This is a genomic window from Pseudomonas sp. KH_046_1 (assembly GCF_057839025.1).
Window position 1 is genome coordinate 6,129,828 of record NZ_CM174481.1, and the last position, 109,983, is coordinate 6,239,810.

The window sequence follows — 109,983 nt, forward strand, 5'->3', positions numbered from 1 at the left end:
CGTTGACGTGACCGGCCACTTCGAGGGCTTCGCGGATCGCCTGGATGCGACCGTCCATCATGTCCGACGGCGCCACGACCTGAGCGCCGGCTTCGGCGTGGGACAGGGCTTGCCTGACCAGTGCGTCGACAGTGATGTCGTTCTGCACGTAGCCTTCTTCATCAAGAATGCCGTCCTGGCCGTGGGTGGTGAACGGGTCCAGGGCAACGTCGGTGATCACGCCCAGCTCAGGGAATCGCGCACGCAGCGCACGGGTCGCGCGTTGGGCGATGCCTTCGGGGTTCCACGCTTCGGCGGCGTCCAGGGACTTGAGTTCCGCGGGTGTCACCGGGAACAGCGCCAGCGCCGGAATCCCCAGTTCGACCCACTTGGCTGCTTCTTCCAGCAACAGGTCGATGGTCAGGCGTTCAACGCCCGGCATCGAAGCCACCGCTTCGCGACGGTTTTCACCGTCCAGCACGAACACCGGCAGGATCAGGTCATCGACGGTCAGGACGTTTTCACGGACCAGGCGACGCGAGAAGTCGTCACGACGGTTGCGGCGCAGGCGGGTTGCGGGGAACAAGCGGTTGGCGGGGGTAAAGCTCACGGCAGACTCCTGAGCCCGCGCTTACGGGCGAGCGTGACAGTTATAAGCGGCCATTATGACGAACGTATTACAGTTGTGTGCATCCCTGTGACAGGTAGCCGCATTCCATTGTCGTTGTAGGAAATGTTCACGTCGAGACACATTTGGACACTTTCCTGAATGTGTCCGAAGGGTTAGGCTGCGCGTTCATTTCGCCAGCACCCAGACAATGCTCCAACAATTTCTGCATGACTTCGGCTACTTTGCCCTTTTTCTAGGCACGTTCTTCGAAGGCGAAACCATCCTGGTGCTCGCGGGCTTCCTCGCGTTCCGTGGATACATGGACATCAACCTGGTGGTGGTCGTGGCTTTCTTCGGCAGCTATGCCGGCGACCAGCTGTGGTACTTCCTGGGACGCAAGCACGGCCGCAAACTGCTGGCGCGCAAACCCCGCTGGCAGATGATGGGTGACCGGGCGCTGGAACACATTCGCAAGCACCCGGACATCTGGGTACTGAGTTTCCGCTTCGTCTACGGTTTGCGCACGGTGATGCCGGTGGCCATTGGGCTGTCGGGCTATCCGCCGGGCCGTTACCTGCTGCTCAACGGCATTGGCGCAGCGATCTGGGCCACAGCCCTGGCGGCCGCCGCGTACCATTTCGGCGCCGTGCTCGAAGGCATGCTCGGCAGTGTGAAGAAGTATGAACTCTGGGTGCTCGGTGCGCTGCTGGTCCTGGGCTTCGTGCTGTGGCTGCGTCGGCGCTTCAAGAATGCCCGCCTGGCCAAGCAGGTCTACGCCGATGAACAAGCCCTGAAAGCTACACGGACCACCACCGAAGGTCCTACGACGCCAACCGAGTGATGCGGTTTCTGCAACAGTAGAGACCGACGCCGCTCAACAGGCTGTAACTGAGCAGGCCGACCCAGCCCACTGCGCCGGCCGGCCACAGCCCAACCATCGGGGCCAGCCATGCCAATGGCAGATTCGACGCCAGCCGCATCAGTTCCAGCTTCAACGCCCACGGGCGATTCTCCAGGGTCACGCCCAGCACAAACAGACCCAGCGCCACCGCTCCCCAGCCCAACACCAGGGCGGCGACTGGCAGCTTCGGTTCAAGATTCATCAGGTAACTGCCCAGCGCGATATAGACGCAGAACTGCAAGAGGACGTAGAGCTGCTGACGCCCGTCCAGCGCCACCTCGAATTTGCGAAACTGACTCAGGTCCGGCTTTTTCATCGGGTATCTGGCCGCCACGTCCGCCGGGCGCCAGCCAGTGCGCATGAACCAGATCCGCAGCTTGTCCCAGGTGCTTTCGGTACGCCGCGCGTCTGCCCACAACTGCGCGTAGAACTGCACGTTCGCCCACACGGGATTCCAGCTCGCCAGCGGCGTGGTCACGCCGAAGATCACCGGCTCGTTGTCGTCTTCTTCCTGGAACGAGCCGAACAGGCGGTCCCAAATAATGAACACGCCGCCGTAGTTGCGATCCATGTAGAGAGCGTTCTGCGCATGGTGAGCCCGATGATTGGACGGCGTGACAAAGAACCATTCGAACCAGCCAAGCTTGGGAATGTGCCGCGTGTGCACCCAGAACTGGTACAGCAGGTTCAGCGCCGCGACGCTGACGAACACCAGCAGCGGCACGCCGAACATCGCCATCGGCAGATAGAAGATCCAGCTCAGCAGGAATCCGGTACTGGTCTGGCGCAACGCCGTGGACAGGTTGTAGTCCTCGCTCTGGTGATGCACCGAATGGGCGGCCCAGAGGATGTTGCGCTCGTGGCCCATGCGGTGCAGCCAGTAGTAGCAGAAATCGTAGAAGACAAAGGCAAACACCCAGGTCCAGACGCTGTCGGCCGACCACTCGAACAGGGCCAGATACTGGAGGGCAAACGCATAGGTCACCAGCCCCACACCCTTGGTCAACAGACCCGTGGTGGTCGACAGTACGCCGGTACTGATGCTGTTGATCGCGTCCGCCACTCGATAATTGCTTACCCCGCGCCAACGGTCGGCCAACAGTTCGACGGCGATCAGAAAAAAGAAAAACGGCACTGCATACAGAATGAAGTCCATGACGCGCCCTGATCGGAATCTTGAGGACAGATGCTATGTGCAGCGGTGAATTAACCCTATGGCAACGCGGGACAAATTAGTGGACATTTAACGCCATGAATCTGGAGAAAAGCCCATGAGCAAAAAAGTTGCAGTGATCCTTTCCGGTTGTGGCGTGTACGACGGCGCCGAGCTCCACGAGAGCGTCATCACCCTGCTGCGCCTGGACCAGCGCGGGGCTCAGGTGCAGTGTTTCGCACCTAACATCGCGCAGTTGCATGTGATCAACCACCTGACCGGCGAAGAAATGCCCGAATCGCGCAACGTACTGGTGGAATCAGCGCGGATTGCCCGGGGCAACATCAAGGATATCCGTGACGCGAACGTCGATGAGTTCGATGCGCTGATCGTGCCCGGCGGCTTCGGCTCGGCCAAGAACCTGTCCAACTTCGCCATCGAAGGCGCCGGCTGCACCGTTCAACCGGATGTCCTGGCATTGACCGAAGCCTTTGCCGAGGCTGGCAAACCAGTGGGGTTGATGTGCATCTCCCCTGCCCTGGCGGCAAAGATCTACGGCCCTGGCGTCACCTGCACCATCGGCAACGACACCGACACGGCTGCGGCGATGAACAAGATGGGCGCGACCCATACCGATTGCGCGGTCAGTGAGATCGTCGAGGACAAGGCGCGCAAGCTGGTGAGCACCCCGGCTTACATGCTGGCGCAATCGATCAGTGAAGCGGCGTCGGGGATCAACAAGCTGGTAGACCGGGTACTGGAACTGACCCACGAAAACGACGCCTGACACGGTTCAAACATGTGGGAGCGAGCTTGCTCGCGATGGGGCCGGCACATTCAACATTGATGTTGTCTGTAAGTCCGCTATCGCGAGCAAGCTCGCTCCCACAGTGTTCATCGCAAGACTTAAGAATTGCGAGCCAAACGAGTGAGGATCCGGTCCAGCGCATTGGCAAACGCCTGCTTCTCACGGTCGCCAAACGGCGCCGGCCCACCACCCATTTGCCCCTGTTCGCGCAAATCCGTGAACAGGTTGCGAACCGCCAGCCGCTCGCCCATGTTCTGCGTATCAAACTCCTTGCCCCGTGGGTCGAGCGCTGCCACGCCCTTCTTCACCAGGCGATCGGCCAGCGGCACATCGCTGCAGATCACCAGCTCACCAGGCACCGCGTGTTCCACCAGGTAGTCATCGGCCGCATCCGGTCCGCTCGGCACCACGATCAGCTTGACCAGTGCCAGTCCCGGTTTGATCTGCGGCTGCCCGGCCACCAGCACCACTTCGAACTGGCGCTTGAGGGCGAACTTCACCACCAGATCCTTGGCTGCCCGGGGGCAGGCGTCAGCATCGATCCACACACGCATCAAATATTCCCCATCCAAAAAATCGCGAGCAGGCTCGCTCCCACAGGTTATACCCAATCCTGTGGGAGCGGGCTTGCCCGCGAATGTGAGCGCAGCGAATGCTTTTCAGGAAACCTGCACCCGCTGCCTCTCAACCACCCGGCTACGACCATACAACACGACAATCGCAATGATCGCCACAGCCTGGGCGCTCAGCGAATACGCATCGGCATGGATCCCCAACCATTCAAAGTCAAAGAACGGCACCGGCCGCGTGCCGAAAATCCCGGCTTCCTGCAGCGCTTTCACGCCATGCCCGGCAAACACCACCGACAATGCGCACAAAAGACCGGCGTTGATGCTGAAGAACAGCGCCAGCGGCAACTTCGCCGAACCGCGCAAAATCACCCAGGCCAGGCCGACCAGCAGCACCAGCGCCGTGGCCCCACCGGCCAGCACGGCGTTGTGCCCCGCGGGGCCTGCCTGCAACCACAGGGTTTCGTAGAACAGAATCACTTCGAACAGCTCGCGATACACCGAGAAGAACGCCAGGGTCGCAAAACCGAAACGCCCGCCGCCACCCACCAGGCTGGTCTTGATGTAATCCTGCCAGGCCGCCGCGTGACGACGGTCATGCATCCACACCCCCAGCCACAGCACCATGACGCTGGCGAACAGTGCCGTCGCACCTTCCAGTAGCTCGCGCTGCGAACCGCTGACATCGATCACATAGGCTGCCAGCGCCCAGGTGCCCAGCCCCGCCACAAACGCCAGACCCCAGCCGACGTTAACGCTGCGCACCGCCGCCTGTTGATCCGTATTACGCAGGAAAGCAAGGATCGCCGCCAGCACCAGAATCGCTTCCAGACCTTCGCGCAGCAGAATCAGCAGGCCGGAAATGTAACTCAGCGACCAGCTCAAACCCTCGTTGCCCAACAGGCCGGCCGATGCCTTCAACTTGTCCTTGGCCACGTCCAGGCGCTGCTCGACCTCGCTCACCGGCAGGCCATCCTGCAACGACTGACGGTAGGCCATCAGGGATTTTTCAGTGTCTTTACGCACGTTGGCGTCAATGTTATCCAGCGAGCTCTCAACCAACTCGAAGCCTTCCAGATACGCCGCTACCGATAAGTCATAAGCCTGATCATGCTCACCGGCACGATACGCCGCGATGCTCTTGTCCAGAGTGGCTGCGGTGTAGTCGAGCAGTTGTGCCGGGCCACGCTTGACCTGCGGCGGTTGCGCCCGCTGGGAACGGAAGGTCGCGGCGGCTTGCAGGCCTTCGACGGCCAGCACCTCGGCCGGGGTCTGACGAGCCAGGTCGGCGATGTTGTAGGTCTTTTCAACCTTGGCCGTCGCCGGGTCAACACTGAAGCTGGCGATATAGGTGGCCAGGTCCCAACGCTGACGATCATCCAGCTGATCGGCGAAGGCTGGCATGTCGGTGCCTTCGACCCCGAGGCCCAGGGTGCTGTAGATCGCGTAGAGACTCAGGTGATCCAGACGCGCGTTATCGCGCAGATTGGCCGGTGGCGGCGTCAGACCGACACCTGCCGGACCATCACCCGCCCCGGCATCGCCATGGCACACCGAGCAATGCTGGGCGTACAGCGGCGCCCCACGGGTCGGGTCCGGGGTAATGATCGGGGCCTGGCTGACTTCATAGGCCACGGCCAGCTTCGCCCCGAGCTGCCGCGCCTGGCGGGTAACGTCAGCGCCGTCCTGACGCGCAGTAATCGCGTTACGCAGTGCGCTGATGCCCTGCTCCAGCCCGGCCTTTTCCGGTTTGGCTGGCATGGCGACCACCAAGCCTTGCAGGGCCTGGACGAACTCCAGTTGCTCGCGATATTCGGATTCGTTGACGACCTTGCCTGCCTGCACCGCTTGCGGGTAATCCGCACCAATGTAGTCGAGTAAATGCAGGGCTTGCGGTGCGCCTTCCACCGTGTCGGCCAGCAGGTTCAAGCTGCACAAGGCGAACACTGGCGCTATCAGCCAAGCCAGGAAACGGGACGGGGCAATCATGAATGAATCTCAATTGGAAACACGAAGTAACATATTGTTCCCTCCCAATCACTTTCACTCAAGCTTTGTTGTGGTTTGCAGGCATACCCCAAATGAAAAAGGCGACCTGAAAAGGTCGCCTTTTTTGTACCTGAGGGTTGTTAAACCGCCGCTTTACGCAAGGTCGCCATGAATGCCGCTGCACCAATGAACAGCCCGGCAAAGGTACGGTTCATGCGTTTCTGCTGCTTGGGTGTGCGCAGCAGGCGCAGCACCTTCGAGGCCAATCCGGTGTAGCCGGCCATGACGATCAGATCCACGCATATCATCGTCACACCAATGATCAGGTACTGGATCAGCAGTGGCGCGTGCGGATCAATGAACTGCGGCAACACCGCCAGCATGAACACCAACGCCTTGGGGTTGCTGATGTTCACCAGAAAGCCACGGAACACCAGGGCCATCGGCTTGCCTATCTGCCGGACCGCCGCGTCATCGCTCATGTCGCTGGGCAGCGCGCGCCATTGTTTGATCGCGAGGTAAACCAGGTAGGCCACACCGAACCATTTGATCGCGTAGAAAGCGGTGGCCGACGCAGTAAGAATCGCGCCAACACCGGCGCCGACAATCGCGATCTGCACCGCCAGACCCAATTGCAGGCCCAGAGCGTTCCAGTAGCCGCGCCAGAAGCCGTATTGCAGACCGCTGGACATCGACGCAATGGCGCCGGCACCGGGGGACAGGCTGATCACCCAGCAGGCGGCAAAAAAAGCCAGCCATGTTTGAAGCTCCATTGCACACCTCGACTCAGACTCGTGACAGACGTCTAAGCTAATGCGGCTTGGGTTGGATGACTACCGATTTTTTGCAGGATGTGTCGGCGGCCGACCAGCGTTTACAGGGGCGGGCCCCTTCGTGAGCAGGCTCGCTCCCACATTGGATCTCAGGCGCTCACAAAATTTGTGTCCACTAAAGATCAACTGTGGGAGCGAGCCTGCTCGCGAAAGCAATCTGTCAGGCAACAGCAGGCTTACTTTTCAAACCCGCTGGAAGGAAACACATCCGTCCCGCGCCAGCGCCGTACTGAACGCTGGAAGAACAAACTGTTGGGCACCTGCACCATGGCGCTGCCAGTGCCGAGTTCTTCGGCCTCGACCAGCGTGGTGTACAGGAGATTGATCGCCACCACCCGGCCTTTGACGCCGGGCTTGTCGGTGGTGTCCACCAACTCGACCACGTCACCGAGGCGGAACGGGCCGACGGTGAAGATCAGGATCGCGCACAGCAGGTTCGACAGCACGCTCCACATAGCGAAAAACGCCACCGCCGCGACCGCGACGAAACCGGACAACGCGGTCCAGAGCACCGTGGCCGATACACCGAGTCGCTCCAGAACGAAAATAAGTGCACTGCCCATGATCAGCCAACGCAATCCGCCCCGCAGCGGCATCAGCAACTGCGGCGGAAACGGGTAGCGCTCACCGAGACGAGTCAGGCATTTGGCAACAAAGCGCTGGGCGATGTAACCGGCGAGCAGGATCAGCAGGATTTGTACGCCGAGCCAGATCGGCTCGGCCCACACCGCCGGCAGCGGCAGCTTGAAGGCGTCCATCAGGACAGTTCCTCCAGCTCCGCCTGCATGCTTTCCAGCAATTCCAGGGCTTCCATCCACGCTTCTTCCAGCTCCGCCTCACGCACCTTCAGCTTGGCCTGTTCGGCCAGCAGATCACGCAATTCGTTCTTGCGCGCCTGCTCGTAGATGTCGCTGTCGCCGAGGCTGGCATCGATCTTCGCCAGTTTTTCGTGGAGCTTGCCGAGTTCGGCTTCAAGCTTGTCGGCTTCGCGCTTGTGCGGCGCCAGTTGCTGACGCAACGCAGCAGCGGCCTGACGCTGGGCTTTCTTGTCGGTCTTGTCCGGGTTGACCGGCGTGTTGCTGACCGGGGCGTTGCGCTGGCGATACTCCACCAGCCAGCGGGTGTAGTCCTCCAGGTCGCCGTCGAATTCCTCGACCTTGCCGTCCGCCACCAGATAGAAGTTGTCGGTGGTGCTTTTGAGCAAGTGGCGATCGTGAGAGACCACCAGTACCGCACCACTGAATTCCTGCAGGGCCATGGTCAGCGCCAGGCGCATTTCCAGGTCCAGGTGGTTGGTCGGTTCGTCGAGCAGCAACAGGTTCGGTCGATCCCAGGCGATCAAGGCCAACGCCAGGCGCGCTTTCTCGCCACCGGAGAAATTCAGTACCGGCTCGTCGATTCGCGCACCACGGAAGTCGAAACCTCCGAGAAAGTCGCGCAGGGTCTGCTCGCGCTCGGTCGGCGCCAGGCGCTGCAAGTGCAGCAACGGGCTGGCCTTGGAATCCAGAGAATCGAGTTGATGCTGGGCGAAGTAACCGACCACGGTGTTCTCGCCACGGGTCAAGCGCCCGGCCAATGGCGAGAGCTCGCCGGCAAGGTTCTTGATCAGGGTCGATTTACCGGCGCCGTTAGGGCCGAGCAAGCCGATCCGTGCACCCGGGGTCAGTTGCAGCTTGACCTTCTCCAGCACGGCTTTGTCGCCGTAACCCAGGCGGGCATCGGACAGGTCGATCAGCGGGCTGGAAATCTTCTGCGATTCACGGAAGACAAAGTCGAACGGCGAGTCGACGTGGGCCGCGGTCAGCTCTTCCATCCGCTCCAGTGCCTTGATCCGGCTCTGGGCCTGACGGGCCTTGGTGGCCTGGGCCTTGAAGCGGGCGATGTAACTTTCCATGTGCGCACGTTGCACCTGCTGCTTCTCGTAAGCCTGCTGTTGCTGGGCCAGACGTTCGGCACGGGCGCGCTCGAAGGCGCTGTAGCCACCGCGGTACAGGGTGATCTTGCGCTGATCGACGTGAGCCACGTGATCGACCACGGCATCGAGGAAATCCCGGTCGTGGGAAATCAGCATCAAGGTGCCGGGATAACTCTTGAGCCACTCTTCGAGCCAGATGATGGCGTCGAGGTCGAGGTGGTTGGTTGGTTCGTCGAGCAGCAGCAAGTCCGATGGGCACATCAAGGCCTGCGCCAGGTTCAGGCGCATCCGCCAGCCACCGGAGAAATCCCCGACCTGGCGATCCATCTGCTCGTTGGTGAACCCAAGCCCGGCCAGCAGCTTGCGCGCCCGGGCGTCGGCGGTGTAACCGTCGGCGCTGTCGAGTTCCGAGTGCAGGCGGGCCTGCGCGGCACCGTCATGGGCCGCTTCGGCTGTCGCCAGGTCGCGTTGCACCTGGCGCAGGCGCAGGTCGCCATCGAGCACGTAGTCGACCGCCAGGCGCTCGAGGGTGTCGACCTCCTGGCGCATGTGGGCGATACGCCAGTCGGCCGGCAGGAAGCAATCACCCGAGTCCGGGTGCAGTTCGCCCCGAAGCAAGGCGAACAGGCTGGATTTGCCGGCGCCGTTGGCACCGATGAGGCCGGCTTTCTGGCCGGCGTGCAGCGTCAGCTCGGCGTCTTCTAGCAGACGTTGCGGGCCACGCTGTAAAGTCAGGTTCTGAAGTCGAATCATAATGGCGGCGGAGTCTACCAGACTCGCTCGCAACTGGCGCGAGTAGCACTATGTCCTCTGACCTGTGGAGCTTTTCCCTGACCACTTACGCCCGTCCGGGTGTTGAGCAGGCATGCCTGCAATTGCAGTCGGCGGGGGTCAATGTGTGCCTGTTGCTGTGTGGTGCGTGGTTGGGACAACGAGGCGTGGCCTGCGATGAGCAGCGCTTGCAGCAACTACGCAGCGTGGCAGTCGCCTGGGACACCGATGTCGTGCGGCCGTTACGCGCCTTGCGCACACAGTGGAAAGCCGCGGCCACGGAAGACGCTGAATTGCATACCCTGCGTGAACAAGTGAAGGCACTGGAGCTGGAAGCCGAACGGCATCTGTTGTTGCGGCTGGAGAGAGCGGCGCAGAGTTGGCCGCAAAATGTCGGGGCCGATTTATCGGCCTGGCTGGAAGGTGCGGCGGCTGAGGCCGCCCACCTGCACCGCGACGCGCTGCATCAGCTGCGCGTCGCGGTAACCGGCACTTAGGAAGCGCTGGTTGGGGTGGTTGCTGCGATCGATGCGGCGGCCGGCGTTGGCGCTGGCGTGGCTGTCGAGGTGGCTGCTGCTAAAGCAGACGTTGCTACCGGAGCCGGGTTGGCTGGCTTGGCAACCGGTGCGGTGGCTGGCTTGGCGGCAACCGGCTTCTTCACTGCAGGTTTGGTTGCTGGTTTTGCAGCGGGTTTTGCAACAGCCGGCTTGGCAGCGGCAGGCTTGGCGGCAACGGCTGGTTTCGCTGCAGCTGGTTTTGCGGCAGGTTTAACAGCAGGCTTGGCAGCCGCTTTTACAGCAGGTTTTGCCGCTGGCTTGGCTGCTGGTTTAGCGGCAGTTTTGGCTGCCGGTTTTGCAGCGACAGGTTTTGCAGCCGGCTTGGCAGCAGGTTTCGCCGCAGCGGTGCGGGCAGCTGGTTTAGCGGCCGGTTTTGCAGCTGGTTTTGCAGCCGGTTTAGCGGCGGCGGTTTTAGCCACGGCTGGTTTGGCAGCAGCGGCTCGTGCAGCGGCGGGTCGTGCGGCTGGTTTGGCAGCCGTGGTTCTAGCCGCAGGTTTTGCAGCGCTGGCAGCAGCCGGTTTTCTCGCAGCCGGTTTGGCAGCAGGTTTGGCTGCGGCAGTTTTAGCGACTGGTTTGGCAGCGGCTGGTTTGGCAGCGGCTGGTTTGGCAGCAGCAGGTTTGGCCGGTGCTTTTGCAGCAGCCGGTTTGGCAGCGGCTTTCTTCGCAGGTGCCGCAGCAGGCTTGGCCGCACGCAAGGACAACACCTTGCCGACAGCCTCTTGTACACGACCGACGCCCTGAGCCAGTTTCAGGCTTTCCTGAGCATCGCGCTTGAGTTGCAGAATGTAGCCGCGGGTTTCCGATTGACGATCCTTGAGGGCATCGAGCAGTTCCTCAAGATCGCCCACTACGCCCTTGGCCTTGGCTTGTGCCTTGGCTTTTCCGGCCGCCGCAGCGTCCTGCAATTTGGTGCGGGACTTGTGCAGTTTTTCTTGCGCTTTGCCGCGCTGCTTTTCCAGCTTGGCGAGCAGTTTTTCAGCATCAGCCAAGGCTTCGGAACAAGCGGTTTCCAGATGCTCGAGCAAGCTGCCCGAGAGTTGTTGGAGCAGGTGCAATGGAGTGTTTACTGGCTTCTTGGTGGCCGACATGGTTTACCTCCTGGCTGAAGTGAGTGCGGCTCATACTAGACCTCTGCTGCAACCGCCGCTAGGGCATGTTGACACTATCGAAAGCGCTGCGTTGCAAAGGATTGAAAAACTTCTGCCTCGGCGCAAAAGCAGTTCACCGTTGTGCGCATTCCCGCTGGCATAATCGCCCGAATTTCAGGTCGGAGAGTGCTCATGTCGCGCTACCTTTTTTTATCGCTGTGCGTGTTTTTTTCAGTGGCTCAAGCCGCTGCAACAACGCAGGAAAATGAAGCCCACGACCTCGCTTACAGCCTGGGTGCAAGCCTTGGCGAACGCTTGCGCCAGGAGGCTCCCGACCTGCAACTCCAGGCACTGGTCGAAGGATTGCAGCAGGCCTATCAGGGCAAACCGCTGGCGCTGGAAGACGAACAGATCCAGCAAATATTGACCGAGCATGAAGCCCGGATCGCCATGCAGTCAGCCGAGCCGCAAAGCGAAATGGCACTGGAAAAAGAACAGCGTTTTCTCGCCACGGAGAAAGCCAGACCCGGCGTGCGCGAACTGGCTGATGGCGTGTTGCTGACCGAGTTGACGCCTGGCGCTGGCGCCAAGGCCGGACCGAACGGCAAGGTGCAGGTGCTGTACATCGGTCGCTTGCCCGACGGCACGGTGTTCGATCAGAACAGTCAGCCACAATGGTTCAGTCTCGACAGCGTGATCGCCGGATGGCGTAGCGCGCTGCAAAACATGCCGGTAGGGGCGAAGTGGCGACTGGTGATTCCATCGGCTCAGGCCTATGGCGCCGACGGTGCCGGTGACGTGATCGCACCGTTCACTCCACTGGTGTTCGAAGTCGAATTGCGCGGTGCTACCGGCTGACGACGCAAACGAAAAACGGCGTGCCTTGGCACGCCGTTTCGGGATCTTGCAGGAAGTGCTTCAGGCTTGAACCGAATCGGTTTCCTTGTGGGCGGTGTGCAGCACTTCGATCAGGCAGTCTTCCAGCTCAAAGCGCTCATGCAACAGTCCGCCGAGTGTCTTGAACTCTTCGGCGACACACTTTCCTGCGTCACACAGGTCATTGAAGGCGAGCAGCTTTTCGGTGATGACGTCAATACGCGGGTAGATCGTCTCGGCGAGCTCCAGGCCACGCTTGTCGTTGAAGGCCTTGGCCTCCCCCGTCAGCTGTTCATAGATCTCAAAATGCCCGGCAGACACGTAATCGACCAGCACACCGCAGAACTCCTGCAAGGGCTTTCGATTCTCGCTCAGCGCCTCAGGCTTTGCGCCGAGCTTGTCGTACGCATCGATCAGCTCTTTGCGCTCCTGCAACCAGCGATCGATCAGCAGGTGCACTCCGCCCCAGCGTTCCTGAGCATTCTGACAACTTTCGAGCATGGTGATCTCTCTTCCCTTGTGGGTCAGCTGCTCTATGCCCGCTCGCCTCTTGTAACGTCGGTGGGCGGTCAGGCAGAGCGTCATCGAGCAACATAATTCCAATGACACGTGCGGGCCAGATTATGCCCGCACGACACTGGCTTCAAGGTACGCAGGCGATAAAGTTCATACAAGTGTTTAATCGCCCACAAAGGCCCGGTGCGACGACTCGCCGCTGAGTGGTCGCTGATAGCTGGTCCAGACCAGTCGCAACGACTGGTAAACGGCCAGAATCATCATCGCGACGAAGAACAGCAGGCTCCACTCGGTGAGACTCAGATCGAACAGCGTCCAGGAAATTTCCACACAATCGGCGGCGCCCCTGAACATTTGCTGTACGACGGATAGCCACGGAGAACTGGCCAACAGTTCCGCCAGATGGGTCGAGCACGCCGCTACCTGTTCCGCCGGAAGGCTTTGCAGCAGGACCTGTCGCCACGCCGTGACAGTGCCGGCCAGACTGCTACAAAGACTGAGCAGCCAATACAGAACGTTGCCGATGCGACCGGGGCCATGGATCGAAGCCATCAGGCAGACACCGGTAAGGAGCGCCAGGCAAAATCGTTGCACAAGACACAAGCCGCAAGGCCGCAGGGCCGCAGGCCAACTGCATATTCCAGATAGTAGGAAACGCCCATCGCCAGGGTACCCGCAATGAAAGCCATGAAAAACAAGGAGCGTGAGCAGGCCAAAGACATGGCTTTTCCGTAAAAGTAGTGACAGACCATTACGGTAGAGGAAAGCGCGACGGCCTTTCAAGGCAAGTGCCCACAGAGACTTCAGCGCAGGTGTAGGGAAATCCCGACGCAGGCGAGAGGATAAAACGTAGTCCTCTGTAGGACTTTGCCTGCGACGAAATTTTGCGACTGAATTTCAACCAGTCATCGCACTGCGGCGAGGGCGATTGCGCCCTCGTCGCAAGCCATCACTCAGACGCCGGAGGTTGGCGCCAGCGAGGGGGGGATCAAGCGCGGACCGCCACCGGCAGAGGGGCCGCGAGCAAGCGTTCATCCAACAGCCCCAGGCCTTCCTGAAACAGCTGGTTGCTACGCTCGGTATCGCCCATTTGCGCCAACAACCTCGCCAGCTCCGCACAGGCTTCCGGATGGCGTTGTACACGCAGGCTGCTTTCCAGATAGTCACGGGCCTTGCCCCACAAACTGTTTTGCAGGCAAAGACGACCCAGTGTCAGCAGCAGACCCGGATCGGCCGGATGGTCCTTGAGCCAGCCTTCGGCGGCTTGCAGCTGGCGGGTCGGATCATTGCCGCGAACCAGTCCGTAGAGTCGTGCCAGATGACTGTCGTAGCCGCGTTTGAGAGCGGTGCGCAGCACTTCTTCGGCCTCGATCTGGGCCCCCAATTGCCGCAGTTGTTCGGCATATGCGAGCACCAGTTGCGGCTCCTGACGCTGTGCTGAAGTCAGTTGTTGCCAGGCACGTTCGAGCGATTGCTGCCCCACCGTTCCGTCTTCTTCCCGTTGCGCCGCCAGGGACAGGTTCGCCCCCCAGGCCCGACGCTCCAGATCGGCGAGTTCGGCCGCCGGCAGGATTTTGTCCTTGCGCAGCTCCGGCAGCAGGCGAATCACTGCCGACCAGTCACCACGCTGCGCAAGCAGGCGCTGCAACTGACGCAGGGTCTGTGCGTTATGAGGATGGCGTTCACGCATGGCTTGCAGGGTGGCGAGGGCGCCTTCGGTATCACCGCGATCGGTCTGCAACTGGGCGTGGCTCAAGGCGATCGCCAACTCGGCCTGAGGCTGACGCTCCAGGGCGCGCTCCAGCAAGTTGTCGCTTTCTTCGTAATTGCCTTGTTCGTTCGCGGCACGGGCAGCGCCGAGGTAGTAAAGCAGCGGCTGGCGCTCGGCTTCGGCAGCCCGATGCAAGTGCCGTTGCGCGCTGGCCCAGCGACCCTCGGCCAGGTCCAGCTGACCGTGTTCGATCGCCACCTGCACCCGACGGCTGCGGTTACGTCGCGACCACGGATTGACCACGCCACTGGAAGCCATCACCAGTTCGACCAGCGACTTGATGCCCCAGATCACCAGCCAGAGCACAGCCACCAGCGCCAAAGTAGCCCACAGGCTCGACTCATAGCGGAAGGTCTTGTAGGCAATCAGCACGTAACCGGAGTGTTCGGCAATCGCCAGCCCCAGCGCAGCGGCAGCGGCGATCACGAGGAACACGATCACATAGAGGCGTTTCATGGCGTGGCCTCCGGCGCGGTGTTCGCAGCAGGCCTGACCAGCGGCTTGACCGAATCTTCGGCGTTGACGTTGCGCCGTTCCAGATACCCCTGCACCGCGCTCAGGGTGCCGGTCATGTCCGGCGTGACGACGGTGACAGGTTGCTTGCTCAACTCGGCCACCTGCTCAAGCATGACTTTGCTTTGCGCGTTGTCCGGGTTGAAGTTGCCCTTGAGGATGTCCCGCGCTTCGTCCAGCACCTGGGAGTAAACCGCCGCCTGGCCATTGAGTGCGGCCCACTGCGCTTGCTCCAGCGCCAGGCTCAGGGCCAGGCGTACCTGACTCAGGCTCTGGCCGGCCAGCAATGGACGAACGTTTTTGTCGGCATTGAAATCGATACGGATGTAGCGCGAAATCTGATCCCACCATTGCGCCCAGCGACTGGCACCGTCGCCATCGGCGGTCAGGCCCAGCAACGAATCGCCACGGTCCTTGTACTCCGGCGCCAGCTCAGTGAGGCTGGCCACTTGATCGCGCAGCGCGCCAAGACGCAGAAACAGCCCGGTGCGATCCGGTTGCTCGGTACTGCGCAAGGCAATCAGGGTCTTGGCCACCTGCTCGCGAGCGGCAAAGGAACCCGGGTCGTTCTGCTCGCGCAGTATCTCGTCGGCACCCTGGACCAGTGCCTGGGCGCTGCTGATGTCCTGCAAGGCGGAAAGTCGCAGACTGGCCAGACGCAGCAGGTGCTCGGCCTCGGCCAGACGCCAGTCCTTGCGACTGGCGCCGAGTACGGTTTCCAGCCGTTGGTTCAAACGCTGCTGATCACCTTGCAGCTGAATCACCAGACGACTGCGTGCTTCCAGTTCATCGGCGGGAGGCAATTGCGCCAGGCGTGCACTCAGGCGCTCTTCATTGAGCTTGAGGCTTTGCGCCTGGTCATTCAGCGCCTGCACCTGGCTCAGTTGCTGCTGATTATTGGCCTGCAAGTGACGCACCTGCCAGACACCCCAACCGCCCACTGCGACACCGGCCGCACCCAACAGCAGCGCAATGATTGCCAGACCATTGCCTCGACGCTGCTCGGCAGCAGGTGGCGGCGGCGGCATTTCATCAACAGGAGCATCAACTGGTGCATCAAGCACAGGTCGCACGTCATCTTTAGGCAAGGCTGTTTCGCTCACGTATCCATCCTTTGCATCAGAAAACGGGTACGGGATGCTCCCGTAACGCCGTCAGCAAGGCCGCGGCACTGGCGCCGCGACAATCCACAACTGTTTTGGCCCCGGCGGCACGCGCCATTTCGGCAACCCTGGGGCTCGGTACAAACAACGGCAACCGCGCCAACTGCGGCCAGGCATCGCCGGCCAGTTGATACAGGTGCTCAAAACCTTGCCCACTGCTGACCACCAGCCCGTTCAGGCGTTCCGCCCGGATCCGTTCCGGCAACGCAGTCGGCGGGTAATTCGGTAATGCCCGGCGGTACAGCTCCAGATACTCGACACTAGCACCAAGCTCACGCAAACGCTCAGCCAGCAACTCGCGCCCGCCCTCCCCACGCAGGATCAGCACTCGCGCATCGGGTTGTGCGATGGCCTCGCGCAGTCGGGAAAGTTCGAGCAAGGCTTCACTGTCATCGCCCTCTGCCGGGAAGCTCACGTCCAACCCGTGATCCTCGAGGATCTGCGCAGTCGCCGCACCGACGCTGAACCACTTCACACCAGGCGGTGTTGGCCAATATCGCTCGAGCAGTTCGACGCCGATCCGGGCTGCCGGCTTGCTGACCACGATGACGGCGCAGAACTGATCCAGCGCCTGAATCACCTGGCGCATTGTGTCAGTGGCCGCAATGGGCATGATGTCCAAAAGCGGCAGACTGTTACTGAATATCCCCTGCTCGGCCAAAAGACTGCTCAGCGCCGCCGCTTCTTCGGCGGGACGCGTCAGCAGCAAGCGCCAGCCGATCACTCGTGACCAGCCTCGCCATAGACCGCTTTGAGGATGGCGTCGGCACCCTGGCTGAGCAGGTCTTCGGCGACTCGCACACCCAGCGCCTCGGCATCGCCGCGAGGGGCGCGGGCTTGTGCGCTGAGCAGCAGGCCACCGGCTGGATCGCCCACCAGCCCGCGCAACCAGACTTGCTCACCCTCCAGCACGGCGTAACAGGCGATCGGCACCTGGCAGCCACCATTGAGGTGCTTGTTGAGGGCACGTTCGGCGGTCACGCGGGTGGCGGTGTCCTGGTGATGCAGGGGCGCCAGCAACGCATGGATTTCACTGTCGACGCTGCGGCATTCGATACCCACCGCGCCCTGGCCACCGGCCGGAAGGCTGTCATCGACGCTGATGGCCGAGGTGATGCGATTTTCAAAGCCCAGGCGGATCAGGCCGGCAGCGGCGAGTATGATGGCGTCGTATTCGCCGGCATCGAGCTTGGCCAGGCGAGTGTTGACGTTGCCGCGCAGGAAGCGGATTTCCAGGTCCGGGCGACGGGTCAACAATTGAGCCTGACGACGCAGGCTGGAGGTGCCGACGATGCTGCCCTGGGGCAACTCATCCAGGCTGGTGTAAGTGTTGGAAACGAAGGCATCGCGCGGGTCTTCCCGCTCACAGATGCAGAACAGACCGAGGCCTTCGGGGAAGTCCATCGGCACGTCCTTCATGGAGTGCACGGCAATGTCGGCTTCATTTTCCAGCAGCGCGGTTTCGAGTTCCTTGACGAACAGGCCCTTGCCGCCGATTTTCGACAGCGGAGAGTCAAGCAGCTTGTCACCACGGCTGACCATGGGGACGAGAGTCACCAGCAGGCCCGGATGAGCTGCTTCAAGACGGGCTTTGACGTATTCGGCCTGCCACAGGGCGAGAGCGCTTTTGCGGGTGGCGATGCGGATCTGGCGAGAGGACATGGATCAATCCGTACTGAATAGATATGACGGATAATAACAGCTCAGCCAAATCCACTTTGACTTGTATCAGATACTACTCGGCCTCCCTGGCCCCGGATGTCCGGCAATCGGGTGTGAAATTGGCCTGCGAACAGCTGTTTAAAGCTGTTGCATCATTTTACGTACCCCAGCCACATGACGACGGCTGACGATCAGCGCATCACCGTTGAGGCCTTTGAGGAACAGCTGAAAATGCCCCAGAGGTGTGCGTTGCAATCGCTCGATACGCTCGCGGGCGACCAGCGCATTGCGATGGATACGCACGAAACGGTCACCGAATTCATCTTCGAGGGCCTTGAGCGGCTCATCGAGCAGCACTTCGCCGCTTTCGTGGCGCAAGGTCACGTATTTGTGGTCGGCAATGAAATACACCACCTGATCCAGCGGAATCAGCTCGATCCCTTTACGGGTTCGGGCGCTGATATGGCTGCGCGGGCCGTTGCCGCTTTCGGCAGCAGGGCGGGTCAGGGCGGCGAGCTGGGCACGATTGGGGCGCTCGGCTCTCTTTAATGCGTCATGTAATTGTTCAGTTCTCACAGGTTTCACCAGATAGCCTACGGCGCTGGCCTGTAAGGCTTCCACGGCAAATTCATCGGGCCCGGCGCAGAACACTACGGCGGGCGGAGTTTCGCGTTCGCACAACCGCGCAGCCACTTGCAGCCCATCGAGGCCGGGCATGCGGATATCGAGCAGCACGATATCCGGCTTGTGGCTGTCGATCAGTGCCAACGCCTCTTCGCCATTCGTGGCACTAGGCTCCAGGACACTGTATCCCTCGAGTTCGCCAACCATTCGGCTCAGGCGCTCGCGGACCAAGGGTTCGTCATCAACGATCAGGACATTCATATTGCGCTGGATTCCTGCGTGAGTCTCGCACAAGGATAGCGTAGACAGGTGAAGTGACGTCCGTCACCGCGATCCACGCTAAGACTAGCGCGAGCGTCAAAAAGTGCCGCTGGTCCGGCGGCTAAATTTTCATCTGCCGGGCGATTGGCGGTCCAGGTCCGCATTGGCGACACATCGCCACAGGGTTTGCTGATACGCAATATGAACACCCCACTCTTCTTATAGCCAGCGGCTGCACCGAGAAGTGCGCTGATCCTATTGTCCAACTGTAGACGGTTGCCGGGACGATATAGCTCAATTGGAAAATATCGTTCGGCAAAAATACGCGGGTCTTACCCGGGCCAGGGCTCTCCCCCCCAAAAAAACGTATCGACCAGTGTCAGCGACAGGATTGGCAACCCTGTTATTATCCGCGCCAGCGTTCCACGCCTTCTTACCTCAAGCCGATACGAGCGAATTCATGAGCACTGACAAGACCAATCAGTCCTGGGGCGGCCGCTTCAGTGAACCCGTCGACGCCTTCGTCGCCCGCTTCACCGCCTCCGTCACCTTCGACCAGCGCCTGTATCGCCACGACATCATGGGCTCAATCGCCCACGCCACCATGCTGGCCAAGGTCGGCGTGCTGACCGATGCCGAGCGCGACAGCATCATCGATGGCCTGAACACCATCCAGGGTGAAATCGAAGCCGGCCAATTCGACTGGCGCATCGACCTCGAAGACGTCCACATGAACATCGAGGCGCGTCTGACCGACCGCATCGGCGTGACCGGTAAAAAGCTGCACACCGGCCGCAGTCGTAACGATCAGGTCGCCACCGACATCCGTCTGTGGCTGCGTGACGAGATCGACCTGATCCTGGCCGAAATCACCCGCCTGCAAAAAGGCCTGCTGGAGCAGGCCGAGCGCGAAGCCGGCAGCATCATGCCGGGGTTCACCCACCTGCAGACCGCACAGCCGGTGACGTTCGGACACCACATGCTGGCTTGGTTCGAAATGCTCAGCCGCGACTACGAACGCCTGGTCGACTGCCGCAAGCGCACCAACCGCATGCCGCTGGGCAGCGCGGCGCTGGCCGGTACCACCTACCCGATCGATCGCGAATACACCGCCCAACTCCTGGGCTTCGACGCGGTTGGCGGCAATTCGCTGGACAACGTCTCCGATCGTGATTTCGCCATCGAATTCTGCTCGGCGGCCAGCATCGCGATGATGCACCTGTCGCGGTTCTCCGAAGAGCTGGTGCTGTGGACCAGCGCGCAGTTCCAGTTCATCGATCTGCCCGACCGTTTCTGCACCGGCAGCTCGATCATGCCGCAAAAGAAAAACCCGGACGTACCGGAGCTCGTGCGTGGCAAGACCGGTCGCGTATTCGGCGCACTGATGGGCCTGCTGACCCTGATGAAAGGCCAGCCTCTGGCCTACAACAAGGACAACCAGGAAGACAAGGAACCGCTGTTCGATGCCGCCGATACCCTGCGCGACTCGCTGCGGGCCTTTGCCGACATGATTCCGGCGATCAAGCCCAAGCACGCGATGATGCGCGAAGCGGCCCTGCGCGGTTTCTCCACCGCCACCGACCTGGCCGACTACCTGGTGCGTCGCGGCCTGCCATTCCGTGATTGCCACGAAATCGTTGGTCATGCCGTGAAGTACGGCGTGGACAGCGGCAAGGACCTGGCGGAAATGAGCCTGGAAGAACTGCGCAAGTTCAGCGACCAGATCGATCAGGACGTGTTCGCCGTGCTGACCCTGGAAGGCTCGGTCAATGCCCGTAACCACATCGGCGGCACCGCGCCGGCGCAGGTGAAGGCTGCCGTGGCTCGCGGCCAGGCGTTGCTCGCCAGCCGCTAAATCGCCAAAAGCTTCGCGAGCAGGCTCGCTCCCACAGGGTTTACGCAATCTTGTGGGAGCGGGCTTGCCCGCGATGACTGTCTTCAAAACCCCACAGAATTACTTCTTGGCAGCAATCATCGCCAAGAATGCCGGCATCGCGGCCTCCCGGTCAGCCGCCACACGCTGCACATTTGGATTACCCCCCAACCGCTCCAGCAGTGCCTTGGCCTTCGGCATCTCGGCCAACAGATCGATGCCAAACAACTTCTTGGCGACCCCGCACGCCAGCGGCACGCTGAACAGGAAATACAAATCCGCCACGCTCAAGCTGTCGCCAGCCACGTAAGGGCTGAATTTGGCGTGCCGACCCAGCGCCGCCATCCCCAGCAACAATTCGGCTTTGGTTTTTTCCTTGATCGCTTCCGGCAGGGTCATGCCGAAAAAAGCCTCGGGATAGCAGGCCCGGCCTGGCAATTCGATGTACAACTCGATTTCCCTGGCCAGTGCCAGCACCTGCGCGCGCTCGAACGGATCGCTCGGCAGCAGCGACGTACCTTTCTGGCTTTGCTCGATGTATTCGAGGATCACGCTGGTTTCATTGATGAAGCCCTGCTCTACCTGCAGCACCGGGACCTTTCCGCGCGGGCTGATGGCCAGTGCCTCGGGGCTGTTGCCAGCGTAAAACGGTACTTCTTCGAAGGGCAGGCCTTTTTCCAGCAGCGCCAGTTTGACCATGTTGTAGTAGTTACTGACGGAAAATCCATAAAGCTTGATCATCACAAAGCCTCCAGGCCATGCGGGGTGGGCAGTGCCTGTTTATAGAACGCTGCCGGGATTCTTGCCAGCAGCATCACGCCGTTGAATACGGGTAAACTGGCCGCCTTTCCCTGAGGAGCCTGCCATGAGCGAGCCAACCGATATCGACAACGACGAAGAAGAGTTCGCCGAAAGCACCCTGATCCAGGCCATCGAAAACCAGATCGAAAGCGACAACCCGCCAGCGGCCAAGGCGACGTTCAACAAGCTGACGCTGGTGGGTTACGAGCGGGAAGAAATCCTCAACCTGATGGCTCACGTTTTGGCAGTGGAAATCGACGCGATCCTCGAAGAAGACCGCGCGTTCAACACCGAATGGTACGAAGCTGCGCTGCGCGCATTGCCCGAGTTGCCGCCGGAAAAGCAGTAAGGCCCACCCCTTCCCTGTAGGAGCAGCCGGTCGACGCTCGATCGCTCGCGAAAAACCCGAGAACGCCGCGGGGCATCAGGTTTCCAGCGTTATCGTTGACGACCTTCGCGAGCAATCGAGCGTCGACCGGCTGCTCCTACAAAGAAAAAACCCTGTCGCGAGCACTGGACATGCCGGACAAGCGGGTTCACCTTAGGGGCGCTGTCGTCCAATTCCTAGAAAGTCTGGAGTCCTTATGTCGCTTACCCCTGAGTTGGTTGCCGAACTGGAAATCCTCGCACTCTTCAACCTGGACAGTTCCCAGGAAGGTTTGAAAATTCATCAGACCGCTGCCCCAAAAGCCATTGCCGCTGCCAAACGCCTATTTGAAAAAGATCTGATCGACCAGCCTGATGGCGGCTATCTGACCAGCCTGGGTCGTGACGCCGCGCAAAATGTGCAAACCGTGCTCACCATTCTGAGAGCCGAAGAAACAGCCTGAATTCCCCCGCATCGCCCACGGAAACCCTGCTGAAGGATTTCCGTGGGCGCATTTCGATGCCCGTTGTAGCCCGCGCGATAGAAATCTGACGCCAGAAATACAAAATCAGCTTAAAAGTCTCGTGACCCAGGCGCTAAACTCCCCCTCACCTGAGCCCCCACGTCCGAGCCCTGCGAGCCGGTTTGAGCTGACATGACGCGCACCCATGAAATCCGCCCCGATCTGGACGAGGGAATCGACCGCAAGGTTCTCAGCCAGCTGCGCGCACGCTTCCTGAAACTCAACGAAGGACGCATGGCTCGCGCCATGGAAGGGTTGTCTACCCGCCAGCAAGGGGTCCTGACCTTGCTGCCGCTGTTTTTCCACGTCAACCATCCGCTGTTGCCCGGCTACGTTTCTGGCAGTACGCCGGCCGGGCTGTCGAATTTCGAGCCGGATGCCAATGTCCTCGCTGAAGCCCAGCGCCTGACCCGCTCGTTTTCCTACAAGCCGCGCCACGGCAGTAACCCGCCGAGACCGATTCACGGACTGTTCCTGATGGGCAGCCTCGGCACCCTGGCGCAGGCCGACCAGAGCGACATGGATGTGTGGGTCTGCCATGGGCCGGATCTGACCGAGAACGAACTCGCCGAGCTGCGCAAAAAATGCCAGTTGTTGGAAGCCTGGGCCGCCAGCCAAGGCGCCGAAGCGCATTTTTTCCTGATCGACCCGAGCCGTTTCGTCCGTGGCGAGCGCGATACCCAGCTGAGTTCGGAAGATTGCGGCACCACCCAGCACTACCTGTTGCTGGACGAGTTTTACCGCACCGCGATCTGGCTCGCCGGGCGGACACCAATCTGGTGGCTGGTGCCGGTCTACGAAGAGTCGAGCTACGACCGTTACACCCACACCTTGATTTCCAAACGCTTCATCCGTGCCGATGAAACCCTCGACTTCGGCAACCTGGCCTACATCCCGCCCGGCGAATTTATCGGTGCCGGGCTCTGGCAGTTGTTCAAGGGCATCGAGTCGCCCTACAAGGCGGTACTCAAGCTGCTGCTGACCGAGGTTTACGCCAGTGAGCACCCCAGGGTTCATTGCCTGAGCCTGCGCTTCAAGCAAGCAGTATTCGCCAACCGGCTCGACCTCGACGAACTGGATCCGTACGTCGTGGTGTACCGGCGCATCGAGGAATACCTGATCGCCCGCAACGAACCGGAACGGCTGGAGCTGGTACGTCGCGCGCTGTACCTGAAGGTCAATCGCAAACTCACCGGCAACAACCGCACCCAAAGCTGGCAGCGCTCTTTGCTCGAACGCCTGGCCCACGAATGGCACTGGGACCAGCGCCAACTGGCCCTGCTCGACAGCCGCAGCCAGTGGAAAGTCCGCCAGGTCAGCTCCGAGCGGCGTGCACTGGTCAACGAGCTGAACTACAGCTACCGCTTCCTCACCCAGTTTGCCCGTCACGAACAAACGGCCAGCCGCATCAACAAGCGCGACCTGAGTGTCCTCGGCCGTCGTCTGTACGCCGCTTTCGAGCGCAAGGCCGGCAAAGTCGAACTCATCAACCCCGGCATCGCCCCGGACCTCGCTGAAGACACCCTGACGCTGGTGTACGCCCCGAACAAGAAAGAACCGGGGCAAGGCCAGTGGGGCTTGTACAACGGCAGCCTGACGGCACTGGAGTGGGAGCATTTCGCGCCGATCAAACGCAGCCGTCACTTGCTCGAACTGCTGACCTGGTGCCACCGCAATGGCGTAATCGACAGCAGTACCCGTCTGGCCTTGCACCCCGGCACCAGCGACTTGAGCGAATTCGAACTGTTCAACTTGCTCGGCAGCCTGCAACAGACCATCGCCCTGCCCTTGCCCACCGTTGCCGAAGAACCTCTGTTGCGCGCCAGCGTGCCGAGTGAAGTGCTGATTCTGGTGAATGTCGGCATCGATCCGCTCAAGCATCATCGCGACCTGAACATCCTCATGACCACCGAGCGCACCGACTCCCTGAGCTACGCCGGTGTCCGGGAAAATCTGGTGCTGACCCTGGACCAGGTCACGCTCAATAGCTGGAACGAAGTGCTGGTCGGCCGCTACGACGGTCCCCATGCCCTGCTCGACTGCATCCGCGACTACCTCAACAACCTGCCGGCCGGGCCGCAACAGCCGAAGTTGAGGGTGCGTTGCTTCTGCCATAACCGCGCGCAGTTCATTGCCCAACGGGTCGAGGAAATCCTCGATACCGCGCAGAACCTGCTGCTGAGCCGGCTCAATCATCGCTACCTGATCCAGGTCCAGCAGCACTACCACGTGCTGGAGTTGGTGCCGGGCCAGGTCCAGCACATCGCGCTGGCCACTCTGCCAGCGTTGATCGATTACCTGGGCGAGGAAGTGGCGAGTTACAGCCCACTTCACCTGGACCCAAAGGCACTGGAAGACCACGACCTCGCGCTATTCCTGCCAACGGGCCAGCCGGACTGCATTCAAGTGTTCTACCGGGTTATCGAAGATCAGGCTGATCTGTACGTGCTCGATGAGTTCAATGCCCTGTGGCAGCAACGCCTGCCCTGGCACGATGAGCAAAGCCTGCTGGTGCCGCTGCAGCGTTTCCTGCAATCGATCCAGTACCGCCGTGATGCCCTGCTGCCGATGGACGCGACCCACCCCTCGAGCCTCGACACCCTGTATTGCCAGTTGCTGCCGTCAGGTCCTGGCCGGGCGCGCCGCATCGAAGCCCGGCCGGAGTCGCAGACGCCGGTGAACAAGCCGTTCTACGACGTGCAGGCGATCGTCGGCAAAGCCGCACCGGGTCAGGTGCAGGTGACGTTGTATTGCAATCAACGGGAGTTTTCCGAACTGGAACATGGCGACCAGCTGTTCCGCGTGGTCGCCCGGGAAATCGTCGGGCAGCGCCGGGAAACCGAACGCTACCGTTGTTACATCACCGACCTCGACTTGTCAGGCCTGCTGGGCGAAGGCCAGAGTTCCACCCATCTGTACCTGCGCTACAAAGCCGACCTGGAGTACGCGTTGAACGAGGCGCTCGATCAGGTCTGAGGGATGTCACTCCGGGAACGCGCCGCCATTGGCCGGCTGTGATTCGACTTCCAGCAGCGTCAGCTTCAGGGTCTTGCCGCCCGGAGCTGGCCAATCGATGTGCTGGCCAACCTTCAGGCCGAGCAGCGCGCTGCCCACCGGCGCCAGGATCGAGACCTTGCCTTCGTCGGCGTTCGCATCCTTGGGGTACACCAGGGTCAGGTGATAGTCCTTGCCACTGCCTTCTTCGCGGCAATGCACTCGGGAATTCATGGTCACGACATCCGCCGGCACTTCATCGTGGCCGACCAGGGTATCGGCGCGATCCAGTTCGGTTTGCAAAGCAATAACGCCCGGCAGCGTGTCGTCCAGGCTGTCGATCAGACGCTCCAGACGCTGGACGTCCAGACGGGTAAGGGTGATGGAAGGTGCGGTCATGGTCTGGGCAGACTCCTTTCTTCTGCACGAAAAAAGCAAAACCCCGCCAGAAAAAGGCGGGGTTTTCATCAGCCTCGGTGGGTTGAGGCGTTTCCGGACACTATCACAGCTCAAAAAATATACAAGCCGCCACTCGGCGGCGTAGGAGCTGCCGTAGGCTGCGATCTTTTGATCTTGTTCTTCGGCAATCTTCAGAGCTGCCAAAAGATCGCAGCCTTCGGCAGCTCCTACAGAGTGTCGGCCTTGCGATTCGCCGCCTGCTCGCAAATCACCCGCCGACGTTCGTCATCGGCCGAACGCCATTCGCGGATGTCTTCGACATGACGGAAGCAGCCCAGGCAGACTTTCTGCTCGTCCAGCCGGCACACACCGCTGCAGGGCGATGGCACCGCTTGGCTGACGTTGCTGTAGAGCGGCTTGGGCGCACGGACAGGCGCAGGCTGGGTCACGATCTCACAGACCTTCGAAATCGAGCTCGACACCGGCCTGCTGCTGGACGATACGCTCAAGCATTTCACCCAACTGCTCTTCGCTCTTGTCACACATCCAGCGCTCGCTTTCTTCGTCGTAGTCGAAGTGGAAACCACCGGACACCGCCGCCAGCCACAGCTGACGCAGCGGCTCCTGGCGACTGAAGATCAACTGGCTGCCGTTCTCGAACTTGACGGTCAGCACACCGGCCGAGCTTTCGAGGTCGATATCCAGGTCGCTCTCGTCAAAGATGTCCTCCAGGGTTTGCTGGGTGGCATCGACAAGGTCATGGAAACGCGCTTCGGACAAACTCATTACGGCAACCTCAAAAAGTGTCTGATCAGGCTCAAGCGCCGCAAGATACGACCGAGCCCCGTCGATTGCAAAGGATAACGACCAGTAGCTTACCTAATGAAATGGCTACCCCCCTCACACCCTGTGATCGCTTTCTAAACTTTCACAGGGTGTCTTTCGGAGGCTATTGCCATGAACAACGTTGCTATTGTCGCTATCGATCTAGGGAAACATACCTTCCATCTGCATGCGCAAGATGATCGCGGTCATGAGCTCTACCACAAGAAATTCAATCGCGCAGGGCTGGCCAGGCACCTGGCCAGCCTTGAGCCGTGCGCGGTGGCGATGGAGGCCTGCGGTGGCGCCCACTACATGGCACGAGAAGCGGCAAAATGGGGGCATGTACCCAAACTCATTGCCCCCCATCTCGTGCGTCCCTACGTAAAAAGCAACAAGAACGACTTCGCCGATGCCATGGCGATTTGCGAGGCGGCGAGCCGCCCGACCATGCGTTTTGTGTCCCCTAAAACCGAGTCGCAACAAGCGCTGGCCATGCTCAATTCGCAACGTGACGCCTACATCAAGGAGCGTACGGCCAGCGTCAATCGGATTCACGCCGGTCTTTTAGAGGTCGGTATCAGCCTGTCCCCAGGCTTTCACGCCATCAAGGAACTGCCAGCGCTGCTGGAGGAATGTTCATTTTCTGCGCAGATCAAACAACTCCTGCTGGGGCTGCGTGAGCACTTCAATTATCTGGACGGGCAGGTCAAGGCTCTGGACAAGCAGGTTGAACGTCAGGCCGCTGAAGATGATCTGGCCTCTCGCCTGATGACAATTCCTTGCGTAGGCCCGATCACCTCCAGCGTCCTGGCTGCGGAGCTGGGCAACGGCCAGCAGTTCAAGTGCGGTCGAGACTATTCAGCCTCGATTGGGTTGGTGCCCAAGCAACACTCCACCGGCGACAAGACGGTACTTTTGGGCATCAGCAAACGCGGAGACCGAAATCAGAGACGGCTGTTGATCCAGTGCGCCCGTGTGTATCTGATGGGGCTGGAACGACAGACAGGAGCGCTGGCCGATTGGGTCCGCCAGTTGCTGGCTCGCCATCATTCCAACCGTGTGGTCTGCGCCTTGGCCAACAAACTGGCAAGAATCGCCTGGTCGATCGCCGCTCACCACGATGAATTCAAGGCGAGGCCAAGCGCGATGAACGCTTGACCTCGCTGCCACCCGAGCACCACCCACCTGGTTTTGCGATGCTGGATAACAGATGACGTGAACGGCCAACCGGCCTGACGACTACCCTGGGCTCCCACAAGGCTGAAAAAGCCTTTTCACTATGAAGGGCCGTCAGGCGCGATTCTCATCGAGGCGCAGGGTCGCCACCCAGACGCCGGATAGATGAAAGCAAGCCAAACACGCATCAAAAACAGTATTGCAGAAATGGGGGGTATCCATAGATGTGGGAGCGGGCTTGCTCGCGATGGCGGCCTCACATTCAACATTGATGCGCCTATTATGGCCTCATCGCGGGCAAGCCCGCTCCCACAGGGTTCGATGTGCTTGCGGCCAAGCCCCGCCGGACGGGCGGTCCGTTGCATAGGCAAGCTGCCGGGTGGCCGGTATACTCTGGCGCAATTAATGCATTTTCAAGGATTTCGCCATGAAGCGCCTGATCTCTTCCTTTGCTGCGCTCCTCGCGGTTGCCTGTCTTGTGTCGGCCTGCGGTCAAAAAGGCCCGCTGTATCTGCCCGATGCAGACCAGGACCCTGTCGAGCAAGCCAAGTCGTCGCAGCAGCAGCCTGCTTCCAAAGCACACAAGCACGACGTCTACCAATAATAAGGGAACCTCATGGACGCTTTTAACTACCGTGACGGTGAACTGTTCGCGGAAGGTGTTGCCCTGTCTGCCATCGCCGAGCGCTTTGGTACACCGACCTACGTTTACTCGCGCGCGCACATCGAAGCCCAATACCTGGCTTTCGCCGATGCACTGGCCGGCATGCCGCACCTGGTGTGCTTTGCTGTAAAGGCCAACTCCAACCTGGGTGTACTGAATGTCCTGGCGCGCCTGGGCGCCGGTTTCGACATCGTCTCCCGTGGCGAACTGGAACGTGTACTGGCCGCTGGCGGCAGCGCCGACAAGATCGTGTTCTCCGGCGTCGGCAAGACCCGTGACGACATGCGTCGCGCCCTGGAAGTCGGCGTGCACTGCTTCAACGTCGAATCCACCGACGAGCTGGAACGCCTGCAAGTGGTCGCCGCCGAACTGGGCGTTCGCGCGCCGATTTCGCTGCGCGTGAACCCGGACGTCGATGCCGGCACCCACCCGTACATTTCCACCGGTCTCAAAGAGAACAAGTTCGGCATCGCCATCGCCGACGCCGAAGACGTGTACGTGCGTGCCGCGCAGCTGCCGAACCTGGAAGTGGTCGGCGTCGATTGCCACATCGGCTCGCAACTGACCACCCTGCCGCCGTTCATCGACGCTCTCGACCGCCTGCTGGACCTGGTCGATCGCCTCGGCGATTGCGGCATCTACCTGCGCCACATCGATCTCGGTGGCGGCCTGGGCGTGCGATACAAGGACGAGGAGCCGCCACTGGCTGCCGACTACATCAAGGCCGTGCGCGAGCGTCTCGACGGTCGTGACCTGGCGCTGGTGTTCGAGCCAGGCCGCTTCATCGTCGCCAACGCCGGTGTATTGCTGACCCAGGTCGAATACCTCAAGCACACCGAGCACAAAGACTTCGCCATCGTCGACGCCGCCATGAACGATCTGATCCGCCCGGCGCTGTATCAGGCCTGGATGGACGTCACGGCCGTGCGCCCGCGCACCTCTGCTGCCCGCGCCTACGACATCGTCGGCCCGATCTGCGAGACCGGCGACTTCCTGGCCAAGGATCGTCAGCTGGCGCTGGAAGAAGGCGACCTGCTGGCCGTGCATTCGGCCGGTGCCTACGGGTTTGTCATGAGTTCCAACTACAACACCCGCGGCCGTACCGCAGAAGTGTTGGTGGACGGTGATCAGGCATTTGAAGTGCGTCGCCGTGAAACGGTAGCCGAGTTGTTTGCTGGCGAAAGCCTGCTGCCGGAGTAAAACCATGCTGCTGCGTTTTACCAAGATGCACGGCCTGGGCAATGATTTCATGGTCCTCGACCTGGTCAGCCAGCACGCGCACATTCTGCCCAAGCATGCCAAGCAATGGGGCGACCGGCACACCGGCATCGGTTTCGACCAGTTGTTGATCGTTGAAGCGCCGAGCAATCCGGACGTGGATTTCCGCTATCGGATCTTCAACTCCGACGGCTCCGAAGTGGAGCAGTGCGGCAACGGTGCGCGCTGCTTCGCCCGTTTCGTGCTCGACAAGCGCCTGACCGCAAAGCGGCAGATCCGCGTCGAGACCAAGAGCGGTATCATCGAGCTCGACGTGCGTAACGACGGCCAGATCAGTGTCAACATGGGCGCCCCACGCCTGGTGCCGGCGGATATTCCGTTCCAGGCGCCGGAGCAGGCCAAGAGTTATCAGGTCGACGTCGACGGCACCCCGGTCGATCTGGCCGCCGTGTCCATGGGCAACCCCCATGCCGTGCTGCGGGTTAGCGATATCAACAACGCGCCGGTGCATGAGCTGGGCCCGAAAATCGAACATCACCCGCGCTTCCCGGCACGGGTCAATGTCGGTTTTCTCCAGGTCATCGACCGGAGCCGCGCGCAGTTGCGCGTCTGGGAGCGTGGAGCCGGGGAAACCCAGGCTTGCGGAACCGGCGCCTGTGCCGCTGCAGTGGCCGCGATCAGCCAGGGGTGGATGGATTCGCCGCTATTGATCGACCTGCCTGGCGGGCGTTTGTCCATCGAATGGGCAGGCCCTGGCCAACCGGTGATGATGACCGGCCCGGCAGTGCGCGTATATGAAGGACAAGTGCGTCTTTGAGTGAGCGAAATCCATGACCGACAAGCCTCCGGTACCCGCACGACAAGCTGACGAATCACCGTCCGAAAGCCTGGAGGCGGCGGCTGTAGCCGCGTACCTGGAGGCTCATCCGGACTTCTTCGTCGAGCATGAAGAACTGCTCCCGTCCCTGCGCATCCCCCATCGGCGCGGCGATACCGTGTCGCTGGTGGAGCGTCAGATGACCATCCTGCGCGACCGCAACATTGAACTGCGCCATCGCCTGTCGCATTTGATGGACGTGGCCCGGGACAACGACCGGCTGTTCGAGAAGACCCGTCGCCTGATCCTGGCGCTGATGGATGCCGCCAGCCTGGAAGACGTAGTGATGTGCGTCGAAGACAGCCTGCGCCAGGAATTCCAGGTGCCCTTCGTCAGCCTCATCCTGCTCGGCGACAACGCCATGCCGGTGGGCCGTTGGGTCACCCACGCCGAAGCACAAGTGGCCATCGGCGGTTTGCTCTCGGAAGACAAAAGCGTCAGCGGCAGCCTGCGCGAGCATGAACTGGACTTCCTGTTCGGCGAAGAACAGCGCAAGCAGATCGGTTCCACCGCCGTCGTCGCCATCAGCCACCAGGGCATCCACGGCATCCTGGCCATTGCCAGCCGTGATCCGCAGCACTACAAAAGCTCGGTGGGCACCTTGTTCCTGAGCTACATCGCTGAAGTCATGGGTCGCGTGCTGCCACGGGTCAACAACTCACTGCGCTCGGTACGCTGAACATGGAACGGCAACTGGACGCTTACTGCGAACACCTGCGCAGTGAGCGGCAGGTGTCGCCGCACACGCTGTCGGCCTACCGCCGCGACCTCGATAAAGTGCTGGGCTGGTGCGTCAAACAGAATATCGGCAGCTGGACGGCGCTGGACATCCAGCGCCTGCGTAGCCTGGTTGCCCGCCTGCACGCCCAGGGTCAATCGTCCCGCAGCCTAGCGAGATTGCTGTCGGCCGTTCGCGGGCTCTATCACTACCTGAACCGCGAAGGCCTGTGCGATCACGACCCGGCCAATGGCCTCGCACCGCCCAAAGGCGAACGCCGCCTGCCGAAAACCCTCGATACCGACCGCGCCCTGCAACTGCTGGAAGGTGGTGTGGAGGATGACTTTCTGGCTCGCCGGGACCAGGCGATACTCGAACTGTTCTACTCCTCCGGCTTGCGGCTGTCGGAGCTGACGGGGCTCAATCTCGATCAGCTCGACCTGGCTGACGGCATGGTCCAGGTGCTCGGTAAAGGCAGCAAGACCCGCCTGCTGCCGGTAGGAAAAAAGGCCCGCGAGGCCCTGGAGCAATGGCTGCCATTGAGAGCCATGACCAACCCGGCAGACGATGCGGTGTTTGTCAGCCAGCAAGGCCGCCGCCTCGGCCCCCGGGCGATCCAGGTGCGGGTCAAGGCTGCCGGCGAGCGCGAACTGGGGCAGAACCTGCATCCGCACATGCTGCGGCACTCCTTCGCCAGCCATTTGCTGGAATCCTCCCAGGACCTGCGGGCAGTGCAGGAACTGCTCGGCCACTCGGACATCAAGACCACGCAGATCTACACCCACCTGGACTTCCAGCACCTGGCCACGGTCTACGACAGCGCCCACCCACGGGCCAAACGCATTAAGGGCGACGATTCATGAGCATTCAGTTGATCACCTTCGACCTCGACGACACCCTGTGGGACACCGCCCCGGTAATCGTCAGCGCCGAAGCCGTTTTGCGTGAATGGCTGACCGAGCACGCCCCCAACCTTGGGGCTGTGCCGGTGGAGCATCTGTGGGCCATTCGCGAGCGCGTATTGAGCAACGAGCCTGGCCTCAAGCACCGCATCAGCGCCCTGCGTCGGCGGGTGCTGTTCCATGCACTCGAAGAGTCCGGTTATGGGCATGACGAAGCCTCGGACCTGGCGGACAAGAGCTTTGAAGTGTTCCTGCATGCCCGGCATCAGATCGAAGTGTTTCCAGAGGTCGAACCGACCCTGGAAATCCTCGCCAATCATTACACCCTCGGCGTGGTCACCAATGGCAACGCCGATGTGCGCCGGCTGGGCCTGGCGGATTACTTCAAGTTTGCGCTGTGCGCCGAAGACATCGGCATCGCCAAACCCGACGCACGATTGTTCCAGGAGGCCTTGCAGCGCGGTGGCGCGACCGCTGAATCGGCGGTGCACATTGGCGATCATCCGGGCGATGACATTGCCGGTGCGCAGCAGGCGGGAATGCGGGCAATCTGGTTCAACCCGGCGGGCAAAGTCTGGGAAGCCGAACGGTTACCGGATGCGGAGATTCGCAGCCTGACCGATTTGCCGGCGTTGCTCGCGCGGTGGAATTCGGTGTCGGCCTGACGAAAAAACCTGTGGGAGCGAGCTTGCTCGCGATAGCGGACTGACAGTCACCATGTCGGCGTCTGGTCTACTGCCATCGCGAGCAAGCTCGCTCCCACAGGGATCACCACAGGTTTCAAATTTTTGATTCAGGCATGAAAAAGCCCGCAGCGACGGCGGGCTTTTTCAGCAAGCGGGTAGCAGGCTCAGATAGGCCGGCTGCCGTACTTGTTGTCCGGCTTCTTGGGCGGATCGGCGACCACATTGGCCTCCACTTCCTGCACCTTGCCACCCTTGGCCAAAAACTCCTCCATGGCCCGCGCGAGAGCATCGCGTTCCTTGTTCTTGGCTTCGACGCTCGGCAGCTCATCGACCGATACCGCTGCCTTGGCCTTGCCTTTGGCGGTCGGAACCGGCGCATCACCACCGTCGTCTTCAGCGACGTCTTCCGCCGCTGCTTCCAGACCTTCTTCGGTTTCGTCGTCGCCTACTTCGAGGTCGTCGTTTTCCAGATCATCGTCGCTCATGTTCTACCTCATGACTTGCGAAAAGCAGATTAGTTATAGCCCAGCTTTGCCCTCTGTCGAAGGCTGCAGGAAAAAATTCAACAGCCGCTGCTGACCAGCGGCTATGCCTCTTCACCGTGTACGGTGGCGAGGACTTTACGGGCACCGCCATGATCACGGTGCTCGCCCAGATAAACGCCTTGCCAGGTTCCCAACGCCAACCGGCCTGCCGCAATCGGCAAACTGAGCTGACAGCCAAGCACGCTGGCCTTGAAGTGCGCCGGGAGGTCGTCCAGGCCTTCGTCGTTATGCTCATAGCCGTCTGCTCCTTGTGGGATCAGACGATTGAAAAATCGTTCGAAGTCGCGACGTACCGCCGGATCGGCGTTCTCGTTGATGGTCAACGACGCCGAGGTATGCTGCAGCCACAAATGCAACAGACCAACCCGACACGCCTTGAGTTCAGGCAAGCCGGCGAGTAACTCGTCCGTTACCAGATGAAAGCCCCGGGGCCTCGCCCGCAAGGTAATCAGAGTCTGTTGCCACATACAGTTCTCCGCACGTTCGGGGCGCATTCTAGCGCGCTCTGGGAAAAAACAAAGGCCCTAATATTCCTTCAGTCCTGTAAGCCTTTGGCCGCACAAAAACACCCGACGTAAACATCGTAAAACCTGTAGGAAAAAACCTTTCAGCTCAGCCTTCAATGACAAATTCCAGACAAAAAAATGCCCGGCAAGCCGGGCAGGTTTTTATACGCTTGCTTACAAGTTGTAGCCGCGTTCGTTGTGAAGCGCCAGATCGATGCCGACCGCTTCTTCTTCTTCGTTGATACGCAGGCCCATGACCGCATCCAGCACCTTGAGGATGATGTATGTGGCGATCGCGGTGTAGATCACCGTGAAGCCTACGCCTTTGCACTGAATCCACACTTGTGCGGCGATGTCGGTCACGGTGCCGAAGCCACCCAGGGACGGAGCAGCGAACACACCCGTCAGGATTGCGCCGAGGATACCGCCGATACCGTGCACGCCGAAGGCGTCCAGGGAATCGTCATAGCCGAGCTTGCGCTTGAGGGTGGTGGCGCAGAAGAAGCACACCACGCCAGCTGCCAGACCGATTACCAGCGCGCCCATCGGGCCAACGGTGCCGGCAGCCGGGGTGATTGCCACCAGACCGGCAACCACGCCCGAAGCGATGCCCAGTGCACTAGGCTTGCCGTGGGTGAGCCACTCGGCAAACATCCAGCCCAGTGCAGCAGCAGCGGTAGCAATTTGAGTCACCAGCATCGCCATGCCGGCGGTGCCGTTGGCCGCAGCGGCGGAACCGGCGTTGAAACCGAACCAGCCGACCCACAGCATGGCCGCGCCCATCAGGGTGTAACCGAGGTTGTGCGGCGCCATCGGCGTGGTCGGGAAACCCTTGCGCTTGCCCAGCACCAGGCAGGCAACCAGACCTGCTACACCTGCGTTGATGTGCACCACGGTGCCGCCGGCGAAGTCGAGCACGCCCCAGTCCCACATCAGGCCACCGTTGCCGGACCAGACCATGTGCGCGATCGGCGCATACACCAGGGTGAACCAGATGCCCATGAACACCAGCATCGCGGAGAACTTCATCCGCTCGGCGAACGCACCGACGATCAGCGCCGGGGTGATGATCGCGAAGGTCATCTGGAAGGTAACGAACACCGCCTCAGGGAACAGCGCCGCAGGGCCGGTCAGGCTGGCTGGCGTTATGCCGGCGAGGAATGCCTTGCCCATGCCGCCGAAGAACGAGTTGAAGTTGACGACGCCCTGCTCCATGCCCGTGGTGTCGAACGCGATGCTGTAGCCATAAATGACCCACAGGACGCTGATCAGACCGGTAATGGCGAAGCACTGCATCATCACGGAAAGAATGTTTTTCGACCGGACCATGCCGCCGTAGAACAGCGCGAGGCCGGGAATTGTCATGAACAGCACCAAGGCTGTCGAGGTCATCATCCAGGCGGTGTCGCCGGAGTTGAGGACTGGGGCCGCCACTTCGTCTGCCGCCAGAGCAAGGCTGGGCATTACGATGGACAACAGGGCTCCTAGCCCTGCGAATTTACGCAGAGTCATATTGTTTTCTCCTGGGGCGTTGGGTTTGTGGCGGCTTAGATTGCGTCGGTATCGGTTTCGCCGGTACGGATGCGAATCGCCTGTTCCAGATTGACCACGAAGATCTTGCCGTCACCGATCTTGCCGGTGTTGGCCGCCTTGGTGATGGCCTCGATTACCCGGTCCAGATCCTTGTCGTCGATGGCGACGTCGATCTTCACCTTGGGCAGGAAATCGACCACGTATTCCGCGCCGCGGTACAGCTCGGTGTGACCCTTCTGCCGACCAAAGCCTTTGACTTCAGTGACGGTAATGCCCTGCACGCCGATCTCGGACAGCGACTCGCGTACGTCGTCCAGCTTGAACGGCTTGATGATGGCAGTGACTAGCTTCATGAAAACTCTCTCCCGAATTGGTGGACTTGCCCCAGGAAAACAAACCCGACTCAAGTCTAAGCGCAGTGCCTGGCTTTGTAACGCATCGTCGGCCTTACCTGCCCGTTCGACGCCAGCTAACCGCTCCTGACGAAGCACTCCCCGTGTTTCGCTTGGCGCACTGCATTCGTCACAGCGACTGCATCAGTGCATGGGTCACCAGCATCTAAGCAGAAACCTTGCCATCTCCACAAAACTCATAGTTTTCAATCTTTTGCTGGCAGATGTCTGCCATATCGCAACAACACTCGCCTGGTTACGCACAATAACGGTGCGACGCCGTCCGTCCCCATGCGCGAAAAGCGTGCGCCCTTCGCCTGCGCAAATGACTATAGACACTGCGTGATACACTGCCCGTCATTGTTTCCAGGACATTGCCCATGCTCGCGCCAAAAGACTTCCTCGACGCCCTGACCGGCACCGCCTCCCGACTTTTCAGCGGCGACACGCCTCTGCCGAAAGCCGAAATCGAAAGCCAGTTCAAAATGTTGCTGCAGAGCGGCTTCAGCAAACTGGATCTGGTGAGTAGGGAAGAATTCGATAGCCAGATGGTTGTATTGGCGCGCACCCGGGCGCGGTTGGAGAGCCTTGAGGTGAAGGTGGCTGAGCTGGAAGCGAAGCTGAATCCGCCAACCGAATAAATTCTGATGTGAAATGCAGTCCCCTTGTGGGAGCGAGCCTGCTCGCGATTGAAGGTCGGAACGACCTTGCGCTTCATCTGTAGGAGCTGCCGAAGGCTGCGATCTTTTGATCTTCAGCCCCGCAACAATCCCGGCAACGTCCTACAAACATCACACCGCCGTCCGATTGCGTCGCTAGGTATCCGGTCTCTAAGCTCATCCCCAGCTGAATGCTCAGCACTGGGTTTGGCGACCTGGATAGCATCCGACGCACCGCGACCACATTCGATTCAGGGAATTATCCCATCTCGAATTATGGCGGCTGTGCGTGGGAGACCTTCAGGTCTGCCGGTTTGTCCGGATGCACCGGTTCGCCAACCCGCGCGCAGCTGCCACCCTTTCGTTTGGCGACGAACAGAGGCAGCTTCCTTCATACGCATCCGGAGTTGCAAAATGGAAGAAAGCTATCTAATCCCTCATGTCTTCACCCGCCACAAACTCCACCTCCACGCCCTACTAATACAAAACCAACCCTGGTTCAGCGCCCGCGACCTAGGGCGACTTCTACGCATCTACCTCAACGACCGCCAAGTCCGAAAACTCGACCCCGACCAATACCAAACAGCCAAAACCCTCATCCACGGCCACATCGAAAACACCCTGCTGATCAGCGAATCCGGCGTCTACGCCTTGCTGGTCTATCACTACTGCCCCGAATACCGAGCCTTACGCGAATGGCTCACCCACGAAGTTGTTCCCGCCCTGCGAGATGCCCAATACCCCACCACAACCGAACGCCCGCAACTGAGCCTGCTCAACTGGCCGGAAATGTCGTTGAGCCTGCTGCACTGGAACAACCAGCCATGGATTCGGTTGCAGGATGTGCCGCAGATGATGACAGAGCAGGATCAGGCAAGACGCCCGGTAAAACCGTGGTGGAAGCGGGCTTCACGTGTCTTGCAGTCGCTTTGAACATTTTAACGTTCAACCACGCTCGATCTGGGCTGAGCGCAACTCGTAGGTCGATTGCAGATTCAGCCAGAAATCGGGTGTGGTGTTCAGGTCGATGGATAGCTTTTGCGCCAGACCAACACTGACACCGCTCCGCTGATTCACAACATCGCTTATTTCCGCCTCTGGCTCGTTCAGCGAGCGAGCCAGAGCATCGGTTGTAACGCCCAGTGGCTTCAAAAACGCCTCGCTGAGTATTTCGCCAGGATGAATCGGGCGCATCCCATTCCTGTTCATTCACGCCTCCTAAGGCTGCATTCAGCGAGATCATAAGCAGCAACCTTCACCCGGCAAGACCATCCACGCTCTTTCACCGAAGTCCTTCATCTTTCTCGGCGCGGTCCTACAAAAAGCGGCTCTCCAGCCTGATTTATCAGTCCTCACCCTTTTCTTTACGCTTTTCGCATCGTCAATCTAACTCCTAGGCACAGGAGGTCCATGATTCACAAAAAGCGAAAAGCCAGGCTGTTGCTCATCGTTCAGTATCATGCTGAAGCGCTTCGACTAGCTGGTAATATTTCAGCCAATCAACAACGATTTCTTGATGTCGCTGCGGCTCACGGCAAAGACCTTGAACCTCCGGGCTTACTTGCCGGTAAAAGAGCCTGAAACTGTCTACCAAAGGACCGCCTGAATGGCGGTTTTTTTCTGCCCGCCCGCCTGGCGACGGCTCGCAACATCCTGCGAAAATTCACCTTCTCTCACGCCACGCGAAATACTCATCTCCTGACTACCCTTGAAAAACCGCAGGAAGCGGCTCCCCGTAATTTCAAGGAACGACCATGTCCCTCTCCATCGTCCACAGCCGCGCCCAGATTGGCGTGGATGCGCCCGCCGTTACCGTCGAAGTCCATCTGGCCAACGGTCTGCCCTCGCTGACGATGGTCGGCCTGCCCGAAGCGGCGGTGAAGGAAAGCAAGGACCGGGTGCGCAGCGCGATCATCAATTCGGGGCTGCAATTTCCGGCGCGTCGGATCACGCTGAATCTGGCGCCAGCGGATTTGCCCAAGGATGGCGGGCGGTTCGATCTGGCGATTGCCCTGGGGATTCTCTCGGCCAGCGTGCAGGTGCCGACGCTGACGCTGGATGACGTGGAGTGCCTGGGGGAGCTGGCGCTTTCCGGTGCCGTGCGACCGGTCCGCGGGGTGCTGCCGGCGGCATTGGCGGCGCGCAAGGCCGGGCGCTGGTTGATGGTGCCGCAGGCGAATGCCGAGGAGGCTTGCCTGGCGTCGGGGTTGAAGGTGATTGCGGTGGATCATCTGCTTCAAGCGGTCGCGCATTTCAATGGCCACACGCCCATCGAACCCTACGCCTCCAACGGTTTGCTCTACGCCAGCAAACCCTATCCCGATTTGAATGAGGTTCAGGGGCAAATGGCGGCCAAACGTGCGCTGCTGATTGCGGCAGCGGGTGCGCATAACCTGCTGTTCAGCGGGCCACCGGGTACGGGCAAGACACTGCTGGCGAGCCGATTGCCAGGGCTGTTGCCACCCTTGGCCGAAAACGAAGCACTGGAGGTCGCAGCGATTCAATCCGTCGCCAGTTGTGTGCCACTGAGCCATTGGCCACAGCGCCCCTTCCGACAACCACACCATTCCGCCTCAGGACCGGCACTGGTGGGCGGTGGCTCGAAACCACAACCGGGCGAAATCACCCTCGCTCACCATGGCGTGCTGTTCCTCGATGAACTCCCGGAATTTGATCGCAAGGTATTGGAGGTGTTGAGAGAGCCACTGGAATCCGGCCACATCGTGATTTCCCGCGCCAAGGACCGCGTACGCTTCCCGGCGCGCTTTCAACTGGTCGCCGCGATGAATCCCTGCCCCTGTGGATATCTTGGCGAACCGAGTGGTCGTTGTTCCTGTACGCCGGACATGGTTCAGCGCTATCGCAACAAACTGTCGGGGCCACTGCTGGATCGTATTGATCTGCACCTGACGGTTGCTCGCGAAGCCACGGCATTGAATCCTGCGTTAAAACCCGGCGACGACACTGCCACCGCCGCCGAGTTGGTTGCCGACGCACGAGAACGGCAACAAAAGCGCCAAGGCTGTGCCAATGCCTTTCTCGACTTGCCGGGCTTGCGCAGACACTGCAAGTTATCCACAACAGACGAAACCTGGCTGGAGACGGCGTGTGAACGACTGACCTTGTCACTGCGAGCGGCCCATCGACTGCTCAAAGTAGCGCGCACTCTTGCGGACCTTGAACAAGTCGATGAGATCAGACGCGAGCACTTGGCCGAAGCGCTGCAATATCGGCCAACAAGCCAGTAGCCCAAATTTGTAAGCGGCTTTTCGGAAAGATGGCGAAAATCAACCCTTGGTAAGGTCAACCAACGGCGTCTGCCGCACCTCAGTCTCCCGCCCACCTTGAATTTCGCTCACCTGCTTCAGCGCCTTATCCACAGCGGCCTTATCCGCCAGCAAGGCGTAGCTGATGCGGAACTGCTTCTGCTCCTTCGGCCCAATCATTGGCACCAGGTTCAGTGGCCGCTGATACCGGCGGTTGTAGGAAAAACTCGTGCCTGGCTCCAGCCCCGTGACATAGCCCTGCCCTTGGGTATCGGTGTTTTTCCACAGGGAGAACACGGGCAGTGTTTGAGTGTTGAAACCGACCGAGACGCCCAGGCTGCCGGCCTTGTTATGCAGGACGGTCAATGTATCGCCCTTGGCATCGGCGTACGGCACTACGTTGTAAACCGTTTCGTCGTAGTCCTTGGTCGGTGCGCGATAGGTTTGCCAGTCCGGCAAATCGCTTTTGGCTTTATCGTTGAACGGCGACACCTGTTTCACCGGCGCGGCGAAGCGGGCGCCCTGCTCCAGGAATGGGGTGCTGAAGTTGCTGTGATACAGCGCCTGGTATTCCTTTGGATAGTCGCCGTTGTTGGTCAGGGTGTCGTTGAGGGCGAACGCTACGCTGCCGGGCTCGGTGACCAGTTCGGTCGCGACCGAGAAGTCGACTTTCTTGAAAGCCTGCTCTTTCAGCTCGCCGCGCAGGCTGATGGCATACGGTGGTTTTTCATCGATGTGCAGGGTGACTTTGTTGGCCGGGATATTGGCAGCGCGACCGTGCAGGGTCAGCAGTTCGCCGTTGTCGATGCCGGGATGGCCGACCCATTCGTAGCCGCAGCGGGTGACCAGTTCATTGAAGCCTTCCAGCCAGCCCAGGCCACCACGGCCGTTGAGCTCGATGAAGGACGGATTGACCACTTCCTTGACTGGCGAATCCCAACCCATGCGCACGTTACCGACCGAGGCCTGCAGGACGTTCATGCCGCGAGTTGGAACTACCGAAAGTTTCATCGTGCCGTTATCGATGTCGACGATGCTGACGCCTTCCTGCCGACCGCCGTGCAAGGTGCGCAGGGTCACGCTGAAAGGTTTGTCGATTTTTACGCCGAGTTGCTGGCTGGTGATTTGCCAGTTCTGGGCGGCTTTGTCGGTGTCGAGCAGGACGTAATCCCAGGCTAGGGCTTGGGAGGCAGCGGACAGTGCGCTGAGGGCAACGAAAAGTTTGAGTGGGGTCATGGCAATAGCCTTTCTTGGAGTTGTGCCATTTTTATAGACCTGATGAAACGTTTCAGCAAGCATAAAAGTCGAGACATCGGTGGCTTCATCGTTCAGCTCAGATGCACGACATCCGGCAATTCCATGGACCGGACTTCGTTTTGCAGAAAGTCACTGAGCCGGCGCATGCGTTCGCCGCCGGGCCGGGTTTTCGGCCATACCAGGTAATAACACTCGCCACTGGCGACGGCGGTTGGCCACGGCAAACTCAGGCGTCCCTGGGCCACATCCTCCGCCACCATCAGCAAATCGCCCATGGACACGCCATAACCCCGCGCGGCGGCGATCATGCCCAGTTCCAGGGTATCGAACACCTGTCCGCCCTTGAGCGACACCTGATCGGCCAGCCCCATGCGTTCCAGCCAATTGCGCCAGTCGCGGCGGTCCGGCGTCGGGTGCAGCAACTCGGTGTTGGCCAGACGCTCGACATCCCAGGGCTGGTCGCCCCGCAGGTTGGGCGCCCCGACCGGGATCAATTCCTCGGGGAACAGGTAACTCGCCTCCCAGTCCGGCGGGAAATGTCCGTTACCCAGCAGCACCGCACAGTCGAACGGTTCGTCGTTGAAGTCCACCGAATCGATGTCCATCCACGCACTGGTCAGTTGCACTTCGTTACCCGGTTGCAGATGACGGAAGCGACTGAGGCGCGCCAGCAACCAGCGCATGGTCAGGGTCGACGGGGCTTTCATGCGCAAGATGTCGTCTTCGGCGCGCAAGGTATTGCAGGCGCGCTCCAGGGCGGTGAAGCCTTCGCGAATGCCCGGCAACAGCAAACGGGCCGACTCGGTCAATTGCAGGTTACGGCCACTGCGGTGAAACAAGCGGCAGGCAAAATGCTCTTCGAGCGTACGAATATGTCGGCTGACCGCACTTTGGGTAATCGACAGCTCTTCGGCCGCGCGGGTAAACGAGCTGTGCCGCGCCGCCGCTTCGAATGCGCGCAGGGCATACAAGGGAGGAAGACGACGGGACATTGGGAAAGCTCCTACTGCGGGTTTCGCCCACCCTAGCAGAAACTCTCCAGCATGAGTTTTAATCATGCCATCCATCCTATTTATCCCTTTGTGCAAACCGCGCAGAGCGCCGAGAATCGACGCTTTCCTGTTCTCTCTGATATTCGAGCGTGATGACCATGCAGCATCCAGCACGTACTGAACTCTGGGCCATCCTGCGGCTGGCGGGGCCGCTGATTGCCTCGCAGTTGGCGCACATGTTGATGGTCCTCACCGACACCCTGATGATGGCGCGCCTGAGTCCCGAAGCGTTGGCCGGTGGCGGGCTCGGTGCGGCGACCTACTCGTTCGTGTCGATTTTCTGCATTGGCGTGATCGCAGCGGTAGGTACGCTGGTGGCGATCCGTCAGGGTGCCGGCGATATTGTCGGGGCTACCCGGCTGACCCAGGCCGGGTTGTGGCTGGCGTGGCTGATGGCGCTGGTCGCCGGTTTGCTGCTGTGGAACCTCAAACCGGTGTTGCTGCTGTTCGGCCAGACCGAAAGCAACGTCCATGCGGCCGGGCAGTTTTTGATTTTCCTGCCGTTCGCCCTGCCTGGCTACCTGAGCTTCATGGCCCTGCGCGGGTTCACCAGCGCCATTGGTCGTGCGACACCGGTGATGGTCATCAGCCTCGGCGGTACGGTCGCCAACTTCTTGCTCAACTATGCGCTGATTACCGGGATGTTCGGCCTGCCGAAACTGGGGCTGACGGGCATCGGGTTGGTCACGGCGATTGTCGCCAACCTCATGGCACTTGCGCTGGCGTGGCACATTCGTCGGCATCCGGCTTATGAGGCCTATCCGCTGCGCCAGGGCCTGTCGCGGCTGAACCGCCAGTACCTGAAGGAGCTGTGGCGCCTGGGCCTGCCGATTGGCGGTACCTACGCGGTGGAAGTCGGTCTGTTTGCCTTCGCCGCGCTGTGCATGGGCACCATGGGCAGTACGCAACTGGGCGCACACCAGATCGCCCTGCAAATCGTCTCGGTGGCGTTCATGGTCCCGGCAGGTATTTCCTACGCAATCACCATGCGCATCGGCCAGCACTACGGCGCCGGGCAACTGCTGGATGCTCGGCTGGCCGGGCGGGTCGGCATTGCGTTCGGGGCGGCGGCGATGCTGTGTTTCGCCATGGTCTTCTGGCTATTGCCAAACCAGTTGGTCGGCCTGTTTCTCGACCACAACGACCCGGCGTTTCGCGATGTCATCAACCTGGCCGTGAGCCTGCTGGCGGTGGCGGCATGGTTCGAGCTGTTCGACGGCGTGCAAACCATTGCCATGGGCTGCATTCGCGGACTCAAGGATGCCAAGACCACTTTCCTCGTCGGTCTGGGTTGCTATTGGCTGATTGGCGCACCGGCGGCGTGGTGGATGGCGTTCCACCTGGACTGGGGGCCAACGGGTGTCTGGTGGGGCCTGGCGCTGGGGCTGGCGTGTGCAGCGGTGAGCCTGACGCTGGGGTTTGAGTGGAAGATGAAGCGGATGATTCGGCGGGAGCCGGTGTCACAACGATTCGAGGCAGTTCAAGCAGAGTGAATTCCCTGTGGGAGCGGGCTTGCTCGCGAATGCGGACTATCAGTCACCATTGATATTGGCTGAAACACCGCTTTCGCGAGCAAGCCCGCTCCCACATTTGTTATGGGGTTTAGCTCACGACTTCCAGCACCGGCTGCCGACTGGAGCCAAACGTCAGATACTCCACCAGCTCGGCCAGCGGCAATGGCATGCTGATCAAATATCCCTGCACCTGATCGCATTCAAACCCACGCAGCAGATCCAGTTGCTCCGGCGTTTCCACGCCTTCTGCGACCACCTCAAGGTTGAGGTTGTGCGCCAGGTTGATCATCGCGTGGACCAGTTTGCGGTTTTCCTCACGCTGTTCCATACCGCCGACAAAGCTCTTGTCGATCTTCAGCAAGGTGATCGGCAGGCTGTTGAGGTGCACGAACGACGAGAACCCGGTGCCGAAGTCGTCGAGGGAGAAGCGCACCCCGAGGCGCCCAAGGGCGTCCATGGTCTGCTTGACCAGATCGCTGCGGCGCATCACGGCGGTTTCGGTCAGTTCGAACTCCAGCCACTGCGCCTCGACACCGCGCTCGGCAATCAGGCGACTCAGGGTCGACAGCAACTGGCTGTCCTGGAACTGCCGGAACGACAGGTTGATCGCCATGTGCAACGGCGGCAAACCCAGTTCAAGCAGCGCCTGCATGTCGCGCAAGGCCCGGGAAATCACCCAGTAGCCCAGCGGCACGATCAGGCCGCTTTGCTCGGCCAGCGGCACGAATTCACTCGGTGGCAGCAAGCCGCGCTCGGCATGCCGCCAGCGCACCAACGCTTCGAGGCCGACGATCTGCCCGTCTTCGAGGTTCAGCCGTGGCTGGTAGTGCAATTCCAGTTCATCGCGACGCAGTGCTCGACGCAGCTCGGTTTCGAGGTCGGCGATGCTGCGGGCATTGCGATTGATGCGTTCGTTGAAAATGTGAAAGGTGCAGCCCTGCGTGCTTTTGGCCTGCTGCATGGCGATGTGTGCATGCCACATCAGCGGATCCGCATCGGTCTGGGCCCGGGCGTAGGCGATGCCCAGACTGGAACCGATCAGCAGGCTTTCGCCATCGACCCAATAAGGTTCGGCCAGCGCTTCGCTGATGCGCTCGGCCATCCACTCGGCACGCTGGGGAGCGCGACGGGTGTCGATCAGCAGAGCGAATTCATCACTGCCCAGGCGCGCCAGTTGATCGCCGACCTCAAGCTGGCACTTGAGCCGCGCCACCACTTGCAAGATCAGGCGGTCACCGGCCTGATGGCCGAGGGCATCGTTGGCGTAACGGAAATTGTCGAGGTCGAGATGACCGAGGGCCAGACCACGACCGTCGTTTTCCGCCAGCCGCGCCGTCAGCAGGGTCTGGAAGCCCTGGCGGTTGGCGATGCCCGTGAGCGGATCTTGCTCGGCCAGGCGTTGCAGAGTGTTTTCCAGGACGCCCCGCTCGCGCACATGGCGCAGACAGCGGCGCAACATGCCGGAATCAAGCAGATCGCGCACCAGCCAGTCACTCACACCGTCGGGCGGGGTCAGCGGTTCATGGTCGAGCAGCAACACCGTCGGCAGGCTGCAACGGCCCGGCGCCGGTTGAAGTTGCGGGATGGTCAATAACACCGCGCTGCGGTTGTCATCGAACAGGCTGCTGACCGACTCCCAACTCGGCGCGCTGATGAGAACGGCCGAGCTCCCCATAGGAACCAGACACTCGCGCAACAACGCTGCCCACGCTGGCTCTTCAGCCAGTAGCAGCAAACGCAAGGGTTCGACAGGCGTAGACAAGCTAGCTCCCTAGACTCTGCAAAGATGTAGGCGACGGGCATTATGCCGTTCCGATGATCAATGACAATGACATCAGTTGGCAAAACGAGCCCTTTGTATCCGGAATTACGAACATTAGCCGCAAATCCGTTGCGCATCCTGCGTGAAAGTAACAAAACCGGCGATTACAGATAGCGTGGTACGTCACAAGTCGGACAGAGCAGCACAATTCGCTGAGCCTGTTAAAATGCCGGCCCATTTTGTGACTGACTCCTGAATTCACCTATGTCCCGACTCAATCCCCGGCAGCAAGAAGCCGTGAGCTACGTCGGCGGCCCTCTTTTGGTGCTCGCCGGTGCAGGCTCCGGCAAGACCAGCGTGATCACGCGCAAAATCGCGCATTTGATCCAGAACTGCGGCATTCGCGCCCAGTACATCGTCGCCATGACCTTTACCAACAAGGCCGCCCGCGAAATGAAGGAACGGGTCGGCACCCTGCTGCGTGCCGGTGAAGGTCGCGGGCTGACGGTCTGCACGTTCCACAACCTGGGCCTGAACATCATCCGCAAGGAGCACGTGCGGCTGGGCTACAAGCCGGGCTTCTCGATCTTCGACGAGACCGACGTCAAGGCCCTGATGACCGACATCATGCAGAAGGAATACTCGGGCGACGACGGCGTCGACGAGATCAAGAACATGATCGGCGCCTGGAAAAACGACCTGATCCTGCCGGCCCAGGCCCTGGAAAACGCGCGCAACCCCAAGGAACAGACCGCCGCCATCGTCTACACCCACTACCAGCGCACGCTCAAGGCGTTCAACGCGGTGGACTTCGACGACCTGATCCTGCTGCCGGTGAAGCTGTTCGAAGAGCACGCCGACATCCTGGAAAAGTGGCAGAACAAGGTGCGTTACCTGCTGGTCGACGAATACCAGGACACCAACGCCAGCCAATACCTGCTGGTGAAAATGCTCATCGGCAAACGCAACCAGTTCACCGTGGTAGGCGACGACGACCAGTCGATCTACGCCTGGCGCGGCGCTCGCCCGGAAAACCTGATGCTGCTCAAGGACGACTACCCGTCCTTGAAAGTGGTGATGCTGGAGCAGAACTACCGCTCCACCAGCCGCATCCTGCGCTGCGCCAACGTGCTGATTTCGAACAACCCCCACGAATTCGAAAAACAGCTGTGGAGTGAAATGGGCCACGGCGACGAGATCCGCGTGATCCGTTGCCGCAACGAGGATGCCGAGGCCGAGCGCGTGGCCATGGAAATCCTCAGCCTGCACTTGCGCACCGACCGCCCGTACAGCGATTTCGCGATCCTGTATCGCGGTAACTACCAGGCCAAGCTGATCGAGCTGAAGTTACAGCATCACCAGGTGCCGTATCGCCTGTCCGGCGGCAACAGCTTTTTCGGGCGTCAGGAAGTAAAAGACCTGATGGCCTACTTCCGCCTGATCGTGAACCCGGACGACGACAACGCGTTCCTGCGGGTGATCAACGTGCCGCGCCGCGAGATCGGTTCGACCACGCTGGAGAAGCTGGGCAACTACGCCACCGAGCGCAAGATCTCGATGTACGCCGCCACCGACGAGATGGGTTTGGGCGAGCATCTGGACAGCCGCTTCACCGATCGCCTGTCGCGCTTCAAGCGTTTCATGGACCGGGTGCGCGAGCAGTGCGCCGGCGAAGACCCGATCTCGGCCCTGCGCAGCATGGTCATGGACATCGACTACGAGAACTGGCTGCGCACCAACAGCTCCAGCGACAAGGCTGCCGACTACCGCATGGGTAACGTCTGGTTCCTGATCGAGGCGCTGAAAAACACCCTGGAAAAAGACGAAGAAGGCGAGATGACCGTCGAGGACGCCATCGGCAAACTCGTCCTGCGCGACATGCTCGAGCGCCAGCAGGAAGAGGAAGACGGCGCCGAAGGCGTGCAGATGATGACCTTGCATGCGTCCAAGGGCCTGGAATTCCCCTACGTGTTTATCATGGGCATGGAGGAGGAAATCCTCCCGCACCGTTCCAGCATCGAAGCCGACACCATCGAAGAAGAACGTCGCCTGGCCTACGTGGGCATTACCCGCGCGCGCCAGACCCTGGCCTTCACCTTCGCCGCCAAGCGCAAGCAGTACGGCGAGATCATCGATTGCGCACCGAGCCGCTTCCTCGATGAGCTGCCGCCGGACGATCTGGCCTGGGAAGGCAACGACGACACACCGACCGAAGTCAAAGCCGTGCGGGGCAACAACGCATTGGCGGATATACGCGCGATGTTAAAGCGCTAGAATTGACCACTTTTATATGACCTTCGGCGCACAGGCGCCAAAAGAGGACAGCTTCATGGAAGCACTGCACAAGAAAATTCGCGAAGAAGGCATCGTGCTTTCCGACCAGGTCCTGAAAGTCGACGCCTTTCTGAACCACCAGATCGACCCGGCCCTGATGAAGCTGATCGGCGACGAATTCGCCACGCTGTTCAAGGATTCGGGCATCACCAAGATCGTCACCATCGAAGCCTCGGGTATCGCCCCGGCGATCATGACCGGTCTGAACCTGGGTGTGCCGGTGATTTTCGCCCGCAAGCACCAGTCCCTGACCCTGACCGAAAACCTGCTGTCGGCGACCGTGTACTCGTTCACCAAGCAGACCGAAAGCACCGTGGCCATCTCCCCGCGCCACCTGACCAGCAGCGACCGCGTGCTGATCATCGATGACTTCCTGGCCAACGGTAAGGCGTCCCAGGCACTGATTTCGATCATCAAGCAGGCCGGCGCCACCGTGGCGGGCCTGGGTATCGTGATCGAGAAGTCGTTCCAGGGTGGGCGTGCGGAGCTGGATTCGCAGGGTTATCGCGTAGAGTCGCTGGCCCGCGTGAAATCGCTGGCCGATGGTGTCGTGACCTTTATCGAATAAAGCCGCGACAACGCACATCCCCTGTGGGAGCGAGCTTGCTCGCGATGAGGCCATCACATTCAACATCAATGTTGTCTGTCAGGCCGCTATCGCGAGCAAGCTCGCTCCCACAGTTGTTTTCGGTGGCCAGTTACTGCGCAGTCGCCTTGAGGCCTGTGAGCAGCAACCGCTGATACAAGTCCTCCTTCATCCCCTCCGGGTTGGCCAGTTGCATGCGCTGCAGATGCTCCTGGAACAACGCAGGCTCCGGCGCATCCAGCGCTGCCTTGCCCAGGTCCAGTACCTCGCTCAGCTTGAACTTACTCTTGAGCCAGTTCAGCGCCCGCAACAGATCCTGCTCCACCTCGGTGAAATCACAGCCCAGCGGATACTCCGGAAACAGCTGTGGATGCCGTGCCTGAATCGCCTGTAAACGCTGCGGACTGTTATCGGTAAAGCGCGGATCGAGACGGAAGTCATTGGGCAGTTTGCCGACTTTCTGCGCCTGCTCGATCAATCCCGGCTGAAAACGCGAGTCGCTGATGTTGAGCAAGGCCTCGATCACCGCCGCATCGGTTTTGCCGCGAAGATCGGCGATGCCGTATTCGGTGACCACGATGTCCCGCAAGTGCCGGGGAATCGTGCAGTGACCATACTCCCAGACGATGTTCGAGCTGATGTCACCGCCAGACTCACGCCAGCTGCGCAGCAGCAACACCGAGCGTGCGCCTTGCAGCGCATGCCCTTGCACCACGAAGTTGTACTGCCCGCCTACGCCGCTGAGCACACGCCCGTCTTCGAGCTGATCGGCCACCGCGGCACCGAGCAAGGTCACGGTGAAAGCGGTGTTGATGAACCGCGCATCGAGGCGCTGCAAGCGTTTGAGTTCTTCCTGGCCGTAGAGCTCGTTGATGTAGCTGATGCGGGTCATGTTGAATTCGAGCCGCTTGCTCTGCGGCAACTCACGCAAGCGTTCGTAGTAGCTGCGCGGGCCGAGAAAGAAACCGCCGTGCACCGAGATGCCATCGGTTTGCGCAGCCTCGTCGAGGGTGCCTGCATTTGCCTGCTGTTGGGTCGCCACGTCCGGATAAACCTTGCGCCGCACGATCCCGGCATCGGCCAGCACCAGCAAGCCATTGACGAACATTTCACTGCAGCCATACAGGCCTTTGGCGAAGAGTTTGATGCCGCCTTCGCGCTCAATCAGTTGCGCCCAGTGGCTGAGGTTTACGTCTGCCAGCAAAGCCCTGTATCCGTCGTTGTCGGCTTGCCGCGCCAGCAGCGCCGCCGTCAGCGCATCGCCCATGGAACCGATGCCGATCTGCAAGGTGCCGCCGTCACGCACCAGGGTGCTGGCGTGCAGGCCGATGAAATGGTCCTGACACCCCACAGGCATGTTCGGCGTGGAAAACAGCGTGGTGTTGTCCTTCTCATCGATCAACAGGTCAAAGGTGTCGATGCCGAGTTCCGCATCGCCGGGCATGTAAGGCAGATCGTTGTGCACCTGGCCGACCATCAGGATGGTTTCTCCGGCGGCGCGGCGCCTGGCGATCATCGGCAGCAGGTCGAGGGTGATGTCCGGGTTGCAGCTCAGGCTCACGCGGTCGGGATGCTCGGCATGGCTGGCCACCAGCTGCGCCACCAGATTCAATCCGGCGGCATTGATGTCCCGCGCCGCATGGCTGTAATTGCTGCTGACGTAATCCTGTTGCGCCGTGGCACTGCTGAGCAGGCTGCCGGGCTGCATGAAGAACTGCTGGATGTGGATGTTGCCCGGCAGACTATCGCGACGCAGGTCGGCGAGAAATTCCAGCTCCGGATAGTCGCCGAAGACCCGTTCGATAAAGGGTTCGAGAAATCGCTTTTGCAGACCATCGCCCAAGGGCGGGCGCCCCAGGCACAACGCGGTGTAGATCGTCAGCCGTCGCTCGGGCGACTGTGCGATTCGCCGATACAATGCGTTGACGAAGTGATTGGGTTTGCCCAACCCCAGAGGCAGTCCCATGTGGATATGCGCTGGCAACCGTGCCAGGACGTCATCGACTGCCTGTTCGATAGAGCACAGCTGAACCATCGGATCCTCCCTCATGTTCCATGACTTGGGCTTGGACCGAGCTTGCCGGGTCTTGGCTGCAATGACCAGTCCTGTGGGAGCGAGCTTGCTCGCGATAGCGGACGATCAATCAACACATCGTTGCCAGATACACCGCCATCGCGAGCAAGCTCGCTCCCACAGGGGTTTACGGCGTCTGCTGAATCACAGGCACAAAAAAGCCGCTCGAAAGCGGCTTTTTTGCGAAAGAGGCGGGCTGGTTACAGACCGGACATCTCTTTGATGGCGCCCTTGAGCTCGTCGTCGGAGCAGTCGGCGCAGGTGCCTTTAGGCGGCATCGCGTTTACGCCGGTAATGGCTTTGGCCAGGATGCCGTCGAGGCCGCCCTGGTGATCGGCGCGTTCTTTCCAGGCCGCTTTGTCGCCGATTTTCGGCGCGCCCAGCAGGCCGGTGCCGTGGCAAGCGTTGCAATGTTTGGCAATAACATCTTTAGGCGCCTTGGCACCACCACCGCCGCCGGCCGAAGCGGCCACTTCCATGCCCTTGCACTCTTTACCCTGAACACAAACCTGGCCAACTGGCTCAAGGCGTTTGGCAATTTCGTCGTTGGTCGCAGCCTGAGCGCTGACACTGACAGCCCATAGGGCCAATACGGTTGCTGGTGCAGCCAGCATTTTCATAATTAGGTTCACGCGTTCACCCTCAATGGTGGCTAGTCACGCCTACGGCCACGGTTCGCAGGCGGGCGCAAGTATAGCGGTAAGCCCGTCGCACTGAAACAACCCCAAAGTCGGAGGGGTCTTAGGCCGCAACGGAAAAACAGCCCGGGCGCCTCTGCGATGCTGGCAGGACGCCTCTTTTCTTAGAAATTCGCCGGCGTGGCTGCGCTGATTAGTCGCGCCGGCACATCGAACGGATTACGGAAACGGTGTGGCTTGGTACTTTCAAAGTAGTAGCTATCGCCGGCTTCGAGGACAAAAGTTTCGAGACCGACCACCAGTTCCAGCTTTCCTTCGACCAGGATGCCGGTTTCCTCGCCCTCATGGGTGAGCATCTCGTCACCGGTGTCGGCGCCTGGCGGATAGATTTCATTGAGGAATGCGATAGCCCGGCTCGGGTGCGCCCGACCGACCAGTTTCATGGTCACCGCGCCATCGGAAATATCGATCAGCTCGTTGGCCTTGTAGACGATCTGGGTCGGTTTTTCCTGCAGGATTTCTTCGGAAAAGAACTCGACCATGGACATGGGAATCCCGCCCAACACCTTGCGCAGCGAACTGATCGAAGGGCTCACGCTGTTCTTTTCGATCATCGAAATCGTGCTGTTGGTGACCCCCGCCCGTTTGGCGAGCTCACGTTGGGAAAGGCCTTTGAGCCTACGGATGGATTGCAGTCGTTCACCGACGTCCAAAGCTTGCGCCTCCAGGATTCAGGATTGTTGGAATAGTGAGCGTTATCATGGCGACAGCGTTCAGTATTTACAACACCTTGACCTGAATCCTGCTCAGCCAGGCGACTTCCGGTCTGGAGCCCTGCGCACTAAGCCCCGGAATAGAGCAGTGGCACTCGGCGCAGATTGCAGAAAATCTGGTAAGGAATCGTGCCGGCAGCCATGGCCACATCACTGGCGAGGATGTTTTTGCCCCACAATTCGACGGTCGAACCGAGGCCGGCCTGCGGCACATCGGTCAGGTCGATACAGAGCATGTCCATCGACACCCGGCCGATCAACTGGCTGCGCTGCCCGGCAACCAGCACTGGCGTGCCGGTCGGTGCCAGACGCGGGTAGCCGTCGGCGTAACCCATGGCCACGACGCCAATGCGCATCGGTTTAGGGGTGATGAATTTGGCGCCGTAACCGACGGGCTCGCCAGCCGGCAATTCGCGCACACTGATCACTTTCGATTCCAGGGTCATGACCGGCTGCAGGCGCGATGCCACTTCGTTGGCTTCTTCGAAGGGCGTGGCGCCATAGAGCATGATGCCCGGGCGCACCCAATCGCTCGGAATCTGCGGCCAACCGAGCACCGCCGGCGAGTTGCGCAGACTGACCTCGGCGGACAAGCCCTTGCGCGCCGCTTCAAATACCGCCACCTGATCGGCACTGGCCTGCTCGTGCAGTTCATCGGCACGCGCAAAGTGGCTCATCAGCACCACTTTCGCGACTTTGCCGCTGGCTAGCAGCCGTTGATAGGCCGCCTGATAATCCGCCGGGTGCAGCCCAACGCGGTGCATGCCCGAATCGAGCTTCAGCCACACGGTGATCGGCTTGCTCAACGCCGCTTTCTCGATGGCTTCGAGCTGCCACAGTGAATGCACCACGCACCAGAAATCATGCTCGACGATCAGCGCCAGCTCATCGGCTTCGAAAAAACCTTCCAGCAGCAGGATCGGCGCACGAATGCCCGCCGCCCGCAGCTCCAACGCCTCTTCGATACACGCCACGGCAAACCCGTCCACCTCGGCTTCCAGCGCCTGGGCGCAACGCACCGCGCCATGGCCATAGGCATCGGCCTTGATCACCGCGAGGGCTTTGGCCCCCGTGAGCTCACGGGCGATTCGGTAGTTGTTGCGCAGGGCTTGAAGGTCGATCAGGGCACGGGCAGGACGCATGGCGGCAGACTTCTGGTCGGGTTATCGGGAAGAAAAACCGATGCTGGCTGACGGCGTGAACCGCCAACAGCACCGGGAGAGGGATCTGTCTGAAAGCTTATGGCAGAGCGGCTACAACCGACAGCTCGACCAGGATTTGCGGTTCGCACAGTTTCGATTCGACTGTGGCGCGGGCCGGAGCGACGCCTTTTGGCAGCCACTGGTCCCACACCGCATTCATGCCTTCGAAATGCGCGTCGATGTCTTTCAGGTAAATCGTCACCGACAACAGATGGTGCTTGTCGGTGCCGGCCAGATCGAGCAACCGCTCGATGTTGGCGAGGGTTTCACGGGTCTGCTGTTCAATCCCGGCGTTCATGTCATCGCCGACCTGTCCGGCAAGGTAAACCGTGCCGTTATGGGTGACGATCTGACTCATGCGCTCATTGGTGAGCTGGCGCTGGACTGACATGCTTTGCAGGCTCCTGGGTTTTGCTGCCATAACGGGAAATATCGAGGCCTTCGGCGCTGATCTGCGGCTTTTTCTTCGCCATCAGGTCTGCCAGCAAGCGACCGGAGCCGCAGGCCATGGTCCAGCCGAGCGTGCCGTGACCGGTGTTCAGGAATAGGTTCTTGAACGGGGTGGCGCCAACGATCGGCGTTCCATCCGGCGTAGTCGGACGCAGACCAGTCCAGAAATCGGCCTGGGCCAGATCGCCGCCCTGAGGATAAAGGTCGTTGACGATCATCTCCAGGGTTTCCCGGCGACGCGGGTTCAGCGACAGGTCAAAACCGGCGATTTCAGCCATGCCGCCAACGCGGATGCGGTTGTCGAAACGGGTGATCGCGACCTTGTAGGTCTCGTCGAGAATGGTCGAAGTCGGAGCCATCGCCGAGTTGGTGATCGGCACGGTCAAGGAGTAGCCCTTGAGCGGGTACACCGGCGCCTTGATCCCCAGCGGCTTGAGCAGTTGCGGCGAGTAGCTGCCGAGGGCCAGCACGTAGCGGTCGGCGGTTTCCAGCTTGCCGTCGATCCATACGCCGTTGATGCGGTCACCGGCGAAGTCGAGGCGCTGAATGTCCTGGCCGAAACGGAATTGCACACCGAGGTTCGCAGCCATTTCTGCGAGCTTGGTAGTGAACATCTGGCAGTCGCCAGTCTGGTCGTTCGGCAGGCGCAAGGCACCAGCGAGGATGTCAGTGACGCTGGCCAGGGCCGGCTCAACGCGGGCAATGCCGTCGCGGTCGAGCAGCTCGAACGGCACGCCGGACTCTTTCAGCACGGCGATATCTTTCGCGGCGCCGTCGAGTTGAGCCTGGGTGCGGAACAGTTGGGTCGTACCAAGGCTGCGGCCTTCATAGGCGATGCCGGTTTCGGCGCGCAGTTCATCGAGGCAGTCACGGCTGTACTCGGACAGACGGACCATGCGCTCCTTGTTCACCGCGTAACGGCTGGCGGTGCAGTTGCGCAGCATCTGCGCCATCCACAGGTACTGGTCGATGTCAGCGGTGGCCTTGATCGCCAAGGGCGCGTGGCGCTGCAACAGCCACTTGATGGCCTTGAGCGGCACGCCAGGCGCGGCCCACGGCGAGGCATAACCCGGCGAAACCTGCCCGGCGTTGGCGAAACTGGTCTCCATGGCGGCAGCTGGCTGCCGGTCGACCACCACCACTTCAAACCCGGCACGGGCCAGATAATAAGCACTGGTGGTACCGATGACGCCGCTACCCAAGACCATGACGCGCATTTTCATATCCCTCATCGCGGCTAACCGCTGACGTTTGTTATTCAGAGCTTTAGATGCGCGCAGTGTAAAAAAGATTCGCCAGTGCTTTTCACTATATAAGCGCCTATATTTGGCGACAATTCTCGGCAAAAACCCTTTTCACGGAGGCGCATCCCCTATGCGTACCAACACTCAGACCAAACGTGAGCTGGACAAGATCGACCGCAACATCCTGCGGATCCTGCAAGCGGACGGGCGGATTTCCTTTACGGAGCTTGGGGAAAAGGTCGGGCTCTCGACCACGCCCTGTACTGAGCGGGTCCGGCGTCTGGAGCGCGAAGGGATCATCATGGGCTACAACGCCAGGCTCAATCCGCAGCACCTGAAGGGTAGTCTGCTGGTTTTCGTCGAGATCAGCCTGGACTACAAATCCGGCGATACTTTCGAAGAGTTCCGACGTGCGGTGCTGAAATTGCCCCATGTGCTGGAGTGTCATCTGGTGTCAGGGGATTTCGACTACCTGGTGAAAGCGAGGATTTCCGAGATGGCTTCGTACCGCAAGTTGCTGGGCGACATCCTGCTCAAGCTGCCTCATGTACGGGAATCCAAGAGCTATATCGTGATGGAAGAGGTGAAAGAGAGTTTGACCTTGCCGATTCCGGATTGAGATACGCAGTGCCTGTTCAGCCGCTTTCGCGAGCAAGCCCGCTCCCACAGTGGATCAGTGTCGAACACAAACTCTGTATTCACTGAAGATCGAATGTGGGAGCGGGCTTGCTCGCGAATGCAGGCGACTCGGTCTCTCTTAAACCAACACCTGTCGGTTCGAAGCCATGTACTCGAACACCTGTTTCTCCACCCGCGGATGAATCAGCTCCACCGGCCCGCGCCCATTCGGGCACGGCAAGGTCTTGGTGGTGCCGAACAACCGGCAGATCAGCGGCCGCTCGTCATACACCGTGCAACCATTCGGCCCCAGATGCACACAGTTGAGCTCTTCCATGGCGGCATCCTGCTCGGCGCGGGACTTGCGCGGCAGACGCGACATTTCTTCGGGCGAGGTGGTCACCGGCCCGCAGCAGTCATGGCAGCCGGGCACGCACTCGAACGAGGGAATCTGTTGTCGCAATGTGCGGATTGTCTGGCTGTTGCAGCTCATTGAAGCGGTGACCAATAGCGGAATAGAGCGCGATTCTGACGCAAAAGCCCCGATCCAGACAGCACCAGCCGACCAATGTTGCCCGTCCGAGAAGGTCCGGCTTATGCTCCGTCAGGTTTTCCAAACGCAAGAATCAGGAATACGCACATGAATGCCCGTGCTCAACAGCCTGCCCTGAACCACACCGCGTCCTACTACGCCGCCAGCAGCCTGCCGCAGCCCGAACTTCCGGCGCTCAAAGGCGAAGTGCTGGCCGATGTCTGTGTGGTGGGCGGCGGGTTTTCGGGGTTGAACACGGCGCTTGAGCTGGCCGAACGCGGTCTCAGCGTGGTGTTGCTTGAAGCCCATAGAATCGGCTGGGGCGCCAGTGGTCGCAATGGAGGGCAGCTGATTCGTGGCGTCGGCCACGGCCTCGATCAGTTCACCAACGTCATCGGTGCCGAAGGTGTTCGGCAAATGAAACTCATGGGCCTGGAAGCCGTGGAAATCGTCCGGCAACGGGTCGAGCGCTTCCAGATCCCCTGCGACCTGACCTGGGGTTACTGCGACCTCGCCAACAAGCCCCGTGACCTTGAAGGCTTCGCCGAGGATGCCGAAGAACTGCGCAGCCTCGGTTATCGCTACGAGACCCGTTTGCTGCAAGCCAACGAGATGCACACCGTGGTCGGCTCCACGCGCTATGTGGGTGGCCTGATCGACATGGGCTCGGGGCACCTGCATCCACTGAACCTGGCCTTGGGCGAAGCCGCAGCGGCACAACGACTGGGGGTCCAGCTGTTCGAGCACTCGGCCGTGACCCGCATCGACTATGGCCCCGAGGTCAAGGTCCATACCGCCGAGGGCTCGGTGCGCGCCAAGACCCTGGTGCTGGGTTGCAATGCCTACCTCAACAACCTCAACCCGGAGCTCAGCGGCAAAGTCCTGCCCGCCGGAAGCTACATCATCGCCACCGAACCGTTGAGCGAAGAACTGGCTCACGCCCTGCTACCGCAGAACATGGCGGTCTGTGACCAGCGGGTGGCGCTGGACTATTACCGGCTCTCGGCGGACCGGCGCCTGCTGTTTGGCGGCGCCTGCCATTACTCGGGCCGTGACCCGAAAGACATCGCCGCATACATGCGCCCGAAAATGCTCGAGGTTTTCCCGCAGCTGAGCGCAGTGAAGATCGATTACCAATGGGGCGGCATGATCGGCATCGGTGCCAATCGCCTGCCGCAGATCGGGCGACTCAAGGACCAGCCGAACGTGTACTACGCCCAGGCCTATTCCGGTCACGGCGTGAATGCCACGCACCTCGCCGGCAAGCTGCTGGCCGAAGCGATTAGCGGGCAGCACAGTGGTGGTTTCGACCTGTTTGCCAAGGTGCCGCACATCACCTTCCCCGGCGGCAAGCATTTGCGCTCACCGTTGCTGGCGTTGGGGATGTTGTGGCATCGGCTTAAAGAGTTGGTCTGAAGGATTCTCTGCGTCTTTGCCGACGCTATCGCGAGCAAGCTCGCTCCCACAGGGAATGATGGTGTTCACAAAATTTGTGCTCACCGCCGGTCCTTGTGGGAGCGAGCTTGCTCGCGATGAGGCCCTGAAGAACGCCGCCAAAATCAGATCCGCCAGAAAGGCTTCAGCCCCTCCTCCCGCGCCTGCTCCCGCGTCAGCCCGATATCCTTGAGCTGATCGGCCGTCAGGGCCAGCAAGGCCTTGCGCGTGTGCAGGCGACGCCAGAACTGGTCCCAGCGACTCAGGCCGGACGACGCATTGCCCATGCCCGCCTCCCGAGTGCCGTTGTTCTGCCCGGTCGCCAGTTCCTGACTGTGTAACGTCAGCCGCACATCGCTCAAACCGTTCATCTTGGATGCTCCTGTTTACTTGGGTAGCCAGAGGTTCCATGATGCGTGGGCGCGCAAAAGCATTACAGATTCAAAGCAACTGTATTAATTCCATACAGTTTTGCCGATTCCGTCACTGAATCCTCATTTTTTGCCCGATCTGTACTGGTTAACCGATCACCCTTATCGAGGCTGCACCATGACCCTTTACGTCAACCTCGCCGAATTGCTCGGCACACGTATCGAACAGGGCTTCTATCGCCCCGGTGACCGGCTGCCTTCGGTACGGGCGCTGAGCGTCGAGTACGGCGTCAGCCTGAGCACGGTGCAGCAGGCCTATCGGGTGCTGGAGGACAGCGGGCTGGCCATGCCACGGCCAAAATCCGGGTACTTCGTCCCCGCCAGCCGCGAACTGCCGGATTTGCCGGCAGTCGGCCGCCCGGCCCAACGGCCGGTGGACATTTCCCAATGGGATCAAGTGCTGGAGTTGATTCGCGCCGTGCCGCGCAAAGACGTGGTGCAACTGGGCCGCGGCATGCCGGACATCACCAGTCCGACGATGAAACCGCTGCTGCGTGACCTGGCGCGAATCAGCCGTCGGCAGGACATGCCCGGGCTGTATTACGACAACATCCACGGCAACCTCGAACTGCGCGAACAGATCGCTCGCCTGATGCTCGATTCCGGCTGCCAGCTGAGCGCCAGCGAACTGGTGGTCACCACCGGTTGCCACGAAGCGCTGTCCACCAGCATTCGCGCAATCTGCGAGCCCGGCGACATTGTCGCGGTGGACTCGCCGAGCTTTCACGGCGCGATGCAGACCCTCAAGGGCCTGGGCATGAAAGCCCTGGAAATCCCCACCGATCCGCTGACCGGCATCAGTCTCGAAGCGCTGGAACTGGCCCTGGAGCAGTGGCCGATCAAGCTCATACAGCTGACCCCCAACTGCAACAATCCATTGGGCTACATCATGCCGGAGTCGCGCAAACGCGCGTTATTGACGCTTGCGCAGCGCTATGACGTGGCAATCATCGAGGACGATGTGTATGGCGAACTGGCCTACACCTATCCACGCCCACGCACGATCAAGTCCTTCGACGAGGACGGTCGCGTCCTGTTGTGCAGCTCGTTTTCCAAGACCCTGGCACCAGGCCTGCGCATCGGCTGGGTCGCGCCCGGCCGCTATCTGGAACGGGTGCTGCACATGAAATACATCAGCACCGGATCCACCGCGCCACAGCCGCAGATCGCCATCGCCGAATTTCTCAAGGGTGGCCACTTCGAACCACATTTGCGGCGGATGCGCACGCAATACCAACGCAATCGCGACGTGATGATTGATTGGGTGACCCGCTATTTCCCGGCCGGCACTCGCGCGAGTCGCCCACAAGGCAGCTTCATGCTGTGGGTCGAACTTCCGGAAGGTTTCGACACTCTGAAACTGAATCGTGCATTGCACGACCAGAGCGTACAGATTGCCGTGGGCAGCATTTTTTCCGCCTCCGGCAAGTACCGCAATTGCCTGCGCATGAACTACGCTGCCAAGCCAACACCGCAGATCGAAGACGCGGTGCGCAAGGTGGGCGCGACAGCGATCAAACTGCTAGCGGAAACCGATCAGCTCAGCGACTGACTTTTCTTCGGGAATCGGCGTCCATATGCCTATCTGCGCCGCCAAACGGAACGATCCTACGTGAGAGTCAGACAGCCCCTGCTTGCTCTTCTGCTACTCGCCGCGTTCCTGGGCGGTTGCTCCAGCTTCGACGTTCAGCGTGTGCCGAGCCAGGCGCTGCCGGCTGCAGACTCCGCATTCGGTCGCTCGGTCCAGGCGCAAGCCGCACCCTACAACGGACAATCGGGTTTTCGCCTGCTATCGGACAGCACCGAGGCCTTCACCGCCCGCGCCGAACTGATCCGTAACGCCCAAAGCAGCCTCGACTTGCAGTACTACATCGTGCACGACGGCATCAGCACGCGCATGTTGATCGCGGAGTTGCTCAAGGCCGCCGACCGGGGTGTGCGGGTGCGGGTACTGCTCGACGACACCGCCAGCGACGGCCTGGACCGGGTCATTGCGACCCTCGCCGCGCATCCGAACATTCAGATCCGCGTGTTCAACCCGCTGAATCTGGGCCGCAGTACGGGTGTGACGCGCACCGTGGGCCGGCTGTTCAACCTGTCGCAACAGCATCGACGCATGCATAACAAGTTGTGGCTGGCGGACAACAGCATGGCCATCGTCGGCGGGCGCAATCTGGGGGACGAGTATTACGATGCCGAGCCCAACATGAATTTCACCGACATCGACATGCTCGGTGTCGGTCCGGTCGCCGAGCAACTCGGGCACAGTTTCGACCAGTACTGGAACAGCGCCCTGAGCAAGCCGATCGACGAATTCCTGTCGAGCAAACCCACACCCCGGGACCTGGAAAACACCCGCACCCGACTGGAAGAGTCCCTGGCGGAGACACGCAACCAGAATCACGCGCTCTACAAACACTTGATGACCTTCACCACCCACCCACGCCTGGACATCTGGCGCCGCGAACTGATCTGGGCCTGGAACCAGGCATTGTGGGATGCGCCGAGCAAGGTACTGGCCAAGGGCGAACCCGATCCGCAGTTGCTGCTGACCACGCAACTCGCACCTGAACTCAATAACGTCAGCAAAGAGCTGATCATGATCTCGGCCTACTTTGTGCCCGGCCAGCCGGGGCTGGTGTACCTGACCGGGCGCGCCGATGCCGGCGTTTCCGTGAGTTTGCTGACCAATTCACTGGAAGCCACGGACGTTCCCGCCGTACACGGTGGCTACGCACCCTATCGCAGGGCGCTGCTGGAGCACGGCGTGAAGCTGTACGAATTGCGTAGCCAACCCGGCGAGGAAGGCGGCAGCGGTAGCGGGCCGCATCTGTTTTCCAGCAACGCCTATCACAGCTCTGACTCCAGCCTGCACAGCAAGGCGATGATCTTCGACCAGCAGAAGTCCTTTATCGGTTCGTTCAATTTCGATCCGCGCTCGGTGCTGTGGAACACCGAAGTCGGCGTGCTGGTGGACAGTCCGGAATTGGCTGCACGGGTCCGCGAACTGGCGCTGCAGGGTATGACTCCGGCCCTGAGTTATCAGGTGGAACTGGAAAACGGTCAGATCGTCTGGACCACCGAAGACGACGGAAAAATGCACACCCTAGCCAAGGAGCCAGGGAGTTGGTGGCGGCGCTTCAATGCGTGGATGAGCAATACGGTGGGCCTGGAGAAGATGTTGTAAGACTCGACCGCCACGCTCTCCGATGCTCATCAGGCTGGCTGAGCAGTGCCAAACGCCCCTTGCCGCGACACCACAATCAACACGCCCAAGGCCCCCACCGCCATCAGCAACGGTAACGCATGGCCGTTGATCCACTGGCTGCCGGCACCCGCCAGCAGCGGCCCGACCAGGCAACCAATCCCCCACAGCTGGGCAATGTGCGCGTTAGCCCGCACCAGCGCATCGTCGCGATAACGCTCGCCGATCAGGATCAATGACAAGGTGAACAACCCGCCAGCGCTGGCGCCGAACAGCACCCACAAGGGCCAGATCAGCAGCGTGTCGATCAGCATCGGGATTGCCAGGCTCGACATCAGCAGGACCACCGCACAACCGGTGAACAACGCGCGTCGCGACAAGCGATCAGCCAACGCACCAATCGGCAATTGCAGCACCGCATCGCCGACCACCACCGTACTGACCATCGCCAGGGCGATTTCCGTGGTGAAGCCCTGGCGCAGGCAATAGACCGGCAACAACGTCAGAATCATCGCCTCGAACGCGGCGAACAACGACACAGCCCAGGCAATCGCCGGCAGGCCACGACAGAAAGCGAGCAGATCACTCAAGGTCACGCTGCTGGCCTCGCTGCTCGGCGCGCCACTGCGGCCCAGCAACAGGAACGGAGCAGCCATCAGCAAACCGACGCCCACCCAAAAGCCATAGTCATGCTCGGTACCGAGGAAACCCAGCAACACCGGCCCTGCCAGCTGACTCAAGGCGTAGCTGCTGCCATACAGTGCCACCAACCGCCCGCGCCATTGCTCGACCACCAGTTGATTGATCCAGCTTTCACCGATGATGAATACGAGGGTCAGGATCACCCCGATCATCAGCCGCAGCACCAACCAGATCGGATAGCTCGGCAACAGCGCCAGCAAACCGATCGAAACCGCCCCGGCCCACAGGCACAGGCGCATCAGATTGGCCGTGCCGAATCGCGCCGCCAGATGGCTGGAGATTTTCGCCCCCAATAGGACGCCGATGGCCGGCATCGCCGCCATCACGCCAATGGCAAACGAGCCGTAGCCCCAGCTTTCCAGGCGAAACGACACCAGCGGCATGCTGACACCCAGGGCCAGGCCGACACTCAGGACAGATGCCAAAACGGCGAAATACGTCGCCCAACGCATGTTCCACGCTCCTGTGGATTGATATTTTTTTCAGGACACACAAAACAATGTGGGAGCGGGTTTGCCCGCGAAGAGGTCATCACATCCAACATCAACGTTGGCTGATACACCGCCTTCGCGAGCAAGCCCGCTCCCACAAGGGATCTGTGTCGTTCGGGAGGCCTGCTCTAAAACAGGCCCCTCCCTTAACGACTTACAACTTGATCCAGGTCGCCTTCAGCTCGGTGTACTTGTCGAAAGCATGCAGCGATTTGTCACGACCGTTGCCAGACTGCTTGAAGCCACCGAACGGAGCGGTCATGTCACCACCGTCATACTGGTTGACCCATACGCTACCGGCACGCAGTGCGCGGGCGGTGAGGTGAGCCTTGGAAATGTCAGCCGTCCAGACCGCAGCGGCCAGGCCGTACGGAGTGTCGTTGGCGATCGCGATGGCTTCTTCGGCGCTGTCGAATGCGATGACCGACAGTACCGGGCCGAAGATTTCTTCCTGGGCGATTTTCATCGCGTTGCTCACGCCATCGAAAATCGTCGGTTCAACGTAAGTGCCGCCAGTTTCCTGGAGCGTACGCTTGCCACCGGCCACCAGCTTGGCGCCGTCGGCATGACCAGACTCGATGTAGGACAGTACGGTATTCATCTGCTGGGTATCGACCAGCGCACCAACATTGGTCGCCGGATCCAGCGGGTTACCCGGCTTCCAGGTTTTCAGTGCTTCGATCACCAGCGGCAGGAATTTGTCCTTGATCGAACGCTCCACCAGCAGGCGTGAGCCAGCAGTGCAGACTTCGCCCTGGTTGAAGGCGATGGCACCCGCAGCCGCTTCGGCAGCGTCTTGCAGGTTCGGCGCATCGGCGAACACGATGTTCGGGCTTTTGCCGCCGGCTTCGAGCCAGACGCGCTTCATGTTCGACTCGCCGGAGTAGATCAGCAGTTGCTTGGCGACTTTGGTCGAACCGGTAAACACCAGGGTGTCGACGTCGTTGTGCAGGGCCAACGCCTTGCCGACGGTGTGGCCATAACCCGGCAGCACGTTCAGCACGCCTTTCGGGATGCCGGCTTCGACAGCCAGTTCAGCGATGCGGATGGCGGTCAGCGGGGATTTTTCGGACGGCTTGAGGATCACCGAGTTACCGGTGGACAGCGCAGGACCGAGTTTCCAGCACGCCATCATCAGCGGGAAGTTCCACGGCACGATGGCGCCAACCACGCCCACTGGCTCGCGAGTCACCAGACCCAGCTGATCGTGCGGGGTGGCCGCGACTTCGTCGTAGATCTTGTCGATGGCTTCGCCGCTCCAGCTCAGGGCTTGCGCCGCGCCGGGAACGTCGATGTACAGGGAATCGCTGATCGGCTTGCCCATGTCCAGGGTTTCAAGCAGGGCCAACTCTTCGGCGTGCTGTTTCAGCAGGCCGGCGAAACGGATCATGGTGGATTTGCGCTTGGTCGGCGCCAGGCGCGACCAGACACCGGAATTGAACGTGGCGCGAGCGTTTTCCACGGCGCGCTGGGCATCGGCGGCGTCACAGCTGGCAATCTTGCCCAGCAGACGGCCATCGACCGGGCTGATGCACTCGAAAGTCTCGCCGGAAACGGCGGCGGTGTATTCGCCATTGATATAGGCGCGGCCTTCGATTTTCAGGTCGCGGGCACGTTGCTCCCAGTCGGCACGGGTCAGGGTGGTCATGTGAGTGTCCTCCTCTTATTGATACGACACCCGCGTTCTTCGCGGGCGCTGTCAGGAATTCTGCCCGGCCAGCCTGCTTTTCGGCCCAAGGCATCCACCACCCTAAACCAGCCGCATATGAAGTTTCAATATATTTGACAAAACGCTGGCAAACGGCCTTGCGATGTTCATTTTAATAAACATAGACTTTGGCTTTAACAACCACTCGCACCGCAATGACGGGGGATTAGAACAATGAGCATCCAGAACATCGTCGACTTCAGCCAAGCCACTACCCAGCCCGAGCGCTATCGGCCAGACCCGGCGAAAGTCCTCAAGGGCGACCCGGAACAAGCAGTGTACAACCACTACAACAGCCCCTGCGGCCAGCTGAACGCAGGCGTGTGGGAAGGTGCCGTCGGCCAGTGGCTGGTGAACTTCACCGAGCATGAATACTGCGAAATCGTTCAGGGCGTTTCGGTGCTGCGCGACAACGACGGCAACAGCAAAACCGTGCGCGCTGGCGATCGCTTCGTAATCCCGGCCGGCTTCAAGGGCACTTGGGAAGTGCTGGAGCCATGCCGCAAGATCTACGTGGCGTTTGAACAGAAGGCTTGAACCCAGATCGAAACAGTCGCTGACATTCTGCCGCTGGCCCAAGGCAGCGACACCGGGTAAGACTTGCTGACAGGTGCCACGTTTTTCATCGTCGGGACGGTAACGCACAGGACGTGCGCCCACCCGACGACGTAGGCGCCCCAACCAACAGTCATGCAAGGAGGCAACATGCCAGTCTTACCCGATCAATGCGATCTCGCCATCGCCCAGTACACCATCGGCCGCAAATGCACCCCGGAACTGCTTGAAGAGGTTCGCGCCCTGGCCAATGGCGCGCCAGTGCGAGCCACTGGACCGAAGTACCCTTCGAGCTGGGACCTGCGCCCGCGACGCATCAACCTGCATACCAATGCCGACAGAATCATAGTCAGCATCAACTGCGGCTGATTCGTTTCGGCACTGACAAAACAACTTGATTCCCGCGCAACAAAAAAGGCCCGTATCTCGCGATACGGGCCTTTTTCGTAAGAGGGAAAAATCAATTACTTGATTTTGCCTTCTTTGTAGATCACGTGCTTGCGAACAACCGGATCATATTTCTTGATCTCGATTTTGTCCGGGGTAGTACGCTTGTTCTTGTCGGTAGTGTAGAAGTGACCAGTACCGGCGCTCGAAATCAAACGAATCAATTCACGCATGATTAGCTCCCTTAAACCTTGCCATCGCGGCGAAGTTCGGCCAGCACGACAGTGATGCCACGCTTGTCGATGATACGCATGCCTTTGGCAGATACGCGCAGACGCACAAAACGTTTCTCTTCTTCAACCCAGAAGCGGTGATGCTGCAGGTTCGGCAGGAAACGACGACGGGTTTTGTTGTTTGCGTGGGAAATGTTATTCCCGGTTACCGGACCCTTACCGGTAACTTGACATACTCTAGACATGCCTCAGCCCTCTAAAACCACATGCCCAACCCGGCATGGGTTGGCCGCTTAATCTCTCAGTCATTTGGCGCCAGGCGCCGCGTTTCTTTAGAGGTCTTACCGGCTACACCTACAGTGAAGGAACCGGGCCCCTAGAAAAGAGCGCTGCTTTATACCAGAAAGACTGGAGAGCAACAACATTCAGTGTGCGTAGAATTCACAAAAACCCCGTTTTCCGGACTCCGAGCGCCTTGGACAAAGGCTATCGTCGATGGCGACCGCTCGTCGCAGAGAATCGCTCATCGAGCCAACCAGGGGTTTTGCTCAACCGCTGCACAGCAAAATCTGGCGCCTATAGTCCCCCCAAAATGAAAAAGGGGATAGTCATTTACAAAAGAGCCTACTAGGGTAAGCCTTTTCCAGACTGCACTTGCAGATGGGCCTTCGATCTGTAAAGGAAGCCGACCATGCGCCTCGCTGCCCTACCGCTGTTGCTCGCCCCGCTTCTGCTGAGCCCCCAGGCCTTTGCCGCCGCCCTGAGCGTCTGCACCGAGGCCAGCCCTGAAGGCTTCGACGTGGTGCAGTACAACTCGCTGACCACCACCAACGCCTCGGCCGATGTGTTGATGAATAGCCTGGTGGACTTTGACACGGCCAGTGGCAAAGTGGTCGCCAGCCTCGCCGACAGCTGGGAAGTCAGCCCCGACGGCCTGACCTATGTCTTCAAGCTGCACCCGCAGGTGAAATTCCATCGCACCGAGTACTTCACCCCCACGCGCGACCTGAACGCCGAAGACGTGATTTTCAGCTTCGACCGCATGCTCGACCCGGCCAATGCGTGGCACAAAGTCGCCCAGAGCGGCTTTCCCCATGCGCAATCGATGCAATTGCCTGCACTGATCAAGAAGATCGACGCCCTCGATCCGCAGACCGTGCGCTTCACCCTCGACCACCCGGATTCGACCTTCCTGGCGACCCTGACCATGGGTTTCGCCTCGATCTATTCAGCCGAATACGCCGATAAACTGATGAAGGCCGGCACACCCGAGAAGCTCAACAGCCAGCCGATCGGCACAGGGCCGTTCGTTTTCACCCGTTTCCAGAAGGACGCCTCGGTTCGCTACAAAGCCAACCCCGAATACTTCGGCGGCAAACCCTCTGTAGACCCGCTGATCTTCGCCATCACCCCGGACGCCAATGTGCGCCTGCAGAAATTGCGCCGTAACGAATGCCAGATCGCCCTGTCGCCCAAGCCTCTGGACGTACAGGAAGCGCTGAAAGAGCCAACGCTGAAAGTCGAAAAGACTGACGCGTTCATGACAGCATTCGTCGGCATCAACAGTCAGCATCCGCCACTGGACAAGCCTGAAGTCCGCCAGGCCATCAACCTAGCCTTCGACAAGGCCAACTATGTCAAAGCCGTGTTCGAAAACACTGCCGAGGCGGCCAACGGTCCGTATCCGCCCAACACCTGGAGCTACGCGAAAGGCCTGCCGGGCTACCCTCACGACATCGCGAAGGCCAAAGCCTTGATGGCCAAGGCCGGACTCAAGGACGGCTTCCAGACCACCATCTGGACCCGCCCTTCCGGCAGCCTGCTTAACCCCAACCCAAGCCTTGGCGCTCAACTGCTTCAGTCTGACCTTGCAGAAATCGGCATTCAGGCTGAAATCCGCGTGATCGAATGGGGCGAACTGATCCGCCGCGCCAAAGCCGGTGAGCACGACTTGCTGTTCATGGGCTGGGCTGGCGACAACGGCGACCCGGACAACTTCCTCACGCCGCAGTTTTCCTGCGCCGCGGTCAAGTCCGGCACCAACTTCGCTCGCTACTGCAATCAGGACCTGGACAAGCTGATCAGCGCCGGCAAGACCACTGGCGAGCAAGGTGTGCGCAGCAAGCTCTACGAACAGGCCCAGGCGCAGATCCAGCAGCAGGCGTTGTGGCTGCCTCTTGCCCATCCGACTGCGTTCGCATTGATGCGCAAGGATGTCGAGGGTTACTCGGTCAGCCCGTTCGGACGGCAGGATTACTCGAAGGTGAACTTCAAGTAGTCCACTTCAAACGCAAAACCTGTGGGAGCGGGCTTGCCCGCGATAGCGGACTTTCTGGCAACGCTTGTGCTGAATGTGCCGCCGCCATCGCGGGCAAGCCCGCTCCCACAGGGTTCTGCATTCCCCCACCAGATCTACATCCACCCATACTCAGCCATCGACAACGGATTGCCATCACCAATGATGAAATGGTCGAGCACCCGCACGTCAATCAACTCCAGCGCCTTTTGCAGGCGCTTGGTCAGCACCCGGTCGGACTGACTGGGGTCGGTGTTGCCCGAAGGATGGTTGTGACAGAGGATCAATGCCGCTGCGTTGTGGGCCAAGGCCCGTTTGACGACCTGGCGAGGGTGAACGCTGGTGTTGTCGATAGAACCGCGGAACAGCACCTCAAACGTGAGCACCTGATGCCTGGAATCCAGAAACAGGCAACCGAATACTTCATGAGGCTCGTGGCGCAGCATCGATTTGAGGTACTCACGTACTGCCTGCGGATTTTCCAGCACCGATCTATGACGCAAACGTTCGGCCAGATGGCGCCGGCCCATTTCCAGTACTGCCTGTAACTGCGCGAATTTTGCCGGCCCCAGCCCCAAGTGCTCACTGAACGTTTTGAGATCGGCTTCCAACAACGAACGCAGACTGCCAAATTGACTCAGTAGATGTCGCGCCAGGTCCACCGCACTTTTTCCGGCCACGCCGGTTCGTAGAAAGATAGCCAGCAACTCGGCATCGGAAAGACTCTCCGAACCCTGCTCAAGCAACTTCTCCCGTGGCCGTTCCGCCGCCGGCCAATCGCGAATACTCATAGCACCTCCCTGTCTGTGGGCACCGCTGTTCCGTAGCGGTCGCTGTGATATCGTAGCCCATCTTTTTTTGCGGGCGAATTCATCCTGGGGAGGGGGTTTCGCCACGTATGTCACCAACGAATTGAAAGGCAGGCCTATGCAGCGGCTGTATCGGAAACGCATTGTTCTGGGCGTCGGCGGCGGTATCGCTGCCTACAAAAGCGCCGACCTGGTTCGCCGCCTGATCGATCAGGGCGCCGAAGTGCGCGTGGTCATGACCCGTGGCGGCGCAGAGTTCATCACCCCGCTGACCATGCAGGCCCTGTCCGGGCACCCGGTCCACCTGGACCTGCTGGACCCGGCGGCCGAAGCGGCCATGGGCCACATCGAACTGGCCAAATGGGCCGATCTGGTGCTGATCGCTCCCGGCACCGCAGACCTGATCGCCCGTCTGGCCCAAGGCATTGCCAATGATCTGCTGACCACGCTGGTGCTGGCCACCGACGCAGTGGTCGCCGTTGCACCGGCAATGAACCAGGCCATGTGGCGCGATCCGGCGACCCAGGCCAACCTGCAAACCCTCGAAAGCCGCAACATCAAGGTCTTCGGCCCGGCCTCCGGCAGCCAGGCCTGCGGCGACGTCGGCCTGGGGCGCATGCTCGAAGCCCTTGAACTGGCCCAGTGCGCCGCCGACTGCTTCCAGCGTCAGGCACTGACTGGCAAACACGTGCTGATCACGGCCGGCCCGACCCAGGAAAACATCGACCCGGTGCGCTACATCACCAACCACAGTTCCGGAAAAATGGGCTTTGCCCTGGCCGAAGCCGCCGTGGAAGCCGGTGCCCGCGTAACCCTGATCACCGGCCCTGTGCACCTGCAGACCCCGGATCGCGTCACCCGCATCGACGTGGTCAGCGCCCGCGACATGCTCGCAGCCTGCGAAGCGGCGATCCCTTGCGACCTGTTCATCGCCTCGGCAGCGGTCGCGGATTACCGCCCGGAAGTCGTTGCCCCACAGAAACTCAAGAAAGATCCTACGAACGGCGACGGCTTGTTGCTACAGATGGTGCGTAATCCGGACATCCTGGCCACCATCGCCACCCGCCCCGACCGCCCGTTCAGTGTCGGTTTCGCCGCCGAGACCGAACACCTGCTCGATTACGCTGCACGCAAGTTGAAAGACAAGAACCTCGATCTGATCGTCGCCAACGACGTCGCCAATCCGAGCATTGGCTTCAACAGCGAAGAAAACGCCTGCAGCGTCATCGACCGCGAGCTTCACGCCACACTTTTCGCCCAGACCAGCAAGAGCAAGATTGCTCGCCAGCTGATCACTTTTATCGCCGAACGTCTGAACCAGGTTTAATTTACATGCACGCTTTGCAAGCCAAGATCCTCGACCCTCGCATCGGTACCGAATTCCCGCTGCCGCAATACGCCACACCAGGCTCCGCCGGCCTCGACCTGCGCGCCATGCTGGAACAGGACACCGTGATCAAGCCGGGTGAAACCGTGCTGATTCCCACCGGCCTGTCGGTCTACATCGGTGACCCGAACCTGGCAGCGCTGATTCTGCCGCGCTCGGGGATGGGCCATAAGCACGGCATCGTGCTGGGCAACCTGGTGGGGCTGATCGACTCCGACTACCAGGGCCCATTGATGGTCTCTTGCTGGAACCGTGGCCAGACCGAATTCACCATGCCGGTCGGCGAGCGCCTGGCGCAACTGGTGTTGGTACCGGTGGTGCAGGCTCACTTCGAGATGGTTGAAGAGTTTGTTGAAACCGAACGCGGCACTGGCGGTTTCGGCCATACCGGTACCCGTTGATTCGATAGAGACCCATTGTGGCGAGGGAGCTCGCCACAAAATTCAAAATGTCATCTTCAAGGTTTAGCTCCGAAAATCAAGGCATTGCCCGGTCAAACCCCTGTCATCAGGGGCGTCATGGCCCTTTCATACCACGAACTCTCTGTGGAAAACGCCGTCATACCCTTCAGTTTGAACCTGCCGCCAAATGAACCGGCGGCCTGTCCAGTCACTTTCGAGATGGAGCATTTCCACAGATGAACACCCCGGCCAAAGTCGCACCCAAGTTCCCTGACAGCATCTTCCGCGCCTACGACATCCGCGGCACCGTCCCGGAATTCCTGAACGCCGAAACCGCTTACTGGATCGGCCGCGCCGTCGGCTCCCAAAGCCTGGCCCAGGGCGAGCCAAACGTGTCCGTCGGTCGCGATGGCCGTCTGTCCGGCCCGGAACTGGTCGCACAACTGATCAAAGGCATCGCCGACAGCGGCTGCCACGTCAGTGATGTCGGCCTGGTCCCGACTCCGGCGCTCTACTACGCCGCCAACGTGCTGGCCGGCAAATCCGGTGTGATGCTCACCGGCAGCCACAACCCGTCGAACTACAACGGCTTCAAGATCGTCATTGCCGGCGACACACTGGCCAACGAACAGATCCAGGCCCTGCACGACCGCCTCAAGACCAACGACCTGAGCAGCGGCCAGGGCAGCATCACCCAGGTCGAGATCCTCGACCGCTACACCACCGAAATCGTCCAGGACATCAAGCTGGCCCGTCGCCTGAAAGTGGTCGTCGACTGCGGCAACGGCGCGGCCGGCGTGATCGCCCCGCAACTGATCGAAGCGCTGAACTGCGAAGTCATTCCACTGTTTTGTGAGGTCGACGGCAACTTCCCGAACCACCACCCGGACCCGGGAAAGCCTGAAAACCTCGTGGACCTGATCGCCAAGGTCAAGGAAACCAACGCTGACATCGGCCTGGCCTTCGACGGCGATGGCGACCGCGTCGGCGTGGTGACCAACACCGGCAGCATCGTCTACCCGGACCGCCTGCTGATGCTGTTCGCCCGCGACGTCGTGGCGCGCAACCCGGGCGCCGAGATCATCTTCGACGTCAAATGCACCCGTCGCCTGTTTGCGCTGATCAAGGAATACGGCGGCCGGTCGTTAATGTGGAAGACCGGTCACTCGTTGATCAAAAAGAAAATGAAACAATCCGGCGCCCTGCTGGCTGGCGAAATGAGCGGGCACATCTTCTTCAAGGAGCGCTGGTTCGGTTTCGACGACGGCATCTACAGCGCCGCACGCTTGCTGGAGATCCTCAGCAAGGAAAAATCCTCGGCCGAAGAGCTGTTCGCGACCTTCCCGAACGATATTTCTACGCCGGAAATCAATATCCATGTGACCGAAGAGAGCAAATTCAGCATCATTGATGCATTGCACGATGCACAGTGGGGCGAAGGCGCTGACCTGACCACCATTGACGGCGTGCGAGTCGACTATGCCAAAGGCTGGGGCCTGGTACGCGCATCCAACACCACACCGGTGCTGGTGCTGCGTTTCGAGGCCGATGACGAGGCTGAATTGCAACGCATCAAGGACGTTTTCCACGCCCAGTTGAAGCGTGTTGCACCTGATCTCCAACTACCGTTCTGATTCACCCGGAGCCCTGAATGACCCTCGAACGCGAAGCCGCCGCCAACACCGCCAAGGTCCTGTCCGAAGCGTTGCCTTACATCCGCCGTTATGTCGGCAAGACACTGGTGATCAAATACGGCGGCAACGCGATGGAAAGCGAGGAGCTGAAAACCGGCTTCGCCCGCGACATCGTGCTGATGAAGGCCGTGGGCATCAACCCGGTGGTGGTTCACGGTGGCGGCCCGCAAATCGGTGACCTGCTCAAGCGCCTGTCGATCGAGAGCCATTTCGTCGACGGTATGCGCGTCACCGATGCCGCGACCATGGACGTGGTGGAAATGGTCCTCGGCGGCCAGGTCAACAAGGACATCGTCAACCTGATCAACCGTCATGGCGGCAGCGCTATCGGCCTGACCGGTAAAGACGCCGAGCTGATTCGCGCGAAGAAGCTCACCGTTACCCGTCAGACGCCGGAAATGACCACCCCGGAAATCATCGACATCGGCCATGTGGGCGAAGTAGTTGGCATCAATACCGACCTGCTGAACCTGTTGGTCAAGGGCGATTTCATTCCGGTGATCGCGCCCATCGGCGTCGGCGCCAACGGCGAGTCGTACAACATCAACGCTGACCTGGTGGCCGGTAAAGTCGCCGAAGCGCTGAAAGCCGAGAAACTGATGCTGCTGACCAACATCGCCGGCCTGATGGACAAGTCGGGCACGGTCCTGACCGGCCTGACAACCCAGCAAGTCGACGACCTGATCGCCGACGGCACCATCTACGGCGGCATGCTGCCGAAGATCCGCTGCGCACTGGAAGCGGTCCAGGGCGGTGTGGGCAGCTCGCTGATCATCGACGGTCGCGTGCCGAACGCGATCCTGCTGGAAATCTTCACCGATACCGGCGTGGGCACCCTGATCAGCAATCGCAAGCGTCCTTAAGCGATAGCGCAAACAAAAAGACCCCGCTCGGCCTGGCTGAGCGGGGTCTTTTTTATTCCACAGTCCCTGTAGGAGCGAGCTTGCTCGCGAAAAACGTCAACGATAACGCGGGGCGCCTGGCGAAAAGCGGCGCCCTGACGTGCATCGCGAGCAAGCTCGCTCCTACAAGGCAATAGCGATTAAACGCCGAATTGTGCGCGGTAGGCTTCCACGGCTGGCAGATGCTGCTTGAGCTGCGGATCGTCCGCGAGGAATTCCAGCACCTGATTCAGCGAAACGATGCTGATGACCGGAATGCCAAAGTCACGCTCGACTTCCTGGATCGCCGACAACTCGCCGTTGCCACGCTCCTGACGGTTCAGGGCAATCAGCACGCCGGCTGCCTTGGCGCCGTCCTGTGAAGCGATGATTTGCATCACTTCACGGATCGCGGTGCCGGCGGTGATCACGTCGTCGATGATCAGAACGTCGCCGGTCAGGGGTGCGCCAACCAGGCTACCGCCTTCGCCGTGGGCCTTGGCTTCCTTGCGGTTGAAGCACCATGGCAGGTCACGGTTGTGATGTTCGGCCAGGGCCACGGCGGTGGTCGCCGCCAACGGGATGCCCTTGTAGGCCGGGCCAAACAGCACGTCGAAGGGAATGCCACTTTCGGCGATAGCTGCGGCGTAGAAGCGCCCCAGCTGCGCCAGGGCCGAACCCGAGTTGAACAAGCCGGCGTTGAAGAAGTAAGGACTGGTACGCCCGGACTTCAGGGTGAACTCACCGAAGCGCAAAACGCCGCGATCGATGGCAAAACGAATGAAATCGCGCTGATACGCTTGCATGAAAAAAACCCCAAATACCACGGATTTAGCTAATTAGCTTGACGCCGTGTATCATACACGCACGCGATTTTTGGGGCCATTTATGCGGATCATCAGTGTGAACGTCAATGGTATTCAGGCTGCAGTCGAGCGTGGTTTGCTCAGTTGGCTGCAAGCACAGAATGCCGACGTCATCTGCCTGCAGGACACCCGTGCCTCCGCCTTTGAACTGGATGACCCAGCCTTCCAACTGGATGGCTACTTCCTTTATGCCTGCGATGCTGAAGTCCCTGCCCAAGGCGGTGTGGCTTTGTATTCGCGGTTGCAACCGAAGGCTGTCATCAGCGGTCTCGGTTTCGAGACGGCCGACCGCTACGGGCGCTACCTGCAAGCCGATTTCGACAAGGTCAGCATCGCGACCTTGCTGCTCCCTTCGGGGCAGAACGGCGATGAAGACTTGAACCAGAAGTTCAAGCTAATGGACGACTTCGCCCGTTATCTGGATAAACAGCGGCGCAAACGTCGCGAGTACATTTATTGTGGCTCGCTGTACGTGGCGCAACAAAAGCTGGATATCAAGAACTGGCGCGACAGCCAGCAATCTCCGGGCTTCCTGGCACCTGAACGTGCCTGGATGGACGAAATTGTCGGCAACATGGGTTATGTCGACGCCCTGCGTGAAGTCAGCCGTGAAGGCGACCAGTACAGCTGGTGGCCGGACAACGAACAGGCGGAGATGCTCAACCTCGGTTGGCGCTTCGACTATCAACTGCTGACCCCGGGCCTGCGCCGCTTCGTACGCAGCGCACGCCTGCCACGCCAGCCGCGGTTCTCGCAACACGCGCCGCTGATCGTGGACTACGACTGGACGCTGACGATCTAAGTGATTTTTCACTGGGCGGCCTGATAGACAGTTGAAAAAATGCCCGTATCGCAAGATACGGGCATTTTTTATGACCTGCGTTTCAGTGACTCGAACTTCAGCCTGCGGCGAATAACGGCAGTGCCAAGTACAACTTGATCACGATGACATTAACAATGTCGATGAAGAAAGCACCCACCATTGGCACCACCAGGAACGCTATCTGAGAAGGCCCATAGCGCTGTGTCACCGCTTGCATATTGGCGATGGCCGTTGGCGTGGCACCCAGTCCGAAACCGCAATGCCCTGCCGCCAATACAGCCGCGTCGTAGTTACTGCCCATCATCCTGAATGTCACAAAAATCGCAAACAGGGCCATGACCAACGTTTGCGCAGCCAGGATGATAAAGATCGGCAACGCCAGTGCAGCCAGATCCCACAACTTGAGCGACATCAGAGCGATTGCCAAAAACAGCGACAAACTGACATTCCCCAGCACGGAGACTTCTCGCTCAAACACCTGATACACGCCAAGCGCCGAAAGCCCGTTCCGTAAAAGCACGCCCACGAACAACACGCAAACAAACGTCGGTAACTCAAATGCGGTTCCCTGAAGCCACCCATTCAGGAGTGAGCCCGCCAGCAGGCTGACAGCGATCAAAGCCAGTGTCTCGACTAGCGAAAACGACGTGATCGAGCGCTCTTTGTTCGGTTGTTCAAAGCCCTTGGGCAGCCGTGGCTTTTCCTGCTCGCAGCCGGGTGTCTGGACACGACTGATGAGCAGGCGGGCAACAGGCCCACCAATCAAGCCGCCCAGCACCAGGCCAAACGTTGCAGAAGCCATTGCCAACTCAGAGGCAGAGGCCAGACCGAACTTCTCGCTGAACGTCGCCCCCCATGCAGCACCTGTACCGTGCCCGCCTGCCAGAGTAATCGAGCCTGTCAACAAGCCCATCAACGGATCGAGCCCCAACGCCGTTGCGAGCCCGATGCCCATGGCATTCTGGATCATCAGAAGTCCGACAACCGCCAGCAGAAAGATCCCCACTATGCGTCCGCCCTTCTTCAGGCTGGCGAAGTCTGCGCTCAAGCCAATCGTGGCAAAAAACGCCAACATCAAGGGAGTTTGCAGCGAGGTATCAAATCGGATTTCAATATCGAGAGTTCTCAAAGCCAGAAGACCCAAGGCAACCACCAGACCGCCTGCTACAGGTTCCGGGATATTATAAGTACGTAAAAAACCGACACGCGAGACAAGAGCGCGCCCCAACAAAAGTACTAAAGAGGCGGCGACAAGTGTTCCATAAAAATCGAGCTGAAGCATTTGGGATATTCTTGCTTTTACATTCAGGGGCGAACTTTTTACCTGGACACGCCTCTTGAACAGGTTGATCAATCTCAACACTGACTAGTATTAGATTCAGAGGCCGTCAATGGCCAGAATATATCGAAATATTTCTTTATAAATATTACTTGCGGCAACTTTATCAATCGCCAAGTCTCATTGCCAAGCATACAAGCCGTACTGAGCTTTGCAGTTTGTGACTAAACGTGTAAGAAATTTTATTTGCACGAATGAACTTCGTTTGAATAGCGAACGACCAAGTACGCAACATTAGAGATTAATCTGATTGCAAAAAAACAAATGCCCCAACATGTCGGGGCATTTGTATTGAACTGCGCTTAAAATAGCATCAGCGTCTTGGCTTACTTGATCAACCGCCATGTGAACGGGTACCGGTAAGGCTGCCCTTCATTGGCCTTCACCCCGGCGATGATCGTCAGCACCAGCGCACCGATCGCGATCAGGCCAAACAGGAAGAACCCGATAATCAACAGCATCAGCAGGAAGCAGATAGCCGAGGCGATCGCGACAGTGATCTGAAAATTCAGCGCTTCCTTGCCCTGGGCATCGATGAACGGGTCCATCTCGCGCTTCATCTGCCAGAGAATCAGCGGGCCGATGATCGTGCCAAACGGAATCCAGATCCCCAGCAAGGCGGACAAGTGGCAAAACATGGCCCACTGACGTACCTCTTGGCTCGGCGTGGGCAGCGGCAGTTGCTCGTCACTCATAGTGTCCTCCTTGCCTGGAGCAGTCCGGTCAGTCGGCCAATGCGGCCTTTTGCAATTCGAAGATCTCGTTCATGCCTTTCTTGGCCAGTTCCAGCATGGCGTTCAGCTCTTCAGGCTGGAACGGCGCGCCTTCGGCAGTGCCCTGGACTTCGATGAAGCCGCCAGCGCTGGTCATCACCACGTTCAGGTCGGTTTCGGCGGCCGAGTCTTCCAGGTAGTCGAGGTCGAGCACAGGCTCACCCTTGTACATGCCCACGGAAACCGCAGCGATCATTTGCTTGACCGGGTCGCCGCCCTTCAGGCCGCCACGCTTCTTGATGACTTTCAAGGCATCGATCAGCGCAACCATGGAACCGGTGATCGAAGCCGTGCGGGTGCCGCCATCGGCCTGGATCACGTCGCAGTCGACGTACAGGGTGACGTCACCCAGCTTGGACATGTCCAGCGCAGCGCGCAGGGAACGACCGATCAGACGCTGGATTTCCAGGGTGCGGCCGCCTTGCTTGCCACGGCTGGCTTCACGCTGGTTACGCTCGCCGGTAGCGCGCGGCAGCATGCCGTACTCGGCGGTCAGCCAACCCTGGCCCTGGCCTTTCAGGAAACGCGGTACGCCCGGTTCAACGCTGACGGTGCAGATGACCTTGGTATCGCCAAACTCGACCAGCACAGAACCCTCGGCGTGTTTGGTGTAGTTGCGGGTGATGCGGATCGAGCGGAGCTGATCGGCAGCGCGACCACTTGGACGTATCATAGGGAGTACCTGTACTGGGGACGGAAAACTGCGGAGCATTATAGAGCCGACGGCCGCCACTGGGCACTTCTAAAAAATTCCGCCGACGACCGAGGGCTCTGCACCGCGCGTCGGTGCAGGCCTGCCGCTCTTTGTCACACCGTGTGTTTGGGCGCATCCGCGCCACTGCGCTACAATCCTGCGCCTTTGCTGCCAGTCGGCTTTAATTCATTGATATCGGATTCCCGGAACCTCGGTTCTGTGCCGATCTGCCTTGCGAGGTACCTCCATGGTGCACAGCATGACCGCCTTCGCCCGCGTCGAGAAAGCCGGCGTCCAGGGCACCCTGAGCTGGGAACTGCGGTCGGTCAACAGCCGCTACCTGGAACCCCACCTGCGCCTGCCGGAATCCTTCCGCGACCTCGAGGGCGCTGTTCGTGAAGCCCTGCGCCAGGGTGTATCGCGGGGCAAGCTCGAATGCACCCTGCGCTTCACCGAAGAAAACACCGGCAAAGCACTGCAAATCGATCAGGAGCGCGCCGCGCAACTGGTCGCTGCCGCCGAGACCATCGCCAGCCTGATCAAGAACCCGGCAGCGCTGAACCCGCTGGAAGTCCTGGCCTGGCCCGGCGTACTGGTAGGCGACGCCACTGACCCGCAAGCCTTGAACGCCGAAGCGCTGGCACTGTTCAACCAAGGCCTCAAGGAACTGAAGGCCGGCCGCGAGCGCGAAGGCGCGGAGCTGGCGCGGCTGATCAACGAGCGCCTGAGCGCCATTGAAGAAGACGTGGTGACCTTGCGCGAACTGGTCCCGCAAATGCTCGCCACCCAGCGCCAGAAAGTCCTCGACCGCTTCGCCGACATGAAGGCCGAGATGGATCCGCAGCGCCTGGAGCAGGAAATGGTCATGCTCGCGCAAAAAAGCGACGTCGCCGAAGAACTGGATCGCCTGAGCACTCACATCATCGAAGTTCGCCGGGTGCTCAAATCCGGCGGTGCCGCCGGTCGGCGCCTGGACTTCCTGATGCAGGAACTCAACCGCGAAGCCAATACACTGGGCTCCAAAGCCTTCGACCCGCGCAGCACCCAGGCTGCGGTCAACCTCAAGGTGTTGATCGAGCAGATGCGCGAACAAGTGCAGAATATTGAGTAAGGCTACCCCCGACATGACACACAGCACCGGCACCCTGTACATCATTTCCGCCCCTTCGGGCGCGGGCAAGAGCAGTCTGGTCAAGGCCCTGACCGACGCAAATCCGGAGATCCGCGTCTCGGTCTCCCACACCACCCGCGCCATGCGTCCCGGTGAAGTGAATGGCGTGAACTATCACTTCGTCGACCGCAGCGAGTTCGTGAAGATGATCGAGCACGGGGATTTCCTCGAGCGCGCCGAAGTGTTCGGCAATCTCTACGGCACTTCGCAAAGCCACCTGCAGCAGACCCTGGACGAAGGCCACGACCTGATTCTGGAAATCGACTGGCAAGGTGCCGAGCAAGTGCGCAAGCTGATGCCTCAGGCCCGCTCGATCTTCATTCTGCCGCCGTCATTGCAGGCCCTGCACCAGCGTCTGACCAATCGCGGCCAGGACAGTGACGAAGTCATTGACGGCCGGATGCGCGAAGCCGTCAGCGAAATGAGCCACTACGTCGACTACGACTATCTGATCATCAACGACGATTTCGCCCACGCGCTGCACGACCTGAAGGCGATTTTCCGCGCCAATCAGCTGATTCAAAAGCGTCAGCAGCAGCGTCACGGCAAATTGCTGGCTGAATTGCTCGGTTAATCAGCTCTTCCCAAAACCGCTGCAAGGGCTTTACATTGGCACTTGTAGCGCGTTGAAGGGCTTGGTCAAAAAATCAGCGCTTCCCTAAACGCTGGTGATTTTTTAAACTGTCGAGTCCGCTCGCCCATCCGGGCAGCGCGCATATTGCATTTGCTACGAGGAAGACCATGGCCCGCGTAACCGTTGAAGACTGCCTAGAACACGTGGATAACCGCTTTGAGCTGGTCATGCTCTCTACCAAGCGTGCCCGTCAACTGGCCACCGGCGGCAAAGAGCCGAAAGTAGCATGGGAAAACGACAAGCCTACCGTCGTCGCCCTGCGTGAAATCGCTGAAGGCCTGATCGACTACGCAGCTATCGCCGAAGCCGAAATCGTTGAAGATGAACCGCTTTTTGCTGCATTCGAGGACGAGTCCAACGAGGCCGTCTAAGCCTATGCCTGGTCGACGTAGCACGGCGCGGGATAAAAGCTTACGGCAGGAGATATCATGCCGAGCATAGACGCCCTCGCCGATCGCTTATCGACCTACCTCGGCAAGGACCAGGTCAATCTGGTCCGCCGAGCGTATTTCTACGCCGAACAAGCCCACGATGGCCAACGCCGCCGTAGCGGCGAGGCGTACGTCACGCACCCACTCGCGGTTGCGAATATTCTTGCCGACATGCACATGGACCATCAGAGCCTGATGGCCGCGATGCTGCATGACGTGATCGAAGACACCGGTATTGCCAAGGAAGCGCTGCAAGCGCAGTTCGGCGAAACCGTGGCCGAACTGGTCGACGGGGTCAGCAAACTGACCCAGATGAACTTCGAGACCAAGGCCGAGGCGCAAGCCGAAAACTTCCAGAAAATGGCCATGGCCATGGCCCGCGACATTCGCGTGATCCTGGTCAAGCTGGCCGACCGCCTGCACAACATGCGCACGCTGGAAGTGCTGTCCGGGGAAAAACGCCGGCGCATCGCCAAGGAAACCCTGGAAATCTATGCACCCATCGCCAACCGGCTGGGCATGCACGCCATCCGCATAGAATTCGAAGACCTCGGCTTCAAGGCCATGCACCCGATGCGTTCCGCGCGGATCTACCAGGCGGTCAAACGCGCCCGGGGCAACCGCAAGGAAATCGTCAACAAGATCGAAGAATCCTTAAGCCACTGCCTGGCCATCGATGGCATTCAGGGCGAGGTCAGCGGTCGCCAGAAACACCTCTACGGCATCTACAAGAAAATGCGCGGCAAGCGTCGGGCCTTCAACGAGATCATGGACGTCTACGCGTTCCGGATCATCGTCGACAAGGTCGATACCTGCTACCGCGTGCTGGGTGCTGTACATAACTTATATAAACCACTGCCGGGGCGCTTCAAGGATTACATCGCGATCCCCAAGGCCAACGGCTATCAGTCGCTGCACACCACGCTGTTCGGCATGCACGGTGTTCCGATCGAGATCCAGATCCGCACCCGTGAAATGGAAGAAATGGCCAACAACGGCATCGCTGCCCATTGGCTGTACAAGTCCAGCGGCGACGAGCAGCCGAAAGGCACCCATGCCCGCGCCCGCCAGTGGGTCAAGGGCGTGCTGGAAATGCAGCAACGCGCTGGCAACTCGCTGGAATTCATCGAAAGCGTGAAGATCGACCTGTTCCCGGACGAGGTCTACGTGTTCACGCCAAAAGGCCGGATCATGGAGCTGCCCAAGGGCTCCACGGCGGTCGACTTCGCTTACGCGGTACACACCGACGTGGGCAACAGCTGCATCGCCTGCCGGATCAATCGTCGTCTCGCGCCGCTGTCCGAACCGCTGCAAAGCGGCTCCACGGTCGAGATCGTCAGCGCTCCCGGCGCGCGGCCGAACCCGGCCTGGCTCAACTTCGTGGTCACCGGCAAGGCGCGCACGCACATTCGCCATGCACTGAAACTGCAACGCCGCTCCGAATCCATCAGCCTCGGCGAGCGCCTGCTGAACAAGGTCCTCAACGGCTTCGACAGCTCGCTGGAGAAAATCCCGGCCGAACGCGTCAAGGCCATGCTCGTCGAGTACCGCCTGGAACTGATCGAAGATTTGCTCGAAGACATCGGCCTGGGCAATCGCATGGCCTATGTGGTGGCCCGCCGGTTGCTGGGCGAAGGCGAACAGTTGCCAAGTGCAGAAGGCCCGCTGGCGATTCGCGGCACCGAAGGCTTGGTACTCAGCTACGCCAAGTGCTGCACGCCGATCCCGGGCGACCCGATTGTCGGCCACCTGTCCGCTGGCAAAGGCATGGTCGTGCACCTGGACAACTGCCGCAACATCAGCGAAATCCGCCACAACCCGGAAAAATGCATCCAGCTCTCGTGGGCCAAGGACGTTACCGGCGAATTCAACGTCGAACTGCGCGTCGAACTGGAACACCAGCGCGGCCTGATCGCCCTGTTGGCCAGCAGCGTCAACGCCGCCGACGGCAACATCGAGAAAATCAGCATGGACGAACGCGATGGTCGCATCAGCGTGGTCCAGTTGGTGGTCAGCGTGCACGATCGCGTGCACCTGGCCCGCGTGATCAAGAAACTGCGCGCCTTGACCGGGGTGATTCGCATCACCCGCATGCGCGCCTAAGCCCCTAATTACAAGGAGTCCTACATGACCAAGACTGTTATCACCAGCGACAAGGCCCCGGCCGCCATCGGCACTTACTCCCAGGCGATCAAGGCTGGCAACACCGTTTACATGTCGGGTCAGATTCCCCTGGACCCAAAAACCATGGAACTGGTTGAAGGCTTCGAAGCCCAGACCGTCCAAGTGTTCGAGAACCTCAAGGCCGTGGCTGAAGCCGCTGGCGGTTCGTTCAAGGACATCGTCAAGCTGAACATCTTCCTCACCGACCTGAGCCACTTCGCCAAGGTCAACGAGATCATGGGCAAGTACTTCGACCAGCCTTACCCTGCCCGCGCCGCCATCGGCGTAGCAGCCCTGCCAAAGGGTTCGCAGGTTGAAATGGATGCCATCCTGGTCATCGAGTAATGCGTGCGGCGCAGCCTCGGGCTGCGCCGACTGCTCTGCTGTAAAGAATGCTTGAAAGGATTCCACCCATGCGCAACGCGCTTGCTCTCTCGCTGCTCGCCCTGTTCCTGGGCGGATGTGCCAGCAACCCTGCCGACCGCGACATCAGCGGCACCTGGATCAACCAGGTGGCGATCGATGCTGCCGCCAAAGGCGTCCCCCTGCGTGAAGCGCTCCAGGCCTATGGCCCGAACCTGGAATGGGACATCAACACCAAGGCCAGCCAGGCCCGCTATACCAACGGTTTTGAAAATGTCGATGGCAAGCTGCTGGGTGAACAGTCCGGCGCCTGGAAAGTCGACTTTTATGGCAGCTCGGCCAGTGAGCTGAAGCGTGACGGCAAGCAACTGAGCCAGTCCGCCAGCGACAACGAGCCTGAGCAAGTCTTCGACCGCGTACAGATCCAGGTACCGGATGGCGCACCGATGGGTGCCAGCTTCGAACGTGCGCTGTATTCAGCCTACATGGGCGGCGGCTGGACAATCGTCAACGGCCCGGGCGAAGGCAACACGGTTCAATTCCAGGCCGACGGCCAGGTGACCGGCCTTCCAGGCAGCGATCGTTATGCGTTGTGCCTGGCCGGCGATTGCGCATCCATGAGCGGCGGCAACGACAACATGTGGCTGCAACTCAATGGCCAGGGCAACGCCTGGATCTTTGCACGCAAGGGCAAGGAGCTGGAGATTTTCCAGACCGTGAACACGGCGCAGGCGGACGAGATGCCCTCGTTCACCCCGGGTGAGCGCAAGTGGTTGCTCGAGAAGCAATAAGCCGGATCTGAAGCCAATAGATAACCCTGTGGGAGCGGGCTTGCCCGCGATGGCGGTGTAACAGTCAACCTGGATGTTGAATGTTATGACCTCATCGCGGGCAAGCCCGCTCCCACAGGTGTTTACGGCGCCTGGAAGTCAGCTGCGCCCCTCAATGATCGCCGCATACCCCTCGCGAAAACTCGGATACTTCGGCGTCCAGCCCAACGCTTTTGCCCGCGCATTGCTGCAGCGCTTGCTGCCTGTGCGACGCACGCTGTCATCATCGGCCCATTCGGTCACACCCAGATACTCACGCAACCAGTCCACCACATCGGCCAGTGCTGCCGGCGCGTCATCGACGCCGATGTAGACATCATCCAGCGCCACGCCACGCCGATCCGCCTCAAGCAAGCACGCCATCAATCCTGCGGCGTCGTCGGCATGAATCCGATTGGCATACAACGGCGGATCGGTTACCACGCGATACCCCCGACGAACCTGAGTCAGCAACCACTCACGGCCCGGACCATAAATGCCGGTCAGACGCACGATGCTCGCCGGAATGCCGCTCTTGAGGGCGAGTTGCTCGGCTTCGAGCATCACACGTCCGGAATAGCCCGCCGCCACGGCTGGTGAAGACTCGTCGACCCATTCGCCATTCTGCTGACCGTAAACACTGCTACTGGAAACGAACAACAGGCGATTGGGCACCTGCCCGTAGTCGTTCAGCCACTCCAGCACGTGCTCGAGGCCCTGGACATACGCAGCGCGGTAACCGGCTTCGTCGTGATCGGTGGCCGCCGCGCAATACACCAGGTAATCCACGGCGCCGATTGGCCAGGTAGCCGGGCAGTCTTTGTTGAACAGGTCACCGGCTACACCGATGACGCCCTCAGGCAGGCGTGAAACGTCGCGTCGCAGGCCATGGACCTCCCACCCCGTCGCCAGCAATTGTGTGGCCAGGCGGCTGCCGACATCACCGCAACCGGCGATCAAAACAGTAGGCGCAGACATCAGAAAACTCCCATCGGAAAGCCACAGACTAGCGCCGGCAATAGACAGGCGGCTAGCAATGCAGGAAAAAAAGAGACGCTATTACTTCTGTTAACAAGAATTACTTGCAATAATGCGCCCCACTTTTGTTCTCGGCCTTTCGAGGCCTGGAAGAACATCACCCGTTTTTTCTCTCAGGTCCGGCCAGCATGACACGCAATCAAATCTCCGCTTCGCCAACCAAACGACCTCGCGCCTGGAGCGCGGTGGCCGCCCTGTTCCTCAGCCTGATGCTTGCGCCAGTCGCCGCTTTCGCCGATGCCCAGGCGCCAGCCACACCGGCCGCCACCGCGCCGGCTCCGGCCGATCACGCCGCCCCGGCCGCTGCTCCGGTAGCGACCGATCCGACCCAGGCCGCACCGGCAGAAACGTTGGGTGAAGACGTCCCTGAGGTCCTCGAAGCCGACAACACCCTGGGCATGGCCCATGACCTGTCGCCGTGGGGCATGTACAAGAACGCCGACATCATCGTGAAAATCGTGATGATCGGCCTGGCAATCGCCTCGATCATCACCTGGACCATCTGGATCGCCAAGGGTCTTGAGCTGATGGGCGCCAAGCGTCGTCTGCGCGGTGAAATCGCCCAACTGAAAAAATCCGCCTCCCTCAAGGAAGCCAGCGCCACCGCAGCGAAGGAAGGCACCTTGGCCAACTTGCTGGTGCACGACGCCCTTGAAGAGATGCGCCTGTCGGTCAACAGCCGTGAGAAAGAAGGCATCAAGGAACGCGTCAGCTTCCGTCTTGAGCGCCTGGTCGCCGCCTGCGGTCGCAACATGAGCAGCGGCACCGGCGTGCTGGCCACCATCGGTTCCACCGCGCCGTTCGTCGGCCTGTTCGGTACCGTGTGGGGCATCATGAACAGCTTCATCGGCATCGCCAAGACCCAGACCACCAACCTCGCCGTCGTGGCTCCGGGCATCGCCGAGGCCCTGCTGGCTACCGCACTGGGCCTGGTTGCAGCGATCCCTGCGGTCGTGATCTACAACGTCTTTGCCCGCTCCATCGCCGGTTACAAGGCTCAGGTGTCCGACGCGTCGGCACAGGTCCTGCTGCTGGTCAGCCGCGACCTCGACCACCAGCCTGAGCGCAGCTCGCAACCGCACATGGTGAAAGTGGGGTAATCGGCCATGGGCCTGCATTTGAAAGAAGGGGCAGACGACGATCTGTCCGAAAACCACGAAATCAACGTTACGCCGTTCATCGACGTGATGTTGGTGCTGTTGATCATCTTCATGGTGGCGGCCCCGCTGGCCACCGTGGACATCAAGGTCGACCTGCCCGCCTCGACCGCCAAACCGGCGCCGCGGCCAGAGAAACCGGTGTTCCTCAGCGTCAAGGCCGACCAGCGCCTGTTCCTCGGTGAAGAGGAAGTGAAGGCCGAAGCACTCGGCGCCACCCTCGACGCCAGGACCCAGGGCAAGAAAGACACGACAATCTTCTTCCAGGCCGACAAAGGCGTGGATTACGGCGACCTGATGAGCGTGATGGACAACCTGCGTTCTGCCGGTTACCTGAAAGTGGGTCTGGTCGGTCTCGAGACGGCAGCCAAGAAATGATCACGACGCGCCATAAGCTGACGCGTTACAGCGGTAGCCTGGCCGTGGTGCTGGGCGTTCACGCGCTGGCCATCGCGCTGGCGCTGAACTGGTCCGCCCGTCCGCCCATCGAATTGCCTCCCCAGGCAATGATGGTCGAGCTGGCACCGGTTCCTGCCCCGCCACCGCCTGCTCCGCCGAAGGTCGTCACCCCGCCGCAGCCACCGGCTCCGGTTGAAGAACTGCCGATACCCAAGCTCGCCGAAGCGCCGAAAGCCGAAATTGCCGTGCCCAAGCCCGTCAAGCCAAAGCCCAAGCCGCAGCCGCCCAAACCGGTAGAAAAGAAACCTGAGCCGCCGAAGGAAAAACCGGCCGAAGAAAAGCCTGCCGAAACCCAGCAGACTCAGGCACCGACGGAGAAATCCGCCCAGCCTGCGCCGGGTCCGTCGCCTGCTCAAATGGCAGCCAAGGCCAGCTGGCAAGGCACGCTGTTGGCACACCTGCAGAAGTACAAGAAGTACCCTGCAAGTGCCCAGGCGCGGGGCAAGGAAGGGATGAACCGTCTGCGTTTCGTCGTGGATGCCGAAGGCAATGTGTTGTCGTTTGAGCTGGTAGGCTCCTCGGGCACTGCCGATCTGGACCGGGCCACCCTGGAAATGATCCGCCGCGCCCAACCGCTGCCCAAGCCACCGGCCGACATGCTGACCAACGGTTCCATCGAAATTGTTGCACCGTTTGTGTATTCGCTGGAAAAACGCCGCCGTTGAAAACCGCTGAACCACTGTAGGAGCGAGCTTGCTCGCGAATGAGGCGAACGATAACGCTTGAAGCCTGACACCCCGGGGCGATCTCAGGTTTTTCGCGAGCAAGCTCGCTCCTACGTCTGATAACGTGCGTCTATCGATTGCAGCCGGTATGCTTGGCCCGCAACTTCATGGACGCTTGCTATGACCCTCACAGAATTACGCTACATCGTTACCCTCGCCCAAGAGCAGCACTTCGGCCACGCGGCCGAGCGTTGCCACGTCAGCCAACCGACCCTGTCGGTGGGTGTGAAAAAGCTTGAAGACGAACTCGGTGTGCTGATTTTCGAGCGCAGCAAAAGCGCCGTGCGCCTGACGCCGGTCGGCGAAGGCATCGTGGCCCAGGCCCAAAAGGTACTGGAACAGGCCCAAGGCATCCGCGAACTGGCCCAGGCTGGCAAGAACCAGCTGACCGCCCCGCTCAAGGTCGGCGCGATCTACACCGTCGGACCGTACCTGTTTCCGCACCTGATTCCACAACTGCACCGGGTCGCCCCGCAGATGCCGTTGTACATCGAAGAAAACTTCACCCACGTGCTGCGCGACAAGCTGCGCAACGGCGAGCTCGACGCGATCATCATCGCCCTGCCGTTCAATGAAGCCGACGTGCTGACCCTGCAACTCTACGACGAGCCGTTCTACGTGCTGATGCCGGCGCAGCACCCGTGGACGCAAAAAGAATCCATCGACGCCAGCCTGCTCAACGACAAGAGCCTGCTGCTGCTCGGCGAAGGCCACTGCTTCCGCGATCAGGTACTGGAAGCCTGCCCGACCCTGACCAAGGGTAACGACGGTGCCAAGCACACCACGGTGGAATCCAGTTCCCTGGAAACCATTCGCCACATGGTCGCCTCGGGCCTCGGGATTTCGATCCTGCCGTTGTCGGCAGTCGACAGCCATCACTACGCCCCCGGCGTGATCGAAGTGCGTCCGTTGTCGGCACCCGTACCGTTCCGCACCGTGGCCATTGCCTGGCGCGCCAGCTTTCCGCGCCCGAAAGCGATTGAAATCCTCGCTGACTCCATTCGCCTGTGCTCGGTGGCCAAGCCAGCGGCACAAGTCGCTGCGGGCTAAGCAAGGGTCATGAGCGAGTTGTCGCAAGTGTCGGTGACGGCACTCAAGGGTGTCGGTGAAGCCATGGCCGAGAAACTGGCCAAGGTCGGCCTGGAAAACCTCCAGGACGTGTTGTTTCACCTGCCCCTGCGCTATCAGGACCGCACTCGCGTGGTGCCGATCGGCGCACTGCGGCCCGGGCAAGATGCGGTCATCGAAGGCACCGTCAGCGGTGCCGATGTGGTCATGGGCCGGCGGCGCAGCCTGGTGGTCCGATTGCAGGATGGCACCGGGGGCTTGAGCCTGCGTTTCTATCACTTCAGCAACGCGCAAAAGGAAGGCCTCAAACGCGGCACGCGGATTCGCTGCTACGGCGAGGCGCGACCCGGTGCTTCGGGGCTGGAGATCTACCACCCGGAATACCGCGCCATCACCGGCGACGAACCGCCGCCGGTGGATGAAACCCTGACCCCGGTCTACCCGCTGACCGAAGGCCTGACCCAACAGCGCTTGCGCCAGTTGTGCATGCAGACCCTCACCCTGCTCGGCCCCAGCAGCCTGCCCGACTGGCTGCCGAACGAACTGGCCCGCGACTACCAATTGGCGCCGCTGGCCGATGCGATCCGCTACCTGCACAACCCGCCCGCCGATGCCGACGTCGATGAACTGGCCCTCGGTCACCACTGGGCGCAGCACCGTCTGGCTTTCGAAGAACTGCTGACCCATCAGCTGTCGCAACAACGCCTGCGCGAAAGCATGCGCGCCCTGCGCGCGCCCGCGATGCCCAAAGCCACGCAACTGCCGGCCAAATACCTGGCCAACCTCGGCTTCAACCCAACCGGTGCCCAGCAACGGGTCGGCAATGAAATCGCCTATGACCTCAGCCAGCACGAACCGATGCTGCGGCTGATCCAGGGTGACGTCGGCGCCGGCAAAACCGTGGTCGCCGCCCTTGCCGCGCTGCAAGCGCTGGAGGCCGGTTATCAGGTTGCGCTGATGGCGCCCACCGAGATTCTCGCCGAGCAGCACTTCATTACCTTCAAGCGCTGGCTCGAACCGCTGGGCATCGAAGTCGCATGGCTGGCCGGCAAGCTCAAGGGTAAGAACCGCGTAGCCGCGCTGGAGCAAATCGCCAGCGGCACGCCGATGGTGGTCGGCACCCACGCGTTGTTCCAGGACGAAGTGCAATTCAAGAACCTGGCGCTGGTGATCATCGACGAACAGCACCGTTTCGGCGTACAGCAGCGTCTGGCCTTGCGGCAGAAAGGCGTCGGCGGGCGCATGTGCCCGCACCAGTTGATCATGACCGCCACGCCGATTCCGCGCACGCTGGCCATGAGCGCCTACGCCGATCTCGACACCTCGATCCTCGACGAATTGCCGCCCGGCCGAACCCCGGTCAACACCGTGCTGATCACCGACACCCGGCGGGTCGAAGTCATCGAACGGGTGCGCAGCGCTTGCGCCGAGGGGCGCCAGGCCTATTGGGTGTGCACGCTGATCGAAGAGTCGGAAGAGCTGACCTGCCAGGCCGCCGAAACCACCTTCGAAGACCTCACCGCCGCCCTTGGCGAGTTGAAAGTCGGGCTGATCCACGGCCGTATGAAGCCTGCGGAAAAAGCTGCGGTGATGGCCGAGTTCAAGGCCGGCAACCTGCAACTGCTGGTCGCGACCACGGTGATCGAAGTCGGAGTGGACGTGCCCAACGCCAGCCTGATGATCATCGAGAACCCCGAGCGCCTGGGCCTGGCGCAATTGCACCAGTTGCGCGGCCGCGTCGGCCGGGGCAGCGCCGTCAGCCATTGCGTGCTGCTCTACCATCCGCCGCTGTCGCAGATCGGCCGCCAGCGCCTGGGCATCATGCGCGAAACCAACGACGGTTTTGTCATCGCCGAAAAGGATCTGGAACTGCGTGGCCCCGGCGAAATGCTCGGCACCCGGCAGACAGGTTTGCTGCAATTCAAGGTCGCCGACCTGATGCGCGATGCCGATTTGCTGCCCGCCGTGCGGGATGCCGCCCAGGCATTGCTCGAGCGCTGGCCGACCCACGTCAGCCCGCTACTCGACCGATGGCTGCGTCATGGCCAACAATACGGCCAAGTGTGACAACCGTCACGGTTTCTGAGGCGTGGCCCCAAGCAAGCTGGTTATACTCCCGCAATTGTTTTAGTCCGGATACAGACCATGACCGAAGTTGCCTTCGCACCCGACACCCCGCACGCTCCGTCGGTCATTCGGCTGATGCTGGGCAAATTGGGCATTGCCTACGAAGAAGTGCTGGACCGTCACGGCCTGAATGCCGCGCGCAAAGTGCAGGCCGTTCTGCTGGATGACAGCGTTGGCGTGCTGATGGTGCTGTTCCCGCAGAGCCAATTGCTGGACCTCAATCGCCTCACTGAACTCACCGGTCGCCGCCTCGCCGCCGTACCGACCGAACGCCTGACAAAAATGCTCGGCAAGCACAATCTCAGCTTGCTGCCGGGCCTGCCGGCACTGACCAGTTCACCGTGCCTGTACGACGCAAGCCTGCTGCACGAGCCGAAGTTGCTGATCAACTCCGGTGAGCCGGGCGTGTTGCTGGAAATCTCCAGTGAAGACTTCAAGGCGACCATGCTGACCAAGGCCAGCGCCGCCAATTTCGGCGAAAACCTGACCAGCATCCGTCCGAACCTCAACCGCCCCGATGACGACCGCGAGGAAATCACCCAGGCCGTCCAGGCGTTCACCGCACGACGCATCCAGCAGCGTCTGGAAGCGACCATCGAAATTCCGCCGCTGGCCGAAACCGCGCAAAAAATCATCAAGCTGCGCGTCGACCCCAACGCCACCATCGACGACATCACCGGCGTGGTCGAAACCGACCCGGCGCTGGCCGCACAAGTCGTGAGCTGGGCGGCATCGCCGTACTACGCCTCGCCGGGCAAAATCCGCTCGGTGGAAGACGCCATCGTCCGGGTGCTGGGCTTCGACCTGGTGATCAACCTGGCACTGGGCCTGGCCCTGGGCAAAACCCTGAGCCTGCCCAAGGACCACCCGCAACACTCCACCCCGTACTGGCAGCAATCGATCTACACCGCCGCCGTCATCGAAGGCCTGACCCGCGCCATGCCGCGCGCCCAGCGCCCGGAAGCCGGCCTGACCTACCTGGCCGGCCTGCTGCACAACTTCGGCTACCTGCTGCTGGCCCACGTGTTCCCGCCACACTTCTCGCTGATCTGCCGCCACCTGGAGGTCAACCCGCACCTGTGCCACAGCTTCGTGGAACAACACCTGCTGGGCATCAGCCGCGAACAGATCGGCACGTGGCTGATGCGCTACTGGGACATGCCTAAAGAACTGGCCACCGCCCTGCGCTTCCAGCACGACCCAGCCTACGACGGCGCCTACGCCGAATACCCGAACCTGGTGTGCCTGTCGGTGCGCCTGCTGCGCAGCCGTGGCATCGGCTCCGGCCCCGATGAAGACATCCCCGACGCCCTGCTCGAACGCCTTGGCCTGAGCCGCGAAAAAGCCAATGACGTGGTCAGCAAGGTCCTCGAGGCCGAAGTGCTGCTGCGCGAACTGGCTTCGCAATTCACCCAAGGCTGAAAAGCATCGCGGGCAAACCACGCTCCCACATGGATCACCTGAATCCTGTAGGAGCGGGCTTGCCCGCGAAGGTCGTCAACGATGACGCGTGCATCCTGGATAAACGCGGGTACTTGAGTTTCTCGCGAGCAAGCTCGCTCCTACGCCTTCTTCGGCTTCATATACTTGGTCAACCCCTGGAACCAGATCACCAGCGCCGGGTTGCCCTTGATCTGAATCGACTTGTCCTGAATCCCCGTCATGAACGCCAGTTGCTTGTTCTTCGCCTGCATCGTGGCAAAGCCGTACGCGGCGTCTTTAAAGGCAATCGCAAACGCGGGCTCGGTATGCACACCCGATTGGCTGGTGATGCGCTGGTCTTTCACGCGGAAATGCCGCGCCACTTTCCCGTCCAGGGTCTGCAGCTGAAACACCAGGTCCTTGTCACCCAACTGCTGCTGAAACGCCGGATTGGTCCGGCTGGCCTTACCCATCAACAAACCCAGCATCCACAGCAGAAAACGAAATTTCATGCGCAAGCCTCAAAAGAAAAATAAACGGCGAGGGCAGTGTAACGGCTAAAAAATAGAACGCCACCATCCGCTTTATTTTCGAGAAGATGATGCCATTTTTGACGCCGATGACTACCAAGTCATTGACGAAGCTTCTACACAAGAGACTTCGGAAGGCTGTGTTTTTCCACTCGATTACACATCACCTGGAGCGCCGATATTCTCCAGAACCCGAGTTACTGCCAGCTGACCCAAAATGATGATTTGCTGAAGCGCCAACATCGTTTTGCGGTGTGCCCCTTCCTGCCCCCCGGCAAAATCACTCTCCATAACACTCGCCGACGCTAATGAGCCGTGCGCGGAAAACGCTGTCGCGTCCCTGCGCACGGCTTCTGTCAGCTCACTTCACCCGATAGACAAAAGACCGGTTGGCCGTTACGCGGTCACCGTGTAGCGATAACTCACATTGGTCAGTCGCCCATGAATTGCCAGCATCACCTCGGACGTGCCTGGTGTGTGTGTCGGCAAATGCACATAGCGCAGGTTTTCATCCAGATACGCATCTGGACTGCCCACGATTTGCACACCGCTCGGTTCATACAGGACGTCACCCGGCGTCTGGGCCTGCACAAATATTTCAGGCAGCCTGATGGGCAGCAAACTGTTTTGCGCTACATTGCCCAACTCAACAATGCCCAAGGCTTGATTGCGGGCATTGATGGTGGTGGTCGAAGGCATGGCATTCAAGATGGTCAAGTCTTCAAACCCGTTGCTCTGGACCAACAGGTCTTTGAGGGCGGTCAGTCTGGCAAAGGAATCCGGCAGTTTTCCGCACAGGTTATTGTTATTGCCCACGTCGAAGCGTTCCAGTTTTGTCAGGTTGCCGATCGACTCCGGAATACCGCCTCTCATAATGCCCAGCGGCGATTGAGAACTCAGGTTCAGGCTGATCAGGCTTTCGAGATTTCCGATCCAGTCTGGAATTGATTTGAGTGCGCAGTTGATGAAGTACGCCGACGTCAACTTTGCCAACGTCCCGAAGTCTTCAGGAAGACGCGTGATAAATTGACGTTCTAGCATCACGTCCTGCAAGTTGCGCAAATGTCCAATGCCTCGCAAGCTGGTGATTTTTAACGGCTCCCCACTCAGCACTCTCAATACCGTCACTTTATCCAGCATTTCCTGCGTCACCGTGTCTTCAATAGTCACCGGCGTGTTCGTGGCTACTGAAATATGCACGGCCGCCACGCGCGCAAATGAAATGTCGTCAAAGAGAGCCTTGATCGGCGCCGGGATTCTCACAGGGATAAAAGCCTTTGCAGTTGCAGTGTTCGAGGTCATGTCAATCACCTTGCCAGTGTTTATGGAGACTCTTTTATAAAACATCGGCTGCCCCCTTTTAACTGTCACAACTGACAGTTGGTAAGACCAATTTAGAATAATCCGGAGCCGGGCGGCGGAGGGAACGGCATGCAGCGCCCCGTAAAACTCAAGGCGCCACTAGTTGGCTCGGCTCTGAATAATGCACTGGCAAAACTTGGGGCCGCCTCAGGAAACGGAATTTAAATCACGCTAAACCGTTGGCACGGGCTGACGCTCTCGAAAACGATCATTTTCGAGAAGCCATAATGAATAACGCACATCAAACCTGTGATGCGCTTGACGACGCGATTGATAAAAAAACACTCTCGCCACCTACAAAAAAAATGGGCACCCAACCCTGGTTGGCATGCCCATTTTTTATTCCACTCCCCCGCTACGCGGGAGGTGAAAAAGGATTACGGATTAACGCTGTCTTTCAACGATTTGCCTGGCTTGAACGCAACGGTGTTGCTGGCCTTGATTTTGACGGGTTCACCGGTTTGCGGGTTTTTGCCGGTGCGGGCACCGCGATGGCGTTGCAGGAAGGTGCCGAAGCCCACCAGCGTCACGCTGTCTTTGCGGTGCAGGGCACCGGTGATTTCTTCAAGAACGGCGTTGAGAACGCGGTTGGCTTGTTCTTTAGTGAGGTCTGCTTTTTCAGCAATGGCTGCTGCGAGGTCTGGTTTACGCATGTGAGTGAAGCCCCTTTGACGGTTTGTTGTTGTTATGTCCGTGCTGCTCTCTGCGGAGCAGCGCCAAAAGCGCCGCAGGTGCTCTACTCTGCGGCAGACGGGAGTGAGGATGGCACGCAGTGAGGCCCCGCGCCAGTATCGGCGCGGCCATTGTTAGGGCAAAAGGGGGGTGATTCCGACAGAACGACCGGTATTTATGCCAACAGGGCCGGAAGCTCTTTGTTCAGGGCCAGTTTTTCCATCACGGCGGCACCGGTGAGGGCGTAACCGAGCAGCTTGCCCGCGGCATCGCGGCATAAAACCTTGATGTCGGCGCCCTGCCCTTCGATTGTCCAAATGCCCTCTGCACCCCGTGGCGGCGGGGACACCACCAGCGGGCAGACCGGGGTTTTGACGGTGATTGGCATCGGGCCATAGGTGACGGCGGTCGGGTTGCCGGCCAGGGTTTGCGCCAGCGCCCTCGCACAGCTCATCAGGGGCATCACGTACAGCAGGTTCAGCCCGTCGACCTCGGCGCAGTCGCCCAGGGCGTAGATGTTGGCGTGGGAGGTCTTCAGGTGCCGATCGACCATGACGCCACGGCTGACCTGCAAACCGGCCGCAGCCGCCAGGTCGACGCGCGGGCGCAGGCCAATGGCCGAGACCACCACGTCGCACGGGATCACCTCGCCATCGGACAGGTGCGCTTCCAGGCCGTCAGCCACTCGCTGCAGGCGATTGAGCACCGGGCCGAGGTGGAAGCGCGCGCCGAGGCTTTCGAGGCCTGCCTGCACCGCAGCGGCCGCCGCCGGGTGCAACAGGGTCGGCATAACTTGTTCGCACGGCGCAACCAGCTGCACTTCGTAGCCGCCCAAGGTCAGGTCGTTGGCGAACTCGCAGCCGATCAGGCCAGCGCCGAGCAGCAGCACGCGGCGCTTGCCGGCCGCCGCCGCACGGAAGCGTGCGTAGTCTTCCAGGTCGTTGATCGGGAATACGCAGTCCGCCGCGTCGCCTTCAATGGGCACGCGCACGGTTTCGGCGCCCCAGGCCAGGATCAGGTCGCGGTAGATCACCGCTTCTTCACCGATCCACAGGCGCTTGTGGCCCGGGTCGATGCCGCTGATGCGCGTGTGGGTGCGTATTTCGGCCTTGAGCTGTTCGGCCATGGTGCCGGGTTCGGCCATGCTCAGGCCGTCGGCATCCTTGTTTTTGCCGAAGCCGGTGGAGAGCATCGGCTTGGAGTAGGAGCGCCCGTCATCGGCGGTAATCAGCAGCAGCGGGGTTTCGCTATCGAGTTTGCGAAACTCGCGGGCCACGTTGTAGCCCGCCAGGCCGGTGCCAATGATTACGACAGGTGCGTTCATTCCTTACTCCTCAATTATTCAGGCAGCGATTTCGATCATTTCAAAATCCATTTTGCCCACACCGCAGTCCGGGCACAGCCAGTCTGCCGGGACGTCTTCCCAACGGGTGCCCGGCGCAATGCCGTCATCCGGCCAACCGTCGGCTTCGTTGTAGATCAGGCCGCAGACGATACATTGCCACTTTTTCATCAGGTACTTCCTCAGGGTTCAGGCGTTTTGCCGGCCAGACGGTCGATGGTTGCAGCGCTGCCGTCCAACTCAGCGCGTTTTGTACTGATCGGGGCCGTCGGATGCAAGCCTGTTCGGCGCAACGGCAGGCCATTTCAATCGATATCGGCGGCTGACATGTTAAGCTCGCCGCCTCATTTGCTGCCAATAATGACTCATTGTGCATCACACAGAATCCCCCTCTCCAGCTCCTCTCTGGCTCTCGCGCAGCGAACTGGCGCCCCTCCCCGATGCCTCCACCCTCGACTGGCTGTTCGACGAAGGCTCGCTGACCAGACGTCTGATTCATCTGTCGAATGACGCCTTCAGCGTCTCGCCGATGTTCGAAGGCTGGCAACCCCTGCGTGCCGACGAGTGCGCAGCACTGGACCTGGTCGATGGCAGTGAGGGCTGGGTGCGCGAGGTGTATTTGCGCGGTCATGGCCAGGCGTGGGTGTTTGCGCGCAGCGTAGCGTCACGCAGTGCATTGCAAGGCGACGGCTTGCACATGGACGAACTGGGCAGCCGCTCGCTGGGCGAATTGCTGTTTTGCGATCAGGCCTTCCAGCGCCGGGCCATCGAGGTTTGCCATTATCCGCAAGCGTGGCTGCCCGTCGAGGTGCAATCGCCTGAACTATGGGGCCGCCGCTCGCGCTTCGACCGCGGTGCGCTGAGCGTGCTGGTGGCCGAAATATTCCTGCCTTCCCTGTGGGACGCCGCCTGCGCCCAATCGGAGAACCGTTGATGTACCAAAGCCTGCTCAAGTCCTTGAACCGCTTGAACCCTCGGGCCTGGGATTTCATTCAGCTGACCCGCATGGACAAGCCGATCGGCATTTACCTGCTGCTCTGGCCAACACTGTGGGCGCTGTGGATTGCCGGCAAGGGGTCGCCGTCCCTGGCCAACATTGTGATTTTCGTCCTTGGCGTGGTGCTGACCCGCGCCGGTGGCTGCGTGATCAACGACTGGGCGGACCGCAAGGTCGATGGTCATGTGAAGCGTACCGAGCAGCGGCCGCTGGTGAGCGGCAAGATCAGTTCCAAAGAGGCGCTGGTGTTCTTCGCATTGCTGATGGGCGTGAGTTTCCTGCTGGTGCTGTGCACCAATGCCGCGACCATTTGGCTGTCGCTGGGCGGCCTGGCGCTGGCGTTCAGTTACCCGTTCATGAAGCGCTACACCTATTACCCGCAAGTGGTGCTGGGCGCCGCATTTTCGTGGGGGATGCCGATGGCGTTCACTGCAGAAACCGGTGAACTGCCGGCAGTTGCATGGCTGCTGTGGATCGCCAACCTGATGTGGACCGTGGGTTACGACACGTATTACGCGATGACCGACCGCGATGACGACCTGAAGATTGGTGTGAAATCCACGGCAATCCTGTTCGGCGACGCGGACCGGGCGATCATCCTGACCCTGCAAGGGCTGGCGTTGGGTTGCCTGCTGCTGGCGGGATCGAAGTTCGAGCTCGGTGGCTGGTTCCATCTCGGATTGCTGGCGGCCGCCGGCTGCTTTGCGTGGGAGTTCTGGTACACCCGCGACAAGGACCGGATGCGTTGCTTCAAGGCGTTTTTGCACAATCACTGGGCGGGTTTGGCGATTTTCGTCGGGATTGTGCTGGACTACGCGTTGCGTTGACCGTTGAAAAGATCGCAGCCCTGGGCAGCTCCTACCGGAGGCTGCGATCTTCTTGCAGTGTTACATGTGCTCACGAACGACGTGCCAGACGTCTTTCATCTTGTCGCCTTTCATTTCTCCGGGTGCCTTGTCCTTCTGGAAGTAGTAAAGCGGCTTGCCGTCGTAGGCCCATTGCATCGTGCCATCGTCACGCTTGATGACGGACCATTTACCTTCAGCCTTTGCGCCCGCTTCCGCCTTCAGCGGTGGCCAGTACTCTGCACACTCACCGGTGCAGACCGACTTGCCACCCGTGTCCTTGTCGAAGGTGTACAGGGTCATCCCTTTGTGGTCGGTCATCATGCCATCTTTCATCATTCCCGGTTCGGCGGCGAAGGCCATCGAAGGCAACGCCAGGGCAGCGGCCAGCAGCAGGGCCTTGATGGATTGCGAGTGTCGATTCATTTGAAGCCTTCCTTTGTGGTTGTCAGGATTCGGACTTAGAGCTTAGCCCAGGATCCAGCCAATCGCCGGTCGACTAAAATACTGTCACACGACTGCAATAATTCCGTTATCTAATGCGGCGCAAGACAGTTAAATGACAAGAGGATTAACGGCATGGTTGGCAGGAGCATTCTGATCGTCGACGACGAAGCGCCTATTCGCGAAATGATCGCCGTTGCGTTGGAAATGGCCGGCTATGACTGCCTGGAGGCTGAAAACTCCCAGCAGGCCCACGCCATTATCGTCGACCGCAAACCGGACTTGATCCTGCTCGACTGGATGCTGCCCGGCACGTCCGGCATCGAGCTGGCCCGTCGCCTCAAGCGTGATGAACTGACCGGGGACATCCCAATTATCATGCTCACCGCCAAGGGTGAAGAGGACAACAAGATCCAGGGCCTGGAAGTCGGCGCCGACGACTACATCACCAAGCCGTTTTCCCCACGTGAGCTGGTAGCGCGCCTGAAGGCCGTGCTGCGTCGTGCCGGCCCGACCGATGGCGAGGCGCCTATCGAAGTCGGCGGCCTGCTGCTGGACCCGATCAGCCACCGCGTGACCATCGACGGCCGTCCTGCCGAGATGGGCCCGACCGAATACCGCCTGCTGCAATTCTTCATGACCCACCAGGAGCGCGCCTACACTCGTGGCCAGTTGCTGGATCAGGTCTGGGGCGGCAACGTCTACGTCGAAGAGCGTACGGTCGACGTGCACATTCGACGCCTGCGCAAAGCCCTCGGCGATGCTTACGAAAATCTGGTACAAACCGTGCGCGGCACCGGTTACCGCTTTTCTACCAAAGCCTGACCCGGACCTTTACCGCCCGACAAGCTGACAAGGACGCGCGTCAAGTGAACCAAAACTGGCATGGCACCCTGATTCGCCACATGCTGCTGCTGGTCACCGCCTGCCTGGTGATCGGCCTGATCACCGGCTATTACGGCTGGAGCCTCGCTGCAGGCCTGGGTCTTTACCTGGCCTGGACCCTCAAGCAATTGCTGCGTCTGCACGAGTGGCTGCGCCTGCACAAACCCGATGAAGCGCCACCCGACGGCTATGGCCTGTGGGGCGAAGTGTTCGACAGCATCTACCACCTGCAACGCCGCGACCAACGGGTACGCGGACGCCTGCAAGCGGTGATCGACCGGGTTCAGGAATCCACCGCCGCGCTCAAGGATGCGGTGATCATGCTCGACTCCGACGGCAACCTGGAATGGTGGAACCGCGCCGCCGAAACCCTGCTGGGCCTCAAGACGCCACAGGACAGCGGCCAACCGGTGACCAACCTGGTGCGCCATCCGCGCTTCAAGGAATACTTCGAGCAAGACAGTTACGCCGAGCCGCTGGAAATCCCTTCGCCGACCAACGACCGCGTGCGCATCCAGCTGTACATCACCCGTTACGGCAACAACGAACACTTGATGCTGGTGCGCGATGTGACGCGCATCCATCAGCTTGAGCAAATGCGCAAAGACTTCATCGCCAACGTTTCCCATGAACTGCGCACACCGTTGACGGTGATCTGCGGTTACCTGGAAACCTTGCTCGATAACGTCGACGAGGTGAACCCGCGCTGGGGCCGTGCCTTGCAGCAGATGCAGCAACAAGGCGGACGCATGCAGACCCTGCTCAACGACCTGTTGTTGCTGGCCAAGCTGGAAGCCACCGATTATCCGTCGGACAACCAGCCGGTGCCGATCGACGGCTTGCTGCAATCGATCAAGAGCGACGCGCAGCAGTTGTCCGCCCAGAAAAACCAAAAAATCACCCTGGAAGCCGACCCGACGATTCTGCTCAAGGGCAGCGAGGCGGAGTTGCGCAGCGCGTTTTCCAACCTTGTGTTCAACGCGGTGAAATACACCCCGGCCGAAGGCAACATCCGCATTCGCTGGTGGGGCGATGACCAGGGGGCGCACCTGAGCGTGCAGGATTCCGGGATCGGCATCGATGCCAAACACCTGCCGCGCCTGACCGAACGCTTCTATCGCGTCGACTCCAGCCGCAACTCCAACACCGGGGGCACCGGCCTGGGGCTGGCCATCGTCAAACACGTCTTGTTGCGTCATCGGGCACGGATGGAAATCAGCAGCGTACCGGGCCATGGCAGCACCTTTACCTGCCACTTTGCCCCGGCCCAGGTCACCAAATCACGGGTTATCAGCACCGCTGACTGATACCGGCCAGCACGCGCCACTAGGCAACTGGCCGGTCAGCCGCTACATTGGCTGACTTGCGTCTGCCTTTCAGACGCGATTTTTTACTTCCCTCTCGAATATACGGAACCCGCAAAACTCCATCATGGACCCTTCCCCTGGCTTGACCCTCGCTACAATTTTCGCCGACTTCGGCATGATTCTTTTTGCTCTGATCCTGGTTTTGCTCAACGGATTTTTCGTTGCGGCGGAATTTGCCATGGTCAAACTGCGTTCGACCCGGGTCGAGGCCATCGCTGACAAACACGGCTGGCGCGGGCACATCCTGCGTACCGTGCACAGTCAGCTCGATGCTTACCTGTCGGCCTGCCAATTGGGTATCACCCTCGCCTCCCTGGGCCTGGGTTGGGTCGGTGAACCCGCGTTTGCCCACATTCTTGAGCCGGTGTTGAGCGCGGTCGGCGTCGAGTCGGCCGAAGTGGTCAAAGGCATCTCGTTCTTCACCGCCTTCTTCATCATTTCGTACCTGCACATCGTGGTCGGCGAACTGGCCCCCAAATCCTGGGCGATCCGCAAACCCGAATTGCTGTCGCTGTGGACCGCCGTGCCGCTGTACCTGTTCTACTGGGCCATGTACCCGGCCATTTACTTGCTCAACGCCAGCGCCAACCAGATCCTGCGCATTGCAGGGCAAGGTGAACCCGGCCCGCATCACGAACACCATTACAGCCGCGAAGAACTGAAACTGATCCTGCACTCCAGCCGTGGCCAGGACCCGAGCGACCAAGGCATGCGTGTCTTGGCCTCGGCAGTGGAAATGGGTGAGCTGGAAGTGGTCGACTGGGCCAACTCCCGCGAAGACCTGGTGACCCTGGAGTTCAACGCGCCGCTCAAGCAGATCCTGGCGATGTTCCGTCGCCACAAGTTCAGCCGCTACCCGGTGTACGACAGCGAGCGCCAGGAGTTCGTCGGCCTGCTGCACATCAAGGATCTGCTGCTGGAACTGGCGGCGCTGGACCACATTCCCGAGTCGTTCAACCTGGCCGAACTGACCCGCCCGCTGGAGCGCGTATCACGGCACATGCCGCTGTCGCAGTTGCTGGAGCAGTTCCGCAAGGGCGGCTCGCACTTCGCCGTGGTCGAAGAGGCCGACGGCAACATCATCGGTTACCTGACCATGGAAGACGTGCTGGAAGTGCTGGTGGGCGATATCCAGGACGAACACCGCAAGGCCGAACGCGGGATCCTCGCGTATCAGCCGGGCAAGTTGCTGGTGCGGGGCGATACGCCGCTGTTCAAGGTTGAACGACTGCTGGGCATCGATCTCGACCACGTCGAAGCCGAAACCCTTGCCGGGCTGGTCTACGAGAGCCTCAAGCGCGTTCCCGAAGAGGAAGAAGTGCTGGAAGTCGAAGGCCTGCGGATCATCATCAAGAAGATGAAAGGGCCGAAGATCGTCCTGGCCAAGGTGTTGATGCTCGATTGATTGCAGTTGTGGCGACGAGCTCCTGTGGCGAGGGAGCAAGCTCCCTCGCCACAGGAGCCTCTTGCACCCTCTGCGCCGTGATCACTGCTTGCCCAACGCAAAGTTGGGCAGCGCGCTGACCGACTGGTTGAACTGGTACGGAATCGAGACCAGCCCCAGCCCGGTATTGCGCTGCACCACAAAGTGCAAATGCGGCCCGGTGCTGTTGCCGGTGTTGCCGGACAACGCCAACGCACTGCCGACCGTTACCCGCTGACCTTCCCGAACGCAGACCGAGCCTTTCTTCAGGTGCAGGTAAACACCCATGGTCCCGTCATCGTGCAGCACCCGCACGAAATTGCCGGATGCGTCGGTGCCTCGCCCGCTCTGTCTGTTCTCGGTCTTCACCACCACCCCGCCTCGCGCGGCAATGATCGGCGTGCCCTCAGGCATTGCGATGTCTATGGCGTATCGGCTCTTGGGCCCGAAGTGGCTGTAGGGGCCATTGGCGCCCTGGCTTATCCGGAACGGTCCGCCACGCCAGGGCAACGGGTACCGATAGCCCACCGTGGGCCCTGAGGGGTCGCCCAGGGAGTATTTGAACTTCGGAACGTACGCGAGGGGCCTTCCACCTTTAGTCGCCGTGAGCTTCGCCAGGCGAACGCTGCTGCGTAGCGGTATCACTCGCCGAATCGTCCCGCCCGGCACACCGTTGGCGTTCTTCACCCCGGCAAAACTCAATTCGACTTCTACCGGCGCATACAGGTCATTGCGCACGTACACGCTGTGCACGCCGTTCTTCTTCATGATAACGAGGCGCACCTGACGCTCAAGGTGCTCGACCATGCCATCGCGAAAAACGAACACATGGGCGCCTTTGCTGGGGCGATCACTGTAGGAAACCACGCCATAGGCATCTTTGGATTTGTAGATGGTCATAGCCACGGCCGAGTTGGCGACCATGAACAGGCCACATAAAAGCAGCAGGCGCGTGAACATGAGCAAGGATTCTGTCGAGTGAGATCAGGGATTGAGCCTAGCAGCTGCAATGGACCCGGGTAGTCGGCAGATGTTTCAGAAAAGGTGTTCAGCAGATGTGCGGTATCAGTGATGGCCCCTTCGCGAGCAGGCTCGCTCCCACATGAGAACGCATTCCAAATGTGGGAGCGAGCCTGCTCGCGATGGCGGACTATCTGGCCTGCAACATTAAGCGCCAGGAATGAAATGCTTCTGCGCCGTACCACGCGCAATCAGGCGCGAAATGTAATCGAGCTTCTGCGCATCCTGATCGACAAAGCGGAAGGTCAGTTGCAGCCAGTCGCTGTCGGGTTTCGGTTCATGGGCCACGACGGCGTGCAGATAGCCGTTGAGGCGGGCGACTTCGGCGTTATCGCCCTGCTCCAGGTCCAGCACGGCGCTGTCGAGAATCTGCGGCAGGGCCTCGGTGCGCTTGACCACCAACAGGGCTTCCTTGAGGCTCAAGGCCTTGATCACACATTGCGCGATGCCGTTCGGCAAACGCAGTTGACCCTGGCCACGGCCACTGGTGGGTGCCGAAGAGGCCGCAGGCGTCTTGACCGGCGGACTGTTGAGCAAGCCTTTGGACGGTGCGGGGGCGGCCGTTGGCGTGACGACGGGCGCCTTGCCACCGGTCAAGGCGGCGAGGGAGTCGTTAGCGAAGGCAGGGCTGGTTTTGGTCGCGGCTACGTTGATCAAGGCGTCGAGTTTGCCGACCTTGTGCAACGCCTGCTTGACCTTGGTGATCAATTGCTCGTTGGTGAAAGGCTTGCTGACGTAACCGGACACCCCGGCCTGAATCGCCTGGACGACGTTCTCCTTGTCGCCACGGCTGGTCACCATCACGAAGGGCATGGCCTTGAGGTTGTCCTGCTCGCGGCACCAGGTCAGCAGCTCCAGGCCGGACATTTCCGGCATTTCCCAGTCGCACAGGACCAGGTCGAAGGCTTCCTTGACCAGCATGGCCTGGGCCTTTCTGCCGTTGATCGCATCTTCGATCCGCATGCCCGGGAAATAATTGCGCAGGCACTTCTTCACCAGGTCACGAATGAACGACGCATCGTCCACGACCAACACACTGACCTTACTCATCCAAAACCCCTTTAAAAATCCCGGCCAGCATACCGCCTTGCTGATGGCACATTGCCAAAAAACCTTCAGTCACGCCGGACTTTTCGTTCGCGGGTGCTGCTTTTCGAATTCGTAAGCCGCAAACAAAAACGCCCGGCCAAAAGGCCGGGCGCTTTACTTGGGCAACCTTACTTATCGTCAGTTTTGCCCGGAACATTAGCGCTTTCGCCAGTTGTTCCTTCGACTTCTTCCTTCATGCGCTTGAGACCCAGGTGCCGCACGTCGGTGCCGCGTACCAGGTAGATCACCAGCTCCGAGATATTGCGCGCGTGGTCGCCGATACGCTCCAGCGAACGCAGTACCCAGATAATGCTCAGCACCCGCGAAATGGAACGCGGGTCTTCCATCATGTAGGTGGCCAGCTCACGCAGGGCGGTCTTGTATTCGCGGTCGATGATCTTGTCGTACTGCGCCACCGACAAAGCCAGTTCGGCGTCGAAACGGGCAAAGGCGTCCAGTGCGTCGCGGACCATGTTGCGCACCTGGTCACCGATGTGGCGCACTTCCACGTAACCGCGCGGCGCTTCACCTTCTTCGCATAGCTGGATGGCGCGACGGGCGATCTTGGTCGCTTCGTCACCGATGCGCTCCAGGTCGATCACCGATTTGGAAATGCTGATGATCAGGCGCAGGTCGGACGCTGCCGGTTGACGACGGGCCAGAATGCGCAGGCATTCCTCATCGATGTTGCGTTCCATCTGGTTGATCTGGTCGTCGATCTCACGCACCTGCTGGGCCAGGCCGGAATCGGCCTCGATCAGCGCGGTCACCGCGTCGTTGACCTGTTTCTCGACCAGCCCGCCCATGGCCAGGAGGTGGCTGCGCACTTCCTCCAGTTCGGCGTTGAACTGCTGGGAGATGTGGTGTGTAAGGCCTTCCTTAGAAATCATGTCGTCTGCTCCGCAAAAGCTGTGAGCTGCAAGCTACAAGCTGCAAGCTGATGTATGTCGTACCCGAACCGCTCTGACTTGCCGCTTGAAGCTTGCGGCTCGTGGCTGCTGCTAGCCGTAGCGACCGGTGATGTAGTCTTCGGTCTGCTTCTTAGCCGGGTTGGTGAACAGGGTATCGGTGTCGCCAAACTCGACCAGCTTGCCCATGTACATGAACGCCGTGTAGTCGGAAACCCGCGCGGCCTGTTGCATGTTGTGGGTCACGATCACGATGGTGAACTTGGATTTCAGTTCGTAGATCAGCTCTTCGACTTTCAGCGTGGAGATCGGGTCGAGTGCCGAGCACGGTTCGTCGAGCAGCAGTACTTCCGGCTCAACGGCGATGGTGCGGGCGATCACCAGACGCTGCTGCTGACCACCGGACAGGCCCAGTGCCGACTCGTGCAGACGGTCCTTGACCTCGTCCCACAGTGCCGCGCCTTTCAACGCCCACTCGACGGCTTCGTCGAGGACGCGCTTCTTGTTGATGCCCTGGATGCGCAGACCGTAAACCACGTTTTCGTAGATGGTTTTCGGGAACGGGTTGGGCTTCTGGAACACCATGCCGACGCGACGACGCAGCTCGGCCACGTCTTCGCCCTTGCGGTAGATGTTGTTGCCGTACAGGTTGATCTCGCCTTCAACGCGGCAGCCGTCAACCAGGTCGTTCATGCGGTTGAAGGTACGCAGCAGCGTGGACTTGCCGCAGCCGGACGGGCCGATGAAGGCGGTCACGCGCTGTTTCGGGATGTTCATGCTGACGTCGTACAGCGCTTGTTTTTCGCCGTAGAACAGGCTCAGGCCCGGCACTTCGATGGCTACGGTTTCCTGCTCGAGGTTCAGGCTCTGCTTGTCGCGACCCAGGGCCGACATGTTGATGCCGTGGGTATGTGCTTCGTGCTGCATGGGAGGCTCCCTGTGCTAACAAATTCGGTTCAGTTTTTGTGGGAGCGAGCCTGCTCGCGATTCAGGCACTGCGGTTTAACGCTGAAACCGCGGTGATGCCTTCGCGAGCAGGCTCGCTCCCACATAGAAATCAGTGCTGCAAATCAGCTATCCAGCGCCTTGTACTTCTCGCGCAGGTGGTTACGGATGTACACCGCCGACAGGTTCAATGTCGCGATCACCAGCACCAGCAGCAGCGCCGTGGCGTACACCAGCGGTCGTGCGGCTTCGACGTTCGGGCTCTGGAAGCCGACGTCATAGATGTGGAAGCCCAGGTGCATGATCTTCTGGTCCAGGTGCAGGTACGGGTAGTTACCGTCCACCGGCAGCGACGGCGCCAGTTTCACCACACCCACCAGCATCAGCGGCGCCACTTCACCCGCGGCGCGAGCCACGGCGAGGATCATGCCGGTCATCATCGCCGGGCTGGCCATCGGCAGCACGATCTTCCACAAGGTTTCAGCCTTGGTCGCGCCGAGGGCCAACGAGCCTTCACGCACGGTGCGAGGAATCCGCGCCAGGCCTTCCTCAGTGGCCACGATCACCACCGGCACCGCCAGCAGCGCCAGGGTCAACGAAGCCCAGAGCAGACCCGGCGTACCGAAGGTCGGCGCCGGCAGTGCTTCAGGGAAGAACAGACGGTCGAGCGAGCCACCCAGTACGTAGACGAAGAAGCCCAGACCGAACACGCCGTAAACGATGGCCGGAACGCCCGCGAGGTTGTTCACCGCGATACGGATGATTCGGGTCAGTGCGTTCTGCTTGGCGTATTCACGCAAGTAAACCGCCGCCAACACGCCGAACGGAGTCACGATCATCGCCATGATCAGGGTCATCATCACGGTGCCGAAAATCGCCGGGAAAATCCCGCCTTCGGTGTTCGCTTCACGCGGGTCGTCGGACAGGAACTCCCAGATCTTGCTGAAATAGAAACCGATCTTGGTGAAGGTGTTCATGGCGTTCGGCTGGTAGGCGTGAACCACTTTGCCCAGACCGATTTCGATTTCTTTGCCATTGGCGTCGCGGGCTGTCAAAGCGTCGCGGTTGAACTGTGCATGCAAGTCAGTCAGACGTGCTTCGATATCCTGATAGCGGGCGTTCAGCTCAGCGCGCTCGGATTCCATGTCCGCTTGTGCGGTGGCGTCGAGTTTGCCTTCCAGCTCCAGCTTGCGGCCGTGCAGACGGATGCGCTCCAGACCTGCGTTGATCGCACCAATATCACTCTTTTCCAGTGACTTCAGTTGCGCAGCAAGCTTGTTCACGCGGTCGATCCGCGCTTGCAGCTCAGGCCATGCCGCTTCGCCCTCGGCGATGACCTTGCCGTCCTGTTTGACGTTAACGAGGTAGCCGTAAAAGTTGCCCCACTCGCGACGCTCGATGGCCATCAACTCGACCGGGGTGGTCTGGTTGGTCAGCCACTCGCCGACGATCCAGGTGAAGTCGTTGCCGTTCAGATCACGGTTGCCGACCTTGATCAGCTCGCGAGTCATGAATTCCGGGCCCTGATCGGGCACCGGCAGACCGGCACTTTTCAGACGGGCGCGCGGCACTTCTTCTTTCTGCACCACCTCACCGACGACCAGATGCTGGGCCTGGCCCGGCACATCGTAGCTGGCGTGGATCAGATCCGCCGGCCAGAAGTGACCCAGACCGCGCACGGCAATAACCGCCAGCAGGCCAATGGTCATGATGACCGCGATGGACACCGCGCCACCGCTGATCCAGACGCCGGGGGCGCCGCTCTTGAACCATCCTTTCAGGGAGTTCTGTTTCACAGACTTCTACCTTTCTTAAAGCGACGAGTATTTCTTGCGCAAACGCTGACGAATCAGTTCCGCGAGGGTGTTCATGACGAAGGTGAACAACAGCAGCACCAGCGCCGAGAGGAACAGCACGCGGTAGTGGCTGCCGCCGACTTCCGATTCGGGCATTTCCACTGCGACGTTGGCCGCCAGGGTGCGCAGACCTTCGAACAGGTTCATTTCCATGACCGGCGTGTTGCCTGTGGCCATCAGCACGATCATGGTTTCACCGACCGCACGGCCCATGCCGATCATCAGCGCCGAGAATATGCCCGGGCTCGCGGTGAGGATCACCACGCGGGTCATGGTCTGCCACGGCGTGGCACCGAGCGCCAGGGAGCCCAGGGTCAGGCCGCGAGGCACGCTGAACACGGCGTCTTCGGCGATGGAGTAGATGTTCGGGATGACCGCGAAGCCCATGGCCAGACCGACCACCAGTGCGTTGCGCTGGTCGTAGGTGATGCCCAGATCGTGGGAGATCCACATGCGCATGTCGCCACCGAAGAACCAGTTCTCCATGAACGGGCTCATGTACAGCGACAGCCAGCCCACGAACAGAATCACCGGGATCAGCAGCGCACTTTCCCAGCCGTCCGGGACTTTCAGGCGGATCGATTCAGGCAAGCGGCTGAAAGTGAAACCGGCGACCAGGATGCCGATTGGCAGCAACATCAGCAGGCTGAAGATGCCGGGCAAGTGCCCTTCCACATACGGTGCGAGGAACAGACCGGCGAAGAAACCGAGAATCACCGTCGGCATCGCTTCCATCAGCTCGATCACTGGCTTGACCTTGCGGCGCATGCCCGGAGCCATGAAGTACGCGGTGTAGATCGCAGCGGCGACGGCCAGAGGAGCGGCCAGCAGCATGGCGTAGAACGCGGCTTTCAGGGTACCGAAGGTCAGCGGCGACAGGCTCAGCTTGGGTTCGAAGTCGGTGTTGGCGGCGGTCGATTGCCAGACATATTTAGGCTCGTCGTAGTTCTCGTACCAGACCTTGCTCCACAGTGCGCTCCACGAGACTTCCGGGTGCGGGTTGTCGAGCAGCAGCGGGTGCAACTTGCCGCCAGCTTCCACGATCACGCGGTTGGCGCGAGGCGACAGACCGAAAATGCCCTGGCCTTCAGCGACCGGCTCTACCAGCAAGGTGCGGTGGGCGGTGCTGTGGAACACGCCAAGTTTGCCGGAAGCGTCGAGGGCAACGAAGCCCTTGCGGCGTTCTTCAGCAGTGATTTCAACGATAGGCGTGGTGCCCATCTGGAAGGTGCGGATCTGCTTCAGGCGTTGCTCGCCATCGGGGTCGCGCGCCATGAACCACTGGGCCAGACCACCCTTGGAGTCACCGAGGATCAGCGAGATACCGCCCACCAGTTGGGTGCTGGCAGTGATTTCAGTATCACCGTCTTCCGCCAACTTGTAGCGACCATTGAGGCTCTTGTCGCGCAGGCTGAACACGTCGGCCTGGGCACGCCCGTTGATCACGTACAGCCACTGCTGACGCGGGTCGACGAAGATACTCTTCACCGGCTCGTTCATCTGCGGCAGTTCGATGCGCTTCTGCTCGTTGGTGACTTCGCCGGTCATCATGTTCTCTTCGCTGGTCAGCGACAGAACATTGAGTTGCGAACCGGTGGAGCCGACCAGCATCAGGGTCGAATCGTTGGCGTTGAGGCTGACGTGCTCCAGCGCACCGCCGCTTTCGTTCAGCGCGATGGGTGTGTTGCCGTACGGATACTCGATATCCGGAGTGATGGTTTTCTTGCCATCGGGGTAGCTGACTTTATAGGTGTGACGAAACACCAGCGCCTGACCGTTGGACAGACCCACGGCCACCAGCGGATGACCTGGCTGGTCTTCGCCGATGGAGGTCACGGTTGTGCCTGCCGGCACCGGCAGATCGACGCGCTTGAGCTCAGCGCCACTGTCGATATCGAAGAACAACGCCTGGCCCTTGTCGGAAACGCGCATGGCCACCTGATTCTGCTCTTCGAGCGAGATCATCAGTGGCTTGCCAGCGTCCTGCATCCAGGCCGGGGTAATGGACTCTTTCGCGGTCAGGTCGGCACCCTGGAACAGCGGCGCAACAACATAGGCGAGGAAGAAGAAGATCAGGGTGATGGCAGCCAGCACCGCCAGGCCGCCGATGAGGACGTACCAACGGGTGAAGCGATCTTTGAGCGCGCGAATGCGGCGCTTGCGTTGCAGCTCAGGCGTATTGAAGTCAATTCGCTTGGGAGGATTAGTAGTCATGTTGGAATTGGCCAGATCATTCATGCGCTCACCCTAGCGATCCTGTATGACAGAAAGATGACAATGCAGTGACGCACCAAATCCACCGCCAGCGGGACTGGCAGAGGATCGAAAATTTGAGGTGTGTAAAAGGCCGGCCTGCAAGCAGATCCGGCCTTTTACTTGAGTCCGGAAGGGTTCACCCCGGACTCAATTTGTTACTTTTTTACGACTGCAGCGCCACCTTCTTGCAGACCCAGGTCAGCCAGTGCTTTTGCAGCAACCTTGGCTGGCAGTGGGATGTAGCCGTCTTTCACCACAACTTCCTGGCCCTGTTTGGACAGAACCAGCTTCACGAACTCAGCTTCCAGCGGCGCCAAAGGCTTGTTCGGGGCTTTATTGACGTACACGTACAGGAAGCGCGACAGCGGGTACTTGCCGTTCAGGGCGTTTTCTTCAGTGTCTTCAACAAACTCGGTGCTGCCTTTCTTGGCCAGGGCCACCGTCTTCACGCTGGCAGTCTTGTAACCGATACCCGAGTAACCGATGCCGTTCAGCGAGGAACTGATCGACTGCACAACCGAAGCCGAACCTGGCTGTTCGTTGACGTTTGGCTTGAAGTCACCTTTGCACAGGGCTTCTTCCTTGAAGTAGCCATAAGTGCCGGATACCGAGTTACGACCGAACAGTTGAACCGGCTTGTTGGCCAGGTCGCCGGTCACACCCAGGTCACCCCAGGTTTTGACGTCGGCTTTGCCGCCGCACAGACGGGTGGACGAGAAGACCGCATCGACCTGTTCCATGGTCATGTGCTTGATCGGGTTGTCCTTGTGCACGAATACGGCCAAGGCATCCACGGCAACCGGAATAGCGGTTGGCTTGTAACCGTATTTGGTTTCGAAGGCCTGCAGCTCGTTGTCCTTCATTTTGCGGCTCATCGGGCCCAGGTTAGCGGTGCCTTCGGTCAGCGCAGGTGGCGCGGTAGAAGAACCGGCAGCCTGAATCTGGATGTTTACGTTCGGGTATTCTTTTTTGTAGTTCTCAGCCCAGAGGGTCATGAGGTTGGCCAGGGTATCGGAACCAACGCTGGACAGGTTGCCCGACACACCAGTGGTCTTGGTGTAGCTCGGGATAGCAGGGTCAACAGCGGCAACCGCGTTGGCAGTCGCAACGCCAGCAGCGACAAAAGTCATTGCCGCCATCAAACGCTTCAGTTTCATGCCTTACTCCTAGCAGATAGGGTGTGTTATTCGGGGCCAAGTATCGGCAGGCCGTGTGAACACTCTATGGCTGAAATATGACAATTGGATGAAAGGCCAGTATTTGGGGTTTTGCAGGTTTACCGCGTTATCGTTCTTCGCGAGCAAGCCCGCTCCCACAGGGGATCTGCGGTGTACACAGAACCAATGTGGGAGCGGGCTTGCTCCGGGCGGCGATCCGACGAAGGCGTCAGCGCAGTCGATACAAAGGGTCCGCTTAGCGACCTTTCTTCCAGAGATATGCACCCACCAGAATCCCCACCCCGCACAGCACCGCCACATAATAAGCAGGCCCCATCGCACTTTCCTTGAGCAACAGGCTGACGATCATCGGCGTCAGACCACCGAAAATCGCGTAGGCCACGTTGTACGAGAACGACAAGCCGCTGAAACGCACCACCGGCGGGAACGCCTTGACCATCACATACGGCACCGCGCCGATGGTGCCGACCAGCAGACCGGTCAGGGCATACATCGGGAACAGCCAGTCGGGATGATCGGCCAGGCTGTGGTAGAAGGTCCAGGAACTTGCCAGCAACGCGGTACAGCCGATCACGAAGACTCGTCCCGCACCGAAGCGATCGGCCAGTGCGCCGGCAATGATGCAACCAAAACTCAGGAACACGATCGCCACGCTGTTCGCCTGCAGGG

The 109,983-nt window shown here is 60.3% G+C and carries 109 protein-coding genes and 3 pseudogenes (2 of these 112 running past the window's edge); 51 read left to right on the top strand and 61 right to left on the bottom strand.

The window, feature by feature from the left end; all coding sequences use genetic code 11:
- Positions 1 to 589: the 5' portion of a porphobilinogen synthase gene (gene hemB / locus AC3IT9_RS28140; protein WP_046039035.1), read on the bottom strand. 425 nt of this gene lie to the left of the window's left edge; only the first 589 of its 1,014 coding nucleotides appear in the window; its start codon is at positions 587 to 589; the stop codon falls past the left edge of the window.
- A gap of 208 nt (positions 590 to 797) precedes the next feature.
- On the opposite strand from hemB, the gene AC3IT9_RS28145 reads away from it, so the two are divergent.
- The gene (locus tag AC3IT9_RS28145; RefSeq protein ID WP_150724944.1) at positions 798 to 1,430 is read left to right on the top strand and encodes a DedA family protein; all 633 of its coding nucleotides are present in this window, start codon (positions 798 to 800) and stop codon (positions 1,428 to 1,430) included.
- On the opposite strand, the gene AC3IT9_RS28150 is transcribed toward AC3IT9_RS28145, so the two are convergent.
- On the bottom strand, positions 1,411 to 2,646 hold the full coding sequence (locus AC3IT9_RS28150; protein ID WP_489271486.1) for a sterol desaturase family protein: 1,236 nt from the start codon (positions 2,644 to 2,646) through the stop codon (positions 1,411 to 1,413). The genes AC3IT9_RS28145 and AC3IT9_RS28150 overlap by 20 nt on opposite strands.
- A gap of 115 nt (positions 2,647 to 2,761) precedes the next feature.
- On the opposite strand from AC3IT9_RS28150, the gene elbB reads away from it, so the two are divergent.
- Complete coding sequence (elbB, locus tag AC3IT9_RS28155) at positions 2,762 to 3,430, top strand: isoprenoid biosynthesis glyoxalase ElbB (RefSeq protein ID WP_150757485.1); 669 nt, start codon at positions 2,762 to 2,764, stop codon at positions 3,428 to 3,430.
- A gap of 119 nt (positions 3,431 to 3,549) precedes the next feature.
- On the opposite strand, the gene AC3IT9_RS28160 is transcribed toward elbB, so the two are convergent.
- From AC3IT9_RS28160 to AC3IT9_RS28180, 5 genes are all read right to left on the bottom strand, one after another.
- Positions 3,550 to 4,005, bottom strand: coding sequence for a YaiI/YqxD family protein (locus AC3IT9_RS28160; RefSeq protein WP_423503746.1), 456 nt, complete (start codon positions 4,003 to 4,005; stop codon positions 3,550 to 3,552).
- A gap of 105 nt (positions 4,006 to 4,110) precedes the next feature.
- Positions 4,111 to 6,009 carry an FTR1 family protein gene (locus AC3IT9_RS28165; protein WP_489271487.1) on the bottom strand — a complete coding sequence of 633 codons (1,899 nt, stop codon included), beginning with the start codon at positions 6,007 to 6,009 and terminating at the stop codon, positions 4,111 to 4,113.
- Positions 6,010 to 6,149: 140 nt separating this feature from the next.
- A complete protein-coding gene (gene rhtB, locus AC3IT9_RS28170) occupies positions 6,150 to 6,782 on the bottom strand; it encodes a homoserine/homoserine lactone efflux protein (protein ID WP_150724939.1) in 633 nt (210 codons plus the stop codon).
- Between the two features lie 236 nt (positions 6,783 to 7,018).
- On the bottom strand, positions 7,019 to 7,600 hold the full coding sequence (locus AC3IT9_RS28175) for a mechanosensitive ion channel family protein (protein WP_150757483.1): 582 nt from the start codon (positions 7,598 to 7,600) through the stop codon (positions 7,019 to 7,021).
- Positions 7,600 to 9,510 (bottom strand): ATP-binding cassette domain-containing protein, encoded by a 1,911-nt coding sequence (locus tag AC3IT9_RS28180; RefSeq protein WP_150724937.1) that lies wholly within the window; start codon positions 9,508 to 9,510, stop codon positions 7,600 to 7,602. Before AC3IT9_RS28180 ends, AC3IT9_RS28175 begins: the two co-directional genes overlap by 1 nt.
- Before the next feature lie 50 nt (positions 9,511 to 9,560).
- Between AC3IT9_RS28180 and AC3IT9_RS28185 the strand changes: the two genes are divergently transcribed.
- Positions 9,561 to 10,025: a TIGR02444 family protein gene (locus tag AC3IT9_RS28185; protein ID WP_489271488.1), complete on the top strand. Its 465-nt coding sequence runs from the start codon at positions 9,561 to 9,563 to the stop codon at positions 10,023 to 10,025.
- On the opposite strand, the gene AC3IT9_RS28190 is transcribed toward AC3IT9_RS28185, so the two are convergent.
- A complete protein-coding gene (locus AC3IT9_RS28190; protein ID WP_489271489.1) occupies positions 10,022 to 11,173 on the bottom strand; it encodes an AlgP family protein in 1,152 nt (383 codons plus the stop codon). The genes AC3IT9_RS28185 and AC3IT9_RS28190 overlap by 4 nt on opposite strands.
- A 192-nt stretch (positions 11,174 to 11,365) precedes the next feature.
- On the opposite strand from AC3IT9_RS28190, the gene AC3IT9_RS28195 reads away from it, so the two are divergent.
- On the top strand, positions 11,366 to 12,031 hold the full coding sequence (locus AC3IT9_RS28195) for an FKBP-type peptidyl-prolyl cis-trans isomerase (RefSeq protein ID WP_489271490.1): 666 nt from the start codon (positions 11,366 to 11,368) through the stop codon (positions 12,029 to 12,031).
- A gap of 60 nt (positions 12,032 to 12,091) precedes the next feature.
- On the opposite strand, the gene rsd is transcribed toward AC3IT9_RS28195, so the two are convergent.
- The 8 genes and pseudogenes from rsd to AC3IT9_RS28235 form a co-directional block, all read right to left on the bottom strand.
- Positions 12,092 to 12,550 carry a sigma D regulator gene (gene rsd / locus AC3IT9_RS28200; protein ID WP_150724933.1) on the bottom strand — a complete coding sequence of 153 codons (459 nt, stop codon included), beginning with the start codon at positions 12,548 to 12,550 and terminating at the stop codon, positions 12,092 to 12,094.
- A gap of 177 nt (positions 12,551 to 12,727) precedes the next feature.
- Positions 12,728 to 13,287: pseudogene (locus AC3IT9_RS28205) on the bottom strand (disulfide bond formation protein B).
- Between the two features lie 266 nt (positions 13,288 to 13,553).
- Positions 13,554 to 14,792 carry a heme biosynthesis protein HemY gene (locus tag AC3IT9_RS28210; RefSeq protein WP_150757479.1) on the bottom strand — a complete coding sequence of 413 codons (1,239 nt, stop codon included), beginning with the start codon at positions 14,790 to 14,792 and terminating at the stop codon, positions 13,554 to 13,556.
- Entirely contained in the window at positions 14,789 to 15,952 is a 1,164-nt protein-coding gene (locus AC3IT9_RS28215) for a uroporphyrinogen-III C-methyltransferase (RefSeq protein ID WP_150724930.1), read from the bottom strand. The genes AC3IT9_RS28210 and AC3IT9_RS28215 overlap by 4 nt, the downstream gene beginning before the upstream one ends.
- 16 nt (positions 15,953 to 15,968) lie before the next feature.
- Entirely contained in the window at positions 15,969 to 16,736 is a 768-nt protein-coding gene (locus tag AC3IT9_RS28220) for a uroporphyrinogen-III synthase (RefSeq protein ID WP_489271491.1), read from the bottom strand.
- The gene (hemC, locus tag AC3IT9_RS28225; protein WP_489271492.1) at positions 16,733 to 17,674 is read right to left on the bottom strand and encodes a hydroxymethylbilane synthase; all 942 of its coding nucleotides are present in this window, start codon (positions 17,672 to 17,674) and stop codon (positions 16,733 to 16,735) included. Before hemC ends, AC3IT9_RS28220 begins: the two co-directional genes overlap by 4 nt.
- Positions 17,675 to 17,812: 138 nt before the next feature.
- Positions 17,813 to 18,559, bottom strand: a complete 747-nt coding sequence (locus AC3IT9_RS28230) for a LytR/AlgR family response regulator transcription factor (RefSeq protein ID WP_150724927.1) — start codon at positions 18,557 to 18,559, stop codon at positions 17,813 to 17,815.
- A pseudogene (locus tag AC3IT9_RS28235) lies at positions 18,556 to 18,678 on the bottom strand (sensor histidine kinase); the annotation flags it as partial. The gene AC3IT9_RS28230 and the pseudogene AC3IT9_RS28235, both read right to left, overlap by 4 nt.
- A 341-nt stretch (positions 18,679 to 19,019) precedes the next feature.
- Here AC3IT9_RS28235 and argH point away from each other — a divergent pair.
- Entirely contained in the window at positions 19,020 to 20,414 is a 1,395-nt protein-coding gene (gene argH, locus AC3IT9_RS28240) for an argininosuccinate lyase (protein ID WP_150724926.1), read from the top strand.
- Positions 20,415 to 20,513: 99 nt separating this feature from the next.
- On the opposite strand, the gene AC3IT9_RS28245 is transcribed toward argH, so the two are convergent.
- Positions 20,514 to 21,173, bottom strand: a complete 660-nt coding sequence (locus tag AC3IT9_RS28245) for a glutathione S-transferase family protein (protein WP_489271493.1) — start codon at positions 21,171 to 21,173, stop codon at positions 20,514 to 20,516.
- Positions 21,174 to 21,297: 124 nt separating this feature from the next.
- Between AC3IT9_RS28245 and AC3IT9_RS28250 the strand changes: the two genes are divergently transcribed.
- From AC3IT9_RS28250 to AC3IT9_RS28260, 3 genes are all read left to right on the top strand, one after another.
- Positions 21,298 to 21,582 carry a hypothetical protein gene (locus AC3IT9_RS28250; RefSeq protein ID WP_046039010.1) on the top strand — a complete coding sequence of 95 codons (285 nt, stop codon included), beginning with the start codon at positions 21,298 to 21,300 and terminating at the stop codon, positions 21,580 to 21,582.
- A gap of 235 nt (positions 21,583 to 21,817) precedes the next feature.
- Positions 21,818 to 22,063, top strand: coding sequence for a TIGR02647 family protein (locus AC3IT9_RS28255; RefSeq protein WP_150724924.1), 246 nt, complete (start codon positions 21,818 to 21,820; stop codon positions 22,061 to 22,063).
- A gap of 192 nt (positions 22,064 to 22,255) precedes the next feature.
- On the top strand, positions 22,256 to 25,099 hold the full coding sequence (locus AC3IT9_RS28260; protein ID WP_489271494.1) for a class I adenylate cyclase: 2,844 nt from the start codon (positions 22,256 to 22,258) through the stop codon (positions 25,097 to 25,099).
- Between the two features lie 6 nt (positions 25,100 to 25,105).
- Here AC3IT9_RS28260 and rnk read toward each other — a convergent pair whose 3' ends face one another.
- The 3 genes from rnk to cyaY form a co-directional block, all read right to left on the bottom strand.
- The gene (gene rnk, locus AC3IT9_RS28265; protein WP_008050852.1) at positions 25,106 to 25,516 is read right to left on the bottom strand and encodes a nucleoside diphosphate kinase regulator; all 411 of its coding nucleotides are present in this window, start codon (positions 25,514 to 25,516) and stop codon (positions 25,106 to 25,108) included.
- A 227-nt stretch (positions 25,517 to 25,743) separates the two neighbouring features.
- Positions 25,744 to 25,965 carry a DUF1289 domain-containing protein gene (locus AC3IT9_RS28270; protein WP_150724922.1) on the bottom strand — a complete coding sequence of 74 codons (222 nt, stop codon included), beginning with the start codon at positions 25,963 to 25,965 and terminating at the stop codon, positions 25,744 to 25,746.
- A gap of 4 nt (positions 25,966 to 25,969) precedes the next feature.
- Positions 25,970 to 26,302: an iron donor protein CyaY gene (gene cyaY, locus AC3IT9_RS28275; protein ID WP_008050853.1), complete on the bottom strand. Its 333-nt coding sequence runs from the start codon at positions 26,300 to 26,302 to the stop codon at positions 25,970 to 25,972.
- Positions 26,303 to 26,473: 171 nt separating this feature from the next.
- Between cyaY and AC3IT9_RS28280 the strand changes: the two genes are divergently transcribed.
- The 7 genes from AC3IT9_RS28280 to AC3IT9_RS28310 all read left to right on the top strand — a co-directional run bounded on the left by AC3IT9_RS28280 (position 26,474) and on the right by AC3IT9_RS28310 (position 32,561).
- Positions 26,474 to 27,499, top strand: coding sequence for an IS110 family RNA-guided transposase (locus AC3IT9_RS28280; protein WP_489271495.1), 1,026 nt, complete (start codon positions 26,474 to 26,476; stop codon positions 27,497 to 27,499).
- A 445-nt stretch (positions 27,500 to 27,944) separates the two neighbouring features.
- Positions 27,945 to 28,121 carry an LPS translocon maturation chaperone LptM gene (gene lptM / locus AC3IT9_RS28285; RefSeq protein ID WP_150724921.1) on the top strand — a complete coding sequence of 59 codons (177 nt, stop codon included), beginning with the start codon at positions 27,945 to 27,947 and terminating at the stop codon, positions 28,119 to 28,121.
- A gap of 12 nt (positions 28,122 to 28,133) precedes the next feature.
- Positions 28,134 to 29,381, top strand: a complete 1,248-nt coding sequence (gene lysA / locus AC3IT9_RS28290) for a diaminopimelate decarboxylase (RefSeq protein ID WP_489271496.1) — start codon at positions 28,134 to 28,136, stop codon at positions 29,379 to 29,381.
- A 4-nt stretch (positions 29,382 to 29,385) separates the two neighbouring features.
- On the top strand, positions 29,386 to 30,216 hold the full coding sequence (dapF, locus tag AC3IT9_RS28295) for a diaminopimelate epimerase (RefSeq protein ID WP_150753864.1): 831 nt from the start codon (positions 29,386 to 29,388) through the stop codon (positions 30,214 to 30,216).
- A 13-nt stretch (positions 30,217 to 30,229) separates the two neighbouring features.
- Positions 30,230 to 30,955: a DUF484 family protein gene (locus AC3IT9_RS28300; RefSeq protein WP_150724918.1), complete on the top strand. Its 726-nt coding sequence runs from the start codon at positions 30,230 to 30,232 to the stop codon at positions 30,953 to 30,955.
- A 2-nt stretch (positions 30,956 to 30,957) separates the two neighbouring features.
- Positions 30,958 to 31,857 (top strand): tyrosine recombinase XerC, encoded by a 900-nt coding sequence (gene xerC, locus AC3IT9_RS28305; protein WP_150724917.1) that lies wholly within the window; start codon positions 30,958 to 30,960, stop codon positions 31,855 to 31,857.
- Complete coding sequence (locus tag AC3IT9_RS28310; RefSeq protein WP_150724916.1) at positions 31,854 to 32,561, top strand: HAD family hydrolase; 708 nt, start codon at positions 31,854 to 31,856, stop codon at positions 32,559 to 32,561. The genes xerC and AC3IT9_RS28310 overlap by 4 nt, the downstream gene beginning before the upstream one ends.
- A 185-nt stretch (positions 32,562 to 32,746) precedes the next feature.
- On the opposite strand, the gene sutA is transcribed toward AC3IT9_RS28310, so the two are convergent.
- From sutA to glnK, 4 genes are all read right to left on the bottom strand, one after another.
- Positions 32,747 to 33,067, bottom strand: coding sequence for a transcriptional regulator SutA (sutA, locus tag AC3IT9_RS28315; protein WP_108217207.1), 321 nt, complete (start codon positions 33,065 to 33,067; stop codon positions 32,747 to 32,749).
- A 101-nt stretch (positions 33,068 to 33,168) separates the two neighbouring features.
- Entirely contained in the window at positions 33,169 to 33,594 is a 426-nt protein-coding gene (locus AC3IT9_RS28320; RefSeq protein ID WP_150753862.1) for a secondary thiamine-phosphate synthase enzyme YjbQ, read from the bottom strand.
- Between the two features lie 213 nt (positions 33,595 to 33,807).
- Positions 33,808 to 35,145, bottom strand: a complete 1,338-nt coding sequence (locus tag AC3IT9_RS28325; RefSeq protein WP_056726351.1) for an ammonium transporter — start codon at positions 35,143 to 35,145, stop codon at positions 33,808 to 33,810.
- Between the two features lie 35 nt (positions 35,146 to 35,180).
- A complete protein-coding gene (gene glnK, locus AC3IT9_RS28330; RefSeq protein WP_002555808.1) occupies positions 35,181 to 35,519 on the bottom strand; it encodes a P-II family nitrogen regulator in 339 nt (112 codons plus the stop codon).
- 419 nt (positions 35,520 to 35,938) lie between these two features.
- Between glnK and AC3IT9_RS28335 the strand changes: the two genes are divergently transcribed.
- Complete coding sequence (locus tag AC3IT9_RS28335) at positions 35,939 to 36,199, top strand: accessory factor UbiK family protein (protein WP_150753861.1); 261 nt, start codon at positions 35,939 to 35,941, stop codon at positions 36,197 to 36,199.
- 432 nt (positions 36,200 to 36,631) lie between these two features.
- Positions 36,632 to 37,150, top strand: coding sequence for a BRO-N domain-containing protein (locus AC3IT9_RS28340; protein ID WP_489271497.1), 519 nt, complete (start codon positions 36,632 to 36,634; stop codon positions 37,148 to 37,150).
- A gap of 12 nt (positions 37,151 to 37,162) precedes the next feature.
- Here AC3IT9_RS28340 and AC3IT9_RS28345 read toward each other — a convergent pair whose 3' ends face one another.
- Positions 37,163 to 37,426, bottom strand: coding sequence for a HigA family addiction module antitoxin (locus AC3IT9_RS28345; RefSeq protein WP_489271498.1), 264 nt, complete (start codon positions 37,424 to 37,426; stop codon positions 37,163 to 37,165).
- Positions 37,427 to 37,627: 201 nt separating this feature from the next.
- On the opposite strand from AC3IT9_RS28345, the gene AC3IT9_RS28350 reads away from it, so the two are divergent.
- Both AC3IT9_RS28350 and AC3IT9_RS28355 read left to right on the top strand, forming a co-directional pair.
- The gene (locus AC3IT9_RS28350; protein ID WP_191628019.1) at positions 37,628 to 37,798 is read left to right on the top strand and encodes a hypothetical protein; all 171 of its coding nucleotides are present in this window, start codon (positions 37,628 to 37,630) and stop codon (positions 37,796 to 37,798) included.
- Between the two features lie 173 nt (positions 37,799 to 37,971).
- A complete protein-coding gene (locus AC3IT9_RS28355) occupies positions 37,972 to 39,465 on the top strand; it encodes a YifB family Mg chelatase-like AAA ATPase (protein ID WP_489271499.1) in 1,494 nt (497 codons plus the stop codon).
- 39 nt (positions 39,466 to 39,504) lie between these two features.
- Here AC3IT9_RS28355 and AC3IT9_RS28360 read toward each other — a convergent pair whose 3' ends face one another.
- Positions 39,505 to 40,719, bottom strand: a complete 1,215-nt coding sequence (locus AC3IT9_RS28360; protein ID WP_489271500.1) for an aldose 1-epimerase family protein — start codon at positions 40,717 to 40,719, stop codon at positions 39,505 to 39,507.
- A gap of 92 nt (positions 40,720 to 40,811) precedes the next feature.
- Entirely contained in the window at positions 40,812 to 41,732 is a 921-nt protein-coding gene (locus AC3IT9_RS28365) for a LysR substrate-binding domain-containing protein (protein WP_150724909.1), read from the bottom strand.
- Between the two features lie 158 nt (positions 41,733 to 41,890).
- On the opposite strand from AC3IT9_RS28365, the gene AC3IT9_RS28370 reads away from it, so the two are divergent.
- The gene (locus tag AC3IT9_RS28370) at positions 41,891 to 43,285 is read left to right on the top strand and encodes a NorM family multidrug efflux MATE transporter (protein WP_489271501.1); all 1,395 of its coding nucleotides are present in this window, start codon (positions 41,891 to 41,893) and stop codon (positions 43,283 to 43,285) included.
- Positions 43,286 to 43,394: 109 nt separating this feature from the next.
- Here the strand turns inward: AC3IT9_RS28370 and AC3IT9_RS28375 are convergent, their stop codons facing one another.
- Positions 43,395 to 45,068, bottom strand: a complete 1,674-nt coding sequence (locus AC3IT9_RS28375; RefSeq protein ID WP_489271502.1) for a putative bifunctional diguanylate cyclase/phosphodiesterase — start codon at positions 45,066 to 45,068, stop codon at positions 43,395 to 43,397.
- 264 nt (positions 45,069 to 45,332) lie between these two features.
- On the opposite strand from AC3IT9_RS28375, the gene rep reads away from it, so the two are divergent.
- Positions 45,333 to 47,342, top strand: coding sequence for a DNA helicase Rep (gene rep / locus AC3IT9_RS28380; protein WP_150724906.1), 2,010 nt, complete (start codon positions 45,333 to 45,335; stop codon positions 47,340 to 47,342).
- Positions 47,343 to 47,397: 55 nt separating this feature from the next.
- Positions 47,398 to 47,970, top strand: a complete 573-nt coding sequence (locus tag AC3IT9_RS28385) for a xanthine phosphoribosyltransferase (protein ID WP_046038985.1) — start codon at positions 47,398 to 47,400, stop codon at positions 47,968 to 47,970.
- 130 nt (positions 47,971 to 48,100) lie between these two features.
- Here AC3IT9_RS28385 and AC3IT9_RS28390 read toward each other — a convergent pair whose 3' ends face one another.
- The 6 genes from AC3IT9_RS28390 to dadA form a co-directional block, all read right to left on the bottom strand.
- Positions 48,101 to 50,023 carry an acetyl-CoA hydrolase/transferase C-terminal domain-containing protein gene (locus AC3IT9_RS28390; protein WP_489271503.1) on the bottom strand — a complete coding sequence of 641 codons (1,923 nt, stop codon included), beginning with the start codon at positions 50,021 to 50,023 and terminating at the stop codon, positions 48,101 to 48,103.
- Between the two features lie 239 nt (positions 50,024 to 50,262).
- Positions 50,263 to 50,682, bottom strand: a complete 420-nt coding sequence (locus tag AC3IT9_RS28395) for a c-type cytochrome (protein WP_150725225.1) — start codon at positions 50,680 to 50,682, stop codon at positions 50,263 to 50,265.
- A 182-nt stretch (positions 50,683 to 50,864) separates the two neighbouring features.
- On the bottom strand, positions 50,865 to 51,413 hold the full coding sequence (locus AC3IT9_RS28400; RefSeq protein ID WP_008023455.1) for a cupin domain-containing protein: 549 nt from the start codon (positions 51,411 to 51,413) through the stop codon (positions 50,865 to 50,867).
- Between the two features lie 128 nt (positions 51,414 to 51,541).
- Positions 51,542 to 52,615, bottom strand: coding sequence for an alanine racemase (gene alr / locus AC3IT9_RS28405; protein WP_489271504.1), 1,074 nt, complete (start codon positions 52,613 to 52,615; stop codon positions 51,542 to 51,544).
- Positions 52,616 to 52,712: 97 nt separating this feature from the next.
- Complete coding sequence (locus AC3IT9_RS28410) at positions 52,713 to 53,066, bottom strand: RidA family protein (RefSeq protein WP_489271505.1); 354 nt, start codon at positions 53,064 to 53,066, stop codon at positions 52,713 to 52,715.
- On the bottom strand, positions 53,038 to 54,342 hold the full coding sequence (gene dadA, locus AC3IT9_RS28415; protein WP_150753853.1) for a D-amino acid dehydrogenase: 1,305 nt from the start codon (positions 54,340 to 54,342) through the stop codon (positions 53,038 to 53,040). The genes AC3IT9_RS28410 and dadA overlap by 29 nt, the downstream gene beginning before the upstream one ends.
- A gap of 157 nt (positions 54,343 to 54,499) precedes the next feature.
- Between dadA and AC3IT9_RS28420 the strand changes: the two genes are divergently transcribed.
- Entirely contained in the window at positions 54,500 to 54,988 is a 489-nt protein-coding gene (locus AC3IT9_RS28420; RefSeq protein ID WP_007975155.1) for an Lrp/AsnC ligand binding domain-containing protein, read from the top strand.
- Positions 54,989 to 55,126: 138 nt separating this feature from the next.
- On the opposite strand, the gene AC3IT9_RS28425 is transcribed toward AC3IT9_RS28420, so the two are convergent.
- Positions 55,127 to 55,480 carry a YkgJ family cysteine cluster protein gene (locus AC3IT9_RS28425; protein ID WP_150724901.1) on the bottom strand — a complete coding sequence of 118 codons (354 nt, stop codon included), beginning with the start codon at positions 55,478 to 55,480 and terminating at the stop codon, positions 55,127 to 55,129.
- Positions 55,481 to 55,627: 147 nt separating this feature from the next.
- Between AC3IT9_RS28425 and AC3IT9_RS28430 the strand changes: the two genes are divergently transcribed.
- The gene (locus tag AC3IT9_RS28430) at positions 55,628 to 56,935 is read left to right on the top strand and encodes an NAD(P)/FAD-dependent oxidoreductase (RefSeq protein ID WP_150724900.1); all 1,308 of its coding nucleotides are present in this window, start codon (positions 55,628 to 55,630) and stop codon (positions 56,933 to 56,935) included.
- Between the two features lie 143 nt (positions 56,936 to 57,078).
- Here the strand turns inward: AC3IT9_RS28430 and AC3IT9_RS28435 are convergent, their stop codons facing one another.
- Positions 57,079 to 57,324: a DUF1127 domain-containing protein gene (locus AC3IT9_RS28435; protein WP_223443810.1), complete on the bottom strand. Its 246-nt coding sequence runs from the start codon at positions 57,322 to 57,324 to the stop codon at positions 57,079 to 57,081.
- A gap of 178 nt (positions 57,325 to 57,502) precedes the next feature.
- Between AC3IT9_RS28435 and AC3IT9_RS28440 the strand changes: the two genes are divergently transcribed.
- Positions 57,503 to 58,936: an aminotransferase-like domain-containing protein gene (locus tag AC3IT9_RS28440; protein WP_489271506.1), complete on the top strand. Its 1,434-nt coding sequence runs from the start codon at positions 57,503 to 57,505 to the stop codon at positions 58,934 to 58,936.
- A 60-nt stretch (positions 58,937 to 58,996) separates the two neighbouring features.
- Positions 58,997 to 60,571, top strand: coding sequence for a phospholipase D family protein (locus AC3IT9_RS28445; RefSeq protein ID WP_489271507.1), 1,575 nt, complete (start codon positions 58,997 to 58,999; stop codon positions 60,569 to 60,571).
- Positions 60,572 to 60,600: 29 nt separating this feature from the next.
- Here the strand turns inward: AC3IT9_RS28445 and AC3IT9_RS28450 are convergent, their stop codons facing one another.
- Positions 60,601 to 61,743, bottom strand: a complete 1,143-nt coding sequence (locus AC3IT9_RS28450; protein ID WP_489271508.1) for an MFS transporter — start codon at positions 61,741 to 61,743, stop codon at positions 60,601 to 60,603.
- A 193-nt stretch (positions 61,744 to 61,936) separates the two neighbouring features.
- Positions 61,937 to 63,430, bottom strand: coding sequence for an aldehyde dehydrogenase (locus AC3IT9_RS28455; protein WP_489271509.1), 1,494 nt, complete (start codon positions 63,428 to 63,430; stop codon positions 61,937 to 61,939).
- Positions 63,431 to 63,664: 234 nt separating this feature from the next.
- Between AC3IT9_RS28455 and AC3IT9_RS28460 the strand changes: the two genes are divergently transcribed.
- Positions 63,665 to 64,027 (top strand): cupin domain-containing protein, encoded by a 363-nt coding sequence (locus tag AC3IT9_RS28460; protein ID WP_150724895.1) that lies wholly within the window; start codon positions 63,665 to 63,667, stop codon positions 64,025 to 64,027.
- 168 nt (positions 64,028 to 64,195) lie between these two features.
- Positions 64,196 to 64,414 (top strand): peptidase inhibitor, encoded by a 219-nt coding sequence (locus tag AC3IT9_RS28465; RefSeq protein ID WP_489271510.1) that lies wholly within the window; start codon positions 64,196 to 64,198, stop codon positions 64,412 to 64,414.
- A gap of 95 nt (positions 64,415 to 64,509) precedes the next feature.
- Here AC3IT9_RS28465 and rpmG read toward each other — a convergent pair whose 3' ends face one another.
- Together rpmG and rpmB are read right to left on the bottom strand one after the other, a co-directional pair.
- The gene (rpmG, locus tag AC3IT9_RS28470) at positions 64,510 to 64,665 is read right to left on the bottom strand and encodes a 50S ribosomal protein L33 (RefSeq protein ID WP_003177274.1); all 156 of its coding nucleotides are present in this window, start codon (positions 64,663 to 64,665) and stop codon (positions 64,510 to 64,512) included.
- A gap of 11 nt (positions 64,666 to 64,676) precedes the next feature.
- Entirely contained in the window at positions 64,677 to 64,910 is a 234-nt protein-coding gene (gene rpmB, locus AC3IT9_RS28475; protein WP_007975166.1) for a 50S ribosomal protein L28, read from the bottom strand.
- Between the two features lie 446 nt (positions 64,911 to 65,356).
- Between rpmB and AC3IT9_RS28480 the strand changes: the two genes are divergently transcribed.
- The gene (locus AC3IT9_RS28480; RefSeq protein WP_489271511.1) at positions 65,357 to 66,943 is read left to right on the top strand and encodes an ABC transporter substrate-binding protein; all 1,587 of its coding nucleotides are present in this window, start codon (positions 65,357 to 65,359) and stop codon (positions 66,941 to 66,943) included.
- A gap of 134 nt (positions 66,944 to 67,077) precedes the next feature.
- On the opposite strand, the gene radC is transcribed toward AC3IT9_RS28480, so the two are convergent.
- On the bottom strand, positions 67,078 to 67,752 hold the full coding sequence (radC, locus tag AC3IT9_RS28485) for a RadC family protein (RefSeq protein WP_489271512.1): 675 nt from the start codon (positions 67,750 to 67,752) through the stop codon (positions 67,078 to 67,080).
- Positions 67,753 to 67,888: 136 nt separating this feature from the next.
- Between radC and coaBC the strand changes: the two genes are divergently transcribed.
- From coaBC to argB, 4 genes and pseudogenes are all read left to right on the top strand, one after another.
- Positions 67,889 to 69,097, top strand: a complete 1,209-nt coding sequence (coaBC, locus tag AC3IT9_RS28490) for a bifunctional phosphopantothenoylcysteine decarboxylase/phosphopantothenate--cysteine ligase CoaBC (protein WP_151214294.1) — start codon at positions 67,889 to 67,891, stop codon at positions 69,095 to 69,097.
- A gap of 5 nt (positions 69,098 to 69,102) precedes the next feature.
- Positions 69,103 to 69,558 carry a dUTP diphosphatase gene (gene dut, locus AC3IT9_RS28495; RefSeq protein WP_007975171.1) on the top strand — a complete coding sequence of 152 codons (456 nt, stop codon included), beginning with the start codon at positions 69,103 to 69,105 and terminating at the stop codon, positions 69,556 to 69,558.
- A 257-nt stretch (positions 69,559 to 69,815) separates the two neighbouring features.
- Positions 69,816 to 71,192, top strand: a pseudogene (locus AC3IT9_RS28500) (phosphomannomutase/phosphoglucomutase); the annotation flags it as partial.
- A 17-nt stretch (positions 71,193 to 71,209) separates the two neighbouring features.
- Entirely contained in the window at positions 71,210 to 72,115 is a 906-nt protein-coding gene (gene argB, locus AC3IT9_RS28505) for an acetylglutamate kinase (RefSeq protein ID WP_008047078.1), read from the top strand.
- A 179-nt stretch (positions 72,116 to 72,294) separates the two neighbouring features.
- On the opposite strand, the gene pyrE is transcribed toward argB, so the two are convergent.
- Positions 72,295 to 72,939: an orotate phosphoribosyltransferase gene (gene pyrE, locus AC3IT9_RS28510; protein WP_011336558.1), complete on the bottom strand. Its 645-nt coding sequence runs from the start codon at positions 72,937 to 72,939 to the stop codon at positions 72,295 to 72,297.
- Between the two features lie 82 nt (positions 72,940 to 73,021).
- Between pyrE and crc the strand changes: the two genes are divergently transcribed.
- Entirely contained in the window at positions 73,022 to 73,801 is a 780-nt protein-coding gene (crc, locus tag AC3IT9_RS28515) for a catabolite repression control protein Crc (RefSeq protein WP_003176915.1), read from the top strand.
- Between the two features lie 97 nt (positions 73,802 to 73,898).
- On the opposite strand, the gene gltS is transcribed toward crc, so the two are convergent.
- From gltS to rph, 3 genes are all read right to left on the bottom strand, one after another.
- Positions 73,899 to 75,104 carry a sodium/glutamate symporter gene (gene gltS / locus AC3IT9_RS28520; protein WP_150724888.1) on the bottom strand — a complete coding sequence of 402 codons (1,206 nt, stop codon included), beginning with the start codon at positions 75,102 to 75,104 and terminating at the stop codon, positions 73,899 to 73,901.
- A gap of 383 nt (positions 75,105 to 75,487) precedes the next feature.
- Positions 75,488 to 75,856 (bottom strand): DUF4870 domain-containing protein, encoded by a 369-nt coding sequence (locus AC3IT9_RS28525; protein ID WP_103395943.1) that lies wholly within the window; start codon positions 75,854 to 75,856, stop codon positions 75,488 to 75,490.
- Between the two features lie 28 nt (positions 75,857 to 75,884).
- On the bottom strand, positions 75,885 to 76,607 hold the full coding sequence (gene rph, locus AC3IT9_RS28530; RefSeq protein ID WP_007989575.1) for a ribonuclease PH: 723 nt from the start codon (positions 76,605 to 76,607) through the stop codon (positions 75,885 to 75,887).
- A gap of 268 nt (positions 76,608 to 76,875) precedes the next feature.
- Here rph and AC3IT9_RS28535 point away from each other — a divergent pair, with 268 nt between their 5' ends.
- The 6 genes from AC3IT9_RS28535 (at position 76,876) to AC3IT9_RS28560 (ending at position 82,181) form a co-directional block, all read left to right on the top strand.
- The gene (locus tag AC3IT9_RS28535) at positions 76,876 to 77,739 is read left to right on the top strand and encodes a YicC/YloC family endoribonuclease (RefSeq protein ID WP_057712739.1); all 864 of its coding nucleotides are present in this window, start codon (positions 76,876 to 76,878) and stop codon (positions 77,737 to 77,739) included.
- Positions 77,740 to 77,752: 13 nt separating this feature from the next.
- Positions 77,753 to 78,373: a guanylate kinase gene (gmk, locus tag AC3IT9_RS28540; RefSeq protein ID WP_046038947.1), complete on the top strand. Its 621-nt coding sequence runs from the start codon at positions 77,753 to 77,755 to the stop codon at positions 78,371 to 78,373.
- A 167-nt stretch (positions 78,374 to 78,540) separates the two neighbouring features.
- A complete protein-coding gene (gene rpoZ, locus AC3IT9_RS28545; protein ID WP_007921129.1) occupies positions 78,541 to 78,804 on the top strand; it encodes a DNA-directed RNA polymerase subunit omega in 264 nt (87 codons plus the stop codon).
- 57 nt (positions 78,805 to 78,861) lie between these two features.
- Positions 78,862 to 80,967: a bifunctional GTP diphosphokinase/guanosine-3',5'-bis pyrophosphate 3'-pyrophosphohydrolase gene (spoT, locus tag AC3IT9_RS28550; RefSeq protein WP_095943403.1), complete on the top strand. Its 2,106-nt coding sequence runs from the start codon at positions 78,862 to 78,864 to the stop codon at positions 80,965 to 80,967.
- Positions 80,968 to 80,991: 24 nt separating this feature from the next.
- On the top strand, positions 80,992 to 81,372 hold the full coding sequence (locus tag AC3IT9_RS28555; RefSeq protein WP_003229509.1) for a RidA family protein: 381 nt from the start codon (positions 80,992 to 80,994) through the stop codon (positions 81,370 to 81,372).
- 68 nt (positions 81,373 to 81,440) lie between these two features.
- The gene (locus AC3IT9_RS28560) at positions 81,441 to 82,181 is read left to right on the top strand and encodes a hypothetical protein (RefSeq protein WP_489271513.1); all 741 of its coding nucleotides are present in this window, start codon (positions 81,441 to 81,443) and stop codon (positions 82,179 to 82,181) included.
- Between the two features lie 138 nt (positions 82,182 to 82,319).
- Here the strand turns inward: AC3IT9_RS28560 and AC3IT9_RS28565 are convergent, their stop codons facing one another.
- Entirely contained in the window at positions 82,320 to 83,177 is an 858-nt protein-coding gene (locus AC3IT9_RS28565) for an SDR family oxidoreductase (protein ID WP_489271514.1), read from the bottom strand.
- Between the two features lie 188 nt (positions 83,178 to 83,365).
- On the opposite strand from AC3IT9_RS28565, the gene exbB reads away from it, so the two are divergent.
- The 6 genes from exbB to AC3IT9_RS28595 all read left to right on the top strand — a co-directional run bounded on the left by exbB (position 83,366) and on the right by AC3IT9_RS28595 (position 90,195).
- Entirely contained in the window at positions 83,366 to 84,337 is a 972-nt protein-coding gene (exbB, locus tag AC3IT9_RS28570; protein WP_489271515.1) for a tonB-system energizer ExbB, read from the top strand.
- Positions 84,338 to 84,343: 6 nt separating this feature from the next.
- Complete coding sequence (gene exbD / locus AC3IT9_RS28575; protein WP_053163897.1) at positions 84,344 to 84,772, top strand: TonB system transport protein ExbD; 429 nt, start codon at positions 84,344 to 84,346, stop codon at positions 84,770 to 84,772.
- Complete coding sequence (locus AC3IT9_RS28580; RefSeq protein ID WP_489271516.1) at positions 84,769 to 85,518, top strand: energy transducer TonB family protein; 750 nt, start codon at positions 84,769 to 84,771, stop codon at positions 85,516 to 85,518. Before exbD ends, AC3IT9_RS28580 begins: the two co-directional genes overlap by 4 nt.
- 180 nt (positions 85,519 to 85,698) lie before the next feature.
- Positions 85,699 to 86,628 (top strand): hydrogen peroxide-inducible genes activator, encoded by a 930-nt coding sequence (locus AC3IT9_RS28585; protein WP_008047093.1) that lies wholly within the window; start codon positions 85,699 to 85,701, stop codon positions 86,626 to 86,628.
- Positions 86,629 to 86,637: 9 nt separating this feature from the next.
- Positions 86,638 to 88,713, top strand: a complete 2,076-nt coding sequence (gene recG / locus AC3IT9_RS28590; protein WP_150757460.1) for an ATP-dependent DNA helicase RecG — start codon at positions 86,638 to 86,640, stop codon at positions 88,711 to 88,713.
- Positions 88,714 to 88,791: 78 nt separating this feature from the next.
- Positions 88,792 to 90,195 carry an aminoacyl-tRNA deacylase and HDOD domain-containing protein gene (locus tag AC3IT9_RS28595; RefSeq protein WP_489271517.1) on the top strand — a complete coding sequence of 468 codons (1,404 nt, stop codon included), beginning with the start codon at positions 88,792 to 88,794 and terminating at the stop codon, positions 90,193 to 90,195.
- Positions 90,196 to 90,335: 140 nt separating this feature from the next.
- Here AC3IT9_RS28595 and AC3IT9_RS28600 read toward each other — a convergent pair whose 3' ends face one another.
- The 6 genes from AC3IT9_RS28600 to AC3IT9_RS28625 all read right to left on the bottom strand — a co-directional run bounded on the left by AC3IT9_RS28600 (position 90,336) and on the right by AC3IT9_RS28625 (position 94,272).
- Positions 90,336 to 90,707 (bottom strand): helicase, encoded by a 372-nt coding sequence (locus AC3IT9_RS28600; RefSeq protein WP_489271518.1) that lies wholly within the window; start codon positions 90,705 to 90,707, stop codon positions 90,336 to 90,338.
- 174 nt (positions 90,708 to 90,881) lie between these two features.
- Positions 90,882 to 91,073 (bottom strand): DUF6124 family protein, encoded by a 192-nt coding sequence (locus tag AC3IT9_RS28605; RefSeq protein ID WP_489271519.1) that lies wholly within the window; start codon positions 91,071 to 91,073, stop codon positions 90,882 to 90,884.
- 48 nt (positions 91,074 to 91,121) lie between these two features.
- Positions 91,122 to 92,027: a leucine-rich repeat domain-containing protein gene (locus tag AC3IT9_RS28610; protein WP_489271520.1), complete on the bottom strand. Its 906-nt coding sequence runs from the start codon at positions 92,025 to 92,027 to the stop codon at positions 91,122 to 91,124.
- A gap of 437 nt (positions 92,028 to 92,464) precedes the next feature.
- The gene (locus AC3IT9_RS28615; RefSeq protein ID WP_003195589.1) at positions 92,465 to 92,740 is read right to left on the bottom strand and encodes an HU family DNA-binding protein; all 276 of its coding nucleotides are present in this window, start codon (positions 92,738 to 92,740) and stop codon (positions 92,465 to 92,467) included.
- A 194-nt stretch (positions 92,741 to 92,934) separates the two neighbouring features.
- A complete protein-coding gene (locus AC3IT9_RS28620; RefSeq protein ID WP_489271521.1) occupies positions 92,935 to 94,083 on the bottom strand; it encodes an NAD(P)/FAD-dependent oxidoreductase in 1,149 nt (382 codons plus the stop codon).
- Between the two features lie 18 nt (positions 94,084 to 94,101).
- Positions 94,102 to 94,272 carry a rubredoxin gene (locus AC3IT9_RS28625; RefSeq protein WP_007995385.1) on the bottom strand — a complete coding sequence of 57 codons (171 nt, stop codon included), beginning with the start codon at positions 94,270 to 94,272 and terminating at the stop codon, positions 94,102 to 94,104.
- 199 nt (positions 94,273 to 94,471) lie between these two features.
- On the opposite strand from AC3IT9_RS28625, the gene AC3IT9_RS28630 reads away from it, so the two are divergent.
- Positions 94,472 to 95,035: a chorismate--pyruvate lyase family protein gene (locus AC3IT9_RS28630; RefSeq protein WP_489271522.1), complete on the top strand. Its 564-nt coding sequence runs from the start codon at positions 94,472 to 94,474 to the stop codon at positions 95,033 to 95,035.
- Positions 95,035 to 95,925, top strand: coding sequence for a 4-hydroxybenzoate octaprenyltransferase (ubiA, locus tag AC3IT9_RS28635; RefSeq protein WP_150724876.1), 891 nt, complete (start codon positions 95,035 to 95,037; stop codon positions 95,923 to 95,925). The genes AC3IT9_RS28630 and ubiA overlap by 1 nt, the downstream gene beginning before the upstream one ends.
- Positions 95,926 to 95,985: 60 nt before the next feature.
- On the opposite strand, the gene AC3IT9_RS28640 is transcribed toward ubiA, so the two are convergent.
- Positions 95,986 to 96,369: a COG4315 family predicted lipoprotein gene (locus AC3IT9_RS28640; RefSeq protein ID WP_150724875.1), complete on the bottom strand. Its 384-nt coding sequence runs from the start codon at positions 96,367 to 96,369 to the stop codon at positions 95,986 to 95,988.
- A gap of 153 nt (positions 96,370 to 96,522) precedes the next feature.
- Here AC3IT9_RS28640 and phoB point away from each other — a divergent pair, with 153 nt between their 5' ends.
- The 3 genes from phoB to AC3IT9_RS28655 all read left to right on the top strand — a co-directional run bounded on the left by phoB (position 96,523) and on the right by AC3IT9_RS28655 (position 100,044).
- A complete protein-coding gene (phoB, locus tag AC3IT9_RS28645; protein ID WP_003229608.1) occupies positions 96,523 to 97,212 on the top strand; it encodes a phosphate regulon transcriptional regulator PhoB in 690 nt (229 codons plus the stop codon).
- 80 nt (positions 97,213 to 97,292) lie between these two features.
- Entirely contained in the window at positions 97,293 to 98,579 is a 1,287-nt protein-coding gene (gene phoR / locus AC3IT9_RS28650) for a phosphate regulon sensor histidine kinase PhoR (RefSeq protein WP_257605542.1), read from the top strand.
- A 124-nt stretch (positions 98,580 to 98,703) separates the two neighbouring features.
- On the top strand, positions 98,704 to 100,044 hold the full coding sequence (locus AC3IT9_RS28655; protein WP_150753832.1) for a hemolysin family protein: 1,341 nt from the start codon (positions 98,704 to 98,706) through the stop codon (positions 100,042 to 100,044).
- A gap of 81 nt (positions 100,045 to 100,125) precedes the next feature.
- On the opposite strand, the gene AC3IT9_RS28660 is transcribed toward AC3IT9_RS28655, so the two are convergent.
- The 8 genes from AC3IT9_RS28660 to AC3IT9_RS28695 all read right to left on the bottom strand — a co-directional run.
- Positions 100,126 to 101,022 carry a peptidoglycan DD-metalloendopeptidase family protein gene (locus tag AC3IT9_RS28660; protein WP_489271523.1) on the bottom strand — a complete coding sequence of 299 codons (897 nt, stop codon included), beginning with the start codon at positions 101,020 to 101,022 and terminating at the stop codon, positions 100,126 to 100,128.
- A gap of 207 nt (positions 101,023 to 101,229) precedes the next feature.
- Positions 101,230 to 102,132: a response regulator gene (locus AC3IT9_RS28665; RefSeq protein WP_150753830.1), complete on the bottom strand. Its 903-nt coding sequence runs from the start codon at positions 102,130 to 102,132 to the stop codon at positions 101,230 to 101,232.
- Between the two features lie 167 nt (positions 102,133 to 102,299).
- Positions 102,300 to 103,061 carry a phosphate signaling complex protein PhoU gene (phoU, locus tag AC3IT9_RS28670; RefSeq protein WP_008045526.1) on the bottom strand — a complete coding sequence of 254 codons (762 nt, stop codon included), beginning with the start codon at positions 103,059 to 103,061 and terminating at the stop codon, positions 102,300 to 102,302.
- 111 nt (positions 103,062 to 103,172) lie between these two features.
- Positions 103,173 to 104,006 carry a phosphate ABC transporter ATP-binding protein PstB gene (gene pstB / locus AC3IT9_RS28675; protein ID WP_007971742.1) on the bottom strand — a complete coding sequence of 278 codons (834 nt, stop codon included), beginning with the start codon at positions 104,004 to 104,006 and terminating at the stop codon, positions 103,173 to 103,175.
- A gap of 143 nt (positions 104,007 to 104,149) precedes the next feature.
- On the bottom strand, positions 104,150 to 105,820 hold the full coding sequence (gene pstA, locus AC3IT9_RS28680; RefSeq protein ID WP_150753829.1) for a phosphate ABC transporter permease PstA: 1,671 nt from the start codon (positions 105,818 to 105,820) through the stop codon (positions 104,150 to 104,152).
- 15 nt (positions 105,821 to 105,835) lie between these two features.
- A complete protein-coding gene (locus tag AC3IT9_RS28685) occupies positions 105,836 to 107,869 on the bottom strand; it encodes an ABC transporter permease subunit (protein WP_489273545.1) in 2,034 nt (677 codons plus the stop codon).
- Between the two features lie 422 nt (positions 107,870 to 108,291).
- Positions 108,292 to 109,293 (bottom strand): phosphate ABC transporter substrate-binding protein PstS, encoded by a 1,002-nt coding sequence (locus AC3IT9_RS28690; RefSeq protein ID WP_489271524.1) that lies wholly within the window; start codon positions 109,291 to 109,293, stop codon positions 108,292 to 108,294.
- A 256-nt stretch (positions 109,294 to 109,549) separates the two neighbouring features.
- Positions 109,550 to 109,983: the 3' end of an MFS transporter gene (locus AC3IT9_RS28695; RefSeq protein WP_489271525.1), read on the bottom strand. It continues 865 nt past the right edge of the window; 434 of the gene's 1,299 nt are visible here — the last part of the coding sequence; its start codon lies off the right edge, out of view; the stop codon is at positions 109,550 to 109,552.

Excerpts from the sequence above, each read along its gene's own strand:
- AC3IT9_RS28145 (WP_150724944.1), top strand. The coding sequence starts at position 798 with ATGCTCCAACAATTTCTGCATGACTTCGGCTACTTTGCCCTTTTTCTA.
- AC3IT9_RS28150 (WP_489271486.1), bottom strand. The coding sequence starts at position 2,646 with ATGGACTTCATTCTGTATGCAGTGCCGTTTTTCTTTTTTCTGATCGCC.
- elbB (WP_150757485.1), top strand. The coding sequence starts at position 2,762 with ATGAGCAAAAAAGTTGCAGTGATCCTTTCCGGTTGTGGCGTGTACGAC.
- AC3IT9_RS28160 (WP_423503746.1), bottom strand. The coding sequence starts at position 4,005 with ATGCGTGTGTGGATCGATGCTGACGCCTGCCCCCGGGCAGCCAAGGAT.
- AC3IT9_RS28165 (WP_489271487.1), bottom strand. The coding sequence starts at position 6,009 with ATGATTGCCCCGTCCCGTTTCCTGGCTTGGCTGATAGCGCCAGTGTTC.
- rhtB (WP_150724939.1), bottom strand. The coding sequence starts at position 6,782 with ATGGAGCTTCAAACATGGCTGGCTTTTTTTGCCGCCTGCTGGGTGATC.
- AC3IT9_RS28175 (WP_150757483.1), bottom strand. The coding sequence starts at position 7,600 with ATGGACGCCTTCAAGCTGCCGCTGCCGGCGGTGTGGGCCGAGCCGATC.
- AC3IT9_RS28180 (WP_150724937.1), bottom strand. The coding sequence starts at position 9,510 with ATGATTCGACTTCAGAACCTGACTTTACAGCGTGGCCCGCAACGTCTG.
- AC3IT9_RS28185 (WP_489271488.1), top strand. The coding sequence starts at position 9,561 with ATGTCCTCTGACCTGTGGAGCTTTTCCCTGACCACTTACGCCCGTCCG.
- AC3IT9_RS28190 (WP_489271489.1), bottom strand. The coding sequence starts at position 11,173 with ATGTCGGCCACCAAGAAGCCAGTAAACACTCCATTGCACCTGCTCCAA.
- AC3IT9_RS28195 (WP_489271490.1), top strand. The coding sequence starts at position 11,366 with ATGTCGCGCTACCTTTTTTTATCGCTGTGCGTGTTTTTTTCAGTGGCT.
- rsd (WP_150724933.1), bottom strand. The coding sequence starts at position 12,550 with ATGCTCGAAAGTTGTCAGAATGCTCAGGAACGCTGGGGCGGAGTGCAC.
- AC3IT9_RS28210 (WP_150757479.1), bottom strand. The coding sequence starts at position 14,792 with ATGAAACGCCTCTATGTGATCGTGTTCCTCGTGATCGCCGCTGCCGCT.
- hemC (WP_489271492.1), bottom strand. The coding sequence starts at position 17,674 with ATGTCCTCTCGCCAGATCCGCATCGCCACCCGCAAAAGCGCTCTCGCC.
- AC3IT9_RS28230 (WP_150724927.1), bottom strand. The coding sequence starts at position 18,559 with ATGAATGTCCTGATCGTTGATGACGAACCCTTGGTCCGCGAGCGCCTG.
- argH (WP_150724926.1), top strand. The coding sequence starts at position 19,020 with ATGAGCACTGACAAGACCAATCAGTCCTGGGGCGGCCGCTTCAGTGAA.
- AC3IT9_RS28245 (WP_489271493.1), bottom strand. The coding sequence starts at position 21,173 with ATGATCAAGCTTTATGGATTTTCCGTCAGTAACTACTACAACATGGTC.
- AC3IT9_RS28250 (WP_046039010.1), top strand. The coding sequence starts at position 21,298 with ATGAGCGAGCCAACCGATATCGACAACGACGAAGAAGAGTTCGCCGAA.
- AC3IT9_RS28255 (WP_150724924.1), top strand. The coding sequence starts at position 21,818 with ATGTCGCTTACCCCTGAGTTGGTTGCCGAACTGGAAATCCTCGCACTC.
- AC3IT9_RS28260 (WP_489271494.1), top strand. The coding sequence starts at position 22,256 with ATGACGCGCACCCATGAAATCCGCCCCGATCTGGACGAGGGAATCGAC.
- rnk (WP_008050852.1), bottom strand. The coding sequence starts at position 25,516 with ATGACCGCACCTTCCATCACCCTTACCCGTCTGGACGTCCAGCGTCTG.
- cyaY (WP_008050853.1), bottom strand. The coding sequence starts at position 26,302 with ATGAGTTTGTCCGAAGCGCGTTTCCATGACCTTGTCGATGCCACCCAG.
- AC3IT9_RS28280 (WP_489271495.1), top strand. The coding sequence starts at position 26,474 with ATGAACAACGTTGCTATTGTCGCTATCGATCTAGGGAAACATACCTTC.
- lptM (WP_150724921.1), top strand. The coding sequence starts at position 27,945 with ATGAAGCGCCTGATCTCTTCCTTTGCTGCGCTCCTCGCGGTTGCCTGT.
- lysA (WP_489271496.1), top strand. The coding sequence starts at position 28,134 with ATGGACGCTTTTAACTACCGTGACGGTGAACTGTTCGCGGAAGGTGTT.
- dapF (WP_150753864.1), top strand. The coding sequence starts at position 29,386 with ATGCTGCTGCGTTTTACCAAGATGCACGGCCTGGGCAATGATTTCATG.
- AC3IT9_RS28300 (WP_150724918.1), top strand. The coding sequence starts at position 30,230 with ATGACCGACAAGCCTCCGGTACCCGCACGACAAGCTGACGAATCACCG.
- xerC (WP_150724917.1), top strand. The coding sequence starts at position 30,958 with ATGGAACGGCAACTGGACGCTTACTGCGAACACCTGCGCAGTGAGCGG.
- AC3IT9_RS28310 (WP_150724916.1), top strand. The coding sequence starts at position 31,854 with ATGAGCATTCAGTTGATCACCTTCGACCTCGACGACACCCTGTGGGAC.
- sutA (WP_108217207.1), bottom strand. The coding sequence starts at position 33,067 with ATGAGCGACGATGATCTGGAAAACGACGACCTCGAAGTAGGCGACGAC.
- AC3IT9_RS28320 (WP_150753862.1), bottom strand. The coding sequence starts at position 33,594 with ATGTGGCAACAGACTCTGATTACCTTGCGGGCGAGGCCCCGGGGCTTT.
- AC3IT9_RS28325 (WP_056726351.1), bottom strand. The coding sequence starts at position 35,145 with ATGACTCTGCGTAAATTCGCAGGGCTAGGAGCCCTGTTGTCCATCGTA.
- glnK (WP_002555808.1), bottom strand. The coding sequence starts at position 35,519 with ATGAAGCTAGTCACTGCCATCATCAAGCCGTTCAAGCTGGACGACGTA.
- AC3IT9_RS28335 (WP_150753861.1), top strand. The coding sequence starts at position 35,939 with ATGCTCGCGCCAAAAGACTTCCTCGACGCCCTGACCGGCACCGCCTCC.
- AC3IT9_RS28340 (WP_489271497.1), top strand. The coding sequence starts at position 36,632 with ATGGAAGAAAGCTATCTAATCCCTCATGTCTTCACCCGCCACAAACTC.
- AC3IT9_RS28345 (WP_489271498.1), bottom strand. The coding sequence starts at position 37,426 with ATGAACAGGAATGGGATGCGCCCGATTCATCCTGGCGAAATACTCAGC.
- AC3IT9_RS28350 (WP_191628019.1), top strand. The coding sequence starts at position 37,628 with ATGATTCACAAAAAGCGAAAAGCCAGGCTGTTGCTCATCGTTCAGTAT.
- AC3IT9_RS28355 (WP_489271499.1), top strand. The coding sequence starts at position 37,972 with ATGTCCCTCTCCATCGTCCACAGCCGCGCCCAGATTGGCGTGGATGCG.
- AC3IT9_RS28360 (WP_489271500.1), bottom strand. The coding sequence starts at position 40,719 with ATGACCCCACTCAAACTTTTCGTTGCCCTCAGCGCACTGTCCGCTGCC.
- AC3IT9_RS28365 (WP_150724909.1), bottom strand. The coding sequence starts at position 41,732 with ATGTCCCGTCGTCTTCCTCCCTTGTATGCCCTGCGCGCATTCGAAGCG.
- AC3IT9_RS28370 (WP_489271501.1), top strand. The coding sequence starts at position 41,891 with ATGCAGCATCCAGCACGTACTGAACTCTGGGCCATCCTGCGGCTGGCG.
- rep (WP_150724906.1), top strand. The coding sequence starts at position 45,333 with ATGTCCCGACTCAATCCCCGGCAGCAAGAAGCCGTGAGCTACGTCGGC.
- AC3IT9_RS28385 (WP_046038985.1), top strand. The coding sequence starts at position 47,398 with ATGGAAGCACTGCACAAGAAAATTCGCGAAGAAGGCATCGTGCTTTCC.
- AC3IT9_RS28390 (WP_489271503.1), bottom strand. The coding sequence starts at position 50,023 with ATGGTTCAGCTGTGCTCTATCGAACAGGCAGTCGATGACGTCCTGGCA.
- AC3IT9_RS28395 (WP_150725225.1), bottom strand. The coding sequence starts at position 50,682 with ATGAAAATGCTGGCTGCACCAGCAACCGTATTGGCCCTATGGGCTGTC.
- alr (WP_489271504.1), bottom strand. The coding sequence starts at position 52,615 with ATGCGTCCTGCCCGTGCCCTGATCGACCTTCAAGCCCTGCGCAACAAC.
- AC3IT9_RS28410 (WP_489271505.1), bottom strand. The coding sequence starts at position 53,066 with ATGTCAGTCCAGCGCCAGCTCACCAATGAGCGCATGAGTCAGATCGTC.
- dadA (WP_150753853.1), bottom strand. The coding sequence starts at position 54,342 with ATGCGCGTCATGGTCTTGGGTAGCGGCGTCATCGGTACCACCAGTGCT.
- AC3IT9_RS28420 (WP_007975155.1), top strand. The coding sequence starts at position 54,500 with ATGCGTACCAACACTCAGACCAAACGTGAGCTGGACAAGATCGACCGC.
- AC3IT9_RS28425 (WP_150724901.1), bottom strand. The coding sequence starts at position 55,480 with ATGAGCTGCAACAGCCAGACAATCCGCACATTGCGACAACAGATTCCC.
- AC3IT9_RS28430 (WP_150724900.1), top strand. The coding sequence starts at position 55,628 with ATGAATGCCCGTGCTCAACAGCCTGCCCTGAACCACACCGCGTCCTAC.
- AC3IT9_RS28435 (WP_223443810.1), bottom strand. The coding sequence starts at position 57,324 with ATGAACGGTTTGAGCGATGTGCGGCTGACGTTACACAGTCAGGAACTG.
- AC3IT9_RS28440 (WP_489271506.1), top strand. The coding sequence starts at position 57,503 with ATGACCCTTTACGTCAACCTCGCCGAATTGCTCGGCACACGTATCGAA.
- AC3IT9_RS28450 (WP_489271508.1), bottom strand. The coding sequence starts at position 61,743 with ATGCGTTGGGCGACGTATTTCGCCGTTTTGGCATCTGTCCTGAGTGTC.
- AC3IT9_RS28455 (WP_489271509.1), bottom strand. The coding sequence starts at position 63,430 with ATGACCACCCTGACCCGTGCCGACTGGGAGCAACGTGCCCGCGACCTG.
- AC3IT9_RS28460 (WP_150724895.1), top strand. The coding sequence starts at position 63,665 with ATGAGCATCCAGAACATCGTCGACTTCAGCCAAGCCACTACCCAGCCC.
- AC3IT9_RS28465 (WP_489271510.1), top strand. The coding sequence starts at position 64,196 with ATGCCAGTCTTACCCGATCAATGCGATCTCGCCATCGCCCAGTACACC.
- rpmG (WP_003177274.1), bottom strand. The coding sequence starts at position 64,665 with ATGCGTGAATTGATTCGTTTGATTTCGAGCGCCGGTACTGGTCACTTC.
- rpmB (WP_007975166.1), bottom strand. The coding sequence starts at position 64,910 with ATGTCTAGAGTATGTCAAGTTACCGGTAAGGGTCCGGTAACCGGGAAT.
- AC3IT9_RS28480 (WP_489271511.1), top strand. The coding sequence starts at position 65,357 with ATGCGCCTCGCTGCCCTACCGCTGTTGCTCGCCCCGCTTCTGCTGAGC.
- radC (WP_489271512.1), bottom strand. The coding sequence starts at position 67,752 with ATGAGTATTCGCGATTGGCCGGCGGCGGAACGGCCACGGGAGAAGTTG.
- coaBC (WP_151214294.1), top strand. The coding sequence starts at position 67,889 with ATGCAGCGGCTGTATCGGAAACGCATTGTTCTGGGCGTCGGCGGCGGT.
- dut (WP_007975171.1), top strand. The coding sequence starts at position 69,103 with ATGCACGCTTTGCAAGCCAAGATCCTCGACCCTCGCATCGGTACCGAA.
- argB (WP_008047078.1), top strand. The coding sequence starts at position 71,210 with ATGACCCTCGAACGCGAAGCCGCCGCCAACACCGCCAAGGTCCTGTCC.
- pyrE (WP_011336558.1), bottom strand. The coding sequence starts at position 72,939 with ATGCAAGCGTATCAGCGCGATTTCATTCGTTTTGCCATCGATCGCGGC.
- crc (WP_003176915.1), top strand. The coding sequence starts at position 73,022 with ATGCGGATCATCAGTGTGAACGTCAATGGTATTCAGGCTGCAGTCGAG.
- gltS (WP_150724888.1), bottom strand. The coding sequence starts at position 75,104 with ATGCTTCAGCTCGATTTTTATGGAACACTTGTCGCCGCCTCTTTAGTA.
- AC3IT9_RS28525 (WP_103395943.1), bottom strand. The coding sequence starts at position 75,856 with ATGAGTGACGAGCAACTGCCGCTGCCCACGCCGAGCCAAGAGGTACGT.
- rph (WP_007989575.1), bottom strand. The coding sequence starts at position 76,607 with ATGATACGTCCAAGTGGTCGCGCTGCCGATCAGCTCCGCTCGATCCGC.
- AC3IT9_RS28535 (WP_057712739.1), top strand. The coding sequence starts at position 76,876 with ATGGTGCACAGCATGACCGCCTTCGCCCGCGTCGAGAAAGCCGGCGTC.
- gmk (WP_046038947.1), top strand. The coding sequence starts at position 77,753 with ATGACACACAGCACCGGCACCCTGTACATCATTTCCGCCCCTTCGGGC.
- rpoZ (WP_007921129.1), top strand. The coding sequence starts at position 78,541 with ATGGCCCGCGTAACCGTTGAAGACTGCCTAGAACACGTGGATAACCGC.
- spoT (WP_095943403.1), top strand. The coding sequence starts at position 78,862 with ATGCCGAGCATAGACGCCCTCGCCGATCGCTTATCGACCTACCTCGGC.
- AC3IT9_RS28555 (WP_003229509.1), top strand. The coding sequence starts at position 80,992 with ATGACCAAGACTGTTATCACCAGCGACAAGGCCCCGGCCGCCATCGGC.
- AC3IT9_RS28560 (WP_489271513.1), top strand. The coding sequence starts at position 81,441 with ATGCGCAACGCGCTTGCTCTCTCGCTGCTCGCCCTGTTCCTGGGCGGA.
- AC3IT9_RS28565 (WP_489271514.1), bottom strand. The coding sequence starts at position 83,177 with ATGTCTGCGCCTACTGTTTTGATCGCCGGTTGCGGTGATGTCGGCAGC.
- exbB (WP_489271515.1), top strand. The coding sequence starts at position 83,366 with ATGACACGCAATCAAATCTCCGCTTCGCCAACCAAACGACCTCGCGCC.
- exbD (WP_053163897.1), top strand. The coding sequence starts at position 84,344 with ATGGGCCTGCATTTGAAAGAAGGGGCAGACGACGATCTGTCCGAAAAC.
- AC3IT9_RS28580 (WP_489271516.1), top strand. The coding sequence starts at position 84,769 with ATGATCACGACGCGCCATAAGCTGACGCGTTACAGCGGTAGCCTGGCC.
- AC3IT9_RS28585 (WP_008047093.1), top strand. The coding sequence starts at position 85,699 with ATGACCCTCACAGAATTACGCTACATCGTTACCCTCGCCCAAGAGCAG.
- recG (WP_150757460.1), top strand. The coding sequence starts at position 86,638 with ATGAGCGAGTTGTCGCAAGTGTCGGTGACGGCACTCAAGGGTGTCGGT.
- AC3IT9_RS28595 (WP_489271517.1), top strand. The coding sequence starts at position 88,792 with ATGACCGAAGTTGCCTTCGCACCCGACACCCCGCACGCTCCGTCGGTC.
- AC3IT9_RS28600 (WP_489271518.1), bottom strand. The coding sequence starts at position 90,707 with ATGAAATTTCGTTTTCTGCTGTGGATGCTGGGTTTGTTGATGGGTAAG.
- AC3IT9_RS28610 (WP_489271520.1), bottom strand. The coding sequence starts at position 92,027 with ATGACCTCGAACACTGCAACTGCAAAGGCTTTTATCCCTGTGAGAATC.
- AC3IT9_RS28615 (WP_003195589.1), bottom strand. The coding sequence starts at position 92,740 with ATGCGTAAACCAGACCTCGCAGCAGCCATTGCTGAAAAAGCAGACCTC.
- AC3IT9_RS28620 (WP_489271521.1), bottom strand. The coding sequence starts at position 94,083 with ATGAACGCACCTGTCGTAATCATTGGCACCGGCCTGGCGGGCTACAAC.
- AC3IT9_RS28625 (WP_007995385.1), bottom strand. The coding sequence starts at position 94,272 with ATGAAAAAGTGGCAATGTATCGTCTGCGGCCTGATCTACAACGAAGCC.
- ubiA (WP_150724876.1), top strand. The coding sequence starts at position 95,035 with ATGTACCAAAGCCTGCTCAAGTCCTTGAACCGCTTGAACCCTCGGGCC.
- AC3IT9_RS28640 (WP_150724875.1), bottom strand. The coding sequence starts at position 96,369 with ATGAATCGACACTCGCAATCCATCAAGGCCCTGCTGCTGGCCGCTGCC.
- phoB (WP_003229608.1), top strand. The coding sequence starts at position 96,523 with ATGGTTGGCAGGAGCATTCTGATCGTCGACGACGAAGCGCCTATTCGC.
- phoR (WP_257605542.1), top strand. The coding sequence starts at position 97,293 with ATGCTGCTGCTGGTCACCGCCTGCCTGGTGATCGGCCTGATCACCGGC.
- AC3IT9_RS28655 (WP_150753832.1), top strand. The coding sequence starts at position 98,704 with ATGGACCCTTCCCCTGGCTTGACCCTCGCTACAATTTTCGCCGACTTC.
- AC3IT9_RS28660 (WP_489271523.1), bottom strand. The coding sequence starts at position 101,022 with ATGTTCACGCGCCTGCTGCTTTTATGTGGCCTGTTCATGGTCGCCAAC.
- AC3IT9_RS28665 (WP_150753830.1), bottom strand. The coding sequence starts at position 102,132 with ATGAGTAAGGTCAGTGTGTTGGTCGTGGACGATGCGTCGTTCATTCGT.
- phoU (WP_008045526.1), bottom strand. The coding sequence starts at position 103,061 with ATGATTTCTAAGGAAGGCCTTACACACCACATCTCCCAGCAGTTCAAC.
- pstB (WP_007971742.1), bottom strand. The coding sequence starts at position 104,006 with ATGCAGCACGAAGCACATACCCACGGCATCAACATGTCGGCCCTGGGT.
- AC3IT9_RS28685 (WP_489273545.1), bottom strand. The coding sequence starts at position 107,869 with ATGCAGGACGCTGGCAAGCCACTGATGATCTCGCTCGAAGAGCAGAAT.
- AC3IT9_RS28690 (WP_489271524.1), bottom strand. The coding sequence starts at position 109,293 with ATGAAACTGAAGCGTTTGATGGCGGCAATGACTTTTGTCGCTGCTGGC.